Here is a 97,519-nt window from a genome sequence, read left to right on the forward strand (position 1 = left end):
ACCGGCAGACGTGTTTTTCGGCGCGGATCCAGGGGGGTTCAGAAGGGGGGCGCCGGGATCACCTTGTCGGGCCGTTCCTCGCGGCGTGGCCTTTCAAGAACGTGGGGTTCCAGGCCGGCGCGGTACTTCCGGAGGTCAGCGCCGGGCGCAGCGGCGATGGTGAGCATCCAGCTTTCCTGGCCCGGCGGGGCGTAGCCGGCCGGCGGAGGGGCGACCCTGGCCAGGGCGTCGCCACTGCACAGCCAACGGGTCGACGAAGACTCGTTGACCGCGGGGGCGAAGGGAAGGGCCGAGAACCCGTCCAGAGCTCCGGATTCGAGCACCTCGGTCGGCACCACGGCGGAGAACTTCACCTCCGTTCCCGTCAGCGCCTCGTGCACGGTGCGGTGCAGCAGGAACCGCTCCAGGTTCTCGCCGGTGGGCCTCCATGTGTCGGAGGTGTTCGTACGGTCGAGGACCTGCCGGTCCGTGGATTCCGGATCCACGGCCCAGTAGTAGCCGTGCTGGTTCTCGATCCAGAAAACCAGCATGCTGTCGGCTTCCCTTTTCAGGTCGGCCGGTTTCACCGCATGATCCTGGAATACGACCCGCGTTCCGGTCGAAGAAGCCGCTTCGTGCCATTCGACCAATTCGTGGGGGATGTCCTCGAATTGCGGGAAGGCGGGTTCCGCCGATTCGCCGGATATGCCGTACCAGCGGCGGAGAAATCGCCGGACGCTGTCACTTCGGGGGTGCAGGAGCTCATCCACACCGGCATCGTACGACCAGGCCCTGATCAAGCTCGGTGCGTGGCACGTTCCGGCAAGGCCGAACACCACCGGATTCGGCCTCGCCACCTACCTCGCCCAAGCCCCTCCGGAGAAAGCTTGGTAAGCCTTACCTAATATACTGGCGCAGCCTCGCCGCCGTACCCCGTACGCGCAGGCGCGACCGTCCCCAGTTCTCCCGCACGACAGGATCAACCATGCGCACGCCCCCGTCCCGTGGCCTCCTCACGGTGCTGGCCCTCGCTCCGTTGCTGGCCGGTTGTTTCGTGTCCGGGGAAGGGGGCTCGGGCACGGCCGACAATGCCGCGCCGGGCGGACGGCTGAGGGTCGCGCTGGCGATACCGCCGGTACAGGCGTTGTCCCCGTACAGCAACGACGCCACCGTGCTGAGCAAGCTCTCCGTAGCCGAGGGGCTCACCGCACTGGACATGAACGGCGCCGCCCAGCCGGCGCTGGCAAAGTCGTGGAAGCAGACGGACGACACCACCTGGACCTTCGAACTGCGCGCGGCCACCTTCCAGGACGGCACGGAGGTCACCGCCGAGTCCGTCGTGAACGCGCTCGACCACGCGGGTGCCGCCGAGCCCAAGCCCCGCGTCCTCAGCGACGTGGCCCTCACCGCGAAGGCCGACGACGCCGACACCGTCACGCTCACCACGAAGACCGCTGACCCGGTGCTGCCGCTGCGCCTTGCCAGCCCTGCCCTGGGCATCCTCGCCCCCGAGGCGTACGGCAAGGGCGGCACCGTCAGTCCCGTCGGCACCGGTACCGGCCCCTTCGAGATCAGTAAGCTCATCGGGAAGTCCAAGGTCACACTGGATCGCTACGACGGCTACTGGGGCGGCAAGGCCAAGTCGTCCGGCATCGACGTCACGTGGATCGCCGACGGGACCGCCCGCGCCAACGCCCTGCGCAGCGGCGACGTCGACATCGCCGAGTGGATCCCCACCTCCCAGGCGAAGCTGCTGGACAAGGACACCCGCCACGAGGTGTCCTCCCTGCGCACCGACAGCCTGATCCTGAACACCCGTACCGGCGGCATCTTCGGGGACAGGACACTGCGGGCGGCTGCCCGCGAGGCCGCGGACGGTTCCGCCCTCGTCGACTCGGTCTTCGGCGGGTACGCCGACCCCGCACAGGGCCTGCTCGGGCCCGCCGTCCCCTGGGCGGCCGACAACCGTGTCGCGGTGACCGCGCGCGTCGAACCCGCGACCCCCGCGCAGGTGGAGGCCAAGACCAAGGGCAGGACCGTGCGCCTTGCCGCCATCACCAACCGCGCTGAACTGCCGGAAGCCGCGACCGTGCTGCAGCAGCAGCTGGAGAAGGCCGGATTCACCGTGAAGCAGGACATACGCGAGTACACGCGGATGGAGGCCGACCTCCTCGCGGGCAAGTACGACGCGCTCGTCTTCTCCCGGGTGACACTCCTCGACACCGGGGACGCGGTCGCCTACCTCGCGAGCGACTTCACCAGCGACGGCGTCTACAACATGGCGGGCCTGAAGGACCCCGAAGTCGACCGGGCCATCGAGGCCGCGGCCGAGGAAAGCGACACCGCTCAGCGGCAGCAGAAGATCATGCGGGCGGAGGCGGAGGTCCTGCGCACGGACGCCGTCGTGCCGATGGTCCACGAGAAGGTCGTGCAGGGCATCGCCACCGATGTCGAGGGCGTGCTGCTCGACCCGCGTGAGCGGTCGCTGGTCGACGTCGACACCCGACTGAAGTAGATGAGCGTGACATCGGCCGGCGCCATGGGCCGGCCGGCCGTGTGGCGCATGAGTGTCGGCCGTCTCGTCGCGGGAAGTGCCCTGCTGACGGCCGTATCCCTGCTGCCCTGGCTGTCCGGCACCGACCCGGCGCGAACAGTCCTGCGGGCCCGCAACGCCGACCAGGACCCGACCCCTGCACAACTGGCCGCCGTACGGGAACAACTGGGCCTCGACGGTGGGCCGCTCAGCAACCTGGTGCGCTGGCTCGGTGGGCTGCCGCGCGGCGACGCGGGCACGTCCTGGGTGTCCGGCGAGCCGGTGCTGCCCCAGGTGACGTCCGCGTTGGCGGTCTCCGTCACGCTGATGCTCGGGGCACTCGTGGTCACGGCCACGGTGGCCGCGCTGGTCAGCGCCCGCACCCTCTACCTCGGCTCCCGGCGTCGGCTGCGACAGGCGCGGGCGGGCACCGCGGCGGCCCTCCTCGCCGCGCTGCCCAAGTTCCTGCTCGCCTCGCTGCTCGCGACCGTCTGCGGGGTGTGGCTGGGCTGGTTCCCCTCCAGTGGCTGGGAGGGGCCGCAGTCGATGGTGCTGCCTTCCCTCGCCCTGGGGGTGCCCTCCGGGGCGATGATCGGCGGCCTGCTCGACCAGTCCCTGCCCGCCGCCTTCCAGGAACCCTGGGCGCGGACCTGGCACGCCTACGGTTTCCCCTCCGGCCTCATCGCCCGTAACGCGCTGCGCCGCTCCCTGGCCGGCGTGCTTCCGCAGCTCCTGCCGACAGTCGTCGCCCTGGTCGGCGGCGCGGTCGCGGTGGAGAAGATCTTCAATATCCCCGGACTCGGCCGACTCGCCCTGGACGCCGCCATGGCCCAGGACCTCCCCCCACTGCAGACCGCGACGCTGGCCCTCGTCCTGCTCGGCGTCACCGCCGGCCTCCTCCTCCAGGTTCTGCGCCGCGCCCTGCTCGGCCCCGCCCTGCGCGACGGCGCTCTGCACACCCTGCGTCGGCCCGTCCTCGCGCGGCGGCGCTCCACGCGCTGGATCGCCGGACTGTGCGCCTCCGCTCTGCTCGCCCTCGTCGCGGCTGGTCTGCTGCGCGACCCCCTGTACGTGGACACGGCCGCCCGGCTGCTGCCGCCTTCGGCCGCCCACCCACTCGGCACGGACGCACTCGGCCGCGACATGCTCGCCCGGCTGGGCCACGGGGCACTGCGTACGGCCGGCGCGGCCCTCGCGGTGACTGGCGTCAGCGCCGTCCTCGGGCTGCTGCTCGGCATGGCGGCTCGCGTGGGCGCGGGCCTGACGGAAGTCGTGTCCACGCTGCCGGCCGTCCTCGCCGGACTGCTGACGACCGCGGTGACCGGGCCGTCGGCCTGGGGCGCCGCGCTCGCGGTGTGCATGGTGGCCTGGACCCCTTACGCCGCCCAGGCCGCCGCACTGTTCGAAGAGGAACGGGCCAGCGGCCACCTGCTCGCCTCGATCTCCTTCGGCGCCGGCCCGCGGTTTCTGACGCGCCACCACTACCTCCCCGCGGTCCTGCCTGCCGTCCTGCGCAACGCCCTGCTGCGGTTGCCCACCACGGTCCTCGTCCTGGCCTCTCTCGGCTTCCTGGGTCTGGGCGAGCAGCCGCCCACTCCGGAATGGGGCCGCCTGCTCTCGGAGAACCAGCCGTACGCCGAACTCGCCCCGTGGACCCTCCTCGGTCCCGCCTGCGCGCTCGCGCTCCTGTCCGTCCTCGCCGTGTCCGCCACGCCGTCGGGACAGAGCAGAGTCCGGCGAAGAGACAAGCGGTGATGCTGCCGACTGATGTCGAAGGCCCACCAGCCCCGTGACGTCCGGCCGACTCAACAGCGAAATACCCGGGCCGTGCACCCGGACCGGTCGGAGAGGCAGTCGACCGGGCGGCGGTTTCGATGTCCATCAGGATGGTGGCGTGACGTGGCCCTTGCGTACAAGAACCCATCGACGCCCGGAACCCGCGACGTGCGTGCCGACGGGTCGGGCAGGGCTCGGATCAGCCGCAGCACGATCGACCGGCTCGTCTTCACCGCGAGCGCGCCCGTAAGACGGGCTGCCCGGCCAGCCAGTTCTCAACCAGGTCACCATCCACTAGCGGGAACCAGAGGTCTCCGGACACGGCATCGCTCACAGCCGCTCATGATCGCGGTTTCGGAGACCCTCGTGGCCCCGGCACCTGTACGTGATCCAGAACCCAGGTTCAGAGACCGCCTACAGGTCAACACCGAGGCCGCGCAATCCGGCCGCGGCGGACGAGTCGGGCTGTACGCCGGGGAGTCATCGTAGCGCTATGACCTGCGCAGACGGGCATAGCGCCCACCAGCGGGGCTACTTTGACGGCTACGTCCAGCGGTGCTTGGTCGCTTTCTGGGGCAGTCGGTCCGCGGCGTCCAAGACTCGCTGCAGGAGCCATGGGCGGCTCAGGCGGTGTTCGAGGTGCCTGAAGCAGCGAGCATTGCCTCGGGAGGTAAGCGGCAGTTGGCAGCGGCGGCTCGGCCGGACGCGATTATCGGCCGACTCGTGCGAGGCTCGCTAAAAGCCTGCTTGGCCCCAGGCCTGACAGGCTGACGCAATTCTTGGCGGGGCCCAGGTACTCATCGTGGACGCACAACGAACCGCGCGATGCAGGAATAGCCATGCCTCTTGCCCAGAACCGTTTTTCCTCGAACAGCATGAACCCCATCGCGCTTGCCGCGTGCCGGGACTACGGGCAGGTAGGCATTGCCCGGCTCCTTGGAGGAACCGGCGAACCAGGTAGGTGTCGAATGTCCCCCGCTCACGGGCCCTGCTTTATCCCAGCCGGGACCAGGCTAGCCAGCATGGCCCGAGTCTCGGGATCGGTTGAGTAGAGCACGGTACCGACCATCCCCCGAGTAAGCAGCACTTTGTAGGTATTTCGAATAAGGCGACCGAAGGCTTCTGGCTCCGCCTTTTTCACGGCGTGGTCCCGGCTCTCTCCAGGGACAGCACGCCACTCATTTTCCCGCCACACCAAGTCGGGACCGAAAATCATTCCGTTCCAAGCGTACTCGAATCCTTGGGCCGTGTAAATGCATCCGATCTGCCCGAATCCTGACGGATCAGTGGCCCACAGCGAGGAAACGGGTGCCCCTCCTGCAGGTCGCTCACCTCTAAGGTTCCAGGGCTTGCGCCATTCCCCAATAACCACGTCGTCGACGAGACTGCCGTCAAGCAGCGGATCGCTCCACTGCCAGCAGAATCCTGCCGTCATGCGAGAGGTGTAGCCGAATTCATGCCGGTCGCGTAGATAGCTCTCCATCCGTTGAGGCGATTCGGCGACGAGCAATTCGAAATCTTCTTCGGGCCGCCACCGAATCGGGCCACCGGGCTCGAGACCGAGTAGACGGAGGACCCAATGTTCGTAGGCACGGCTCCCGCCGCACCGAAACTGGCTGTTGAGATCGACATGGCGAACAACGCACCCGCGCATGTGAGCAGCCTCGTCGATGGTCTCGACGCTTCCCATCTCCCCGGGCCTCACAACCTGATGCTCGTCGATCAAAAAGACGGGGACCCTGGCTGCGTCGATGAGTTCCTCCACTTGGCTTCGACCGCTCCGATGCCCGGCGTACGCGCCCTGCCTCGACGACCGCTGGCGAATGCGATGGGCTTCATCACAGATCAAAACGTCCAGCCCGTTTCGTTCAGCACTTGCGAAGTCGAAGAAATAACGGAAGAGCTTGGGAATTCGGCCGTTCTTAGTGCCGACGACGTGCCGGAGAGTGGTAGTGAAGGACTTTGATCCGGTGGCGTGGACAACGCTTCGCCCGTTCCTCCCGAGGTACCCCATCAGATGCAGCGCAATGACACTCTTACCCGAACCGGGACCCCCCGATATCACTATGACTTCCTTCTGGTCTGACTGTCGCGACAGGTCCGCCGCCCGCTTCACCAAACGAGCCGCCACCTCTTGTTCATCCATCAGAAGGAACTCACCACCGTCGATTATCTCGGCAGCAGCTACACGCATTAGTTGACGACTGGGGGCATGGGGGCTACCCAGGAGATAATCAGCCTCTGACGAACCGTCCAGGCCAGAAAGGCGGGTCTGCAGATACTTTATAAGTTCTCCGCGGGATGTATCCGTGAAAAGTTGCGCCCTCGCGTCGGGTAGTCCTAATAGTTCACTGACATCCCGATCGACTGCATAGTGCAGATAGGCCACACCCGCGACGGAGTCCTCCTGATCACTCAGCACATTGGTGAAGTCGTGCAGGTAGTCGCAGTAGCGGCGCATCTGAGCCACGGGATGTAGAGCCGGTCGATTGCCCATTCTCGCCACTAAACATAAATTGTCAGTACCAGGAACGAGGCGCGCTTCGCTCCACTGCTTGAGCTCGACGATGACGTAGGACGGTCTGCCCGTCCTGGGATGGGAGCCGGCAAGGACAATATCTGCGCGCAGGCTGGTAAGGGGTAATCGGTGCTCGACCAGCACCTCGATGTCATCCAGCCCCGCGTCGCACAGAACCTCTGCCAGGGCCGGGAGACTGTTCTCCCACGAGCGGCGTTCACTGGACGAAGGGGGCTGGAAGAGCACCGAGCGGTACTTCTGGGCGAGCCGCTCGACGACGGTTCCGTCACTGCACTGATCGAACAGAGCACGTGCGGACATGCGAAGAAGAGGCACGGACCATCTCCATAAGGGCTGTGGACTCGGAGGCAAGGGGCCTGCGGGGCTTGCTCCCGGAGACCCTGAAGGTGCGTCTGGGCAGTCAGGCGAGCGGTAGGCGGTACTCGAAGCTCCGCGGCCTCAGGTCCGCCTCAGCCGGCGCCCAGTCATGGAGGTGCAACACCCTGCCGCCACTCGCTGTGCAGTTGTCGGTCCGCAAGTCCACCTTGATGTCACTGACCACAAATAGGTCCACGGTGTTCTGCGGGTCCCGGGCGTGCTCGACCTCGTTGATCGTCAGGTCGACGCTCGTGGCCGCTCCCGTTGTTCCCTTCACCTCTACGCGGCGCTCATCCCCGTCACGGGTGCAGTGGAGGTCGTACGGCTTGCCAAGGCGTTCGACCGTCCAGCCCTCCCCCTCGTAGTGAGCGACTGCCATGTCCTCCGCGTGCAGTTCGATGGCCTTGCGCTTCTTGGGGTCGGAGACGAAGCCCGCTCCGCTGGAGGGCCGCTTCGGTGGCTTGGGCGGCTTCACCTGCTCCGCGGTGAAGCCCGGCGTGCGGTTCAGGGCCACCGTCTGCTGTTCGGACCAGTTCGCTGGGATCCCGGCCGCATCGAGCAACGGCTGCGGATCCATGTCGACGACCATGCCTATGCCTCGTTGAGTCCCCGAAACACGTATGGCGTCGCTGGCGGCCATTCCAAGCGGCCCGCCCTCATCAAGACGGACGTCGTGGAGTACAGCCAACGGCTCGATGCCGAATCGCACCGGGTACTTGATGGCGCTCTCGGCTTCCTCGTCCGGCCAGTGAGGAGCCTTCGCCTCGTAAAAATTCTCACCTACTTCGAACAGGTACAAAGTGATCTTCTTGGTACTCCATACGTCGAGTTGTACGCGCGGACCCACTCCCGTGGCCAGCACGGCGAAGCGCGGGCGCGCGGACCGGTACTCGGGCCTCCACACAGGGAACCCCCACGACCGGGTTTCGATCCCGTACTGCAGATTGCGCTGGGTTCCGGACGATTGGCCTACGTGGACCATCACGAACGAGGACGTCCGCGAGGGACCGTGGAGGGGAGCAGGGTCGTCGTCCTTGCGGCTGTCCTCGTGCCTCGCCAAGTGCCTTCCTCCGTGACCGCCTACCTCAGCGCCGATCCCGAACGATCGGCTGAGCGCACGACCATGCCACACGTCAGTCGGATTTTCACACAATAAAGGCCAGAGGTTGGCGAGTTGGCAACACGAATCAGACACAGGATGGGAGGACACCCCAGTGCGCTACCTGTACCTGCTCAAGGCGCGCTGCTCAACTGCGTGGAACTCCAGAGAACTCACGGGTAGAAGCGTCCTCATCCAACTGACCCACGTTGTACGGCGACTTGAACGTCCTCCACCCGTCCCGCGAGGGCAACGGCCGGGCCCAGCGGGCGTTCCTTGCCCAGCTCGGCGCCGCCGCGGGATACGCCCTGAACTTGTCGGGCATGGATCCGCAACGATGACGCCTCGGTGAGAGCAATCCGGTGGAGCCCGCTGCTCAACCAGCTGGTCACCCCAAGCTGACGCCCGTCACTCCGGCCGACAAGGATCCCCGGAACAGGGTGTCTCCCGGGCACGAGGGCGGTCGGCCCGCACCGCGCACCGCTCTGCACTTCGGGCAAACGCGAGGTCTCAATTTCCAGTGATCAGGGCGAGTGCCCAGAGTGGCCCGCGTGTGTGGCTACCTTGGTGGCTACGTTCGTAACCGTGAGATCCGGTTGGAACCGGCACGGACCGGGGTTCGAGCAAGCTCCTGAACTGGCGAAAAAGGGCCCCTCACCAGCATGTTCCCTGGTCATGGGCCCTAGGCGGCAGACGAGCCGGCCGTACCGCCGGGGAGAGTCACCGCAGCGCAATGACCTGTGCAATCGTGTAGGGAGTGCGCTTGTGTGGCTACCTTGATGGCTACGTAAGGAAACACCCCGCCCTGGAGCGGCCCGGGATGGGGGGCGTCGTCACTATTGAGGAAGACCTGGCGTCCGGCTGAAGCGGCTCTGGCGGCTCGTCCGGTTCAGCCGTCCCACTGAAAGCGCGCCGACTCACCGAGCACCAACCGGGCGCTCTCGAAGTCGGCCAAGCGGGCCGCCACCGTGGCCACGGCGAGGCGTTCCGGGAGAGCGACGGAGAACTTCAGCCCGCGTACGGCCCGGCGGTCCACGTCGGGTAGGACGAGGTTCTCGCCGACGTTCTCACGGGCCACACGCCAGGCGGCCGGGGTGAGGTTCTCGCGCAGGCGCACCCAGCTGTCGGTGGGCCGTTGCAGGGGGTCCGTGACCGACTGGAGGGTGGCCGCCAGGGTGGCGTTGGCGCGGTAACCGGCCCAGGTCCACCAACGGACGTCGGAGCCGACGCGCGTGATCAGCGTGCCGCCCCGGTGGACGGTGTCAGGTGCGTCGGTTTCGCGCTGTTCGGCCAGGCATGCCTCCGCACGCCGGGTGAGGGAGACCGGCGGGGCCGTGCCCAGCAGTACCTCGCGCATGGCACGCGTCAGGGCGTACGACAGTCCGGTGACGCCGCCGTTCATCCACTTGGCGATTCCGCCGCCGTCGGCCGGCTCGACGAAGACGCGTTTGCGCAGCCAGTCGATGTACGTGACCTGCCAACTGCGTCCGCCGAGCAGCAACCGCCTGGGGCCGGGGCGTTCCTCCGTGAGCACGCTCGGGTCGGTGCGGCCGATCTCCGTGCGTCCGGACAGAACGGTGAACTGCGGAGGTGCGGTGAAGGAGGCGGTGAGCTCGATGAAGTGCCTTTTACCGAAGCGTCGTTCCGCCTCGGGACCGACGAACAGCATTCCGCCGTCGCTGTCGAGGAAGCCTTCCTCGGTGAGGAAGCGCAGGATGGGGGCAGCGGACTTGTCGAAGGGGGCGAGGCCGTTCCACTGCCGGTCCCACAACCGGTCGCCGAGCTTGTGCTGTTGGAGGGTGACGGCAAGCAGTTGCTGGGCCACCAGGTGGCGCGGCTCTGGCGGCGGGACGACCGGTTCCACCCAGCCCCGCGACCAAATCAGCAACAGGCCCGCCGCCTGGAGCAGCGTCTCTTTGCGGGTGGTCAGGAACAGACAGTTCCGCATCGTGCCGGACCGCCGCCCGGTGCGTCCGATGCGTTGCAGGAACGAGGCGACGGTGGTCGGTGCGTCGATCTGGATGACGCGGTCGAGGTCACCGACGTCGATGCCGAGTTCGAGGGTTGACGTGGAGACGATGACGCAGTCGCGTGCCTCGGCGAACGCCTGCTCGGAGCGGGTGCGTTCGTCGACGGAGAGGGAGGCGTGGGACAGGAAGACAGTCACCTCGCGCGCGCGAAGCGCCGCGCCCAACTCCTCGACCTGGCGGCGCGAGTCGCAGAAGACGAGCCGCTTCTCCCCTCTGTGCAGCGCCGCGATGAGTTTGGCCGCATTGTCGAGGGACCCGACGTAGTCGAGTTCCACTTCGCCGGAAGGTCTGTTGGACGGCTCGGGACTCGCTTTGCCGCCGTGTCCGCTGCCGTCGGTGGCCGGCAGGTGCACTCCGGGGGCGACCACCTGACCGGTGCGGGTGCCGACGCCCGCGCCTTGCAGCCAGTGCAGCAACTCGGCCGGATTGCCGACGGTCGCCGAGAGCCCGACTCGCTGGATGGGCCGTCCGGTGACCCGCTCCAACCGTTCGAGCACGGCGAGCAGGTGCCATCCCCGGTCATCCCCTGCGAACGCGTGCACTTCGTCGATGACGACGGCCCGGACGCTTCCCAACAGGCGGGCGTGGTCGGTCTTGACGCCGATCAGCATCGCTTCGAGCGACTCGGGCGTGGTCAGCAGGATGTCCGGAGCCTCGGCCCGAATGCGCTGCCGTTGCGATTCCTTGGTGTCACCGTGCCAGAGGGCAGCGCGTCGCCCCAGCCACTGGGCATAGGAGTTGACACGGACGACCAGGTTGTTGAGAAGTGCCTTGAGCGGACACAGGTACAGCACGGACGTGCCGGTCCACTTCTGCTCGGTCATCGCCGACAGCAGAGGGAAGCAGGCCGCCTCGGTCTTGCCCCCCGCCGTCGGAGCCAGCAGTACGGCGTCCTGCCCCTGCATGAGCGGCGTGATCGCCGCTCGCTGCAGCGGTCGCAGATCGGGCCATCCAAGGGTGTTGACGATGTGATGCAGGACGACGGGGTCGAGTAGGTCCAGGACGTCGACGTCCTCGTCACCCGGGTCTTTCCCGGCCGGGACTCCCGCGTCCGCCATCACAGCTCCAGGTCGATGTCATCGGCCGACGCGGAGTCTCCGGACACCGTGGCGGCCAGGTTCCGCTCGACATCGGTGAGTTCGCTGCCGCCGACGGTGAGCCGGTAGTGCTGTCGGGGGTCGAAGTCGTCGAACTGGTCCACGCGGTCGAGTACGTCCCCGACGAGTTTCTTCAGGAACAGCCGGGGAGCCACTCCGACCTTCCCGCCCAACGCGCCGCCGACGGCCACCGCGAGGTCGGCGACATACGCGTCGTCGACAACCTTCCGCACGCGCTCGGGCATCTCTGCGGCGTCGGCGTACAGGTCACGGATGGTGAGGCCGAGTCCGACCAGGGACTCCTGGTTGAAGCCAGGAAGCCTGATCTGCACGGCGCGAGGGTTGTCGAAGCGCGGGTCGGTCGTGAAGTCGGTGGCCAGCCGCTGAGCCAGCGGGGCCAGACGCTGTACGCCCTGCTGACCGTCGTAGAAGGCCGGGGTGCCCGTGATGACCAGATAGAGGCCGGGGAAACGGCCCGAGTGGACCTCGTCGATGAGCTGCCGCAGCGCGTTGAGTGCCTTGTCACGGGCGTCCGACCGGACCCGCTGCAGGGTCTCCACCTCGTCGAGGACCACGAACAGCCCGGTGTGCCCGGAGTCGCGCAGTACGGTGAGGAGCCCCTGCAGGAACCCGAGCGCACCGAAGTGGTCGAGGTCGCCGCGTACCCCGGCTGACCGGCGGGCGGAGGCCGCGACGTGCGGCTGGCCGCCCAGCCACGCCAGGACGGCCGCGGCAGTCGCCTCGTCGCCGTCCGCGAGGGCGGACCGGTAGCCGCGCAGAGCGGTGGCGAACGACGGGGCGTGCCGGGAGACCTCGGCGAGCCGTGCGACGAGCAGCCTCTCCACCTCGTTCGGCAGTTCCTCCTCGGTCGCTCCGGCCGCGAGAGCGTCCTCCTCCAGGGCGTAGAACCAGGCGTCGACCACGGGCCGCAGCGCGCTGGGCGGGAAACTGGAGGTGGTGAGCCGTTCGGTGAGCCGCCGGTAAACGGTCTCCAGCCGGTGCAGCGGGGTCTCGTTCTCCGAGACCTGGATCTCGGCCACGGCGAAGTTGCGGCGCTTGGCCCGCTCCCCCAGCCAGCGGGTGAAGAACGTCTTGCCGGACCCGTACTCACCTCGCACGGCCTTGAACACGGAGCCGCCGGACGCCACGGCGTCCAGTTCCGCGTCCAGGGCTGCTTCGAACCGGTCGAGTCCGGTGGCCAGCAGGTCGAGTCCGCTGTCGGGTACGGCACCGCGCCGCAGCGCGTCGATGACGGTACGGCGGCGGGCGGCGCTCACCTGTGCGAGGCGCTGGGATCCGGTGGTGCTCACAGCGACCAGTCTTCCATTTCCACGGGCAGGCCAGTACGGGGACAGGAGGGTGGCCGTGGGTCGGGCCACGCTTCCCGCGGCAGCGCGGCGAGGCGCTCCCTTCGTTGAATCGGTTGACGGTCACCGGGAGACGCTGCTGGAATCACTCTCTGTACATACACGAGGGTGGGAGTGGGACGAACGTGGCGGCACTCGACAATGTGAAGCTGAAGGACGTACTGGCGGACGTGGCGTCAGGCTCCTTACAGTTGCCCGACTTCCAGCGGAACTGGAAATGGGACGACGACCGGATCCGCGCCATCATCGCGACGGTGACGCTCGACTATCCGCTAGGCGTGGTGATGACGCTGCAGACCGGCGGCGCCACCCGCTTCCGCTCCCGGACGCTCACCGGAGCACGCCCGGACGGCGATCCGTCCGCGGACCTCCTCCTTCTGGACGGGCAGCAGCGCCTCACCTCTCTCTTCCAGGCCCTGTGGCTGGACGCCCCGGTGGAGACCGCGGACGCCCGTGGCAAGCCCATCGAGCGGTGGTACTACGTCGACATCGCGAAGGCCGTCGGCCCCTCCGCGGACCGCGACGAGGCCATCCTGTCCGTCCCGGCGGACAAGGTGCTCCGCACCGACTTCAACCGCACGGTGGTGCTGGACCTGAGGACCACGGAGGGCGAGTGCGCGGCCGGCCTCTTCCCTCTGCACCTCGTCTTCGACGCCCAGCGCGTGAACCAGTGGATGATGTCGTACATCAAGGCGGACGAGAACCAGAACTGGGCTCTGTGGGGCCAGTTCGACGAGTCGGTCCTCCAGCAGATCCGTGCCTTCCAGGTCCCGATGATCCGGCTGGGCGCCTCCACCTCCATGGACGCCGTCTGCGCGGTGTTCGAGCGGGTCAACACGGGCGGTGTGCCCCTGAACGTCTTCGAACTTCTCACCGCGACCTACGCCGGGGACCGCGAGTACGAGAACCGGACCGGGGACTACTACCAACTCCCCCAGGTGTGGCGGGAGATCAAGCAGGGGCTGGCGGCCAAGTACCCGGTCTTCGGCCGTCTGGACAGCGGCCTCGAGAACGGGCTGAGCAGCATCGACTTCCTGCAGGCCATCGCCCTGGTCCGCACCTGGGAGCGGAAGCAGGCTCGCACCGGGGCGACGGTGTCGTGCAAGCGCCGGGACCTGCTGGACCTCCCGCTGGCCGACTTCATCCGCCTGGCGCCGAAACTCGCTGATGCTTTCGCCTGGGTGGGCGACTTCCTGGAACGGCAGTGCATCGTCCGCCCGAGGGATCTGCCGTACCAGACTCAGCTCGTCCCGCTCGCCGCCGTCCGTGCCATCCTCGATACGGCGCTGGACGGCCTGGGGTCGGAGGAGAAGACCGAGCAGTGGTACTGGTGCGGGGTCCTCGGCGAGATGTACGGCGGCTCCACCGAGACCCGCTTCACCCGTGACGTCGAGCAGTTCGTCCCCTGGATCGCGCAAGATGACCGGGCGCCCGACACCGTCACGGACGCCTTCTTCTTCGCCGACCGCCTCGACAGCCTCACCACCCGCAACAGCGCCGCCTACAAGGGCATCTACGCCCTGCTGATCAGGCAGGGGGCGGTCGACCTGCACTACACGGACAGCCCGCTCAAACCAGGCAGGCTGGACGAGTACGGCGTGGACGTTCGGCAGATCTTCCCCAAGACCTGGTTCCGGCGTGGCAACAGTGAGGGCCTGCCCACGAACTCCATCGTGAACAAGACCCCCCTGTCCTACCGTGCGGCGATGGACATGACGGGGGCGCCGGCGTCCTATCTGTCCACCATGGTCGCGGCCTCCGACATGCGACCCGAATGGTTCGACGACGTACTCACCACCCACCTCGTCGATCCGGAAGCGCTCCGCGACAACGACTACGAACGGTTCTACCGCGACCGTTCCAAGCAGTTGCAGGATCTCGTGCACGCCGCCATGGGCAAGAGGACCATGCTCCGTGACCTCGCGGAGGCCGACGCCCGATGACGACCTCACCGAGCGGGCCGGACCTCGCCGCGCTGAAGGGCAGAACCGTCCCCGTGCAGGACATTCTCGACCTGTTCCAGGTCAGAGTCCGCGACCATCGGACGGTGCACCGCATCTCGCAGGCACTCACGGACGCCGGGCTGACGACGCTGCCGGACTTCGCCGTGTGCGGCCAGCGCAGCAACGTCGACGTGGTGCCGCTCATGTCCGTCCCGGCGCGGGCCGCCCCCGCCGACGTGGAGGAGGACGAGACGGAGGAGGCCTTGCCCTCGGCCGCCCTTCCGCAGCGCCTGTTGCTCGGGGACATCCCGTCGGCGCGGCGTGGCCTGGTGTCCGTCGGTCCCGGCACGCCCCTGCCACAGGCTACGTTCCTGATGCGCACGAAGGGCGTCGCGCAGGTCCCGGTGACCACCGGTATGGCGCATGTCCATGGGGTTGTCACCTGGGGGTCCGTCGCCAAGATGTACGAAGCGGGCAAGGAACCGACGCTGGACAACGCGATGGAGAAGGACTCCTTTCCCCTCGCCGACACTCGCCAGGAGTTCTTCTCCGCCCTGCCGGTCATCCGCGAACACGGGTATCTCCTGGTCCGGGGCGACGACGGCTGTCTCTCCGGCGTCATCACCGCCGCGGACGTCACGGACCGCTTCGAGGGCGCGGCGCGGCCCTTCTTCATCGTCGGGGAGATCGAGTCCCTGCTGCGCCGCTGCCTGGGCGCGGCGCTGGACGAGGAGACCGTCAAGGCCGTCCAGACGAACAAGAAGCCCGACCACCGCACAGGGCAGGTCTCCGACCTCATGTTCGGCGACTACCTGAGGCTCCTCGACGGCGACCAGCTGAAGACGTCGCTGGCCGAGAGCGCCGACGCCAACTGGGAAGCCCTGAAGTGGCCCAACATGCCCAGGGAACAGTTCATCGGCCGCCTGAAACGGGTGAAGGACATCCGTAACCGGATCGCCCACTTCGACGAGAAGCCGCTTCCGCAGGAGATGATCGACGAGCTGACGACGTTCGCGAAACTGCTGCGGGCGTTCGTGTCCTGACGCGGCGGGTGGCGGTCCCGCTAGGTGAGCGTCAGGTTGGACCGGCAAAGCCAACGACATTCGTACGTCGGCGCGGTGTGGGGCCGGTGTCCTCCGGGACACCAGCCCCTTGTGACGGGATCGGCAAACTGCCCGGCCCGGTCAGCTGACGAACTCGACCGTGACGTTCGCCGTGCCAGGCACATGCGTGGCGTCGCCCGCATAGGTGACCGTGTACTGGGAATACGTGGTCCAGTCAGGCGGGGTGTCGCAGAAGTGGAAGGTGCCGTCCCGTGCGACCTTCACATCCGGCAGCTCCACGCCGTTGCGCGTCACCGTGACCGTTCCGTGCTTGAGGAAGGGGATCAGGGAGGTCAGTCTCCCCGTCACGGTGACCGGCGTGCCGACGGGGTTCGTCGGCGGGGCGGACAGAGTGATCGTGCTGGATGCCTTGGCGACGTCGGTGACGATGTCGAGGATGACCTCGCCCGAGTAGGGGAAGCGGGTGGCGAACAGCCGGTTGCCGTCGGGCGCCCAGGCCACGCCCCGGCGAAGCAGATCCATGTACGGCCACGACAACGCGACCGTGCGGTATGCGGTGGTCTCTCCCGCGCGGTAGAGGTAGATGTCCCAGTCCCCTCCCGCCACGATCCCGGCGGCGACCGTGCCGTGGGAGTCGACAGCGACGGAGTTGGGGTAGGGGCCCGTGTCGTACTGGGCCTCCTCCGTCAGGTCCGACAGGCGCCACCGCTGGTGGTAGTAGTTGGAGCCGTTCGCGGTGATCACACTGTTGCCGTCCGGCGTCACCGCCACGTCATCGACACCGCCGACGGCGTCGCTGTAGGCGGTCTCCTGAAGCGTGCCGGAGCCCACGTCGTACACACGCAGGCCCGCCGCGCCCTGGCTCTCCGCGGCGACGAGCCGGTCGGGCGCGCCCGACGACGAGGCGAGCCGCGGCTTGCCGTACCAGACGGGGTTGTCGTCCAGGCGGACGGTCGGGCTCGCCTCGGCGATGGCGACCGACCCGATACCGGCGTCGAAGACGGTGGCCTGGTAGCCGAAGAACAGCCGGTCGCCGGCGAGGGCTACGCTCTCCGGTTCGGTGTCGGTCCCGGTGGGGATGCGCCGTGTCTCGGTCAAGGTCGCGGTGTCGATGACGGAGATCGCGTCAGCGTCGGGGAGCGCAACGTACAGGGTGGACTCGTCGGCCGACTCGGCCATGCCCCGCGCCCCGTCGAGACCCTCCACCTTCTTCACGACCTGCCCGTCGTGGTCGGTGGCCAGCACCGCGTCATCGCCGGGCGAGCTGACATATACATGGCGGCTGTCGGCGAGGGTCTGCCAGTGCGACCGCACGGGCAGGACGATGCCTCCCTGGGGCTGTGCCGCTGCCGTGCCAGGGGCACCGAGCAGATTGAACGACGCGGCCGCTAAGACCAGCGCGGCACTCGCCGCACGTCTTCGTATAGGCACCTTAGGAGCTCCTTCGAGAACGGATCCGGCCGCACGGGCGCGGCCGGTGGAACAACTGTAAAGATCCGCAATGACGTTGGGCCCGGGTGAAGGCAGCGCTGGCATTCCCTCGGGAGCAGTGGGCTACGTTCACCGCCTACGCGAGTGAGACTTCTGCGTGGGAACAGCGATCCACGAGCAGCGAACACACGGCTCGGGATGCCTTCGGGCGAACGCCAGAGGCACCCCGAGTCTGTCAGCCCGTCCTGAGGGCGAACTGCTCACGCAGCAGCGCATCGTGGAGCCGTAGCGTGCGCCCGTCCGGCAGGGTTTCCAGCACCTGTACGCCGTCGTAGTTGAGGAGTTGCCGGAGCACCGCGGCGAAGCCGTCGCCCCGGTTGGTGGGCAGGCCCGCGCGCTGGGCGAGCGCGGTCACGGGCAGGGTGCCACCGGCGTCGAGCAGGGCGGCGAGGGCCTTGTGGACCTGCTCCTGCTGCGGCTTGCGCGCCAGACCTTCGAGCTGCCCCTGATACGTCTCCGAGTCGAGCAGCGCCGCCACGAGCACCTCGGTCCGGGAGACGACGGTCGGTGTGAGCAGGGCGTCGTCTCCCCCGGCGGTCAGCATCACGTCGAACAGCGCGTCGGGCAGCGACTCCGGATCGGGCTGCTTCTTGCGGGGCTTCGCCGTCGCCTTCTTCGGAGCCACACCGGCAAGCCGAGTCGAACGCTCGTCCGATGCCGATCTCCCCGCCTCCTCCGGAGCCCACCAAGGCGGCCGTTGGTCCCCCAACTCTCGCCATCCCTTGGGCGGTTCCGCCCCGAACGGCAGGAAGGCAAGCACCGGGATGGTGAACTCGGCGAGAGACGCCCCGCCGTGGTAGCCGGCCTTGAGGGCGGTGTAGCGGGAGTCCGCGTCCCAGAGGGCGACGATGGACGCGCCCGGGTCGGGCCAGACCACACGCGGCCCGGAGAGAGCGATCTCCCGTTCGCCGAGCGGGCCGCCGCCGGGCAGGCGGTGGCGCGCGGACTGCGGTTCGGTGGCCGCGTCGGCCTTCGTACCGTGCCGGTCGACGACGTGGCCGTGGTCGCTGGTGACGATGACCGCCATGCCCTGGGCCGCCGCCACCCGGAGCAGCTCGCGCAGGCCGGGTACGTCGTCGACCCGCCAGGTACCGTCGCCGAGTTTCTGTTCCTTGGCGAGGCGGTCGTCGATGGCGTTGAGGACGACGGCGACATGGGTCCTGCCGTCGGTGAGCACTCCGGTGAGGGCCTGGCCGAAGGTGTCACCCGCTGTCTCGGTGCGCAGGTCGTCCTTGTGGAAGACGGCGGCCGGTGCCCCGCTCCACAGCTTCAGCGCGGGAAAGAGCCTCTTCTCGTCGGCCTGAGTGCCCTTCATCAGGATGCCCGCGAAGAGCGAGGTCCGGGACACGGCCGTCACCGTGGGCAGCGCGGCGGCCATCGCCCGCCGACGCGGAGTGTCCTCGGCCAGGGGGTCGAACTCCGCCCAGGAGCGGCGCAGTTCCTCGCCGAGTTCGTTCGCTATGGCCGCGCTCATGCCGTCGAGCACGAGCAGCAGCACCCGCCGTTCCTCCCCGCGCCGGACGACGGGCCCGACCACCCGGTCGAGGAAGGTCTCGACGGTGAGCATGCCGCCGGGCGGGGTGCCGTCCTGCGTCCAGCCGGCCAGCGAGCGCGCGAAGGACGCGTCGATCTGCCGCCGCCGGTCCCTGACGCGCGTGCCCAGCGTGTCGTAGGCGGCCTTGAGAACGGAGTCCGGGTCGCCGCCGGCCTCGATGTGTTCCAGGGCGAGGTCGGCCCATCCGGTCTCGGCGGTGTGCCGCTGTATGGCGTCGCCGACGCTGGGTGCGTCGGCGGACGGGTCGGTGGCCAGCCAGCGGGCGAGGCGCTGCCCCATGCGGGCGCGTTCGATGCGGGCGGACTCCTCCGGATCGGTGGCGAGTCTGTGGTCCGCGAGCCGTCCGACGGCCTCCGCGACCGCGGCCGTGTCGCCCGCCGCGAGCGCCCGGCCGATGGCGGTGAACCGGGCTTCCATGCCGCCGCGCAGGACGGGGCTCGACGCGACGGCCGCCTCCGCGCCGAACTGGCGGGCCAGTACGGCAGCCCGGTCGAGCACGATGCCGCTGGTGCGGCGCGCCTCGCGGGCCTGGTCGGCGTCGATGCCGCCGCCCCTGTGTCCGGCCGTCAGCAGCGTGCTCACGTACTCCTCGGCGGACCGGCCGAAGACGCCCACCAGGGCGTCGAGTTGTTCCCCGACAGCCGGGGGCTGATCGCCGAAGTAGCGTTCGGCACGGCCCCGGGACTGATACGTCTCGGGGGCAGTTTCGGCGTGCTGCCACAGGGCCGCGCACACGAGGCCGAAGGCTGCGGCGTCCGAACCGCGCTCGGCGTCGACGAGAGCGAGCAGAGCGCGTCCGGCGAGACCGGCCTGGTCCTCCTCGCCGAGGAAGGCGGCCAGGCCGGCGCGCTCAGGCCCTCGTAGGCCCAGCAGCCGCTCGGGGGCGCCGGGCCCGGTCGACCAGTGCAGCAGGGTCTGCGCGTCGAGCCGGTCTTCGCCGAGGCGTCGCGGGCCGTCCTCGGTGTCGTAGCGGCCGAGGCGCAGGCGGCGCTGGGCGAGCGCGGTGAGGGCGTACTGCCGGGACAGCCAGCCACCGGGCACCGGCTGCCAACCGCCCGGCGGGGTGGCGTCGAGCAGGGCTTCGGCGGCCCAGTTGACGTCCTTCAGGCGCGGGTCGATCTGCCGGGCACCGAACGCCTCCCGCACGACGTCCCAGCTGTCGACCATGTCGATGCGCTGCTTGTGGACGCGGGCGGTGATCGCCGGGTCGAGTTCGTTCTGTTCGCGGTCGGTGAGGACGACCAGGACGGCGGGGCCGGGGCGTCGGCCCGTCAGATGGTCGAGGACGAGTTCGTGGACGGCGAGCGGGGAGGGAGCCACCGCGACGCAGGCCGTCCGGCCCTCGCCCCAGGCGGGTTCGGCGGGCCCGTCCCACTGGAGCGCGGACCGCAGCAGCACGACCCGGCGCCTGCCCCCGCCGTCTCCCGTCAGAGAGGCGGCGAGGGATGACTGCGAGGACAGGTACTGGGTGACGGTCGCGGTGTTCAGCCGGACGGCGCCCGGGGCGGCGGCGACAGTGTCCGTCATTCGACGACCTTCCAGGTGATCTCGATCGTCGCGTCGGGGTGGCGGGCGGCCAGTTCGGACAGTTCCGCCTGGAGGTCGGCGGCGGCGCGTGCCACGGTCGTACGGCGGCCACCGGCCGTTCGCGCGGAGCCGCTGCTGGAGGAGGCCGGTGTGGGTGTCGCCGGCGGGGTGAAGGGGATGCGCGGATCGCTCGTCGGCCTGCCCAGGTCCAGGTCGTCGGCCGTGGGCTGCGGCGCGACGGGCGCGGGCGGCTGGGCGACGGCCTGGCTGCGCTTCACGAGGGCGACGACCTCGCGCTGGGTGCGGGCCAGGGCGTCACGCAGGTCCGCGGTGCGCTGGTCGTCGCGGGCCACGTTGCGCAGCGAGTCGAGTAGCGCCGCGCCCTCGGGGCCGAGTCCGGCGGCGAGTTCGAGGGTGCTCCAGGGCGCGGAGGCGATCGCCTCCGCGACGCTTCGGGCCTGCTTGATGGACGTCCCGTACCGGTCCGCACTGGTGTCGCCGAGGTCGAAGGAGGCGAGAGCCTCCACGGTCTTCTTCGCCCCGGCCGCGCCCTTGCCCGCCTCCGCCATGACGGCGTCCAGCAGTTGCAGCGAACGGCGGGCGAGGGCGAGCCGTCCGGAGTCGGCGGTCTGGTCGAGGCCGAGGAAGGAGGCGTGGGCCTCCAGTTGGTGCACCAGGTCGGCCGCGTGGTCGCGGTACGTGCGGGCGGCCTCGACGATCTGGCGGGCGAATTGATTGATCATTCGCCCGCGCCGTAGAGCGGGCGGCTTGGCTCCGAAGATCGTCTCGAAACGCTGCCGCGCGGTGTCCCAGTCCGTCTCGGCAGGCCGCGGCTGGCTGCGCAGCGCGTCATGGTCCTTGATCGCGGACAGTTCGGGCGCGGGGTCGAGTACGGTGCCGCCGCGCACCCACACCCGGTCGTCCATCTCGGCGAACGCGGCGACGACCAGCCGGGCGAGGAATTCGGGCAGGCCGCGCGGGTCGGGCTTGTCCGTCCAGTCGGTCAGGGTGATCAGGGACAGGTCCCCGGTGCTGCCCTGGGCGCTGGCGAGCTGACGGAAGTGGTCGGCCCAGTAGCGGGACAGCTCGAAGTACGCCTCCTTCTGCTGCCCGAGGCGCAGGGGCCCGGCGATCCGCTGCATGAGCTTCCGATCGACGGCCGGGACCTCCACTCGCCCGTCACGCGCCTCGGCGGCGGCCCGCACATGGGTGAACACCTTGCGGGTGTCCGCGGATTTGACGGCGATGCCGGTGCCGTCGACGTCGAGGTCGGGGTGCGCCGGGTACTGGTGGGTGAGCAGCTTGCCCGCGACGTGCCGGATGCCGTCGTGCAGGCTCTGCCCGAAGGACAGGGTGAGGCCGTCGACATCGGGCAGCGGGACCAGGTGGTCGTCGAAGTCGGGCACGACGTCGGCGGCCTGCTTCTGGGCGAGCCCGTAGGCCTGCTTGAAGGCGCCTCTGACCTGCTTGAGCAGAGCCTCGCGCTGCGTTTCGAGGAGGCCCTTGGCGCGGCTGCGGTTGTCGGCGTTGAGGTGTCCGGCGTACTGGGTGTCGAAGCGGTGCTCGTCGGCGAGGGCCTTGTCGATGACGACGAGACGCCGGAAGTCGGCAAAGCGCTGCGCGGACAGATGTGCGGGCAGCCAGGCGACGACACGGGACCGCTCGCCCTGTTGGCGCTCGCGCAGCCGCTGCATTCGGATGGCGTCCTCGCGAGGCCCGTACTCCCCCTCGTCGAAGGGGAGGTCTATGGCGATACGCCAGCGGCCGTCCTCCTGCGGCATCAGGTCGTGGTCGGGCAGCTCGTCCTCGTCGGCGAGGTTGCCGAAGACGATCTCGGCGGTGCGGGAGGTACCGCGCCAGGTGAAGCCGAGCAGGTCGCTCAACTGCCCGTGCTCGACGCCCAGTTCCTTGGACAGCAGGCGCCGGGCGAGGGCGACCCGGTTGCCGGGGTTGTCGTTGACCTGGGCGTTGGCGATGACGGAGTCCACGTCGACGCCGGACAGCTCCAGCCGTACGCCGGGGTTGGCGTCGGTGCCGGTCTCCTTGATCTCGGGGAACCTGGCCGCCCACTCGGCGACCTTGTTCTTGATGATCCCGACCTCGGCGCCCGGGATGGGCGCGAGAACCGACCCGTGGTTGAGCGCGCCGAGCCGTCGGATGGTCAGCTCCGCCAGGGAGGGCACGCTGGGCGCGAGCGCGGACAGCAGCAGGGTGCACACGAGGCGGTTGTCGCCGACGAACATCCGGCAACGGTTGGTGCGCTGCGGGTCGGTGATGGACTCGGGCCGGTTGACGTACTGCTCGACGTCGTCCTCGGTGATGTCGTACGAACTGAGGAGATAGGGCCGCAGCTTGGTCTTGTACAGCTTGTCGGCGGCCTCGAAGACGACCTTCAGGCTGTCGGTGAACGGCTTGTCGCCGCCCTTCGAGATCACCGGGTAGAGGTCACCGACGGGGATGAGCTGCCCGAGGCGGATCTCGTTGCGGTGGTCTGCGAGGAGTTCGCCCATCAGCTTCAGACCGGTACGGGAGCGCTGCAGGGCGGACGAGATGTGGACGAGGGTGTCCATGAACGCCGGTGAGAACGGGTACGTCAGCCGGAAGGACTCGGCGTCCGCGCCGGTGGTGCCCTTCTCCGAGCCGAGGAGGGTGTCCCAGACCTGGGTGCCGACCCGTTTGGTCTGCTCGAAGGCAGCGTCGACGAGTTGTTCCGCGTCGGCGTCCTTCGGCTTGAGGATGCGCGCGTGAGCGATCTGCGGAAGGTTGCGGTCCTCCAGGGTGATCTTGTCGAACCGGCCGGAAGCCAGGTTCAGGGTGTCCTGGATGGACGCCTCCGCCGCTCCCGACACCTCTTCGCCGACGAGTTCACGCAGGTCACGCTGGCGGGCGATGAACGACACGACGGGGATGGCACGCCGGGCGTCACCGCCCTCCACGAAGTTCGTGATCTTGCTGGCCTCACGGGCCACGAACTTCTGCTCGTGGATGAGCGTCGCGAGCCAGAGGATCAACTCGTCCAGGAAAAGGATCAACCCGTCGTAGCCGAGTGACTTGGCATGCTCGGCGATGACGGACAGACCGGCGTCGAGGGAGATGAAGCCGTGCTCGTTCTCGATGGCGTTCCTGGCGAAGCCGGGGAAAAGGTTGGTGCCGGCGTCGTTGACCAGTTTGGCGCGCAGTTCGGCCGGGGTGGAGGGGTTGCGGAGGTTGAGCGGGGTGCCCCCCTCGTGGTTCTCCTCGGCGGCGAGGGCGGTGTCGAGGAGCTGCGGGGTCCAGGCGAAGCCCTCACCCCACTCGTCCGTCTCACCGTCGCCCGCGTCGCCGCCGCCCAGACCTCGGACGACCGCCTCGTCCCCGTAGGTGGCACGGTTGGCGCGGATGTCGGCGAAGAGGGAGTCGGTCCGGTACACCTGCGGGGTCGGAGCGTCGGGGTGCAGCTTCTTGACGTGCGTGACGTACCCGCCGAGCACCCGCTGTTCGAGGGCCTTCGCGCCGAGCATGTGGTACGGCACGAGCAGGAACCTCTTGCCGTCCGTGGTCAGCCACTCGTGCTTGGTCAGCACCGGGTCGAACTCGGTACGGGCACGGGCGGCCGGGTCGCCGCTGAGCAGCGCGTACAGCACGGCCATGAAGTGCGACTTACCGGAACCGAACGAGCCGTGCAGGTAGGCCGCCTTGGAGCGGTGCCCGTCGAGCGAGGACTTGATGAGTGCCAGCGCCTCGTCGAAGTTCTCCAGCAGCCGCTCGGTGACGACGTAGTCCTTGAGCGCGTTCTGTGCGCCCTCGGGTGTCGTCGCCTCGGCGAGCGACAGCACGAAGTCCGAGGTGGAGATGTTCTCTTTGATGTCGATGACATCGCGGAGGAGGGGCTGCTGCTGGGCCATTACCGGTCACGCTCTCCATCTGGCGGGCTCTCCCGCCGCTTGTACTCGATCGTGTGCAATGCCTGCTGTCAGCTGGCTACCCGGCCCACCCCTCGGTATGGTCGATGGTATGGCAACCAAGAAATACACTGTGACTCTTCCCGAGGAGCTTGCCGAGGCCATCCGGGCCGAGGTCGGCCCCGGCGGCTTCAGCCGCTATGTCACGCACGCCATAGAGCGCCAGCGGGAGCGGGAGCGCCTCAGCGAGGCGGTCGACTGGTGGGAGAAGGAATACGGCGAGGTCACCGAGGCCGAGATGGCCGAGGCGGAGGCGGAGCGCCGGGAGATCGAGCGCAGGCATGCGGAACTCGCCCGCGCCGAGCGTGCCGCAGCCGAGGAGGCACCTGAGCGGTCTCGGAACGCCGCGTGACGGGCGAGGTGGTCTACCTGCTCGACAGCGAGGGTCTGTCCCAGTGGGTCCGAGGGGAGCGCCGAATGGGCATGCGCATCAAGGACGCCCTCAAGGCCGGCATCCGAGTCATGACCACATCGATGACCTTGATCGAGGCCTACGACCCGACGCGCTATCTCCCGTCCTGGCAGTGGGCGCTCTCCCAGATCCACGTCCAAGCGGTGACCGAGGAGGTCGCCGGCGAGGCGATCCGCCTCCTCAAGGAGACGGGCCTGCATGGCCACAAGTACGCCATCGACGCGGCCCTCGCCGCCGTCGCACTGCGGCAGCCCGGCCCGGTCACCGTGTTCACGTCGGACGAGGACGACATGCGCAAGCTGTGCGCCGACCGCGTCGTGGTCGTGAAGCTCTGAGCCGAGCACGGCCCGTCCCCCTTCGCGCTTCGCTTCCTGCCGTGTGCCGGCGCGCCCTCTCCCCCACGCCCGGAGGAGGCAACCGGCTCGACCCACTGGGTACGGTCCGCCGCCACGGGCACGAGGCCGACCACCGGTCCAGATCGTAGGGCGAAATCCGGAGATTCGGATAGGCGGCGATACGCGCGACCTGCCAATCCTACGGGTGCCCGAACACTGAGCATCACCGGGCAGTCACGCAGCCCGCTGTCATCCGCCGGGCGGTCGTGGCGGGCGCCATCGGCCCGATCGGTACTCGTCCAGCAACCGACGGCTCGCGACCGTGAAGGGGTGTTCGGGGCCCAGGCCGCGCTCCCGCCGTGCGAGGACATCGGTCATCAGCTCGATCCCCACGTCCACGTGGCCGAGCGCGGATCGCGTTCGGGAGTAGAGCTGCCGGGCCGCGAGCACGACCGGGTACTCGGGCCCGAAGCGACCCACATACGCTTCGGCGACCAGCCGTATTTCCTCGTCGGCCTCGTCGAAGCGGCCCAGTAGGTACAGCGCCCAGGCGTGGTTGTGTCCTGCGCCCAGCGTCACCGTGTGATCGGGGCCGAGGAGCCGGGCGCACTCCGACGGCAGCGAAAGCAGCGCGCCGCCTTCCTCGGTCACCACCTCGGAGGCGGGCAGCATCTCCAGCAGACTGGCGCGGGCGCGCAGGGTCATGGGGTGCGCGGGGCCCAGTGTTGTGCGCCGACCGGCGACGGTGGCCCGGAGAAGTGCCAGTGACTCCTCGCGTCTGCCGAGGTTTGCCAGCACGAGCTGAAGGCCGTAGCCGCTGTCCAGGGTGTCGGGGTCGTCGGCCCCGAAGAGTCTCTCCTGGGCGGCACGGACACCGCGCAGCGACGACTCGGCTTCGGCGTACCTGCCCAGTCGGAACAACGCCCGGCCGGCCCTGGAACGGGCGGCCAGTACGAGACGGTGATCCGCGCCGAGCAGCGGCTGCGCGAGGTCCGCCGCGATACGGGAGGTCTCCCAGGCCGAGAGGTAGTCGCCCGTGCGGTGCAGGGCGACCGACAGTCGCGTCGCGACGGACAGGGCATCGGACAGAGCCGACGGTTCGCCGATGCGTCCCAGCAGGGCGAGCGCATGAGGTACCAGCAGTCGCAGCCGCGGATCGTAGGGGCCCGCGTCAGGTACGGCGGGAACGGCCCCGTCGAGCAGCCGGACGGCCGTCGAGTCGAGTGCCTGCAACCGCTCCGCGGGTGTCGCCGCCGAGACGCTGTCGAGAAGTACTCCATGACTCTGTACGCAGCGCACGCCAACGTCGACCAGTTCGGTCAGCGACTGGTCGAGCAGGGCTCTCAGCGCTGTTTCGGTACGGGCACGGGGGAGGACGCCACTGATGTCGGCGCGGTTGAGCACGTACAACGGCAGCGGCTCCGGAGCGAGCCGGGCCAGCAGCCTGAGCAGTGCCGCCGCTTCGGGCAGCCCTCGCGCCTCGAACGCGTCGAGTGTCAGCTGCCAGGTCATGCCGACCAGGTGCCGCGGGTCCGCCTCGGACAGCGCGTCAGCCCCCTGGTCGATGAGCTGGACTCGTTCGTCTAAGTCAAGGTGATGCCCGTAGGCATCCATCGTCCAGGGGTCGAGCACCTGATGGGAGAGAAAGCCGCCGGCCAGGGTAAGGGCGAGTGGCAGCCGCCCGAGCCGGTCCGCGATCTGCGCCGCCTGCTCCGCCGTACCGCTGTGCGGGGCGAGGTCACACAGCACGAGTGCGGCGTCCTCGCGCGGCAGCACGCCGATGTGCTGCAGTTCGGCCCCCGGCCACCAGCGAGCGGCTGCCCGGCGGGTGGTCACCACGACAGTGCCGCGTGGGCTGGTGCGCAGCCAGCTGCCGTCCCGCAGGATCTCCGGCTCGTCGGCGTTGTCGAGGACCAGCAGCCACGGCTCGGCGGAGTGGTCGAGATACTGCCAGACGAGATCTGCCGCTGGACGGAGGCCGTTGCGGGCAGCCAGCAGTTCGCCGTCACTCGCCCCCCGGTCCGCCGCGACGGCCAGCATGCCGGCGCGCAGGCTCGCATGGTCGGAGGCGTTGACCCACAGGCCCACCCGGCCGCCGTCGCCGGTAGCCACCGCGAAGAGGGCACAGGCGACCGCCGTCTTGCCGCAGCCGCCCATGCCGTACAGCACGTAGACGTCGCCGCCGCGACCGGCCTCGACGCTTGCCCGAGGCGTTCCATGACCTCGGTGCGGTCGCGCAGCACGCCCGGGGTGCGCCCGACCGCAGCGGCGCACCGAGTCCGGGCCACTCGGCCCTGTCGTGCCGCCGCCGTGATGGTGGTGTTCGTTGATGTGCTGGTCGCCCGACGCCTGGTAGACACGCCCTCGGTCCTCGGCGTGAGCGTCCATCCCACCAGTCATCGCTCGGTGATGTGCTGGTCTCGTCCCGCTTGGTAGACCCGGGCCTGACCGGAGGCGGTGGCGTGCTGCGTGACGTGCCGGGCAGCCGCGCCATCGGGATCGACTTCGTCCAGCAGCCTGCGCAGTTCCTCGGCGGCGGTGGGCCGGGCGACGATCAGGCGCCGTAACAGCCCCTGCCACTGCAGACGCAGTTCGTCCAACGTCTCCTGGTCATTCGCCACCATGGCGGCCAGAGCGTCCTCGCGGCCGGCCTCCAACTCGGCAGCCACGGTCCCGGCACGCTCGGGTTGCGTCCGACGCCAGAGCTGTGTGAGCCCGTCGCGAGTACGGTGCCAGCCATCCGTTGCCATCAGCGTGACCAAGGTGGTTCCTGCGCTTTGTGCGAGCGCGGTCACCTCGAGGTCCACGACACCCTCCACATCACTCGTTTTTTCGACAACGTGGCGGAAAAGCAGCACTTGTCAGGTGCCGGTGTGATTCCTTCTCCCGATCAATATCGTTCCACTCTTGAGAGAGATGAGACAAGGAGGCATGGCGCGGCACCATTTCGAGCGCGGACCAGACTTGACGCATGGTCAGGCAAGCTTGTCGGCCGCTACAGTACGACACCCGACCGATCGAGGGGGCGACGGCTGCGACCAGGCCATGGGAAGCGGATCCGGACACGACTTTCAAACGGCGTCTAGGAAAATCACCTCAAGAGCTGGGGAACACGACCGGCACCCCTGACTGCCCCGACATCTGGGAACTCGCCAACGGAGACATCGCCGTCATCGGCCGGGACCTCACCCAGTCGCTCGGCGCGAACCTGCCCGCCGGGGTCTCGATCGGGGCGGATGAACGACTCGTGGTCATCCCGAGGAACATGCTCGTCGCGGCGAAACCGGATATCCCCAGTGTTTGATTCCTTCCCCAGCGGTATTTATGAGCGCATGGATCGCCCCACGTATCACGCGGACTTCGGCCGGATCTACAACAGCGGCATCGACTTCCTGAACAAGCTCGAACGCGGACAGCATTTCAAGGAGCGAGGCTTCGCCAGCTGGGAGGCTTTCGTCGCCGGTGACTGGACGAGGGCGCTTTCCCTCGCCCAGGAGAGGCGCGACGACTACGCCCAGGAACTCCAGAAAGCGGCGCAACTCGGCATTCCACACCGCCGCCTTCGCGTCGTGTAGTTCCCGATCACGCCGTACGTGCAGTGGGAGTTCTTCGTGCTGCGGGTGCGCGTGGACCTGGGCGACGACATCAGAGTGCTCGATGCCCGCAAGATCTCGGACATCGAGAAGGAACGCCCGGTCCCGGAGGTGGTGATTGTCGGCGACGTGGCCATGTACGAGGTGGTCTACGACGATGACGGGAACGCGGCAGGCGCCAACCGCTTCACCGAGCCGGCCCTGATCCGGGAAACGTGCCTCGGATTCGACACGCTCTACGAGCGTGGTGAGGGTTTCTACGACTTCTTCGACCGGGAGATCGTCCCGCTCGACCCGCCACAGGGGTCCGGCGTTCAGGGTCCTGATGTCCGCTGATGACTACGGCTCCTGACAGGAGACCGTCTACCTGCTGCGCTCCCCCGCCAACGCGCGCAGCTTCATGGAAGCCGTCGCACGGGACCAGGGCCAGCGAGACCGAGTTCTTCCGGGTGTGGCTGGCTCGGCGAGTCTGTCCTCGGCCTCAGTGAGGGCAGCGGTCAGCTCCAGGAGCTGGTGTCGCAGGTCGTTGGCGTGCGCTGTGGCCTGTTCGTGCTGCCCACGGAGGACTTCCTTGGTGCGTGCGTACATCATTTACGTCTATATCACTGTAACCAAAGGCTTTTTTCTGACGTTTACGTAGATGACAGCTATCTCACGGCTACAGCGAGAGGGAAGGCATGGCCTCTGCGAGTACGACGGATCCGGAGTCAGAGCCGGAGCCGGAGCCGGATAGCCCACCTCGTCCGCGCCGTTGGCTCACCCCACTCACCGTCACGCTCTGTGCGGCGGCCATCGGGGCGGTAGCCACCCTGGGCGTCCCCATTGTCACCGAAATCTTCGACGATGACGTGACACCTCCACCGACACCGACCAACACCGAGACACCTCCGCCAATACGGTGCAATGACCGTGCCGTACAGATCAACGCACCTGATCAGGTCGGCAGCACTTTCGAGACGACCACCACGGTGCTCTGCCCGCCGTCGAAGGGGACGAAGTACTACTTCATCAGCCAGGAAGACAACGTCGGCGAGAAGGGCACGGAACACTCTGTCTACTGCCCCAAGGAATCCATCCTCCCCGGCGAAGAAACGAGCAGCTACACAACCAAACGCGAGGTCCAAAGGTCGCCCGTCGGCTCCAAGAAATCGCTCTACTACCTGCAAGTCAACGCCGCTCAGGAGCAGGAGCTGTTCACAAACCTGGTGGACACCTGCGCCTGGAAACTGCCGCTGGATGCGCGCCCAATCTCCAACACCGTCACGATTCAGCGCCTTTGGTAGCGAGAGGGCGTTAAATCCGTTTCTCGTATTGGCCGCGTCCGGGCCGGGTGAGGATGCCTTGGCGGACGAGTCGTCCGAGGCGGGAGCGGGTGACGTTCACCGTGGCCTCGTCGGTGGGCAGGCCGAGCAATTCGTGGAGATGGCGGGCGCGAAACGACTGTTAGGGGTGCTCGTTGAACACCGTCTCAGAGGGCCGCGAACTCAACGAAAGCGGTCCACGCGGCAGGTTGTACGGCCAGTGCGGTACCCGTTGTGTCCTTCGAGTCGCGGACGTGAACCCTGCCGAGGCGGGCGGCGACCTCGACGTATTCGTCGGCCGTTGCCAGCGCTGTAACTGCTCTTGAACCAGGCCGGTCCGTCCAAGCAGTGCCTGGCCTTGCCCCCGCTTTCCTGAGGCGTCGGGCGTCGGGTCAAGATTTCGTGCGGCGCCAGTCGGACGGCCAACCGCTGGTCATAGGTGGTCAAGCTGCTCAGCGCGTTCTGTGGCGACAGACTCGTGAACCACCTCAGCTTCCACAACCACGACTCGGCGTGTCGGCTTCGCCAGTTCCGATTCGGAGAGGTGCTTCTTCAGCCGCTTGGCCATGGGAAGGTAGGTGGCGAAGGTGAGTCCGCCGGAAATAGCGGCCCCGATGACAGGGATGGCCTTCGAGACGCTCTTCGCGAAGGTCTGCTTCGTCATCTGAACACCGATGTAGGCCGCGACCTTCTTCACTATGGGGTAGATGACACCTTTGGTGAGTGCCTTCTGGGGCAGCTTCTTGGCGACCTCCTTCGCCATCATTTCGGCGACCTTCCCCACAGCGACGTTCGCCGACTGTGCACCGAACATCACGCCGAAGAACAGCGTGAGCACCCCCATGGTCGCGTCGTCGACGTCATCGCCGTCGTCGGAGAACAGATCGGGCCAGCTGTAGAGGTAGGCGAGTTTCTGCACGATACGCAGCATGTGGCCGAAGTACTGGGCCATGTCGGCCGGCACGGTGGCGGGAAGCGCGAAGAAACCGGGTAGCCCGGCAGCGGCGGAGAGCGCGCTGACCTTGGTGGTCTCATAGCGGATGGAGTCGTTGGCCGCTTTGCCCAGAACGTCGATAGAGATACCCGCCGCTGCGGGGGTCTCTTCGATGGCCAGGCGGATCTCGTCCTCGGAGCAATAGCGTGCCAGCGCCTTCCGGAGGTACACCTCCCTGTGGATACGCACGCCCGGAAGCCTGGCTGAGCCCACCAGCACTGCGGAGAAGCGCGACTCTGGGTTCTCGCTCACTTTGCCCTGATTCATAGCAGGAACTTACAGTAACTCCGCCCTCCAGTGACCCAGCTTTGTCCGCTCAGTTTGGGCCGCCTCATGTTAGTGACGGTTGGCAGGCGAGCCAGCTGCAACGCACGCCCTGTGCGGCCGAGTCGGGCGCTCGCCATTACCCTGCCGTCCTTGCCCTCGGACGTACGGCGGCCGGGTCCGGCAGGATGCTGATCGTCAGCTCCGGGAAGGCAACGCGCCGCGAACTGAGCGCCTTTGTACGGATGTTGAGCGTTCTGGCCGACCCGCGCCGACACGACGCCTTGTGAAATCGGCATCGAGGCCACTGAGAGTGCTGCGCGAGACGGACACGTGCAGGGTCCTTGGCTGGCACACACCCGCCCAGGACCCTGCCCTGTCAGAGTGCCGCGAACTCGACGAACGCGGTCCACGCCATGGGTTGTACGGCCAGTGCGGTACGGGTCGTGTCTTTCGAGTCGCGGACGCGTATGGCACCTATCCCAGCCGCAATCTCGACGCACTGGCCCCCGTCACCAGCGCTGTAACTGCTCTTGAACCATGCCAGGGCGTCGGTGTCCGACCCCGTCATTTCCCCGCTCATCTCTCTCCCAGCAACTTCTCGATCAACGTCAGCGATTCTGTAGGAGTGTGGGCCTGCGCGCGAAGGATCCCGTAAGTACGCTCAAGCTCCCGCACCTTGTGGCGCTCTGTGTGTACACGGCTGTCGCCTTGTACCTCCGTGTACGCGATCCTGCGCCCATCCTTGGTCTCCATCAAGGTGAACGGGCCAGCGAGTCCCGCATGTTCCTGGCGGGACAACGGCATCACCTGGATCACCACGTTGCGCTTCTCCGCCATCAGCATGAGGTGCTCCAACTGACCTCGCCAAGCAGCCTCTCCACCGAGTGGCCGGAGCAGAACAGCCTCCTCGATCACGAAGCTCAGATGCGGTGCCGGGCGCCGGGCGAAGACCTCTTGTCGTGCCAGTCGTGCGGCCACTCGTTGCTCCATGACCCCTTCGTCCAACGACGGCTGCCACATCGCAAACACCGCTCGCACGTACTCCTCCGTCTGCAACAGACCGTTGACCAACTGAGTGTCGTACACATGGAGCTCAACCGCCTCGGCCTCCAACTTGGCCGCATCCCGAAAGAACGCCGGATACTGAGCCCGAGCCACCTCCTCCTTGCCCGCGCTCAACACCCCACCCGCGTGCACCACTTCATCAGCCCGGTCGATGAACTTCGGCGGCGGAATACGCCTCCCCTGTTCGAACGACGCGATCGTCGCTGCCGAGTACCCGGTCAGCGACCCGAGCTTCGCGCGGTCCAGCCCCGCCCGCTCCCGGAACAGCTTCAACTGCCGCCCGAACACGGCCAGAATGCCCGTCCCGAACTCGTACTCCGGCTGCTGAACCTCGTCGTCCACGCCGCAGCTCCTCCCGTTCGACCACCACAGTCACCAGACCCCGCCCACCCAACCCACGGCCCTAGAACCGGTCACGCCCGACACCACGTACAAACGCACCGCCCACGCGTACAGCCCGCATCCGTCAGCACGTCACTCCTGGTCAACGCTACGCAGAGTCCGCGACCGTTGACCACATGAAGTCACCAACTCCCCCGAACGGGCATATGCCACAGCGCCCCGCACCCGAACGCGAGTTCACCATGCGCTTCACCTCAACGCCACGCGGCGCCCGCCTCGCCCGCCGACTCGTCTCGCACCGCCTGAACGACTGGGGCCACCCCTACACGACCCCGGTCAACGAAACGCTCACCCTCATCACAGCAGAACTCACCGCCAACGCCGTACGCCACGGCCACGTCCCCGGCCGGGACTTCCACCTCCAACTCACCCTGGCCGAGGGCACTTTCCGCATCGAGGTGACCGACACACGAGCCGAGAAGCGACCCCCACCCACTCCCCCGACCCCCGACCCCGCATCCGAGTCCGGCCGGGGCCTGCTCCTCGTCGCCGCCCTCTCGGACGACTGGGGCGTCACGCCTCGCCCGGCCGCTCCCGGCAAGACGATCTGGGCGGAGCTGCGCGTACCGACCGGAGGCCGCCCGCACACGCACCCGGCGGCCCCTCGTCCGGCAGACTCGGCATCGGCGTACGGGCTCAACACCGAGTCGTTTCCGACTACTTCTTCACTGCTGCGCGACGGCCTCGGGTTGCGGCCAGGGGCTGCCAGTTACGGAGATCGTCGTCCGTGAGTCCATGCTCGCCTTGCTTCTGCTGGCGGTAACCGGCGAAGAAGTCCGCCGGGGAGCCGCTGTAGTTCATGTCGAACTCGTTGTGCCACTGGGACAACCACGGCTGGAGTTCCAGCAGGCCGGCGAGGAACGGCGTGATCTCCTCGGTGGACAGCGCGGTGTTGGTGAAGTACGTGGCGAGCGCCTGCGCCTGCTCCCGCTGGTCCCAGCCGGCCCACCCGTACAGCTCGGGGGTGGCGGCGTTGGTCTGCCCGTAAGAGACGAACCGCTCCTTGGGCACGTCGAGCTTGCCGCGCGCCTTCCAGTAGGAGGGGCGGAGGAAGTCGGCCGAGGTGTACTTCGGCGGCACAGGGATGGAGTCCCGGATCTTCCGCTTGGCAGGCTCATCAGACGCGGCGTCCTCCTTGCGCTGGAGGTCCCACACCTCTTCCCAGTCGGCGCGCTTCTTGAGACCGGAGGGCTTGTAGCGCAGGGCGGGGAGATAGGGAACGTGTTCGTCGGTGATCAGCTCGGCGACGGCCTTCGCGAGATCCTTGCGGGGCGCGTAGAGCTTAGCGACGGAGACGAAGTCCTCGTCACGGGAGAGGGCGTCAGTGAGGCGGGCCAGGGTGAGAATGGTGGGCTGACCGTTCTCGTCGAACCAGTGGTCACGCTTCTCCATCCGGTCGAGCAGCCAGGAGCGCAGGGCCTTCTCCTGGAGCGCGTCCCAGCCCTCGGTGGCCCAACGGCGTTTGTACTCGGGGCGCTCGACCATGCCGACGGCCCGGTTGGACTCGATGGCGTCGATGCGCATCTGGACGACCTCGCGGTAGGGGACTGGCCAGTGAGCGGGGATCTCCGTGATGGGTGTGGAGTCGTGCCGCTTGAACCAAGCGTCGCTGGCCTCGCCTGCGGCTACGCGACGGGCCAGGACAATCTCGAAGGCGCGCTCACCAAGGTCGAGTTCGGGGATGTTGGGGTCGTCGGGGTCCTCAGAGACGCGGAGGTCTTCGGAGTGGAGGTTGTAGAGGGAGTAGACCTGCCAGTCCAGTTCTTCCTGGAGGGCGATCATGCGTGCACGCGTGGACCCCCAGCGGGACGTAGCCTCACGGAGGACGGGGGCAGTGGGGATCTCCTGCCCGGCGAGGGCCGCGAGCGAAGTAATGGAAAGCTGCTGGGCTAGGGCGTCGAGGGCAGTGGCCAGTTGGGTGGGGTAACGGGCCGGAAGAGGGAAATCCTGAAGCTTGGTGCCAGTGAACTCGTAGAAATCCTCGAACGGAATTGTCGACTGGCGCGCCCCCTTTGAGTCCACCGTGCTGCCCTTGTTGTGACTTACCTGCTTAAGCCAGAACCCAGCCGTGGAGCTATTAAGTAGCCCGAGCAACCGCAGGTACTCCTCCTCGCTAGCCCCCTCCCGCAATTTAATCACTCTAGCGGTTTGTTTGAAGACCTTCCCACCTCGATCGAGCACGAAATGGTTGTGCGTAGCAACGAATGCAAAGGTGATAGTTAGCGGCGTCAAAAGCTTGGCGGGATAAAGTTCCTGCCACTCGTACCAGGTCAGCCCACGCTGAAGCATAGGCGTACCGAAGCGACGGCGATGTGAAATCGCCGCCCTATAAGGCTTCAAATACCGCTCCGTGCCAGGAACCTGACCAAGTGGCAGGACCTTGAAATCGGAATCGTAAACCCATACGGCCTCGAAGGTCGACACAAGTCGGTAATCACGAATCACATCCCCTGTCACCATTGGACGTGAATATTCGATTCGATTTCTGCCTACACTTCCATTTAGGGGTAGAAGATATAGGTCATCCTCTCCAGTGACCGATGAAATTCCGGACTCCACCGCGACCTCCCGAAGATTTCCGGTTGATTGCGCGGCGATCTGATCCAACATTTCGAGGCCGCCATCAGACAGAATCCACGGTTGCTTACCAAAATAGCGAATTCGATTCAAATCGTCCACAGATACCCACCGGCTAACCGAGCCAGGCTGGTCGATCTGTTTGACGATTGCACTCCAGACCATCCCTTCCTCGGCCTTATCAGGCACAGATGGCTCCCCTTGAACACTTCGTACCGTGCGGATCACCTCGGACCGCGCACTCCCCCCCCGGCGCTTGCCAATCAAAATGACTGTCGGAGTTCCATGTCCTGGAATGTAAGCACCCGAGGTGTCAATAACCTCTACTAGCTCAACTTGATGAACAAAGTACCCCTCGATCAGCTGCGTACCGAACTCCCTCTTCGTGAAAGAGTTCGCGGTGATTTGACCCACCATCCCGTATCCACTACCCGCAGCATCCCCTCGTTTGGCTAGCTCGAAGAATCGCTGCGCAAATGGCACCGACAGTGCATATTTTCCCGAACATGCGTCATATAGTTCCCGGTACAGCGCATTCAGATTCTTATCTTTCACGGTGATGTACGGCGGATTACCGACCACCACGTGATATCGACCCTGCTGGAGAATCCCCGGATGCTCGTGCACGTCCTCCGTGACATACGCGAAAGATGCCAGCGGATCATCCAGGCCGTTTTCGTCCCCACCCAACATCAGCTCAAGCTGCCGAGCCTTGATCAGCGAATCCCCCACCGCCAGATGAACCGGCCACTCATACTTTGCAGCCTCAGCCAGCGTCCGCACCTCACCCGCCGCCATGGCCGCAACCAGCAACCGGAACCGAGCAACAGCCACCGCGAACGGGTTGATGTCCACCCCGTGCACCGAGTCCAGCGCAGCCCGCACCCGCTCATGCACATCCCGCCCCGGCTGCCCCTCCCCCCACAGCCGCACCAACCGCCGAAACGCCCCCAACACAAAGTGCCCCGACCCACACGTAGGGTCGATCATCTTTAGTTCCTCGTACCCGAACTCCCGCACGGCAGGATTCATCGTCCGGTCAAGGATGAACTCCTCGACGAACTCCGGCGTCTGAAGCAGCGCGTACGTCTTCCGCGCAGCCTCGCTCAGGTCCTGGTACAGGTCCCCCAGGAACCGCGTATCCCATCCCTCCGTACCGTCCTCGTTCAGCGGGTCGGTGAAGTCATGAACGAGAACGCCCGCCTCGTCCCTCCCCCGCCAGAACTCGACCAAGTCCCGCGCACCGTCATGCGAAAGCGGAACCTGGTACAGCGGGTTGTGCCGCTGGTCGAAAAGCAGCCGACCCGCCTGCCCCTGCCCCAGTTCCTCGAACGCCTTCTCCAGCCACCCTCGGTACGTCGGGTCCTCGTCCGACTCCACATACGCGTCGTACCGCGACTCCGCCAGCTCCCGCCGATCCCCGTCCGGCCCCGTCAGATACGGCTCCGGAATCAGCAGGTTGTCCTCGCAGAACCGCACGAACACAGACCCCAGCACCCACGCCACCGCAACCTGCGTGACCCGCTCGTCCAGCCACGAGGTCCACGTCGCCGCCGTACGCCCGAGCTTGCGCGCCTGGTCGTACTCGGCCCTCAACCGCGCGCCGACATCCCCCAGCGCCTTCACCTGGCGTCCGAGGTCGGTTTCGACCGCCTTGACCTGCTGCTTCAGGTCGTTCAACAGAGCTTTGCGGTCGATCACTTGACGTCTCCCTCGACACCACTGGCACTCGCACTAGAACTTGCCGCACCCTCGCCGGATCCCCGATGGGCATTGCCCACCCACGTGTCCGGAAGCTGAATCCACTCCCCCAGGCCGGCCTGGTACGGCACGGCCACCTGCCCGAGCCGGGGCTCGCGCGAGGGGTCACTCTGCGGGACCAGGAGCCACAGCCCCCGCCCGCCCTGCCGGGCCACCGATGCCAGCCGGTCCAGGACGCCCATTGCGTCGTACCGCGCGAAAACCCCTGCCTCCGTCAACAGAACAGGACCGGCCCCGCCACCACCGTTACCCAGCAACTCCGCGATCCTGGGCTCCACCGCGCCCCACGCCGTCCGCGTGAACTCCGCGAACCGCACCGCGCCCCTCGAACCCGGCTCGGCGGCGTCCGCCTTGAGCAGGGTTTCCCAGGTGGGCTTGGTGCCCGGCGTGACCTGTGCGTGCAGGGCTTCCAGGAACAGCTCCGTCACCGACACCGCAGCCGTACCCAACCGCCCGGCACCCAGCTCCCGTACCGCGTCCCGTACAAGCTGCTGCCGTACGGTCAGCACCCGGTACCCGTCCCGGCGGGCCGACGCGAGCAGCCGTTCCTCCGCGCGTACCGCGCCCGCGAGTTGCGGGTCGTCGGCGTACCGCGTCACCGCGCCCGTACGCGTCGACTGCCGCCACGCACCCGTTGTCAGATAGCTCGACGCGTCGTCCACCCGCGTCGGCAAGTAGCGCAGCACGCCCTCGCGTTCGTGCATGTTGAGCGAGAGTTCGAAGCCGGCGTCGCGCAACGCCTTGGTGAGCGGGCCGCCCGTCGGCAGTTCGTGATGCGTGCCGCCACGCCCGTCGGGAACGACCATCTCCGGGAAGCGAGCACGGACCCGTTCGTGCACGGCCTCGCCGGTCAGGCCCGGCTGCTGCCCCTCCGGCATACCCGGAATCCAGCGGACGAGCCCGGCCTGGGTGAGGCGCAGTGCCCGTACCAGCGACAAGTCACGCGGATAGATCTCCAGTCGCGGAGTAGCGGCGGCGTTCAGCGATGCCGCCGCCGCCAGCTCCACCATGCGCCGCTCGTCCCAGTCCACCGCGCCAGGCGGCACCGTCAGCCCGCCCAGCTCGGCCAGTACAGTCGCTGCCGTCGGTAGGGTGTCCAGCTTCGCCAGCCGATCCGCCGTACGACCAAGACGAGTCGCGTACTCCAGCAGGCCGGGCGCCGTCGGGGTGTCCGGGCCGTCGTCCTCCCGTACGTCGAGGGCGAGCAGGCCGGCGCCCAGGGACTCGTCCGTCGCCTTGCGGTTCGGCTGGTGCAGGAACTCGGCTTCCTGCGGGAGCAGTTGCTCGACCTCGACCACGGCCCGTACGGCCGCCAGTGCCATCGCCCGCCGCTGCTCGCGCCCGGCGAGGTGCGTGCCGCGCCGGACCGCCAGGGCGTCCGCGATCTCCACCGCCGACGCGACGCGCCCCATGCTCACGAGCAGGTCGATGATCTCCTCGCGCAGTGCCTGGACGGCGGGCTCCGCCTTCCAGCGCCTGCGCTCGTCCTTGAGCAACTGCGGGATACGGCCCTGGCTCAGCCCAAGAGCCTCCGCGACGTCCTTCTGCTTCGGCCAGACCCCGATGTCCGGCAGGACCCCGTGCTCGTCGGGCACGCGCAGCAACAGCCGTACCATCTCCGCCTTGTTGCGGTTGGAGCCGTTGTTGTTGACGGCGGGCACGAAGACGGTGGCGAGGGTGTCGAGGCTGACTGAGCGCAGGGTGCGGGCAGGCAGCGCACCCGCCGACTCACCCGTCGCGAGGTGGCCCACCAAGGCCGACTCGGCGGCCGTGAGCTGCTCCAGCTCCTCCTTGGCCTCCGCGCGGCCCTTCGGCGTGAGCGGCGAGACGGGGATCTCGCGCAGCCGCTCGCCCCACTCGCGCTGCCGCTGCTGGACCTCGTTGCGGGTCTTGGCGCCCAGTCCGGGGGCGTTGACGAGCTTGCGGCGGCTGTAGTCGAGCAGTTCACCGACCGTCGTGATGCCCAGGCCGTAGAGGAAGGACTGGGCGGCGGGGGTGAGGCCGGAGACGGTGAGTGGGGTGTCGCGGGTGACCTCGGCGGCGAGGCGGTCGCGCTGCTGCTCGGCGGTCTCCGGCTCGGCGTCCGCGATCGCCGCCGCGACGGCGCCCTCGGCGGGTGTCCCCTCCCCCGCCGTCGCAGGGGCCGGGTGCCGGGAACGGTGACTGGACGGGACCGTCTGGGAGGCGTCGAGGAAGACCTTGCGCCAGGCGTCCCGCATCGGCTTCAGCTCGGGGAACCGCTGGCCGGCGTCGCGGTGCAGGGCCTTCTGGAAGAAGGCGACGAGACCGTCCCGTACGGCCGGGTCGAAGGCTTCGGCCGCGATGGTCGGGTACGGCCACTCCTTGGCGTCGGTCATGCGTGGCAGGAGACTGCCGTCGCCCCACTTGGGCAGCTCGCCGGAGGCCATCTGGTGCAGGGTGACGGCGACGGCGTACCGCTCGGCGTGCGAGTCGTACGAGCCTCGGGTGATGACGTCGACGAAGGGGTCGAGGTAGCCGTCGGTGCCCGCGTTGGTGCTCTTCGCCGGGTAGCCGGCGAGGGAGAAGTCGATGAGGACGAGTTCGCGGGTGCGGTTGGGGCGGATGCGGATGGCGATGTTGTCGGGCTTGATGTCTCGGTGCCAGACGCCCTCGCCTTCGAGGAAGTCGACGGCTCCGAAGAGGTAGTCGCCGTACGCCTCCAGCTGGTCCACCTGGAGGCGGCCGTTGTCGCGGAGCTGGCGGGCGACCGTCTCCTCACGACGGCGCGGGCGGCTCCCGCCCTCGGTGCCCTGCCCGGCGTCGTCGCGCTCGTCGCCGACGTACTCCAGAGCCAGGACGGTACGGCCGCCGAGGTGCAGCGGCTCGGGTTCGACGAGGCGGATGATGCCGGAGTGGGGGCGCAGGCGTCCCATGGCCTCGGCCTCGCGGGCGAGGATCTCGCTGCGGCTGTCGGAGAGGGCGACCTTCAGCACGGCCAGCGGGCGGGTCCTACGGGCTTCGGCCTGGAGGTCGCGGACGAGGAAGGCGCGGCTGGTGGAGCCGGTGCCGAGGCGGCGGCGGATCTCCCAACGGCCGGCGAACGTGTCACCGGCGACGGCCTCCAGCGGGTCCTTGTCGGCGGCGGTGACGTCGTCCTCGTCGCCCGGTTCCTCCGTACCGGCGGTGGCCGCCTGGGCCGGGGCTGTGAGGGAGTCCTCGACGATCTCCAGCAGCTCCAGGAACTCGTCGACGCTGGAGAGGCGCTGGCCGGGCCGGTAGGCGGTGGCGGCCTGCACCAGGTCGTCCACGTCCTCCGACAGGCCGTCCACCAGGGAGCTGGGGCGCAGTCCCTCCCCCGCCTCCAGCCGGGCCAGCAGCTCGGCCTGGCTGGCGGCCGGGGCCTTGCCGGTGACGAGCAGGTAGGTGAGGACGCCGAGCCCGTACACGTCGAGGTGGACCGGGTCGGGGTTGAGGGCGGTGAGTTCGGGGGCGAGGTAGGCGTCGGCGTCGTCGGCCAGGTGCATCGCGGACAGGGCGGTCGGCGCGAAGCGGGTCATGCCCTGGCCCTGGGAGGAGTCGCCACTGCGCTGGGTCGCGATCTGCCAGTCGGAGATCTGGAGGTGCGGGGTGAGCCAGGCGGCCTCCTCCCCGACCGCCCGGCCCTTCCCGCCGCGCGGGCGGGGGACGACCAGCACGGAGCGTGCCGCGAGGGCCCTGTGGTGGATGCGGCTGGAGTGCGCGGAGCGCATGGTCTCGGCGAGCTGGCGGACCAGTGCCATCCGGCCGAGGATGTCCAGCTTCTCGCCGTACTGGACCAGGTACTCGTCCAGCTTCAGGGTGTCCGGGTGGTAGTCGAAGATCAGGGCCGGTCCGGCGTTGTGCCCGGAGGGGAAGTACTGCTTGAGCTCGACCGCACCCGGGTGCTTGAAACGGCCCAGTACCGCGGCTTCCCGTCGGGCGGCGTTCTCGACGGACTGGCGCAGAGATGTGTCGGAACCACGCTCGCTGAGGTAGATGCGGACGCGGGCGGCCTCGGGGAGTTCGCTGTGGCGGGCGAGGTAGTCCGCCCAGGTGGGCCCGGAGTCGAAGGACTTCCGCTCCAGCTCGTACGGACCGACCTTGTACTGCGCGTCGCTCTTGCGGATGCCGATGTTCTTGAGAGCCGCCTCGATCTCGCGCGAGCCGATCGCCGTGACGCGGCGCCGCTCGTCACGCGGGGGCTGCTTGAGCATCTCGACCAGCTGGTGGACGGTGTAGACACCGTTCTGGTCGTGGACGGGCAGGCGGACGCGGAGGCTGTTGTCCGTGAAGCAGACGGCCTCGGCGACCCAGACGCGCTTGTTGCCGGGCAGCGCGAGCAGGCCGGCCAGTTCCTTGGCCTTGCGGTTGACCAGATGCAGCGGATTGCCGTGCGTGCGGCGGCGGCCGCCGGGAGTCGTCTGCACCCAGGTGCCGTTCTCGGAGGTGACCGAACCGTGCCAGTCCTTCAGCTCGATCATGCAGGCGCCACCTGGGGCCACGACGAGCAGGTCTACCTCGCGGACGTGACCGGTGTTCGCGGTGAAGGTGAAGTTCGACCAGGCACGCCAGGGATCGGAGTCCGGCAGCTTCTCCCGGATCGCCTCCAGGCCGCGGCGTTCGTGATCGAACTCGGACTCGGTGACCGTGACCCACCGGCCTTCCCGCATGCCTGTTCCTCGCTCCTTGTGTCCCACAAGGGTCGCCGTTCCCCATGGTCAGACCCAGGGTGCAGATCCTAGTCCCTGCCTGTGACATGAAAAGGGGTGACGAAGAAGGGGACTGTGGGACATACCGCTCGCATCACGGGATTCGGGTGCTCTGCACCCTGTCGTCGGCCCCTGGGAGTTCGGGCATTGGGCGATCTCCGGACCCCGTTCTGCCGTCGGTAGGGTCGGCTCGTGACCTACATAGTGACCCTCACGCCGAGCCAGATCGCGAAGAACGAACCCGACTGGCTCATCACGCAACGTTTCACGAAGGCATTGCCCACAGAACTCGACACGTCCCCCAAGGGGACGCGGTTAGCGTTTCTTGTCTGCGACAACAGGACAGGCTCAGCAAGCAACAGTCGTAAGGAGTTCGCCGAACACGGCCGCTTCATCACATGGGTGGGTTCGGTTCTGCACATCAACATCGTCGGACCGGTGGACAGAAGTATCACCATCGAGCCCATGCGGAGTTGCCCGAGGGCAGTTCCGCTCGACGGCCCCGAAGGCATCCTCGCCACCCTTCCCCCTGCCCACCGAGCGGCTCTGGAACAGGCCTTGTCTGGAAGCGCGGGATATTGCGGAACAGAAACTTGGCAGGCTCTCCGGGAAGCGCTCCAGCAGGGTCACTCGGAGCTGACGCCGTACATCGACTGGCTGCTGGCCCAGACCAACCCGGTCGTCTTCAGGCCCGACGATGACGCGGACCTCGCATGGCAGGAACAGAAGGACGCAACCGACTCCCTCACTCGCGTGAGCGGTTTCCCCCGCTCCGCTTTGTCCGCCTGGGGCCGCCCTGCCCATCGGGATGACACATATCTCGCCGGTCTCATCCCGGAACCGTTCGAGCAAAGCCTGATCGACCATGACGTGCGAGCCGGCCTCGGAGACATGTCACCGTTCTTCGACGACTGGCGGCGGCGCAGCGATGTACGGTGCGACATCCACGTCCTGGAGGACTCGACCGGGCGCCGAATCGAGATCGTCAACGTCAACGCCACCCCGGTCGAGAACCGACTGGGTACCGACATGATCTACTACCACCATCCCACCCACAGTTTCGTCCTCGTCCAGTACAAGCGGCTGGATCCACGAAACAAGGAGTACCGGGTGGACAAGCGGCTTCACCAGCAGATGGACCGTCTGGAGAAGGTGTCGCAGCTCAGCCGCGAGCCCGCGCGCCCTCACGAATGGCGCCTTGCCCAGGACTCGTGCTTCCTGAAGTTCGCCTACTGGCGGGACAGTGCCACCTCTTCCTCCGACCTGGCACGCGGCATGTACCTTCCTCTCTCCTACGCCCGTCTGCTGCTGGACGACGACTGCACGCTCGGGAAGCGAGGCGGGCGGATCATCAGCTACGAACGTGTGGGCCGCTACCTCGTCAGCTCGGAGTTCACGGACTTGGTGAAGCTCGGGCTGGTCGGAACCGTCGGAACCAGTGTCGAACAGCTCCGGGACCTGGGGCTGCAACGAGCCCGTGAGGGTTACAGCGTCGTCATGGGGCTCGAGACAAGCGAGGAGACGCCCCGCGCTCGTACCACGCGGGTCCGTAACCGCAGCTCGAAGGAGAGGCCCAAGGTGACTTCGTACTCCCCACCCATCGCGCAGGAGTCCCTGTTCGACGTCCCGGACTCTTGATCTACGAGGGCACCTGCTGCCAAGGGACTCGTCGTTCTGTTCCTCGCCCCACGAAGGGGCGTGGTGAGACCCTTCATCCCGACACAGGCGCCAGGTCAGGGGAGCGTGACGGATGCCAAGCGAAGCAGAGAACAGGTTCCACGGCGACATGCTTAGGGGCACCGAACGTCTCAAGCGTGAAATCGGCTACAACCCCACGCGGTTCGTACAGATGCTGGGGGAGCTGGGCGGGGTCGGGGCCGCGAAGCAGCTCCTGCGCGGGGGCAACGCCTCGGACGGTTTCACCACGCTGTGGGAAGCAGGCCGCCTCGAACTGAGCGTCGAGGCGTTCGTTCTCCTGCCGTGGTACCGGCATCTCTTCGAGGATCACCACTTGGACACGGCTCGGTACCGGCTGAGCGAGCACGGATTCGACGTCGACCGCTTTCTGCGCGAAACCCAGCGGAATCAACCCGCTTGGGTTTCTGACGACGTCTGAAACACACGCGAACCGTCCGTCAGACCTGCACGGCTTTCCGTGCCGGCCCAGCCGCCAGCTCCCGCAACTTCTCCCTCGTCTCCGGATCCGTCGAGTACACGATCGTGCCCACCATGCCCCGGGTCAGCAGCACTTTGTACGTGTTACGGATCAGACGGTCCACGTCGGTGTCCGGAGTGGACTTGTTGAAGACCGGGTCCTTCGACGCCGTGCGGTCCGTGATCCAGCGGTCACCGCGCCAGACCAGATCGGGCCCGATGATGACGCCGGACCAGTCGTACTCGAAGCCCTGGGCGGTGTAGACGCAGCCGACCTGTCCGAAGCCCGCCGGGTCGGTGGCCCACAGGGCGGCCGGGGGTGCGCCAGAGACAGAGCGGTCGCCACGCAGGTTCCAGGGGCGAGCCCAGTCGCCGATCACGACATCGGGCGGGAGTGGGGCACCCGGCTTGGGTTCCGGGGACCAGCGCCAGCAGTAGCCCGCGGACATTCGTGCGCCGTAGTCATGAGCCCGACGAGTTTCGAGGAATGTTTCCATCTCCTGCGGGCTGTCGGCGACCAGCAACTGCATGCGTCCGTCAGGCTTCCATACGACCGGTCCGCCCGTCTCCAGACCGAGGAGGCGGACCACCCAGCGCAGGTAGGCGTCGCTGCCGCCGCAGCGGAACTGGCTGTCCAGCGGTACGACCGTGCAGGGGATGCCCCGCTTCGCCGCTGCCGCCTCGATCTCGGCCACGGTACCCATCTCGCCGGGGCGGACGACCTGGTGCTCGTCGAGGAAGAAGACGGGAACGTAGGCGACATCGATGAGTTCGTCGATCTGTGCCCTGCCGTTACGGTTCTCGGCGCGCGTGTAGCGGTTGGCCGAGGTCTCCCGGATGCGGTGTGCCTCGTCGCAGATCAAAGCACCCAGGCTGTTCTTCTCGGCCGTCATGAAGCTGTTGAAGTACTTGAACAGCTCCTGGACTTCGCGCTTGCGGGCGCCGGCGATCTTCCTCATCGTCTTCGTGAACGACTGTGAGCCGGTGGCGTGCAGTGCCGGCACCCCACGTCGGTAGAGCTCTCCGAGCAGTTGAAGAGCGATCACGCTCTTGCCGGTGCCGGGGCCGCCCGTGACGATGACGACCTCCTTGCGATCGGAGTGCTTCGCCTTCTCCACCGCGTTGACCACCAGGCGGTACGCGACCTGCTGCTCGTCGAGGAGGACGAACTGTGTGCGCTCGCGCACCTCCTCGGCAGCCACGGACATGAGCTGCTTCGACGGGACCTTGGCGCCCGCACGGAGTTCGTCCGCGGCCTGGGCCCCCGGATGTTTGGCACTCAGCCTCGTACGAAGGTGGTCGAGAAAGGCGCCCCGGCGTTCCTCGGTGAAGAGCAGTGCGTGGCCGTCACGTTCGATCTCGCGCAGCCCGGTCACGCCGAACTCGGTGGCGTTGTGCAGATAAGCCACTCCGGCCACACGTTGGCCGTGTTCAGCCACCGCGCCATTGAAATTGACGAGGTACTCGCAGTAGCGGCGCACCTGTTCGATGGGATTGAGGACCGGCTGCGCATACGCGTCGACATGGCACAGGGTGGGGTCGTCCTCGTGCGGGAGTGCCTGACTCCACTGCTTCAACTCAACCACGACGTACGACGGTTCACCCGTGGCCGGATGAACTCCCGCGAGCACGACGTCTGCACGCTTACTGTTCAGCGGGAGCGAGTATTCCAGCATCACCTCCACGTCGCCCAAGCCTGCGTCGTTCAGTGCGGCGGCCAGGAAGGGGATGCTGCGCTCCCAGGAACGCACCTCCGAGGCGCTGGGCCGGTACCCGTGCATGCGGACGAACTTGTCGGTGAGGTGCAGAAACAGCGAACCGTCGAGTGCCATGACGGCGACCGTTTTCGCGGACGCGCGGACCAGCAAGGACTTCCCCCAGGCAGCACGAAGAGACTCGTGCGGGTGGGGGCATGTCCTTCGAGACTCCACCGGGGTGGAGCGGAAGCCCGTCGGGCCGCGTTGACAATGAGTTCGAGGGTACCTGGCGGTACTGACAGTCGTACCGGTGGTCGCCGGTGGGGGCAGCGGACGTCGTGACGGTCACCCTACCGGCGCCGGATACGGGTGGGCATGACTTCTCCCTCTGGAGCTGTCGTAGTCGAGCGCGGTGGCGTCCACGTCATTCCGGCGGACGCGGCCGGTGCGGGGCCCCACAGGCCGCAAGGGAGCTGACCGACACGACGGTGACCAGGCCCCCGTCGTTCCTTGCACCGCGATCTGGAGGGCAGAACAGATCAGGAACCCTCGGCGGGCATCAGGCCGCCCTCCGACTCGGTCAAGTCCCCTGCGGCGATCAACGCGTCGATGTCACCAGTCAGCACGTCCCGGATATCGGCGCCGAGCCGCGCCCACCCGAAGAAGCGAGCGGCCTCTCGCAGCAGTTCCTCGCGATGAACGCCCGGTCCCTCCTCGACCACGTTTCTGAGCACGAGCTGCCGCTCCGCCGCGGGAACCTCCGCTACTCGGCGGGCGCACCGATCCGTCGGCGTGCGGGCGAACTCCGTCTCGTGGCCGGGCCTGTCGTAGGCCGTACCGACCTGGACAATCTTGCCCTGCTTGAGCAGGCGGCGAAGAGCTCGGTCGATGCGGTCGCGAACCACCTGGCCGGCTCGTCCGATGCCCCACGCGAGACGGACCCGGGTGTAGATCATCTCCTTCTCGACGGGCCCTTCCACCTCGACCACGCACAGAGCCACGTCTGCCACCACGTCAAGGGCCTCTGGGTCCTGCAACTCCACGCCCCACATGCCTCGCTGGCTGCTCGACCTGTCACGTACCTCTGCCAACAGAGCAGGATCGACCTCCTGGTAGGGACAGCTCCAGGGTGCAGGGCCGACGTCGACCGTCACGAACTCCACTCTCGGAACTGCCGGACCACCTGCCGCTTCTGCAGGCTCCCCGCCGCTCGCGCTCAGGCGGCCGTCCACGACCTCTGCCGAACTGTCGCCGTCGCCAAGGTCACCGCCAGTGCCGACCATCCCCGCTGGTGGTGCCACTCGCACCGCATGCGGATCCTCCGCACACGCCGCCTCCACCGCGGCCCGCATCCGAGCCATCGCATCCCGCCGGTTCCGATACCAGTCCGTGCCCCAGATTCGGTGCAGCTTCCAACCCAGGTCACGCAGAACCGCTTCCCTGAGCCGGTCTCGGTCCCGAGCCGCCCGCGAGGAGTGATACATGGCGCCGTCGCACTCGATGCCCAGCGCGTACGTCCCGGGCGCGCCTGGGTGTCGTACCGCCATGTCGATGCGGAAACCGGCGACCCCCACCTGCGGCTGAACCTCGTATCCCCAGCCGCGCAGGACATCGATGACCTCCTCTTCGAAGGGGCTCTCCGGAGCAGCGTCCGGATCGGCGGCCTTCGTCTGGAGGATCGCGGGACCGTGCTGGGCGTACTGCAGGTATCGCTTGAGGTGCTGCACGCTCTTGTTGGGGCTGTCCGACAGATCGCCTCCGTGGAAGGAGGCGATGACCTCCATGCGGCGCCGGGCGCGGGTCACGGCCACGTTGAGGCGTCGCCAGCCGCCCTCCCTGTTGATGGGGCCGAATGTCGACAGCAGCTTGCCCCGGTGGTCGGGTCCGTAGCCGATGGAGAGGATGATGACGTCGCGCTCGTCGCCTTGGACGGTTTCAAGGTTTTTGACGAAGAATCCGTCGAGCCGGCTCTCCGTGAAGTGGTGTTCGAGGTCCGGGCGGGCCGCCCTCGCCTTCTGCACCGCCTCCTCGATTGCCTCCGCTTGCGCCTTCGACAGCGCGACCACGCCGAGGGTGTGCTCGGGACGGGTGTCGAAGTGGTGGATGACGCGCTGGGCCACCTTCGTGGCCTCGATCGGGTTGTCGCTGTTCCCGCCGCGGTCGTACACGCCGTCCGCCTTGATGAACTCCACGCCGATGTCCGGTCCCTGTTCCAGAGCACCCGGGAACGTGATCATGGAGTTGTCGTAGAAGTCGTGGTTGCTGAAAGCGATCAGGTTCTCGTGACGGCTGCGGTAGTGCCAGCGCAGAGGCAGCCCGCGCAGGACTCCGCTGGCCTTGCACATGTCGAGAATGGACTCGAAGCCGTCGGTGGCGTCCTCGTCCCACTCGTCGCCGTCGTCGCTGGTTCCGGCCGCGGCGAAGAACGAGGTCGGCGGCAGCTGCTTCTGGTCGCCCGCCACGATGAGGGCCTTGCCCCGGTAGACGGAGTTCACCGCGTCCTGAGGCAGCACCTGGGACGCCTCGTCGAAGACGACGACATCGAACTCGAAGTCGGGTGGGAGGAACTGGCTGACCGTCAGCGGGCTCATCATGAAGCAGGGCTTGACCAGCCGTACGACGTCGCGTGTCTGCTGCAGCAGGTGCCGTACGGGCATGTGGCGGCGCTGTTTTTCGGACTCGCGGCGGAGCACTGCGGCCTGGCCCACCGATGTCCGGCGAGGACGGCGGGAGTTGCATGCGGCGATGACCTCGGCGTGTGCCGCCGCCACCAGGTCCTGGTCCACCATTTGGAAGCGCTCCACCAACTGGTCGCGTTCCACTGCCCGCATCGGCTTCAGCCTCTGGTCGGCGGTGAGCTGGTGCTCGACCCACGCGGTGAGCACCGCACGTTCCATGGCTGCGGGGAAGTCGTCGGCGGAAACCTCGCGGCGTGCGAGCTGGTCGGGCAGCCCGTCGAGGTGGTAACGGCGCAGCAGGGTCAGTGCGTCGGCGCAGCTGGTCCAGGCTTCCGGGCCGAAGGGGTCGCGGTCGAGGCGGGACAGGACGGACTGGGCCGTGGTGAGAGATTCGGCGAGTTCGTGTCGCAGCTCCGCGGCCCGCTCAGGCTCGAAGTGCCCGGCGAGTGCCTCACGCTGACGGCTCCAGTCGCCGGCGCGGGCTGCGACGGACGGATCGACTGACGCGGCCAGCATCAGCCGGGCCGCCTTGGGCTGCAGGGGCGCGGAGTGGCCGCCATGTGCGGTTCGACGAACCTTCTGGGCCCAGTCCAGGGCGTCCAGAATCGCATCGCGGTCCGTCTCGGTGCCCTGGTGGAGGGAACCGAGAAGGCTTCGGTACGTGGCGTCGTTCTCCGCGAAAGAGGACTCGGCGGCGCGGGCGGAGACGACGGAGGCCACCGCTTCCCTGGCCCGCGACAAGGTGAGGCCCGTCTCCTCGTCCATGACGCGGGCGGTTGAGCGGATGAGGTCGGCCGCGTCCTCGAAGGGCTCCACGTGCGCGCGAAGCCAGCTCGCCGCCCGTTCGAGGGGGCGGGCGGCGAGTGCTGTGCCGACCGCCGCGACGTGGGGCTGCCCGGTGTACTCCTGCCATAGGTCCAGGTCATGGCGGATCTGGTCGCTCTGCGCGAGGAGTTCACGCGGTTCGGGCCGTCCGTCGGCCAGCACCTCGGCGAGGCTGGTCCGGCGCGCTGGTTCTGTGAGCGTGTCGGGTGCCAGACGGGCGATCAGCCGGGCGGAGTCCAGGGCGGCCCGCAAGGCCTCGGTATGGGGGTGCCCTTCCGGTGCGTATCGGCCCAGCAACTCGCGCTGTTGCTCCGTGGCGTACGGCCCTGGTTGCTGTCGCGTCAGGTCAGAGCCGCGGCGCAGGAGCTGCCCCATGGGCTCGTAGCCCGTCACACCGTTGGGCGCGGCGTCGTGCAGGTCGTCCGTCCGCGTGTCGAGGCCCTGGTACCAGGGGCCGAGAAGGTTGCTGTCGGTTACGGCCTGAGCGGCGAACGCGGCGGTCTCCTTCTGTGCCGCGTGCGCGGCCGTGGCCGCCGTGCGCGCAGAGGCGAGCGTGTGCTCGGAACCGGGGCCACTGTCCCGGCGACCGACCGAGGCCACGGTGTCCAGCAACGCGACGGCCTGTCGCAATGGGGCGAGGTGGGCGCGCAGCCAGCGGGCGGCGTCGTCGAGCGGCTGCTTGGTGAGCTCGGCCGCATGCGGTGCCAGCGACGAGCTGTCCAAACTCCGTCGCCATGTGGCGAGATGGCTGCGCAGCGCCGTTCCCTGCTCGACGAGTGCGGGTCGCGGCTCTCGGCCATCAGCCAGGTGAGTGGCAAGCAGGACCCGACGGTAGGGGTCGGCGACGGTTTCCGGCGCGAGCGCGTGGACCGCTCCTGCGTGCACGAGTGCCTGGCGCAGTGCCGTGACGTCGGGCAACACTGTGCCCCGATAGCGGCCGATCAACTCGGCATGGGTCGCGGCAAGCGACCGCAGCTTCCAGTAGGCGGCGCACCAGGCGTCGGCGAGTGGCAGCTTGTCGTACAGCTCGCCACGCCACGAGCCGCCGCGCGTCAGCCGGGCCACGAGTTTCCGGTCGGCCCGGATGCCGCTGGACAGCATGCCGGCGAGTCCCTGACGTCCCTCCATGAGGCGGTGGATTGCTTCGGGCAGTTCGGGCGTGGAGACGACTTCCGGCAGGAAGGCGTCGCGCGCCGCCTCCTCCGCGGCGGCCAGGTCTTCGGCGGCCTCGGAGATCTCCGCGACGGCTGCCTGGACACCGGGAAGTGCCCGGGGATCGAGCCATGCTTCGAGCGTGCGGTCCGATGCTGTGGCCAGCTCCACGAGCGTGGCCAGGTCCTCCGCCTCGGACGTCGCCTTCGGTCGGTCACACCCGAGACACTCGGCCACCGAGTCGGCGTGTCCGGCGGCCATCTCAAGGGCGTCGGCGAGCCTGTCGAACCGCTCGGCCAGGTCCGCGGCCTCGCGGCGGGTCAACGACGCGATGTCGGCGCCAGGCGGTTCCAGTGCAGCGAGGGCCTGCTCGTTGGACGGTCGCTCTGCGCTCAATTCCCGACGCATCTCGGCCCACCCCGGGCCGGTGTGGTCCGTCGCGAGGGCCTGGGCGGAGAGCACCCGGTCCCGCCGTGTGAAAAAGTCTCTCAGTGCGTCGGCGGCGACCCCGACCGCCGCCTCCTCCGCCAACGCCGGGCCTCCAGGGACCAACCACTGCTCGCGAGGGCGGTGTTCGGTGCCGGCCACGGCAATCACGTCACACAGATGACGTGCTTCCTCGGGGCTACCGGGATTTGTGAGCCCGGTGAGGTGGCTGACCCCGGTGAGGCTCTGCAGGGTCCGCTCCAGCACACCAGCGGTCGCGTCGAACTCCCCGGCAAGCTGTCGCGCACGCTCCTCCGTGAGTCCGGCGAGGTCGAGGCCGCGCGGCGCCATCGCCGAGAGCGCCTTCTCGGCTTCCCCCGCTTCAGCCGTCAGCCTGGTGGACAGCTCCTGCCAACGCTCACCCACCGTCGCGCGGACAGCAGTGGTCGTACGCTGCACCTTGCGCAGTTCCAACAGGAAGGCGTCGGCCCGGTCATCCACCTCGTCGGCGAAGGCATCCGTGGTCAGCCACGCTTCCGGCACAGGCCTCCGCACGTCGAGCAGCCGCAGGAGAGCGATCAGACGGTCGATACCGCTGTGGTCCGTGACAGGCACTCCCCCGGGCGCGAGATCCCGGTACCGGTCGACCGCCGTCGTGAGCGCATCCCGCGCCGCCTGCGCCTGCTCCAGCACAGGACGTGGATGCGGCAGGCTGGCTCGCAGGTCACGCCAAGGGAACGACGGGTCGGCGACCGCCTCCCAAGCCTCGGAGATGGCTTTCGTCGCCTCAACGATCAGGCGCAGGTCCTCGTCACTGAGCGTCTCAGCGCGAAACGTCGCCCCTGCCCCCGTGTGCGTGTCGTCCCCACGGCTCAGATAGGCCACCGGCGCCTCGGACAGTTGGCCGACCCGACCGAGCACGTCGTGCAGGGTCCGTCCCAGCGGGTCGCGGACCTCGTTCATCGCTTCGGCGTAGGCGCTGAGCGCGAGGCGCAGTTCCCTGGCCTGGGCCAGGGTCTGCTGTGACAGTTGCGGTGCGCGCGGCTCCTCCGCGAGAGCCCGACCCAGCTCCTGGGCCACCGCTTTGCGGCTGGTGTTGTGGCTGTGGAGGGCCAGGGCGTACGAATCGAGTCCGACCGACTTCAGCCGGTCGAGAACGACATCGAGGGCCGCTGCCTTCTCACTGACGAACAGCACACTGCGGCCGGCCTGCATCAGACCGGCGATCATGTTCGTGATCGTCTGACTCTTACCCGTGCCGGGTGGGCCGTCCAGGACGAACGACTGTCCGGCCACGGCCGCGGCGACGGCCTGCCGCTGCGAAGCGTCGGCATCAAGCACCAGCGGACTGTCCTCGGGCGGGCTCAGTTCGTCGATCCGGTCGAGCTCGATCTCATCGAAGTCGAAACGGTCGGAGGCGAGTCCGGAGTTCGGACCGAGAGCCATCGCCCGTACGAGGTCACTGCCGAGGACGCGGTCTTCGTTGTCCAGCAGGTCCTGGTACATCGACTCCTTGTGGGAGGCGAAGAGTGCGAGCACCACACGGTCGGAGATCTGCCAGCCTGCCTTGCCCGCCACCGCGCGAGCCGCGGCGGAAAGCACCGCCTGCAGGTCCGAAGGGTCCTGTTCGACGACCGGCGCCCAGTCGATGTGGAATTGCTGCAACTTCACTCTCAGGGCTGGGTTGAGGCGCGGTTCCTCGTCGTCGCTCGACCTGAGGCGGATCCGTCCGTTGCGCGCGCGCTCGATGACCACCGGCATCAGGATCAGGGGGGGCGTCGCTGGCCGTCTCAGCTCCGTCCTCGCGCCAGTTGAGCATGCCGACACCGAGGCTGAGGGTCCACAGGCCGTAGTCGTTGAAGACCTGTGTCGCTTTGGCGCGCAGACTGTTCAACGCCCGCAGGAGGGAAGGCGCGGTGGTCTTCTGGGTGATGATTCCGTCGGTGCGGTCGCCCTTCTTGGCGAGGACCACGTCGCCCGGCCGCACGCCCTCGTCGGCCTCCGATTCCTCGTCCGGGAGCGGCGCGAAGTCCCAGCCGCGGGCCAGGCCTTCGACAAGCTCCTGCGCGGATGGGGTCGAGATCTCCAATGTCGCCGACTTGGTGTGGCGGAAATTGAGCAGCCGGTTGCGGCCGCTCAGGTCCACCAGAGAGGCGCGCCAACTCTCGAGCATCACCTTGAGGCGGTCGAGTTCCTGACTGCCCCCGAAGTCACCCGAATTCGTCACGCAGGCCCCTGTTGTTGTCGCTTCTGGGCCAACGGAGCACCGGCGTCGACGGCAGTCCCCTCTGCCGCCAACGCAAATCGCGGCCACAGATGTCCGTACTGTCCTGGTGGCCGCACAAGTCCCGCTGATCCCCCCTGGCCACGAATTCTACGGTCAGCACACCAATGCGTGAAGCGTTAACTACAGAACGATTCTCCCGGTGTTCACGAAGGCGCGGTGTGCGTAGCCAACCCACTCCGTCGCCCGGTCCGCGTGAACGGCGAGACGCATGGGGCTCTTGCCGCCGGCCTGACAGCACGGCCGAAGCCGGCGGCCGCCCTCATCGCCGCGTGACGTCTCCCAGGCTTCCTGCATCGAACCTCTGACGCCCTCCACCAGCCTTCCGCTGATGGAGGGCGTCTTGCGTTCGGGCAAGCCGGGCTGTAATGCACGGAGAATCACCGCAGCCCAGCGATCAGTACGAGTGCCCACAGTGGCCGCGTGTGTGGCTACCCTAGTGACTACGTTCACAGCCGCGTGTACCGGTTTGAACCGGTACGGACCGGGGTCTGGCGAAGCCTTTCGAAGTACGAAAAAGGGCCCCTCACCAGCATGTTCCCTGGTCATGGGCCCTAGGCGGCAGACGAGTCGGGCTGTACGCCGGGTTCTGTCGCCCGGCTGCCTCGCGGCGGCCGGGGAGACGGCCATCCATCTAGGGCCGGCGTTGCCGCCGGCCTCGTGCGGTCTACCCGGGGACTCGGGCGGGCAGCCCTCGAACGTCCTCGCAGGAGCGTCGTCCAAATCCTTGGGGACGTTCCCTTTTGACCTTGCTCCGGGTGGGGTTTACCTAGCTGCCCAGGTCGCCCTGGGCACTGGTGGTCTCTTACACCACCGTTTCACCCTTACCGGGGACCGAAGTCTCCGGCGGTCTGTTTTCTGTGGCACTTTCCCGCGGGTCACCCCGGGTGGCCGTTAGCCATCACCCTGCCCTGTGGAGCCCGGACGTTCCTCGGGGAGCGCCCCCGAAGGGGAGTCCACGCGGCCGTCCGCCCGGCTCGTCTGCCGTGCCGACCATGCTACCGGGCGTCCGCCCCGCCTCGGTCCAGTGGCCGTCGCCAGGACGGAGCCCGCCAGGATCAGGGCGAAGGCGGCGAGGATGCCGGCCGTCAGCGGTTCGTCCAGGAACACCGCGCCCGCCGCCACCGCGACCGCCGGATTGACGTACGTGAACACCGTCGCCCGGGTCGGACCGACCTCCTTGATCAGCTCCAGGAACGCCACGAAGGCAAGGGCCGTGCAGATCACGCCCAGGACAGCGAGGGCGGCCAGCACGTGCGGGGACGGAAGCGCGGCCGGGCGAGTGGCCACCGCCGCCGGTGCGTAGACCAGGGCCGCCAGCGCCAGGCAGGGTGCCGTGAGGTGCAGCGACGGGACGTCCTTCAGATGGCGCGCCGCTATCAGCGGGGCCGTGGCATAGCCGATCACCGTCAGCAGGACCTCCGCGAGTGAGCGGGCGTCGCCGCCGGTCAGGTGCGGGACGGTCAGCACCGCGACGCCCGCCAGGCCCAGGGCCAGGCCTGTGAGCCGGCGTGCCCCCAGCCTCTCCGTGCCGCCGAAGAAGCGGGCCAGGGCGAGCCCGACTATCGGCACCCCCGCGATCAGGAGGCCCGCCGTGGAGCTGGACAGGTGGCGTTCCGCGTCGGTCAGGGTCCACCACGGGCCGATGATCTCGATGACCGCGAAGGCCAGCATCGGGCGCCAGTGCGTTCGTATCGTGCGCGGTAGGCCGCCCTGGCGGATCGCGAAGGGGAGGAGGATCGCCGCGCCCAGCAGGCATCGGGTGAACACCACCGTCGACGGCGGCAGGTCCGCCTCCACCGCCACCTTGATCAGCAGATACGGAATGCCCCAGACCACTCCCATGAGGGAGAACAACAACCAGCCGCGTGCAGTCATGCGGGCCAGTGTCGGGCCCTTCCCCGTCCGCCGTCTTGAACGCTGTTGCGGTACGCCGCCGGTGTCACCCCCAGTACCCGCCGGAACCAGCGGGTCAGGTGGGCCTGGTCGGCGAAGCCGACGAGGGGCGCGACCTCGGCTGGGCGTAGTCCGGCGTCCAGCAGGCCGCGGGCCCGGGTCACGCGGTACTGGGCCAGCCAGGCGTACGGGGGTATCCCGACCGTCGTACGGAAGGCGCGCAGGAGTTGGTAGCGGGACAGGCCCAGGTCGGTGGCGAGGTCGGCGAGGGAGGGCGGGGTGGTGAGTTCGTCGGCCAGGCGGGTTCGTACGGCGTGGGCTATGTGGTCCGCGCCGGGGAGGTGGTCCGGTGTCGGGCGGGCCGTGGAGTGACGGCGGGCCAGGGCGGTGAGCAGCCACGGGAGGCGGGACTCGGCCTCCAGGGGGTCCGGGCAGGTGCTCAGGTCGGTGTGTGCGGCGCGGAAGGCGGCGGCCAGTTCGGGGTCGTCGAGGAGGGGCTCGCGGAAGTGGGGGAGGCCGCCGGTGGTGCCGTCCGTGAGGAGGGAGACGTCGGCGTACAGGGCTCGGTAGGCGTAGCCGTCGGCCGTGTCCGGGCCGCCTGTGTGCATCTCTCCGGGGTCCAGTACGACGATCGAGCCGGGCCTGGGGCGGAGGTGGCCGCCCCGGTAGTCGATGACCTCGGAGCCGTCGACGCACAGTCCGACCGTGAACTCGTCGTGGGCGTGCGGGGCGTAGACGTGCCGGTCGAAGCGGGCGGTGAGCAGGTCAAGGGCGGGGCCGCGGTGGCCGAGTCTCGCTCTGGTCCACAGTGCCTGTTCCCGTGTGCCGCCGCCTGCTTTCACGGTTCCACCGTACTTCCGGCCCTGCGGGGGCTTCGGGGCTCAGAGGAAGCCAGTCGTGTCCAGGTCGAAGGCGAAGGGGTCCGGGAGTGCCGGCGGCCTGCCGAAGGGGACGGTGCCGGACCGGTTGTAGTCGAACCCGGCATACCACCTCCTCACCCGAAGGAGACCAGTGTGCGGCATCGCGCGGACGCACCGCCCCGGAGTCCAGGTGCATCCCCTCGTTCGCGGTACGCATCATCACGCCGGAGCGAACCGCACCCCCGCCGCCCCCAGCTCGGCCCGGGTGAGCCGGACCCGTAGCCGTTCCCCCAGGGGCAGCGGAACCCCGTCGCCCTCGATCCGTGCCACCACCGCCGGAGTCTCCAACTGGACCGTCCCGATGGTGGGTCTGTGTTCCTCGACGTCCACCACGCAGCCCTCGAAAACCTCCCCCACACGGTCCTTGAGCAGTGCCGCCTCGACGATGTCCACGCAGCCGCGTTCGACCGCGCCTGCTCGTCGGCCGCCCTCTGTCATCTCCTTGGGGAGGGCTTCCAGAGCTGCCAACACCCAGTCCGGCGTGGGTTGTTCGGCGACGGCGGCGAGGCAGATCTCCGAGGCGTACCGGTCGGCGAGGCGGCGCAGGGGGGCCGTGCAGTGGGCGTAGGGGGCGGCTACGGCCGAGTGGGTCGTGATCTCCGGGAGGTGGCCGTCGCGGAAGACCGTGTAGCCGGCGCCTCTGAGCAGGGTCGTGCACTCCTGGAGGAAGGCCGCGTGGTCGGGGCGGTGCGGGTCGAGGGAGCGGATCAGGGCCGCGTACGAGAGATGGTGCGGCCAGTCGATGTGCAGGGCGTGCGCGGTGCGGCGCAGGCGGCCGACGGCGCCGTCCGGGGCTGCGGGGAGGGTGCGGAGCACTCCCGTGCCGTGGGTCAGCATCAGCTCGGCCGCCGCCATGCCCGTCAGGAGGGAGATCTGGGCGTTCCAGCCCTCGGCGGGCAGCGGTGCGCGGTAGGTGAGTGAGTACGTGTGGTCCTGCTCGACGATCTCCTGCTCGGGGACGTTGAGGGAGATGCCGCCGCGTTCGACCTCCAGGCGTTCCCTGGCCTCGCCGATCTCCTTGAGGAGGGCCAGCGGCTCCTCCGCCGTACCGGCGTCCAGCTCGCGCTGCACACTCGCGTAGTCGAGTTTGGCGCGGCTGCGGACGAGGGCCCGATGGACGTCCACGGCGACGGTACGGCCGTCCGCGTCGAGGTCGAGCGTCCAGAGGGCGGCCGGACGGGTCCGGCCGGGAAGGAGGCTCGCCGCGTCCTCGCTGAGCACCGGCGGGTGCAGCGGGGTCTTCTCGTCCGGGAAGTAGAGGGTCATGACCCTGCGGTGTGTCTCCGTGTCCAGGGGCCCGCCGGGTACGACGAAGGCGGCGACGTCCGCGATGGCGTACCGGACGCGGAAACCGCCGTCGGGACGACGGGACAGGTGCATCGCCTGGTCCAGGTCCGTGGACGTGGGTGGGTCGATGGTGAGGAACGGGATGTCCGTGGCGTCCGTGACGTCCGGCGTCGGGAGCACGGGGGCCTTCGCCGCCCGGTCCGCTTCCGCCAGTACCGGGGGCGGGAAGCTGTCGGGGACGCCTGGTTCGGTGCGCAGCGCGGTGAGGGCGGCCCGGAGGGGGGCTTCGGGGGCGCCGGTCACGCGTATGTGGCGGCGGGGCATGAAACGAGCGTAGGCACAATCCTGCGGGCCCGCCTCACCACGTGATTCCACGTAATCTGACGCGCGTCGTCCTCTGCGTACGCGTACCTGTTTGGAGAACCACCGTGCTTGTCCTGCTGCCTCCCTCCGAAGGCAAGGCCGCTTCGGGGCGCGGCGCCCCGCTGAAGCTGGAGTCGCTGTCCCTGCCGGGGCTCAACGGTGCCCGCGAGGCCGTTCTCGGGGAGCTCGTCGAGCTGTGCGTCGGTGACGAGGACAAGGCGCGTGAGGTGCTCGGGCTCAGCGAGGGGCTGCGGGGCGAGGTCGCCAAGAACGTCGACCTGCGGACGGCCGGGGCGCGGCCCGCCGGGCAGGTCTACACGGGGGTGCTGTACGACGCCCTCGACCTCGCCTCTCTCGACGCCGCCGCGAAGAGGCGGGCGGCGCGTTCACTGCTGGTGTTCTCGGGGCTGTGGGGCGCTGTCCGGGTCACGGACCGTATCCCCTCGTACCGCTGCTCGATGGGTGTGAAGCTGCCCGGGCTCGGCGCGCTGACGGGGCACTGGCGTGCGCCGATGGCCGCCGTGCTTCCCGAGGTGGCCGGTGACGGGCTGGTCCTCGATCTGCGCTCCTCCGCCTACGCGGCGGCCTGGAAGCCGAAGGGTGAGGTGGCCGGGCGGACGGCCACTGTGCGCGTGCTGCATGCGCCGACCCGGAAGGTCGTCAGCCACTTCAACAAGGCGACCAAGGGGCGGATCGTACGGAGTCTGGTGAGCGCCGGTGCGGTGCCCTCCGGGCCGGGGGAGCTGGTGGAGGCGTTGCGGGAGCTCGGGTATGTGGTGGAGGTCGCGCCCAGGAGGTCTGGGGTGGCGGCTTGGGAGCTTGATGTGTTGGTGGACGAGATTCACTGAGGGGCGCTCTGCGGGGAGGAGTACGGGGGTTGGCTGGCGGGTGCTGCGCCGTCGTGGCTTGTCGCGCAGTTCCCCGCGCCCCTACGGATCCCTCCCCCGTTGCAACATGTGCAACTCTCTTTGCGCATGCTGCAGGCCGAGGGCAGGATGAGGCGCATGGCCCCTCTCCTCCCCCTCCCCGTTTCCTCCGTCCTCGGGCTCGCGCCCGTCGTTCCCGTGGTCGTGGTCGAGGAGCTGGTCGATGCCGTGCCGCTGGCTCGGGCGCTCGTCGCCGGGGGGCTGCCGGTCATCGAGGTCACCCTGCGTACGCCCGTCGCGCTGGACGCCATCCGGGCGGTCGCCGATGCCGTTCCTGACGCGGTGGTCGGTGCGGGGACCCTCATCTCGCCGGCGCAGGTGTCCGACGCGCTCGCCGCCGGGGCCCGCTTTCTCGTCAGCCCGGGCTGGACCGACGTACTGCTGGAGTCCATGCGGGCGTCCGGTGTGCCGTTTCTGCCGGGGGTGTCGACGGCGTCGGAGGTCGTGGCGCTGTTGGAGCGTGGGGTGCGGGAGATGAAGTTCTTCCCGGCGGAGGCGGCGGGCGGCACCGCCTATCTGAGGTCGCTGTCCGGGCCGCTCCCCCAGGCCCAGTTCTGCCCGACCGGGGGGATCGGCCCCGCGAACGCGCCCGAGTATCTCGCGTTGCCCAACGTCGGCTGTGTGGGCGGGAGTTGGATGCTTCCGGCGGATGCGATCGCCGCGCGCGACTGGGGCCGGATCGAGACGCTGGCCCGTCAGGCGTCCACTCTCGGATGATCAGCGGCGCTCGGCGACGGTCAGCAGCGCTCAGCTCAGGTGGGACGTGTCGTTGAAGAGCCGTACGCTCGCGTTGCCGTCCGTGTAGTAGGCGATCGCCGACAGCGAGGCCGCCGAGAGTTCCATGCGGAACAGGGACTCGGGCGGGGCGCCCAGGGCCAGGCGGACGAGGGTCTTGATGGGGGTCACGTGGGTGACCAGCAGGACCGTACGGCCGGCGTGGGCCGCGATCAGCTTGTCGCGGGTGACGGCCATCCGGCGTGCGGTCGCCGCGAAACTCTCGCCGCCGCCCGTCGGTTCGGCCTTCGGGGAGGCCAGCCAGGCGTTCATGTCGTCCGGGTAGCGCTCGCGGACCTCGCCGAACGTCAGGCCCTCCCACGCGCCGAAGTCCGTCTCGCGCAGACCGTCGTCGACGGTCACGTCGAGGCCGAGGCGAGTCGCCACCGCGGCTGCGGTCTGCCGGGTGCGGGCCAGCGGGGAGGCGACGATCGCCTCGATCGTGCCGCGCCGGGCCAGGGACTCGGCCACCCTCTCGGCCTGGTCCCGGCCCACGTCCGAGAGGGACGGGTCGGTACCGCCGCTGCCCGAGAAGCGCTTCTGGGGGGTGAGGAGGGTTTCGCCGTGGCGCAGGAGTACGAAGGTCGCGGGCGGGCCGAGATCCGCGGGCGCCGACCAGCCGGCGGCCACCTTCGTGGCGGCGCCGGTGTCGGCGTCGGCGGCCGTGGAGCCGACGCCCGCGTCCAGTTCAGCCGTCGACGTGGACGCCGACCACTGTTCGCCGCGCTTGCCCGCGTCCATCGCCTCGTTCGCCAAGCGGTCCGCGTGCTTGTTCCTCCCGCGCGGGATCCACTCGTACGTCACCTGCCCGACGACCGAGAACACCTTGGCCGCCTCCGCCGCCAGGGGCTTCATGTCCGGATGCTTGATCTTCCAGCGGCCGGACATCTGCTCGACGACCAGCTTGGAGTCCATCCGGACGTGGACGGTGGCGTCCGGGTCCAGCTGGTGGGCCGCGCGCAGGCCGGCAATCAGGCCCCGGTACTCGGCGACGTTGTTCGTGGCGATGCCGATGTACTCGGCCACCTCCACCAGCGTCTCGCCCGTGGCCGCGTCGATGACGACGGAGCCGTAGCCCGCGGGCCCCGGGTTGCCCCGGGAACCGCCGTCGGCCTCGACGATGAACTCCCGCACGCCGTACGCCCCTTACCTACCTGTACCGACCTGTACCGACCTAGTTGGTGGGTCAGTCGGTTTGCTTACAGTCCCGATTCCGACGTGCGCACCAGGATGCGGCGGCAGTTCTCGCAGCGCAGTACGGCGTCGCGGGGAGCGGCCTTCACCTCGTTGACCTCGGTGATGTTCAGCTCCAGGCGGCAGCCCTCGCAGCGGCGCTGGAAGAGACGGGCGGCGCCGACTCCGCCCTGCTGCTGGCGCAGCTTGTCGTACAGCTTGAGGAGGTCGTCGGGTACCGAACCCGCGATGACCTCGCGCTCCTTCGTCGCCGTGCCCACCTCACCGGCGAGGGACTCGTACGACGCCTCACGCCGTGCGGTCGCGTCGTCGATCTTGCCCTGGACCGCGCCGACCCGCTCGGTCAGTTCGGCGACCCGCTCCTGCGCGGACTCACGGCGCTCCATGACCTCCAGGACGATGTCCTCAAGGTCGCCCTGCCGCTTGGCGAGGGAGACGATCTCGCGCTGGAGGTTCTCCAGGTCCTTGGAGGAGCTGACGGCACCGGAGTCCAGGCGCTGCTGGTCGCGGGTGGCGCGCTGGCGCACCTGGTCCACGTCCTGCTCGGCCTTGGTCTGCTCGCGGGCGCAGTCGCTCTCCTCGGTCGTCGCGGCCACCAGCAGGTCGCGCAGCTGGGTGAGGTCCTTGGTCAGCGACTCGATCTCGGCGTGCTCGGGCAGCGACTTGCGCTTGTGCGCGAGCTGCTGGAGGCGTACGTCGAGGGCCTGGACGTCGAGAAGGCGGATCTGGTCGGCGGGCGCGGCGTTCAGTTGGGGGCTCCCAGTGCTTCAGAGGTGGTGGTGGACGCCGCGTGGGCGGTCCAGGGGTCGGTGACCGTGGCGGAGACGTGGACCCGAAGGCCCCATCCGTTCCGGTCGGAGATCTCGTCGAGCTGGGCGGCGGCCAGCTCGCACCAGGGCCACTCGGTGGCCCAGTGCGCCGCGTCGAGCAGCGCGAGGGGACTGTGGGTGCCGGTGCCCGTGCCGTGGGCACTGTGGGCGCGGGCCTCCGACGCCGGGTGGTGGCGCAGGTCCGCGGTGAGGAAGGCGTCCACACCGGACGCGCGTACGTCGTCGAAGAGGCTGTCGCCGGAGCCGCCGCTGACGGCGACCGTACGGACGAGGGCCTCGGGGTCGCCGGCGATCCGGATGCCCTGCGCCGTCGCGGGCAGCCGTTCGGCGGCGCGAGCGGCGAACTCGCGGACGGTCAGCGGGTGGTCCAGCTCGCAGACCCGGCCGAGGCCGCGCCGGCCGGCGGGGTCGGAGGGGTCCGGTACGAGCGGTCGTACGACCCGCAGGTCGAGGGCGCCGGCGAGGGCGTCGCTGACCCCGGGGTCGGCGCGGTCGGCGTTGGTGTGGGCGACATGGAGGGCGATGTCGTGCTTGATGAGGGTGTGCACGACCCGGCCCTTGAAGGTGTCCGCGGCGACCGTGGTCGTGCCGCGCAGATAGAGCGGGTGGTGGGTGACCAGCAGGTCGGCGCCCAGCTTCACGGCCTCGTCGACGACGTCCCGGACGGGGTCCACGGCGAACAGGACCCGGGTGACCTCCTGGTCGGGGTCGCCCGCGACCGTGCCGACCGCGTCCCAGGACTCGGCCCGCTCGGGGGGCCAGAGGGCGTCCAGCGCGGCGATGACTTCAGACAGACGGGGCACGACGCTAGGCTACCTGGCCGTTCCGTACGGCCGAACCGGTACGTCCGCCTCAGCTCGGTCCCTCCGCCACCCCGATGCAACCCCCCTGCCACCCCTCTGCCGTTCCTGCTGCCGTCCCCGCCGTCCCCGCCGTCGCGGCCGGCCTCGGTCAGCACACGCGCCACCGTTTCCTCAGGCGAATCGTTACTTGGCCATCCTTATGTGTGAAACGGCCGCTACCCGGTCCCACGTCTGTACGTGCGAAAACTACTTTCGTCGCCGGAGGTGACCGATCGATGACGGCCTGTGCGATCGAAGCGATCGAGCCCATGATCGAACCAATGGCGAAGGACGGATCCCGTCCCGGGGCGGAGTTGGCGATCACGGCGGACGGGGCCTACGCGGCCCGGCTCACGCGCAGTGGTGACTCCTGGTTCCCGGAGCGCTGGACGCTCGACGGGCCCGAGCCGTACGCCGTGCCCCTGCCCGGCAACCAGCCGGAGGAGCCGGGCACGCAGGTGCTCCCGATGGGCGACGGGCGGGTCCTCATCCACCGTCCGGTCGACGGCCGCCACGCCTTCGCGCTGCTCTATCCGACCGGCCCCGGCACCGGCGAACTCCCGCTCGGCGCGGTCGAGTGCCCGGACGCCGGGACCCCGCTGCGACTGCTGCCCCCGGCTCCGGGCGGCGACCGCGCGTACGCCCTCGCGCTGGGCGAGCGTTCGACGACGGTGTGGCTGGTCGCGGGTGGCGCCTTCGGGCCCGAGTACGTCACGGAGGTCCCCGGCCGCTGCTCGGGCGGGGTCTGGCTGGACCGCACGGGGCGGCTGCTCGCGCTGGACCGGGAGGTCGGGGGGCGCACGAAGGCGGTCGTGGTCGATCTGGAGCGCGACGGCGAGGTGTCGCCGCTGCTCCAGATCTCGGCGGAGAGCGACGACCGGCTGCTGCTCGCGGACGCGGACAGCGGACTGCTGCTGATCGGCTCGGACGCGCCCTCGCCCGGCGGGCGGCAACGGCTCGGCTGGGGAGTGCTCGGCAGCACGCTGCCGGTGCGTTTCCCGGAGTGCCTGCGGATCGAGGGGTGCACGCTCACGCCGTTCGCGATCCAGCCGGGGCAGGTGCTGACGCCGGAGAGCTGCGGGGTGGCGCTGCGCGTGGACGGTTCGGCGGGTAGCTGGGTGGGGGTGTGGCGGCCGTCGGAGCGGCAGCTGCGGCATCTTCCGGCGCCGGAGGGGTGGTTGCCGGGGGCCGGCCTGTGGAGCAGGAGCGGGGAGCTTCAACTGCCTTACGTGACAGGGGAAATGCCCTGCGGGGTCGCTCGGGTACGGGCCGAGACGCCCGTCGGGCCCGAGGCGTGCGGGACGCCGGGGGCGGAGGCGGGCGTCGTGAAGGGGGCGGGGTCGGGGTCGGGGTCGGGCGGGGATTCCGCCGCTTCCGATTCCGCTCTCGCGCCCCCCGCGACTGTCGCGGTGGCCCGGCCGGTGCCGTTGCAGCAGGCTCCGCTGGCGCGGCTCGTGACGAAGGTCGGGAAGCCCGGTAACGAAGTGACGAAGCTTGTAACGAACTAGTCCCGGTCGGCGTGTGCGGCTCGTGTCACCTTGAGGTGCGTTGGTTAAGATCATCCGGCTGTCAGAAGGATCATGTTGACGGGGTGAAGACTTTCCGATGAACGACGCAAGCACCATGCAGCCGCTGTCCACCGATGCCCACGAGGCCTCGGGCCACAGCTACGGCCAGGGCAAGCACCGGGGGCCTGTCTCGGCCCACAACGACGAGGCGACCCCCCACGGCCGTCACCGCAAGCCGTCCGAGCAGGCCGAGAACAGGGCCTGACGGAACGTCAAATGAAGTACGGCCCCGCCCGGTTGGCTACGGGCGGGGCCGCATTGCTTTGCCCGTCGGCTGTCGACCGGCAACTGTCGGCCGTGCTTGAGCTGTCAGCTGCGCTTGAGACCGTCAACTGCGCTGGAGGCACTCAGCCGCGCTTGAGGCCGAGCACCTCCGCCGCCGCGAACGTCTCCCCGGTGGGGCGTTCCGCGTAGTGCGGGGTGAGGAGCGCGTCCAGTTCGTCGTAGGTGAAGGTGTCCTGTTTGCTGTCGAACCTGGCGGCCACCCTGGGTCGTTCGACGACGGCGACCATCCCGCCGTGGACGACGAGCAGCTGTCCGTTGACGTGTGCGGCGGCCGGGGAGGCCAGGTAGCCGACGAGCGGGGCGACATGTTCGGGGGCGAGGGGGTCGAGGCCGCCGTCGCCGTTCTCCGGCTGCGCGAAGTCCCGGAAGACGTCCTCGGTCATACGGGTCCTGGCGCGGGGGCAGATGGCGTTCGCCGTCACTCCGTACTTGGCGAGGGCCAGGGCGGTGGACGTGGTCAGCCCGACGATTCCGCCCTTCGCCGCCGCGTAGTTGGGCTGTCCCGCCGACCCGGCGAGAAACGCCTCCGAGGACGTGTTCACGATCCGCCCGTACACCGGTGCGCCGGTCGCCTTGGCACGGCCCCGCCAGTGCGCGGCGGCGAAGTGGGTCGTGTTGAAGTGGCCCTTGAGATGGACCCGTATGACGGCGTCCCACTCCCCCTCCGTCATGGAGAAGATCATGCGGTCGCGCAGGATGCCCGCGTTGTTGACGAGGATGTCCAGCCGGCCGAACTCGGCGATGGCCAACTCGACCAGTTCGCGGGCCTGTTGATGATCGGCGACGTCCCCGGTGTGGGCGGTGGCCGTGCCGCCCGCCGCGCGGATCTCGGTGGCGACCTCCTCGGCGGGGGTGGCGGACGCCTCGCCGGAGCCGTCCCGGCCGCTCTGTCCGTAGTCGTTGACGACGACGGCCGCGCCGAGCCGGGCCAGCTCCAGCGCCTCGACCCGGCCCAGACCGCGCCCCGCGCCCGTGACGATCGCGGCGAGCCCCTCAAGTGGCAGTGACATCAGCGCTCCCAACCCTCCTCTGCTCTCGGCTCGCGGATCTCAGATCTCGATGCACGTACGCAGCGCGGTTCCCGTGCGCATCTGGTCGAGGGCCTCGTTGATGCCGGCGAGCGGCACTCGGTGGGTGATGAGGCCCGCGAGGTCGACGCGTCCGGCGCGCCAGAGGGCGATCGTGCGCTCGTAGGACCGCAGGACGTCGCCGCCGCCGTACATGGACGGCAGGATGCGCTTCTCGTCGAAGAACAGCTCGAACATGTTGAGTTGGAGGTTGTCGTCCATGGCGCCCGCGCCGACGACGACCATGGTGCCGCCGCGCCGGGTGGTGTCGTAGGCGGTGCGGGCGGTGGCGGAGCGGCCGACGACCTCGAAGACGTAGTCGAACCCCTCGCCGGCGGTGACCTGTTGCTTGGCGTCGGCCAGCTCCTCCGGCGAAACCGCCCTGGTGGCACCGAACTTGAGCGCGGACTCCCGGCGCGAGAGCACCGGGTCGACGGCGACGATCTCGGCGGCGCCCTGGAGCCGTGCTCCCTGTATCGCGGAGATGCCGACGCCTCCGCAGCCGATGACGGCGACCGACGAACCGGCAGTCACGTCAGCGGTGTTGATGGCGGCGCCGAGTCCGGTGGTGACCCCGCAGCCGATGAGGGCGGCGATGTCGAAGGGGACGTCGTCGGGGATGGGTACGGCGCAGCCGGCGCCGACGACGACTTCCTCGGCGAAGGTGCCGGTGCCCGCCATACCGAAGACGTCGCCGCCGGGACGCCTGAAGTTGGGGGTGCCCGCGTTCATGAATCCGGCGAGGCACAGTTCGGTCTGGCCGCGTTTGCAGGCGGGACACTCGCCGCACGCAGGCAGCCAGCAGACGACGACCCGGTCACCGACCTTCACATGGCTTACGCCCTCCCCGACTTCGAGGATCTCCCCGGCGCCCTCGTGGCCGGGGACGAAGGGCGCGGGCTGCGGCAGTACGCCGTTCATCGCGGAGAGGTCCGAGTGGCACAGCCCGGTGGCCCGTACCCGGATCCTCACCTTGCCGGGGCCGAAGCCCACGGCCTCGACGTCGTCGAGGACGTCGAGCTTGTCCTGCCCGATCTCGTGCAGTACGGCTGCGCGCATGATGCGGCTCCCCTCAGGAACATGCTTGGTACGAGGCTCAACCCACGTGTGTGCGGTTCAGTTCACGAGTGTTCGACGACGGTGTCCGCCAGTACGGGAGCGTCGTCCCGTTCGACAGCGGTGACCGACACCTGGACGCGGTCCGGCTCGGGCGTCCACATCCGGATGCGCAGGGTCTCCCCGGGGAACACGACCCCGGCGAAGCGGGTGCGGTAGGCGCGGACCCGGCCGACGTCCCCGCCGAGCACCGTGTCGACGACCGCCTTGAGTGTCATGCCGTAGGTGCACAGCCCGTGCAGGATGGGCCGCTCGAACCCGGCACGTGCGGCGAACTCGGGGTCGGCGTGCAGCGGGTTCCAGTCGCCGGAGAGCCGGTAGAGCAGCGCCTGGTCCTCCCGGACGGCCCGCTCGACGACCTTCGCGGGCTCGACGTCGGGCGCCGGGAGCCGGTTCGAGGGCCCCCGGTCGCCGCCCCAGCCACCTTCTCCGCGTACGAAGATCTGCGCGTCGCTCGTCCACAACGGGCCTTCGGCGTCCGCGACTTCGGTGCGCATGACGAGGATCGCCGCGCTGCCCTTGTCGTACACGGCGGCGATGCTCCCGGTGGCGCGTGCTGTGCCCTCGACCGGGATCGGGCGGTGCAGCTCGATGCTCTGGCCGCCGTGCAGGACGTGGGCGAGGTCGACGTCGACGCCGGGCATGGAGAGGCCGCTGATCACGTCCGGGGAGTCGTTGCCGGCGACGGTGGCGAAGCTGGGCAGGACGTGCAGCCGGGATTCGAGGGTGTAGCGCAGCTCGCCGGGATCGATGGCGGGGACACCGGCGCCGATGCCGAGGTGGTAGAGCTGGACGTCCTTACGACCCCAGGCGATCTCTGCGGACCGGGGTTCGGCGGCGACGGCCTTGGCGGCGTCAATGGGCATGGGGCTCCTGATCGGCAAACGGAACGGGCAACTCACGGGACGGGCAACTCGTCTGGCGGGCAACACGCTTGGCGGCCGAATCGCTCAGCGGGCGACTCGCGGGACTGAGACCTCGGTACGACCGTCCGCACCGTCGGCCGTACCGAGGTCGATACGGGCCGATCTAGAACGCGTTCCAGTCCGGCGCCCCCTGTTGTATAGCCGAGCGGTCCCGAGTTGTGAATACTCCTGACGATGCGTCAGCTGTGCGGTCCGGGCCGCGTGGCGCGCCGGGCCGGGACATTTGTCCTTCCGGAGTCGGTACATCGGCATCTGCCCCGGCATGACGATCGCTTCGTACGCTGTCGTCCATGTTCTGGATGCGAAAGGCCGCCTGCCAGGTGGGCGAGTGGCGGGCCGAGCGGGTCCGCTGGCGGGCGGACATGGCGCGGTACAAGGCCGACCGGCGTGCCGCGCGGAAGTCGGGCGTGCCGGAACCGGAGAACCCGGGGCCGCCGCCCACCGGCTTCGCCCTGCTGCCCTGGCTGCTGATGGGCATGGGCTCCTTCTCCAACCTCCTCCAGGGCCGGACCCCGCTGCCCTGGATCGGCGTGCTGGGCCTGCTCACCTTCAACTCCCTCTACATCTACGTCACGTTCCGCGCATTCGTGAAGGAGACGCGGGACGCCCGGTCGACGCGGGTGGCGCTCGTCGTGATGGGCGTGGTGACGTGTGCGCTGGCGGTCGGGTACGGCGGCAGCTGGCTGTACTTCTTCCCGCTGCTCGGGCTGGCCACGGGCGCGGTGATGCGGGGCCCGTGGCTGGGCCGCACCGGGCTCACGCTCACCGCCCTCGCGGCGGGCGTCTCCGCGGTGCGGGGCGGCTGGGACGCGCTGAACGTGGCGTACGGGACGTTCCTGTCGACGATGGTGACGGCGGCGATCCTGTCCCTGAGCGAGGCGGTACGTGAACTGCGGGCGGCGCGCGAGGAGTTGGCAGAGCGTGCGGTCGAGGAGGAACGGCTGCGTTTCTCGCGCGACCTGCACGATCTGCTGGGCCACACCCTGTCGGTGATCGTGGTGAAGTCGGAGGCCGCCCGTCGTCTGGCGCCCCGGGACATGGAGGCGGCCCTGCTCCAGATCACGGACATCGAGTCAGTGGGCCGCCAGGCCCTGACGGAGATCCGCGAGGCGGTGACCGGCTACCGGCAGGGCAGCCTGGCCATGGAACTGGCCCGGGCGGACTCGGCCCTGACTGCGGCGACCGTCACTCCGGCGATCCACCGCTCGGGCCCGCCCCTGTCGTCGGCGGCGGAGGCGCTGCTGGGGTGGGTGGTACGGGAGGCGGTCACCAACGTCCTACGGCACAGCGGCGCCACCCGATGCGAGATCACGGTGGAGGGAGTGGGGGCGGAGGGCGTGGACTGGGAGGGCACGGGCACGAAGGGCACGGGCGGAGGCGCTACGTCCGCGAGCGCTGCGGCCGCGGAGGGCACGGGCGGAGGCGCGGCAGGCGCGAGCGGCGCGGGCATGGGCGGCTTGAGCGCGGGCGGCGCAGGCACAGGTCGCCGAGCGGCGAGCGTCAACGGGAGCGGCACCGGGAAGCGCGTGATTCTGACGGTCACCGACAACGGGAGCGGCCCGGCAGCACCCACAGCATCCACGGCGTCCACTCGGCCGGGTGTCGGCGGCACAGGGCTCAGGGGGCTGACGGAACGCCTGGCGGCGGTGGGGGGCTCGCTGACGGCGGGCCCGATGCCGCAGGGCGGGTTCCGGGTGACGGCCGAACTGCCCGACCTGACGGTCGAGTCCCCGCCTCTGTCCCAGCTCAGCCCCTCTGTCCGCCCTACCCTTACCCCGTGAACGAGATGCCCCGGGATCACCGTCCCGCGAAGTCCATCAGAGTCCTCCTCGCCGAGGACCAGCAGATGATGCGGGGCGCGCTCGCCCTGCTGCTCGGGATGGAGCCGGACATCAAGGTCGTCGCCCAGGTCGGGGCCGGTGACGCGATCGTCGACGCGGCGCTGCTCCACCGCCCTGACGTGGCCCTCCTCGACATCGAGCTGCCCGGCATCAGCGGCCTGGACGCCGCCGCGCTTCTCCGCGACGAGGCCCCGGACTGCCGGGTGCTGATCCTGACCACCTTCGGCCGCCCCGGCTATCTGCGCCGGGCCATGGAGGCGGGGGCCGCCGGGTTCCTCGTCAAGGACGGTCCCGTGGAGGAGCTGGCCGCCGCCATCCGGCGGGTGCTGACCGGGGAGACGGTCATCGACCCCGCCCTCGCGCCGCCGCCGCGCTCAGCGCCGGGCCCAATCCGCTCACGGGGCGCGAGTGCGACGTACTGAACGCCTCGGTGGACGGGGCGACGGTCGCCGATGTCGCCGCCAAGCTGCACCTCTCCGAGTCGACGGTCCGCAACTACCTATCCGCCGCCATCGGGAAGACCAGGACCCGCAACCGGACGGAGGCGGTGAGGGAAGCGCGCCAGCAGGGATGGCTGTAGGTGTCGGTGTCGGTCTGACGAATCTCGCCCCCACCGCCCCTACCCGTCCGATCCTCGGGGACTTCGCCCCCGAACACCCCCGTATCATGCCGACCGCGCTCGCCCCCAAGCTCCACCCAACGCCCAGGGAATCCCCGGACGGGCTGGAGGCCTCACCCAGAGACCTTCACCGACTTGTACTCCCTCCCCTCCCCCGCCAGGCACACGAACCAGGCAGTCTTCGAACCCGGGACCGACCTGATCGCCGGCTTCTCGATGTTGTCCGTCGTGGAGTACGGGACCTTGCGGGCGACCGTCGTCGTGCCGTCGTCCCAGGTGCAGGTGACTGCCCTGGCCGTGGGGGCCACCTGGCCGATCACCAGGCGGTTGCGCGTGTCGGTGTCGCCGGAGACATCCGGTTCCAGAGGTACCGCCACGGACTGTATGTCCTTACCCGACATGTCGGATTCCTTGCCGATCTCGCCCAGCATGAGCGGCGACTTGACTCCGTCGAAGTCTCTTTTGAGGAAGAACGAGGCCTTCCCCACAAGCTCCTTGGGTGTCCTCGCGTCCGACGGCGTCAATCCACGCTCAGCCATGGCGCTGATCTGCCGCTTCGCCTCCGCCTCGTTCCGCGGTGCCGCCCAGATGCCGATGTCGACCCACCACTCCCTGCCCCGGTCCGTGCCCGACGCGAGCGTGCTCCACAGCGGCGTGTACATGCGCCGCTCCGCCGGCGACTGCGGCTGAGCCGTCGGCTGAGTCGCCGGGGTCACTCGGTCGCCGTCGCCACCACCGATGCCCGCCAGGGCCAGGGTTCCCGTCGACGCTGCGAGCGCCAGGGCCGCCGCTGTCGCCACCGCCCAGCGGCGGGCCCTGCGGCGTCGCCCGCCGCGGACCACCGCCTGGTAGGGGGCTGTGCCGATCTCGACCCCGTCCGCCGCGCCGGCCAGCAGAAAGGTGATGTCCGAGTGTGCGGTGTCCCCTTGTGCCGCCTGCGCCATGTCCTGGTTCTTCTCCCGGTCCGCGCCCATCACTTCCGCCCTCCGTGTGTCACCGTCTCCACCAGGCCCGGTATGGCGCGGAGTTTCGCGATCCCCTTGGCCGTGTTGCTCTTCACCGCGCCCACCGAGCAGCCCATCGCCTGTGCGGTCTGCGTCTCGGTCAGGTCCTCCCAGTACCGCAGCACCACCGCCTCCCGCTGCCGGGGCGGCAACTGGGCCAGCGCCTTGAGCAGCGCCCCGCGGTCGTCGGCCCTGGCGATGTGGTCGCCGGAGTCGGGCAGCTCGTGCGCCAGGCCCTCGTCGTCCTTGGGTGCCAGGAACTCCTTGAGCCGCCTGCGATGCTTGCGGGCGTGCGCGTTGATCATCACGCGCCGCACATACGCCTCGGGGTCATCGGCCGAACCGACTCTCCGCCAGGCCACATAGACCTGCTCCAGCGTCGACTGGACCAGGTCCTCCGCCGCGTGCTGCTCCCCCGTGAGCAGAAAAGCCGTACGCAGCAGCCGTGGCCAGCGGCCGATGACGAAGGCCTGAAACTCCTCGTCCCGAGTCACTTCTCGATCCCGTTCCCCCATGAGCACCTCCTAGATGTCCAAAGGAGTCCATGAGCCGTCCGAACCGTTGCCCCGATCCCAGAACATTTTCCGCGTCCCGGCAGGAGGGCAGTCGTGACGGAAGATCAGATTCCCATGAGCAGGTCAAGAATTAGTTAGTACGCCAAAACATCGGAATAGTTGCCCAGGCACACGGGTTCATCACTCACGTAACCCGCACACCACCCCGTCCGGAACCGCCTGGAGGCTCCACCCCATGACGCACACGACGACCGACCGGCCCGCCGGTGGAACCGGCAGAACGGGCGGGGCCATCGTCCCGGTGCTCGCCTTCGCGGGCATTGTTGTCGCGGTCATGCAGACCCTGCTCGTCCCCGTCATCAAGGACCTGCCCCAGCTGCTGAGCACCTCGCCCAGCAACGCCACCTGGGTGCTGACCTCGACGCTCCTCTCCGGTGCCGTGGCCACGCCGATCATGGGCCGGCTCGGTGACCTCTACGGCAAGCGGCGCCTGCTGATCGCCAGCCTCTCCGTGATGGTGGTCGGCGCCCTGATCAGCGCGCTCACCAGCGACCTGCTGATCATGATCGTGGGACGTGCGCTCCAGGGCTTCGCCATGGGTGCCATCCCCCTCGGCATCGGTCTGATGCGCGACATGCTGCCCCGCGAGAAGCTCCCCTCGGCGATGGCCCTGATGAGCTCCTCCGTCGGCGTCGGCGGCGGTCTCGCCCTCCCCCTCGCCGCACTGATCGCCCAGCACTCCGACTGGCACGCCCTCTTCTACGGCGCCGCCGGCATCGGCGCCCTCGCGATCGTCCTGACCCTGGTCGTCGTACCCGAGTCGCAGATGCGCGCCGAGGGAACCTTCGACGTGCTCGGAGCCATCGGCCTGTCCGCCGGTCTCGTCCTCTTCCTCCTGCCGATCACCAAGGGCAGCGACTGGGGCTGGACCTCCGGCACCACGCTCGGCCTGTTCGGCGCCTCCGCCGTCGTACTCGTCCTGTGGGGCGTGCTGGAGCTGCGCCTGAAGGCCCCGCTGGTGGACCTGCGGACCACCGCCCGGCCCGCCGTCCTCTTCACCAACCTCGCCTCGATCATGGTCGGCGTCTCCTTCTACGTCGTCTCGCTCGTCCTGCCCCAGCTCCTCCAGCTGCCGACCTCCACCGGCTACGGCCTCGGCCAGTCGATGGTCATGGCGGGCCTGATCGTGGCGCCGCTCGGCCTGACGATGATGTTCACGGCCCCCGTCTACGCCCGTCTCTCCGCCAAGTACGGGCCCAAGGTCACCCTCATCCTCGGCCTGCTGATCATCGCGATCGGCTACGGCGCCGGCCTCGGCCTGATGAGCGCCGCCTGGCAGTCCCTGGTCATCGCGGTGGTCCTGGGCGCGGGCATCGGCCTCGCCTACTCCTCGCTGCCCGCCCTGATCGTCGGCGCGGTCCCGGCCTCCGAGACCGGCGCGGCCAACGGCCTCAACACCCTCATGCGTTCCATCGGTACGTCGGTGTCCAGCGCCGTCATCGGCATGGTGCTCGCCAACACCGCGAACCACGTCGGCGGCGTCGCCATCCCGACCATGCACGGCTTCCGCGTCTCCTTCCTCATCGCCACGGGCGCGGTGGCGGTCGGGCTGGTGCTGGCCCTGTTCCTGCCGGGCCGACGTCCGGCGAACAAGCCGCAACTGCGGGCCAGCAGCGAGGAGGACGCCGTCCTCGCGCGGGCCGACGAGGTGCTCGACGCCGGGTTCCGTGGGCGGGTCCTGGACGCGGACGGCAGCCCTGTCGCGCGTGCCAAGGTCACGCTGATCGACCAGCGCGGCCGTCAGGCGGGGGCGACGCTCTCCGCGGACGACGGCAGCTATGCGCTCGCCGTGCCGACGCAGGGCGCGTACGTGCTCGCCGCGCGGGCCTCCGGCCATGGGCCGCTCGCCTCGTCGGCGACGCACGCGGGGGCGGACGGGACGGTCGACCTGGACCTGTCTCTCCCCGGGGAGACCGTCAGCGCGTAGGCGCTGCGCTCGCCGAGGGGTGCGGGGTGCGTTTTTGACTGCGGGCCCGCTGTGGCTGGTCGCGCGGTTCCCCGCGCCCCTTTGGGCGTGCCCGCGTCCCCTGTCGTCCCCGCACCCCGGGCTGCAAAGCGGCATGAGAACTCCCTCACGCCGGCGGGGTGCCGGGGGTGCGTTTTTGACCGACCCCCCGCTGTGGCTGGTCGCGCGGTTCCCCGCGCCCCTTTGGGCGTGCCCGCGTCCCCTGTCGTCCCCGCACCCCGGGCTGCAAAGCGGCATGAGAGCTCCCTCACGCCGGCGGGGTGCCGGGGGTGCGTTTTTGACTGACCGCCCACTGTGGCTGGTCGCGCAGTTCCCCGCGCCCCTTTGGGCGTGCCCGCACCCCCTGTCGCTCCTGCAACCGGGGCTGTAGGGCAACATGAGGGCCTCCGCACACCCGTACGGCCGAGAGGAACCCCATGTCCGTGGCAGCGCCCAAGCCCGAGGTTCTGGCTGCTTTCGAGGCCGCCAAGGGGTTCATGCCTGTCGGGGAGGGGCTCGCGCTGTACGGGGCCGCCGTCGAGGCGGGGGCGCTCGGGTTGCCGTTGCTGGAGGTCGGGACGTACTGCGGGCGTTCCACGATCCTGCTCGCCGACGCGGCCCGCGCGGCCGGGATCACCGCGGTCACCGTCGATCATCACCGGGGCAGCGAGGAGCAGCAGCCGGGGTGGGACTACCACGACCCGGAGACCGTGGATCCGGAACTCGGTGTCATGGACACCCTGCCGCTCTTCCGGCGCACGCTCCACACCGCCGGCCTGGAGGACCACGTCATCGCGGTCGTCGGACGTTCGCCGCAGGTGGCGCGGATCTGGAACTCGCCGGTCGGCCTCGTCTTCATCGACGGCGGCCACACCGACGAGCACGCCACCGCCGACTACGAGGGCTGGGCCCCGCACGTCGCCGAGGGCGGCCTGCTGCTCATCCACGACGTCTTCCCCGACCCCGAGGACGAGTTCACCGGCCAGGCCCCCTACCGCGTCTACCTCCGCGCCCTCGCCTCCGGCGCCTTCACGGAGATCTCCGCGACCGACTCGCTGCGCGTCCTGCGGCGAACGGGCGCCGGGATCTGAGGCCCCGGTTAGAGTCGCTGTCGTGTCGTACGCAGGCCCCGGCTTCGAGCCGCCCCAGCCCCCTCGTTCCTCTCTGCGCCGTTCGCTGGCCGTCGCCCTCACCGTGGTGGTGCTGGGTGGGGCGGGCGGGTGGTTCGTCTGGGAGGCCTTCGCCGACGACTCCGGTGGTGGTGACGGCAAGGGCAACTCGCTGTCCAGCGGCGACTACGAACCCCTGACGCCGATCGGACCGCCCGGCTTCAGCACCCCCAGCGAGGAACCTGCGGCCTCCCTCGCGGGCAAGGTGGTCGTCATCGACCCCGGGCACAACCCCGGCAACTTCAAGCACACCGCCGAAATCGCCCGCAAGGTGAACATCGGAACGAACTCGAAGGAATGCGACACCACCGGTACCGCCACCAACAGCGGTTACACGGAGGCCGAGTTCACTCTCGATGTCGCCCGGCGGCTGCGGACGGTTCTCGAACAGCAGGGCGCGACCGTGAAGTTCACCCAGGACGGTGACCGGTCCGACTACGCCTTCGGCCCCTGCGTGGACGAGCGCGCCCGGATCGGGAACGCCGCGCACGCCGACGCCGTCGTCTCCATCCACGCAGACGGGAGCACGCAGGGCAACCGCGGGTTCCATGTGATCCTGCCGGGGGCGGTGCACGAAGGGGCCGCGGACACCAGGCCGATCGTCGCCTCCTCCCGGCTGCTCGGCGAGCGCATCAAGGCCGACTTCGCCGACGAGACGGGCTCCGCGCCCTCCAACTACATCGGTGACGGCACCGGTCTCGACACCCGCACGGACCTGGGCGGTCTCAATCTGTCAACGGTTCCCAAGGTGTTTATCGAGTGCGGCAACATGCGCGACAGCAAGGACGCGGCCCTGCTGACCAGCGGCGCATGGCGGCAGAAGGCCGCGCAGGGGATCTCTGAGGGAATCGTGAGTTTCCTGCGCGGGTCGTGATCAACGCGTGCATCCCGGCGGACAGTCCACATGAGCGGACGATAATGTCGTGCCCCTACGCACGATCTGTTGACGGCCGCCCGAGTACGAATGGTACGGATGGCCGACCGACCGAATGACGACGACGACACGACCTACGAAGGACCTGAGGACCTGAAGTGAATATCCGCTCCCTCACTCGAGGCGACGGCGTGGTGATCGGAGCAGCGGTATTGCTGTTCATCGCGTCGTTCCTCGACATCTACTCCGTCGACGGCGCCACGGGCCTCGACATGCCGAGCGCCTGGGCCAGTGGGCCGGTCCTGATGGGCGTCGTCCTCGCGGGCCTCATCGGTGCCGCGCTCGTCGTGGTGTCGCACGGTCTGCCGCAGGTGCCGAAGGTCGCGGGCATCGAGCTCGGCCAGTTCGGTGTCGCCTTCACCGTGTTCGCCGCCTGGAGCGCGCTCGGCAACGTCTTCGACCCGGCGGGCGGCGCCAACAACGTCGGCGACGGTGCCAGTTCGGGGCCGGACGCCGGCACCGGGCTGATCCTCGCCCTCGTCGCCACGGTCGTCATGGCGGGTGCCGCCGTGGCCACCCCCCTGGTTCCGGCCCTCAAGGGCGCCCTGATCGGCGCCCCCAAGCCGGCCGCCCCGCAGCCCTACGGTGGCCAGCCCTACCCCGGCGGCCAGCCCCAGGGCGGCTACGGCTACCCGGGCGCCGGCGCGCAGCAGCAGCCGTTCGGCGGCCAGCCGCAGACCGGTCAACCCTTCGGCGCCGGTGCCGGTGCGGGCGCCGGTCAGCCGCAGCAGGCACAGCCGCCGGCTGCGGACTTCTCCCCGTTCTGGTTCGCCGTGCCGGTGCCGCGTGCGCTGTTCGCGGAGGACGGTTCGCCCACGCCGATCGCCGAACTGGCCCCCGGTACCTGGTACCTGGCCGTCGAGCAGCGCGGCCAGAGCCTCATCGCCCAGACGCAGGACGGCCGTCGGGGCGTTCTGCAGGACACCTCCGGCATCCAGCGCGGATAACACCCTTCGCGTGTTGCCTGAGCTCCGGCCCCTCGCCCTTCCGGGCGAGGGGCCGTTGTCGTACAGTCGCCGCCAGCGTCATCACATCTGACGAACCGTCAGGAGGCAGACATGCGGCTCGGTCTCGCGCTCGGCTACTGGGGTCGTGGTCCCTCCCCGGACCATGTGCCGCTCGCCCAGGAGGCCGAACGGCTCGGCTACGACTCGGTGTGGACCGCCGAGTCCTGGGGCTCGGACGCGTTCACCCCACTGACCTGGATCGCGGCACAGACGTCAAGAATCAAGCTGGGTACGGCGGTTGCCCAGATGGCGGCCCGCTCCCCGACGACCACCGCGATGCACGCCCTCACCCTCGACCATCTCTCCGGCGGACGCGTCATGCTCGGGCTCGGACTGTCCGGTCCGCAGGTCGTCGAGGGCTGGTACGGGCGCCCCTTCCCGAAGTCGCCGCTCACCGCGACCCGGGAGTACGTGGATGTCGTACGCCAGGTCCTGCGCCGTGAGGCCCAGGTCCGGCTGGCCGGACGCTACCACCCCCTGCCGTACGACGGCCCGGACGGCACCGGCATCGGCAAGCCGCTGAAGTCGATCACCCATCCCCTGCGCGCCGAACTCCCCGTCCTGCTCGGCGCGGAGGGGCCGAAGAACATCGCCCAGACGGCCCGGATCGCCGACGGCTGGCTGCCCCTGTACTGGTCCCCGCTGCGGGCCGGGGTGTACGAGGAGCCGCTGAGCGGTGCCGGGGAGGGGTTCCTCGTCGCGCCGATGGCGCAGGCCCGCGTCTGTGCCGACGTCTCCGAGGGGCTGCTGCCGGTGAAGACGATGCTCGGCTTCTACATCGGCGGGATGGGGCACGCGGCCCGCAACTTCCACGCCGATCTGATGGCACGCATGGGGTACGAGGACGAGGCGCGGCGGATCCAGGACCTGTTCCTCGCCGGGCGGCGGGAGGAGGCCGTGCTCGCCGTGCCGGACGCCTTCGCCGACGAGATCTCCCTCGTCGGACCGCGTGAACGCATCGCGGAGCGGCTGGAGTTGTGGCGCAAGGGGCCGGTGACCGACCTGCTCGTCCTCTCCCCCGATCCGCACACCCTCCGCGTCCTCGCGGAGCTCAACTCCTGACGGCGGGCCGGCGGCAGGCTGACGGCGGTTGGTTTCGTACCGGATTCCGGGGCAATCCGAAGGGCATGTCCCCTGCATATCGCCGTGGTAGCAATCAGGCCGGGACGATCATCGCGATCGTCGCCGACATCATGGCCGTCATTCTCGGCCTCTGGATCCTGATGTACCTGTTGGACGCCAACCGCGCGAACGACTTCGTGCAGGTCGTCCATGACGCGGCCGCCTGGCTGGCAGGCTGGTCGCACGACCTCTTCACCTTCGACGAGCAGTGGGCCCGGGTCGTCGCCGGCTACGGACTTGCCGCCGTCGTCTACCTGTTCGTGGGCCACGCCATCGCCAACCGCATCAACCGGCACTGAGGGAACCGTTTTCGACGGGTTCCGACGGGTTCCGACAGATCACGTACAGCAGTCGGGGTCCAGTCCCGTCGGCAGCAGTCCGCCGCCGAACACCGCGCAGGTCGCCTCGTGGCCGCCGAGCGCGGCGACCGCGAGGAGCAGTGAACCCGCCGTCCAGGTGGTGAGTTCGCGCGGCCAGATCGCCTCGGCGTCGAACACGTAGCCCGTCCAGTACAGGCCGCTCTCCTCGTCGCGCAGGTGCTGGATGGACTGGAGGATCTCCAGGGCGCGGTCGGACTCGCCCACCGCCCAGAGGGCCAGGGCGAGTTCGGCCGACTCGCCGCCCGTCACCCACGGGTTGGGCACGACGCAGCGCACCCCGAGGCCGGGGACGACGAAGCGTTCCCAGCCTTCCTCGATACGGGACTTGGACTCCGGGGCCGTCAACGCGCCGCCCAGGACCGGGTAGTACCAGTCCATCGAGTAGCGGTCCTTGTCGAGGAACCGCTCGGGATGCCGGCGGATCGCGTGCCGTAGCGCGCCCACCGCCAACTCCCAGTCGGGCTGCGGCTCTTCGCGTTCCTCGGCGATGGCGAGCGCGCAGCGCAGGGCGTGGTGGACGGACGAACTGCCCGTCAGCAGCCCGTCCTTGACCTCGGTACCGTCGTCCTCGCGCTTCCACCCGATCTCGCCGCCGGGCTGCTGCAGCCGGAGGACGAACTCGACGGCCGCGAAGACCGTCGGCCACATCCGGTCCAGGAAGTTGTCGTCGCCGGTGGAGAGGTAGTGGTGCCAGACGCCGACCGCTATGTAAGCGACGAAGTTGGTCTCCCGCCCCCGGTCGGTGACCGCCTCCGCGTCCCCGTCGGCGTACGCGGCGTACCAGGAGCCGTCCTGGAGCTGGTGGGCGGCGAGCCACAGGTAAGCCCGCTCGGCGGCCTCGTGCTCGCCGGCCGCGTCCAGGGCCATCGCGGCCTCGGTGTGGTCCCACGGGTCGAGATGGTGCCCCCGGAACCACGGGATGGCTCCGTCCTCCCGCTGCTCCGCGAGGATCCCGCGGACGGTGAGGGCGGCCTGCTCGGCGGTGAGGACCCCGGGCAGGACGAGGTGTTCTGTCCGGGGGGTCGTCACTTGGCGGCCACCTCGGCCTCGGACTCGGACTTGGCGAGGCGCGGGAGGTGCGGCTTGGTCGCGTACGCCACGAAGCTCTTGCCGATCAGCGGGTTCAGCGCCTGCTCGGCGACCCGGGTGGCCAGCGGTTTCTTCATGATGTCCCAGACCAGCAGCTTGTGGTAGGCGCGCACCGGCAGCACCTTGTCGTTGTCCACGCCGAACGCGCACTTCAGCCACCAGTACGGGGAGTGCAGCGCGTGGGCGTGGTGGGTGCCGTAGGGCTTGAGTCCCGCTTCCCGGATCTTCGCGAGCAGTTCGTCGGCCTTGTAGATGCGGATGTGGCCGCCCTCGACCTCGTGATAGGCGTCGGAGAGGGACCAGCAGATCTTCTCGGGGCCGTAGCGCGGCACGGTGATCGCGATCCGGCCGCCGGGCTTCAGCACCCGGACCATCTCCGCGAGTACGCCCTTGTCGTCCGGGATGTGTTCCATGACCTCGGAGATGATCACGACGTCGAAGGACTCGTCGGGGAACGGCAGGGCCAGGGCGTTGCCCTCCATGGCCGTCGCGGTGGCCCCGGCGGGCGCCTCGCCGGCCTCCTTCATCGCCGCGAACCACTTGGCGACCTCGCGGATCTCGTCGCCGTTCTGGTCGAGCGCCACGACCTGGGCACCGCGCCGGTAGCACTCGAACGCGTGCCGCCCGGCCCCACAGCCGAGGTCCAGGACGCGGTCGCCCGGTGCCAGCGGGAACCGGGTGAAGTCGACGGTCAGCACGAAGTCCTGCTTTCGCGGTCGGGGAACTCGAGTGGGGGAACGGCGGAAACCGTGGTCACGGAGACGGGCCCGGCTGCGGGGCCGTCGCCGGGGCCGGGCGCGGCCTCGGAGCGGGCCGGAGCCGAGGACTCAGCGGGGACCGGGGGTATGGACGCCGGATGTCCGGGGCCGCTCGACTGGGAGCGGGCCGGAACTGCCGTGCCGGAACCCCCCGGAGCCGTCTCCCCGGATCTCACCGGAACTGCCGACCCGGAGCGGCTGGAGACGGGGGACCCGGAACTGGCCGAAGCAGCCTGCCGGGAACGGCGGGGGTTGTTCGGGGCGGCCTTCGAGCGGGCCAGGGCCTCGCGGTAGTGGGCTGCCGTGCCCTCCGCCGCTCGGGCCCAGGTGAAGCGGGCCAGTACGCGTGCGCGGCCGGCCCGGCCCAGGCGGGCCCTCAGTTCCGGGTCGGCGAGGAGGGTGGCCAGGGCGGTGGCCAGGGCTCCGGGGTCGCCGGGCGGGACCGCGAGGCAGGTTTCGCCGTCGGGGCCGGCCACCTCCGGGATCGCTCCGCCGGTCGTGGCGACCAGAGGTGTCCCGGTGGCCATCGCCTCGGCCGCCGGGAGCGAGAAGCCCTCGTACAGGGACGGCACGCAGGCGATCTCCGCCGAGCGCACCAGGTCGACGAGTTCCGCGTCGGAGATGCCCTTCACGAACTCGACGGCGCCTTCGAGGCCGTACCGCTCGATGGCCTGGGCGACGGGCCCGTCCTCGGCGCGCTTGCCGACGACCACGAGGTGGGCCGCGGGATGTTCCGTACGTACCTTCGCGAGCGCCTCGACGAGGAACACCAGCCCCTTGAGGGGAACGTCCGCGCTGGACGTCGTCACGATGCGGCCCGGGACCTGGCGTACCGCCGGGTCGGGTGAGAAGAGGTCGGTGTCCGCGCCGATGTGCACGACGTGGATGCGCTCGTCCCGTACACCGAGATGGTCGACGATCTCCTGGCGCGAGGTGCCCGAGACGGTGAGCACGGACGGCAGGCGGCGCGCCACGCGCTTCTGCATGCGCGTGAAGCCGTACCAGCGCCGTACGGACATCCGTCGGCGCCTGCTGTCGGCCGCGTCCAGGTCCAACTGCCGGTCCACGGTGATGGGGTGGTGGATGGTGGTGACGAGCGGCGCGCCGATGTCGCCCAACAGGCCGTACCCGAGCGTCTGGTTGTCGTGCACGACGTCGAACTCACCCCTGCGGGCGCGCAGTTGACGACGGGCGCGCAGCGAGAAGGTGAGCGGTTCGGGGAAGCCTCCGGTCCACATCGTGGCGACTTCGAGCGCGTCGATCCAGTCGCGGTACTCGTCACGCCCCGGAGTGCGGAAGGGGTCGGGCTGACGGTAGAGGTCGAGGCTGGGCAGCTCGGTGAGGACGGGGTCGGGCCCGGCTGCGGACCCCGCACGCCCGTCGCGTCCGTCGAGCACGTCCAGCACCGGGTACGGCTGGGAGCCGATGACCTCGACGCGGTGACCGAGCCGGGCCAGTTCGCGGGACAGATGGCGTACGTAGACGCCCTGTCCGCCGCAGAACGGGTTCCCTTTGTAGGTCAGAAGTGCGATGTTGAGCGGTCGCTCGCCGTCCGCTGCAGGATTCCCCGGAGGGCCTGCCTCGCTGGCCTCGGCCGTCACTCCCGGCCCCCTTCTCCCCACGGTTTCCCGCGAGACTACGACGGGACGCTAATCTAGAACAAGTTTCAGACTTGATCGTTCAGGAGGCTCCGAATCTACCGGCAGGTACGTCGGCTGTGAGCGGTGGATCAGGTGATTCGCGCCACGGCGGACGCACAACACCAAGTGCCATGCTGCCGACTGTTTGCTGACACACGACTGACCGATCGCCGCCCGACGACCGGGCGATCACCGACTGTCACGGAACGGGACCCATGCCTGCCGACGCGAAGGTGGAAGCACATACGGCGCGACCGAGTTCGCCGCCGCCCTCCGCTCCGCTCACGGAGCGGCAGGAGGCCCGTCGGCGCCGGATCCTGCACGCGAGCGCGCAGTTGGCGAGCCGGGGCGGTTTCGACGCGGTGCAGATGCGGGAGGTCGCGGAGTCCTCGCAGGTCGCGCTCGGCACGCTCTACCGGTACTTCCCGTCCAAGGTCCATCTGCTGGTCGCCACGATGCAGGACCAGTTGGAGCACATGCACGGCACGCTGCGCAAGAAGCCCCCGACGGGCGAGACGGCGGCGGAGCGGGTGGCGGAGACCCTGATGCGCGCCTTCCGCGCCCTTCAGCGCGAGCCGCACCTGGCGGACGCGATGGTGCGGGCGCTGACCTTCGCGGACCGCAGTGTCTCCCCGGAGGTCGACCAGGTCTCCCGCCAGACGACGGCGATCATCCTGGACTCGATGGGCCTGGGAGAGGGCGAACCCGGCCGGGGGCAGGGCCAGGGTCAGGGCCGCCCGACCCCCGAACAGCTCTCGGCGGTCCGCGTCATCGAGCACACCTGGCACTCGGCCCTGATCACCTGGCTGTCCGGCCGCGCCTCGATCGCCCAGGTGAAGATCGACATCGAGACGGTGTGCCGGCTGATCGACCTGACGGATCCCGAGCGGGACTGAGCGGGGACGACGAGGACCGGGCAGGACCGGGTGGTCCCACCGGTACGGGTGCGGGTACGGGTACCGGACGGCGGCGCCGGCACGCGAAAGGGACCTACGAGACGGGTTTCCCCGCGCCGGTGTTACCCGGCTCGGGTCCCGAGGTCACCTTCCGGCCCGCCAACTGCCGTCCGGCCTCTCAGCCCTACCGTCAATGTCGGCCACAGCGGATGCCGAAGCGTCTCGCCGAAGTCGGCTACGACGGTTGAACTCCCTCACTCGTCTCGTAGGCCTGTTTCCACAATAGGACTTATGTCACGATATGGAACCCCTTGGGGAAGCTTTTTAGTCCTCCGGCGGAAACACCGCTTCTCCGCCTTCCAGCATCGTGATCACGATCGCCTCCACCGGGCAGTTCTCCGCCGCCGCCAGCACCTTCTCGTTGGCGTCCCTGTCCGGTTCGACGGGGTGGGACTGCATCCCGGTGTCGAGGCGGAAACCGTCCGGGGCCCGGTGGACGCACTGGGCCGAGCCGATGCACAGCGAGCGGTCCACCTCCACGTGCCAGCGGTCACCCATGCCCGTTATCCCTCCCAGCCGGCCGGGAGGTGGATCATCTTGTGCTCCAGGTACTCGCTGAACCCCTCGGGCCCGAACTCCCGCCCCAGCCCCGAGTTCTTGTAGCCGCCGAACGGGCCGAGCATGTCGAGGCTGAAGGTGTTCACCGAGTACGTGCCGGTACGGACCTGCCGTGCCACGTCGATGCCGTGCGCGACGTCGGCCGTCCACACGCTGCCGGAGAGCCCGTAGTCGGAGTCGTTCGCGATCTTCACGGCCTCGGACTCGTCGCCGTACGGGAGCAGGCAGATGACCGGGCCGAAGATCTCCTCGCGGGCGATGCGCATCGAGTTGTCGACGTCGCCGAAGAGGGTCGGTTCGACGTACCAGCCGCGGTCGAGGCCGGCCGGGCGTCCGCCGCCGGTGAGGATCTTCGCGCCCTCCTCCTGGCCGACGCGGATGTAGTCGAGGTTGCGCTGCTGCTGGCGCTGCGCGACCAGCGGGCCGACCTGGGTCGCCGGGTCGAGCGGGTCGCCGACCACCAGCGCGCTCGCCGCCTGGGTGAAGGCGTCCGCGAACTCGTCGTAGCGGGAGCGCGGGAGGAGGATGCGGGTCTGGGCCACGCACGCCTGGCCGTTGTTCATCCAGGCCGCGCCGACGATGCCGGGGACGGTCGTGTCCAGGTCGGCGTCGGGCAGCACGACGGCCGCCGACTTGCCACCCAACTCCAGTGTCACGCGGGTGAGTTGGCGGGAGGCGACCTCCATCACGCGTTTGCCCGCGGCGACCGAGCCGGTGAAGGAGACCTTGTCGATGCCGGGGCGACCGACGAGGTACTCGCTGACCTCGCGGTCGGCCGGGAGGATGGAGAGGACGCCGGGCGGCAGTCCGGCCTCCTTCGTGATCTCCGCGAGGATGTACGCGTCGAGGGGCGACTCGGGCGACGGCTTCAGGACCGCCGTGCAGCCGGCGAGCAGCGCGGGTGCGAGCTTGGCCGCCGCGGTGAACTGCGGGACGTTCCAGGGGACCACGGCGGCGACGACGCCCACCGGTTCGCGCCGGACGAGGATGCGGCCGAGGACGCCGTCGCGCGTCTCCTCGTACGTGAAGTCGCGGGCGACCGTGATCGCCGCGTCCCACACCATCATCGCGCCGAGGGCCTGGGCGAGGACGCTCCAGGAGTACGGGGAGCCGTTCTCGGAGGAGATGACGCGGCCGATCTCCTCGTACCGTGCCGCGATGCCGTCCTTGATGCGGGTGACGACGGCGATGCGCTCGTCGAGGGTCATGCGCGGCCAGGGTCCCTCGTCGAAGGCGGTACGCGCGACGGCGACGGCCCGGTCGACGTCGGCCCGCGACGCGTGCGGCACTCGGCCGAAGACCTCTTCGGTGTGCGGGGAGATGACCTCGATGACGTCCTTGCCGAGGGGGTCGGTCAACTCCCCGCCGATGAACAGCTGTCCGTGTTCCACGAGCTCGGTCATGGCCGACTGCCTCTCGCCGACTGCCTCTGCGGGTACCGTCTCTGACGGATCGTCAGATAGATACGGAGACAGTTACCAGTTCCCCTCCGAGGAGTCCACAGGTCGCGCACCACTACGGGGTAAGTGACTCGGGCTCCCATTGAAACCGGTTCTAGTTATAGTTGCTGGCAGCCCAGCCACAGGGGAGCCCATGACACAGGTGTCGACGCAGGTGACCGATCACGGCGGGGGCGTACGGTCCCTCCGGGTGCCCATCCCGAACAACCCCCTCGGCTACACGCTGGTGTACGTCGTCGACACGGACAGCGGACCGGTGCTCATCGACACGGGCTGGGACGACCCGCTGTCCTGGGACACCCTCGCCGAGGGCCTGTTGGCCTGCGGCACGTCGGTCGGCGAGATCCACGGCATGGTGATCACCCACCACCACCCGGACCACCACGGTCTGTCCGGCCAGGTCCGTGAGGCGTCCGGGGCGTGGATCGCGATGCACGAGGCCGACATCGCGCTCGTCCGGCGGACGCGTGACAACCGCGCCGAGCGCTGGTTCGCCTACATGACCGCGAAGCTGGCGGCGGCCGGAGCGCCCGACGACCATGTGGCGACCCTGACCAGGACACCCATCGGCATCCTGCCCGGCTTCTCGCCGGCGCTGCCCGACCGGGAGATCGTCCCCGGCGAACTCCTCGACCTCCCCGGCCGCCGGCTGCGCGCGATCTGGACGCCGGGCCACACCCCGGGCCACGTCTGCCTTCACCTGGAGGAGGCCCACCCCGCCCAACTCCCGGGCAACGGCCGCCTGTTCTCGGGCGACCACCTGCTCCCCGGAATCACCCCGCACATCGGCCTGTACGAGGACCCGGACGACCCGGCGGTCGCCGACCCCCTCGGCGACTACCTCGCCTCCCTGGAGCGCATCGGCCGCCTGGCCCCGGCAGAAGTGCTCCCGGCCCACCGCCACGCCTTCCCGGACGCGTCCGTCCGCGTACAGGAACTCCTCGACCACCACGACGACCGCCTGGCCGGCCTCCGCGCCCTTCTCACCACCCCCCTCACCCCCTGGCAACTGGCGGAACGCATGGAGTGGAACCGCCCCTGGTCCGAAATCCCCCCAGGATCAAGGAACATCGCGGTCTCGGAGGCCGAGGCCCACGTCCGCCGCCTGGTCAAACTGGGCCAGGCGGAGGCGGTGACGGGGAGCGAGCCGGTGACGTACGTGGCGGTGTGACGTGCGGTCCCGACAAGACGCCGGGCGGGCTTCACGGCAGCAGCGTACGGATCAACTGCTCTGCTGCTCCCAGCAGTTCGACCTCGCTCCGACTCATCGTCGGGTTCGCCGCGCGCCGCCCGCACGCCTCCGGCAGGCCCTCCGCCGTCCGGCCCGCCTCCGGCACGGCCGACGGGGCTGCCAGCAGGGCGGTCAGCATCGCGCGGGCCGGTGCGGCCAAGGGGTCCGCAGATACCGCGACCTGGGCCAGGATCACGGCGGACATGGCCCGATCCAGGCCCGGCGCTCCCTCCTCCGAGTTGGCCCAGTCGATGACCCGGGGGCCGTCGGGAGTGAGCATCACGTTCTCCGGGTGAAGGTCGAGGTGGAGGACACGGGTCCCGGACGCAGCCTGGTCCCGGGGCGGGACGGCGTGCAGGCCGTGCAGGAGCGTCGCCAGCATCTCGCCGCTCTCGCGCGCGTCGAGCAGCCCCGCGCCGAACGCCTCCAGCATCGTCGGGCCCGACAGCCGCTCCAGGACCAGATCGGTCGAGGTCGCCGCGCGCACCTCGGGCACGGGGTATCCGTGGCTTCGTACGTGTTCCATGACGGCCGCCTCCGCCACGGCGTCCCCGAATCCGTCCCGGTAGCGGCGCAGTACCCACGTCGACTCGTCAAGTTCGTAGACGTCAGCCGTGCGCCCCGAGCCGAGCAGTCTCCCTGTTCGCATGCGGTGAACCTATCTCCGCGCGCAGACGCCCCTGAGGTGTTCGTTGCCCGGCCGGTACAGTAGGCGGGTCGTATCACACCCGTACGGGGGGAAGCCGGTGTAAATCCGGCGCTGACCCGCAACCGTGTGCAGCCTGGGTATTGGTCGGGGCTGTGAGCCGGATTGCCCCGTGCGGATCGTGACCGGCTCGTGGCACCGGTGGTTCGCCGGTGTACGGCACCGTCGAGGCATACGGAGCCGAGCCGCCCGGGGTGTCCCGTGCTGTCCGGCTCCCCGCAGGGAGAGGCACCCGCCGATCATGAATGTCCGCCGCAGCGCCACGGCTCTGGCCGTCATCGCCGTCACTCTGGCCGGCGGCGGTCAGGCGTCCGCCGCCTCGCCGTCCCCCTCGGCCGCCCTCCCCGCCGGGCTGTACGGCACCGGCGACCCCACCTACGACGGCGTCTGGCGCCAGTCCCTCGCGCTGCTCGCCCAGGACACCGTCGGGGTGAAGCCGGCCGACGCGGCCGTGGAGTGGCTGACCGGGCAGCAGTGCGCGAGCGGCGCCTTCGCGCCCTTCCGGGCGGACAGCGGTACGGCCTGCGGCGCGAAGACCCTCGTCGACACCAACAGCACCGGCGCCGCCGTCCAGGCGCTCGCCGCCCTCGGCGGGCAGGACGCGGGGGTCGGCAAGGCCGTCGCCTGGCTGAAGTCCGTTCAGAACGCGGACGGCGGCTGGGGGTACACGGCCGGCGGGGCCAGCGACGCGAACTCCACCTCCGTGGTCGTCGGAGCCCTCGCCGCGGCCGGTGAGAAGCCCGGCGAGGTCACCAAGGGCGGCAAGTCCCCGTACGACCTGCTGCTGAAGCTGGCCCTTCCCTGCGACGCGGCCGGCGGGGGCGCCTTCGCCTACCAGCCGGACAAGAAGGGCAAGCTCGCCGCCAACGACGACGCGACGGCCGCTGCCGTGGTCGGCGTACTGGGGAAGGGTTTCGCCGGGGAGGCTGCCAAGCCGGGCGGTAGCGCTCCGGCCTGCTCGGACTCCGGCGATCCCGCGCAGGCCGCGAGCAACGGCGCCGCCCACCTCGTACAGGCCCTCGCCAAGGACAGGCATCTGACGTCCGCGCTGGCCGGGGCCGAGGACCAGCCCGACTACGGCAACACGGCGGACGCCGTCGTCGCCCTCGCGACCGCCGGTCAGGGGCAGCGGGCCGCCGACGCGCTGCGCTGGCTGGAGGCGAGCGCCGGGCCGTGGGCGAAGGAGGCGGGGCCTGCCGCGTACGCGCAGCTGATCCTCGCGGCGCACGCCGGGTCCGCCGACCCGCGCGACTTCGGCGGCCAGGACCTGGTGACCCTCCTCGACGCGACCGGCCCGGCGCCCGCGTCCGTCCCGGCCTCCGCCTCGCCGACCCGTACCGCCGACGACATCGACAAGGACGGCACGATCGACGACACCGGCTTCGGGACGCTCTGGATCGTCGGCGTCTTCCTCGTCGCCGGTATCGGCATCGGCTTCCTGATCAGCGGGCGCAACAAGAGGAAGCAGCAGCCGTGATCGGGCGCCGCGCGCTCCCGGTCCTCGTGGCCGCCCTCCTCGTCTGCCTCTGGGCGGGCGCCGGGCAGGCCCAGGCCGTCGGTTACCGCTACTGGTCCTTCTGGGAGCGCGACGGCGGCGCGTGGACGTACGCCACCCAGGGGCCGTCGACCGCCCGGCCCTCCGACGGTGACGTCCAGGGTTTCCGTTTCGCCGTGAGCCAGGACTCGAAGGGCGCCGCCCAGCCGCGCGCCGACGCCGTGTTCGCGGTCGTCTGCGCCAGGACGCCCGCGCAGGACGGCCACAAGCGCGTGGCGCTCGTCGTCGACTTCGGTACGTCAGCCGACGCGCCGTCCGGCGAGCGTCCGCCCACGACGCGTACGGCGTGCGCACGGGTGTCCCCCGACGCGACCACTGCGGACGCCCTCGCCTCGGTCGCGGGGCCCCTGCGGTACAACGCGAGCGCGTTGCTCTGCGCGATCGCCGGGTATCCGCGCACGGGTTGCGGCGAGACGGTGGGGGCGGGCAAGCCCGCCGGGGCCACGGATCCGGAGGCGGAGTCGGATCCGGATCCGGACGGTGGTCCGTCCGTCGGCCTGCTCGCGGGGATCGCGGCCGTGGTGGCGATCGGCGGGGCGGCGATCTGGCAGACGCGGCGCCGCCGACATGCGTGAGCGCTCCGCTGGGTACGAGGTTCGTTCGCTGCGGGGCGGTGGGGGCTGGTCGCGCCCCGCGGCGAAGCCGCACATCGATACAGCCCCGCGCCCCTTTCGGGGCGCGCGTGCGCACCCGCCCTCACCAGCGCCGCTCAGCCGGAACGCCTCGACGTCCCTGCACCCCGGTGCCTGGTGGGTCTGGTCTCTGGGGCTCGGGACCGCTGCCACCCGGACCACCAACCCCCTCCTCCTCGGTCTCCTCGTCGTCGTGGCCGGTTACGTCGTGGCCGCGCGCCGCACCGACGCTCCATGGGCCCGTTCCTACACCGCCTTCGTCAAGCTCGGTCTGGCCGTCCTTCTCATCCGGCTCGTCTTCGCCGTCGTCCTCGGCTCCCCGATCCCCGGCTCGCACGTCCTGCTCACGCTCCCCGAACTCCCCCTCCCCCACTGGGCGCAGGGGGTACGCGTCGGGGGCCGGGTGACCGCCGAGGGGCTGGTCTTCGCCCTGTACGACGGTCTGCGGCTGGCCACGCTCCTGATCTGCGTCGGCGCCGCCAACGCCCTCGCGAACCCCGCCCGCCTCCTCAAGTCCCTCCCCGGCGCCCTGTACGAGATCGGCGTCGCGGTCGTCGTGGCCCTCACCTTCGCGCCGAACCTCGTCGCGGACGTCCAGCGGCTGCGCGCCGCCCGCCGGTTGCGCGGCCGTCCCGACCGGGGCGTACGGGGGCTGCTGCAGGTCGGACTCCCGGTCCTGGAGGGCGCGTTGGAGCGGTCGGTCGCGCTGGCCGCGGCGATGGAGTCGCGCGGATACGGCCGCGCCGCCGAGGTCCCGGCCGGCGTCCGCCGTACGACCGGCGCGCTCACCCTGGGCGGCCTGCTCGGCGTCTGCGCGGGCACGTACGGGTTGCTGACGGCGGCGGGCGGCACCTACGGACTGCCGGTGCTGCTGGCCGGGCTGGCGGCGGCGCTGGGCGGGCTGTGGCTCGGGGGCCGGCGTTCCCTTCGCACCCGGTACCGGCCGGACGTGTGGGGCGTACGGGCGTGGCTGGTCGCGGGGTCGGGGGTGCTGGTGGCGGCGCTGATGGTCCTCGCCTCCGGCTCCGCCGGCGCGGCGGCGTTGCACCCCGGCGTCGTACCGCTGGAGTCGCCGACCCTGCCGCTGTGGCCGGCGGCGGCCGTGCTGCTGGGTCTGCTCCCGGCTTTCGTGGCCCCGAGTCCCGCGCCCGCGACCCGTAGGTCCCCCACCGCTGTCAAGGAGCTGTCGTGATCCGCTTCGAGGACGTCTCCGTGACCTACGAGGACGCCGCCGAACCCGCTTGCCGGCACGTCGACTTCGAGGTGCCGGAGGGTGAACTCGTCCTGCTGGTCGGCCCGTCGGGGGTCGGCAAGTCGACGGTACTGGGCGCCGTGAGCGGGCTCGTCCCGCACTTCACCGGGGGCACCCTGCGCGGCAGGGTGACCGTGGCCGGCCGCGACACCCGCACCCACAAGCCGCGCGAACTCGCCGACGTGGTCGGCACGGTGGGCCAGGACCCGCTCGCCCACTTCGTGACGGACGTCGTCGAGGACGAACTCGCCTACGGAATGGAGTCGTTGGGCCTCGCACCGGACGTGATGCGCCGCCGGGTGGAGGAGACGCTGGACCTGCTGGGCCTGGCCGACCTGCGCGACCGCCCGATCGCCACGCTCTCCGGGGGACAGCGGCAGCGCGTCGCGATCGGCTCCGTCCTCACCCCGCATCCGAGGGTCCTGGTCCTCGACGAGCCGACGTCGGCGCTCGACCCGGCGGCCGCTGAGGAGGTGCTGGCGGTTCTGCAGCGCCTCGTCCACGATCTCGGTACGACGGTCCTGATGGCCGAGCACCGCCTGGAACGGGTGGTGCAGTACGCCGACCGCGTCGTCCTCCTCCCCTCCCCCGGCGCGCCCCCGGTCGTCGGCACCCCGGCGGAGGTGATGGCCCTCTCCCCGGTGTACCCGCCCGTGGTCGCCCTGGGCCGCCTGGCAGGCTGGTCGCCGCTGCCCCTGACGGTCCGCGACGCCCGCCGCAGCGCAGGGGACCTGCGGTCACGCCTCGCGGACCACCCGTACCCGGCGCACACGCCAACGCCTGTGACAGTGCCCGCACTTGACCCACCCCCGGCCCCCCGTCGGCGCTTCCGCAGAAACCCACCGCCACCACCACCCGCAGCCCTCACCCCCGTCCACGTGGCCCAGGTCGACGCCCTCACCGTCCGGCGCGCCCGCGTCGAAGCCCTGCGGCGGGTCGGTCTCACCGTCTCCCCCGGCGAGACGGTCGCCCTCATGGGCCGTAACGGCGCCGGGAAGTCCACGCTGCTCGGGGCGCTGGTCGGGCTCGTCGAACCGGCCGCGGGTTCGGTGCGCGTCGGGGGTGCGGTGCCGCATCGGACGGCGCCCCGGGACCTCGTACGCCGCGTGGGTCTCGTACCGCAGGAGCCGCGTGACCTGCTGTACGCCGACACGGTCGCCGCCGAGTGCGGGGCGGCCGACGCCGATGCGGGCGCCGAGCCGGGGAGCTGCCGGGCGCTGGTCTCCGAGCTGCTGCCGGGCATCGCGGACGACACGCACCCGCGTGATCTGTCCGAGGGGCAGCGTCTGGCGCTCGCGCTGGCCGTCGTACTGACCGCCCGGCCGCCTCTCCTCCTCCTCGACGAGCCGACCCGCGGTCTCGACTACGCGGCGAAGGCCCGGCTGGTCGGCATCCTGCGCGCCCTGGCCGCCGAGGGCCACGCGATCGTGCTGGCCACCCACGACGTGGAACTGGCCGCCGAGCTGGCTCACCGGGTGGTCATCCTGGCCGAGGGCGAGGTGGTCGCCGACGGCCCGACGGCGGAGGTGGTCGTGGCGTCACCGTCCTTCGCCCCACAGGTCACCAAGATCCTGGCCCCACAACGCTGGCTCACGGTCACCCAGGTGAGGGAGGCCCTCCAGTGAGCGGACCCGGCAAGCCCCGGCCCGCCCGCCCCGTCACCGCCCCACAACGAAACACCACAGTCACCCCCGCACGGGAGGCCCTCCGGTGAGCGGACCCGGCAAGCCCCGGCCCGCCCGCCTCGGGCCGCGATCCACCGCCGCCCTTGTTCTGGTCGGCGCAGTGGGGGTGGCGGGGTTCGGGTGGCCGTTTCTCGCGCCGCCTGCCTCCGCCGTCAACGCGCACGCGCAGGACGCGCCCTGGCTCTTCGCCGGGCTGCTCGTCCTTCTCGTGGCGGTCGTGGCGGCGACGATCTCCGAGTCGGGGCTCGGACCGAAGGCGGTGGCGATGCTCGGCGTACTGGCGGCGGCCGGGGCGGCCCTGCGACCGCTCGGCGCCGGTACGGCCGGTCTGGAGCCCATGTTCTTCCTGATGGTGCTGAGCGGACGGGTCCTCGGCCCCGGCTTCGGGTTCGTCCTCGGCTCGGTGACCATGTTCGCGTCCGCGCTGCTCACGGGCGGGGTGGGGCCCTGGATGCCGTTCCAGATGCTGGCGATGGGCTGGTTCACGATGGGCGCGGGCCTGCTGCCGGGCGCCGAGCGTCTGCGCGGCCGGGCGGAGCTGCTCCTCCTCTCCGGCTACGGCTTCCTGGCCGCCGTCGCCTACGGCACGGTCATGAACCTGGCGGGCTGGCCCTTCATGGGTGAGCTGGCCTCGAACATCGCCTTCGTGCCGGACGCGCCCACGACCACGAACCTGGCCCGCTTCGTCACGTACTGCCTGGCGACCTCGCTCGGCTGGGACCTGGGGCGCGCGGCCCTCACCGTCGTCCTGACCCTCACCCTCGGTTCGACCGTCCTCAAGGCGCTCCGCCGGGCCACGCGACGGGCCGCGTTCGAGAGCCAGGTCACTTTCGACGCGCCCGGCGCGTGAAGCGGCCCACAGGACGCAGATCACCTACGAGGCGGATTAGTAGATCGAAGTCCATGTCATGCCCACACGGAAACCGCCCCTGACCTGCACATTGAGAGCCAGATCACAAAGGCCGCTCATAGCCCACATACGACCACAACTAGCAAAAGGGGTGATTGCGGACGGCCTTCGAGCCTGTTTCTCTGGAGCAGTCGCACGGCGCCGACGAACCCTCACGGGTCGCGGCGCCGCCGCATGTCACCGCCACACACGCAGAACCGCAGCATGTGGCACCGGCTCGCCGCGACGGCCCTGTTCCCGAAGAAAAGGTTCTCCGTGTTCGTCTCCCGCATCGCCCGCCACCTCGCCTCCCCGAAGAAGGCCCTCACGACCGCCGCCGTGGCCGCCGCCACCGCCGGTATGGTCCTGGCCGCGGCTCCCGCCGAGGCGGCGAGCACTTCCTCGGCCTCCAGCGCCAAGGCGATCGCGCAGAAGCTGATCCCGAACGACGCGCAGTACAACGCGTTCAGCAAGATCGTCGAGCACGAGAGCGGCTGGAACGTCGGCGCCACGAACGCCTCCTCCGGCGCGTACGGCCTGGTCCAGGCCCTGCCCGGCTCGAAGATGGCCTCGGCCGGCTCCGACTGGAAGACCAGCGCCGCGACCCAGATCGAGTGGGGCCTCAAGTACATGAACGAGCGCTACGGCAGCCCGGTCGGCGCCTGGAACTTCTGGCAGACCCACCACTGGTACTGAGCCGTCCCGCGAGGACGCCAGTAAGCCAGTAGGTGAGTAAGCCAGCAGGTCAGCATCAAGGCGCCGGTTCCCGATCACTTCGGGGGCCGGCGCCTTCGTCGTGGTCTCCGCACCCCTCCACACCGCTCCGTATCTCCCCGTGGTGGACTGGACCGGTGAGTTCTGAGGCAACCGGGCCGGCCCAGCCGTCGTCGTCATCGCCGTCATCACCGTCTTCGCCGTCGTACGATCCCGAATCGCGCGGGTTGCGTCTCGTGGCCGTGCTGCTGGTGCTGACGGTGGTCAGCGGGCTGATCGACGCCGTCAGCTATCTCGGGTTCGGCCATGTGTTCACCGCCAACATGACCGGCAACGTCGTCGTGCTGGGCTTCGCCGCCGCCGGGGCGCCCGGATTCTCCGTACCGCACACGCTGGTGTCGCTGGTCTCGTTCGTGGTGGGCGCGGTGGCCGGCGGGCGGGTCGCGGGGCGTCTGGGCGGTGGCTCGCGCCGGAGGTGGGCCCGGGTCACCCTGGCCGTCGAGGCGGTGTTCCTGGGCGCGTCCTCGGCGGTCGCCTTCGCCGCGCCGGACGCGACGGCCACCGTCTACGCGCTGATCGCCGTGACGGCCTTCGCGATGGGCCTTCGCAACGCCACGGTACGCAGGCTGGGTGTCCCCGACCTGACGACCACCGTCCTGACGATGACCCTCACGGGCCTCGCCGCAGACTCCCGCGCGGCCGGCGGCTCGGGCAGGCACTCCCCGCGCCGCTCCGCGTCGGTCGCGGCGATGGCGCTCGGCGCGCTGCTCGGCGCCTGGCTGGTGATCCACCACGGCCTGGGAATTCCGCTCCTCGTCGCGGCCTTGATGGTGGCCGTGCTGGCGGTGAGCGCCTCGGGAAAGGAGTGAGCGAGGCCCACGCGGGGCCGCGCGGGGCGACGCGAGTGGCTACTGATTCATAACACTTCGCGATCTCTCTCCGTAGGACGGCACAGCCCGACGGGCATCTGCGCAAGGCCATCCAGCCCCCTCACAACCCACATGACCTGCACTGTCCGTGCCGGCGAGCGGGACTCTTACCCTCTCCGTACGCCCGTCCGCGGATCATGCCCCGGCATGGCCGGAGAGAGTCGGGGGTACCCGCCGGGCCCACGGAGGGCCGGAGCGGAGCATACTGGCGTCAATGACAAAGACAGCGGTAACGCGGGCCCATCTGGCCACCAGCCCCTTCAAAGCCCCTGTGGCACCCCCTACCAAGCTGTTCGCGGTAGGAGACCGGGTCACTCACGACGTCTTCGGCCTCGGCCGGGTGACCACCGTTGAGGACGGCATCGCAGTACTCGTCGACTTCGGCGGGCGTCAGGAACGGATCATCAGTCCCTACGCCAAGCTGACCGTCCTGTGAGATCTGCCGTGCCGTTTCGAGGATCAGGAGACCTTCCATCGAGCTGACTTCACTGTTCTCCGCGCCGGAACCCAACACGTTCCACGCGAGGACTGATCTGCCGACCCCGGAGATCGACCCCTTCCAGGCGCCGGCCTTCCGGGAGGGCACGCCCGGCGCCTCCGCCACCCTGGCCGAGGACCCCGGCAGCTGGGAGCAGCTCTGAGCCGCGCCACCACGTCCGCGTGACCGCAGACCGAATCGCCCAGTGACGGATCACGGGCTCCCGGTTGCCTTCAGGACCTTCCTGATCTTCAGGACCGAGGCATCGGCAGCGCGTAGACCCTGTCGAAGTGCTGGGCGATCAGCGGATGACCGGTCCCGGCGTCGGTGCCGCACGACAGCTGCCAGTCGTTGATGCCGGTGTCCCGGCCGTCGGTGAAGTTCCAGAGCAGTTCACCCCGCCGGGCATCGATCGCGTAGAAGCCGTCCTTGTTGGCCTCGGCCGTGACGAACACCGCGTCACCGCCCGCGACAAGGGGGTTCTCCAGGTCCAGCCGCGGGGTTTCGCAGAACCAGCGCCGGGATCCGTCGGCGACGTCGAACGCCTCGACACCATGCGGGTTCCGCGTGGTGCAGTACACCGTGTCGCCCGCAGCGGCGACGGAGGCGAATCCGCCCTTCTCCTGCCGCACCCGCCAGCGCAGCGTACCGGTGTCCAGATTCACGGCGATGAGCTCGCTGTCGGCCGCGAACACGGTCCCGTCGAGCACCACCGGAGCCGCGCGGCCTTCCGACCCGGACGCCATGCGCTGGCTCCACAGCACCTTCCCGCTGCCGTCGGTGCTACGGGCCGTCAGCCGGTGCAGTCCGTCCATGTAGACGAAGTGGCGGGAATCGATGATCGGCTTCAGGTCGAGGCCGATGTCCTGCGCGCTGATGGGGATGATCTGGGCCAGGCGCTCCTTCAGATTTGTCCCGATGACGACGTTCGTGGAGGTGGCCGATCCCCGCGACCCGTCCGCGTTGTCCTGACGGTCGAACCGCAGGCCGACGATGGTGACCGTACCGGCGACCCCGCCGAGCAGCGTGTCGAAGCGGAAGTCCGCCCCGAAGTCCAGCGAGTACCGCTCGGCGCCCGTGACCGGGTCGAGGCCGATCACGGTCGCGCCGGTGCCGAGGGCGACGACGACGTCCCCGAGGACCAGGGGCGGGGTGGGCGACTGGCTGATGCCCCGGTAGGTCCAGCGGGGACTGGCGCCGTCGGTGAGGCCGACGCAGAACATGGTGCCGGACTGCGTCTTCAGCAGGGCCGTCTCGTTGTAGAAGACCGCCGGTGCCTGGACGAGCGGATCGCTGCGATACGTCCACAGCGGTTCCGGCGCCGGACCGGCCGGCGTCGCCGCACTGCCCGACCCGTCCCTCGATCCGTGGAGCAGCGCGGTGACACCGGTACCCAGGGCGAGCGCGGCGACCGCGAGGACACCCCGGCGGGAGAGGTTCGGCCGGGGTGAGCGCCGGGCGCGGTGGGTGCCGCGCTCGGGCGACTGCGCGGGGGGCTGCGCGGGCGACTGTTCGTGGATCGGCGCGGGCTTCGGTTCCTCGGGGAAGACGACGCGCTGCGGGCCGCTGTTGCGGTGTTCCGTGACGAGGCGCTGAACGGCCGCCAGGCGCGGGTCGACGCGGAGGCCGCCGGGGGCGGGTGCCGAGGCGGCGGAGGCGGCTGCCGCGGTGGCCCGGGCCGGTTGCCGCCCGCCAACGTCCACTCTCGCGTCGAGACCCAGGTCGAGGTCCATGAGGGCGGCGGCCTGGCGTCTTATGGAGGAGGCGACGGTTTCCGGCAGCCAGTCGTTCCAGTCCAGCGCGTCGGCGCCCCCGGGCGCGCACGCCGCCGACACCCGGTCCGGGCTGGGCCGGGCCGCCGGGGACTTCTCCAGGCACAGCCGGATGATCGTGTCCAGCGGGTCCTTGACCCCTGTCAGGTCGGGCGTGCCGTGCACCACCTGGTACAGCAGGGTGGCCGCCGACGCGCCGTCGAAGGGCGCCTTCCCGGTGGCCGCGTAGGCCAGGACGGAGCCGAGGCAGAACACGTCGCCCGCCGGGCCCATCGGGTCCCCGGTGGCGTGCTCGGGGCACATGTAGCGCGGGGAGCCCAACAGCACGCCGGACAGGGTGAGTTCGTAGCCGTCGGTGGCGCGGACGATGCCGAAGTCGATGACGCGCGGGCCCTCGGCGGAGAGCAGCACGTTGGACGGTTTGAGGTCGCGGTGCACCAGACCCGCGGAGTGCACGGCGATCAGCGCCTCGGCGAGTCCGGCGCCGAGGGCCAGTGCCGTGCTCGGCGGCAGCGGTCCGTACGCCTCGACCGCTTCGGCCAGTGTCGGGCCGACGATGTGTGTGGTGGCCAGCCAGGGGACGGGGCCGTCCGGGTCGGCGTCCACGACGGACGCGGTGTAGGTGCCGCTCACCGCCCGCGCGGCGTCGACCTCGCGGCGGAACCGGTCGCGGAAGGCCCTGCCCGAGGCCAGCTCGGGACGGATGACCTTGACGGCCACGGTCCGTTGCCGGTCGTCCTTGGCGAGGAAGACCTCGCCCATCCCTCCGGCCCCGAGTCGTGCGACAGGACGGTACGGCCCCAGCCGCTCCGGATCCGTGGGACGAAGTGGCTCCATTGTCCTCAGCTCGCCTGTTCCCCGTCTGATCCCCGTCGAATGAGTTTGAGGGGAGAGTAGGTGCTGGAGGGACGGGTGGCGTACCCAATCGAGCAACTCATGGCAATTACTTGAGACTTCAGGCAGGGACTGTCCGGACGTTACTCGTGACGTCAGGACGAATCAGGCACCTGTACGGCCCTCAGCTCAGCGTCGCGTACACGATGAGGTTGTCGACAGGGTGCCCCTGCGCGTCGAAGTCGCCGTCGCACGTGATGAGCCGCAGGGCACGGTCCTGGGTCGGGCCGTAGACCTTCTCCGTGGGGAAGGCCGTCTTGCTGACGCTCTCCGTGGCCGTGACGGAGAAGTGGGCGGCTTTTCCCGAGGCGTCGGTGACGGTGATGTCCGCGCCCTTGGTGATCTTCTTGAGGTCGTGGAAGACGGCTCTGCCCAAGTGGGTGTCGTTGTGGCCGATGATGACGGCCGCGCCGACCTGCCCGGGCACGGCACCGCCCGTGTACCAGCCCGCCGTCATCCCCTTCTCGGCCGGCGGGACCTCGACTGTGCCGTCCGGGTTGAGGCCGAGCTCCATCAGCGAACTGGTGATCCCCACCGAGGGGATGGCGACTTTCGCGGGGGCCGCCGGAGCCGCCGGGGCGGCGGGATCCGGGGAGGTCACGGACCGCTCCGTCTCCGGGGCACCGGACGCGGTCGGCTGGACGACCGCGACCGTCGGGTCGGGGGTGGACGAGCAGCCGGTGAGCACGGTGACGAGCGTGAGCAGGACGACGGTCGCGAACACGGCGACGGCGAGGCGGGCCCGGGACAGGGCCGGACTGTGTGCAGGGGGCAACGCGGGCTCCAGGACAGGTGCGAGGGTTCACCGGAACGCACAGGGCG

The 97,519-nt window shown here is 69.5% G+C and carries 66 protein-coding genes, 1 other RNA gene and 7 pseudogenes; 35 read left to right on the forward strand and 39 right to left on the reverse strand.

All coding sequences use genetic code 11. The annotated features are described in order from the left end of the window. Positions 1-38: 38 nt before the first annotated feature. Complete coding sequence (locus STRTUCAR8_RS30820) at positions 39-530, reverse strand: hypothetical protein (protein ID WP_158697480.1); 492 nt, start codon at positions 528-530, stop codon at positions 39-41. Between the two features lie 434 nt (positions 531-964). On the opposite strand from STRTUCAR8_RS30820, the gene STRTUCAR8_RS30825 reads away from it, so the two are divergent. Together STRTUCAR8_RS30825 and STRTUCAR8_RS30830 are read left to right on the forward strand one after the other, a co-directional pair. Further along, complete coding sequence (locus STRTUCAR8_RS30825; protein ID WP_006380134.1) at positions 965-2,494, forward strand: ABC transporter substrate-binding protein; 1,530 nt, start codon at positions 965-967, stop codon at positions 2,492-2,494. Then, on the forward strand, positions 2,495-4,267 hold the full coding sequence (locus STRTUCAR8_RS30830) for an ABC transporter permease subunit (RefSeq protein ID WP_044473194.1): 1,773 nt from the start codon (positions 2,495-2,497) through the stop codon (positions 4,265-4,267). 1,000 nt (positions 4,268-5,267) lie between these two features. Here the strand turns inward: STRTUCAR8_RS30830 and STRTUCAR8_RS50460 are convergent. The 4 genes from STRTUCAR8_RS50460 to brxD all read right to left on the reverse strand — a co-directional run bounded on the left by STRTUCAR8_RS50460 (position 5,268) and on the right by brxD (position 12,720). Beyond that, entirely contained in the window at positions 5,268-7,127 is a 1,860-nt protein-coding gene (locus STRTUCAR8_RS50460; RefSeq protein ID WP_100247710.1) for a DUF2075 domain-containing protein, read from the reverse strand. A gap of 100 nt (positions 7,128-7,227) precedes the next feature. Next, complete coding sequence (locus STRTUCAR8_RS30835) at positions 7,228-7,983, reverse strand: protein NO VEIN domain-containing protein (protein WP_234372675.1); 756 nt, start codon at positions 7,981-7,983, stop codon at positions 7,228-7,230. A gap of 1,189 nt (positions 7,984-9,172) precedes the next feature. Further along, positions 9,173-11,371: a DEAD/DEAH box helicase gene (locus STRTUCAR8_RS30840; protein ID WP_006380099.1), complete on the reverse strand. Its 2,199-nt coding sequence runs from the start codon at positions 11,369-11,371 to the stop codon at positions 9,173-9,175. Beyond that, a complete protein-coding gene (gene brxD, locus STRTUCAR8_RS30845) occupies positions 11,371-12,720 on the reverse strand; it encodes a BREX system ATP-binding protein BrxD (protein ID WP_006380093.1) in 1,350 nt (449 codons plus the stop codon). Before brxD ends, STRTUCAR8_RS30840 begins: the two co-directional genes overlap by 1 nt. A 182-nt stretch (positions 12,721-12,902) precedes the next feature. On the opposite strand from brxD, the gene STRTUCAR8_RS30850 reads away from it, so the two are divergent. After that, positions 12,903-14,720, forward strand: coding sequence for a DUF262 domain-containing protein (locus STRTUCAR8_RS30850; protein WP_006380059.1), 1,818 nt, complete (start codon positions 12,903-12,905; stop codon positions 14,718-14,720). Beyond that, positions 14,717-15,763, forward strand: coding sequence for a CBS domain-containing protein (locus STRTUCAR8_RS30855; RefSeq protein WP_006380072.1), 1,047 nt, complete (start codon positions 14,717-14,719; stop codon positions 15,761-15,763). Before STRTUCAR8_RS30850 ends, STRTUCAR8_RS30855 begins: the two co-directional genes overlap by 4 nt. A 141-nt stretch (positions 15,764-15,904) precedes the next feature. On the opposite strand, the gene STRTUCAR8_RS30860 is transcribed toward STRTUCAR8_RS30855, so the two are convergent. From STRTUCAR8_RS30860 to pglY, 3 genes are all read right to left on the reverse strand, one after another. Continuing rightward, a complete protein-coding gene (locus STRTUCAR8_RS30860) occupies positions 15,905-17,215 on the reverse strand; it encodes a hypothetical protein (RefSeq protein ID WP_006380136.1) in 1,311 nt (436 codons plus the stop codon). Positions 17,216-17,450: 235 nt separating this feature from the next. Beyond that, entirely contained in the window at positions 17,451-20,357 is a 2,907-nt protein-coding gene (gene pglZ, locus STRTUCAR8_RS30865) for a BREX-2 system phosphatase PglZ (RefSeq protein WP_006380127.1), read from the reverse strand. Further along, the gene (pglY, locus tag STRTUCAR8_RS30870; protein WP_006380121.1) at positions 20,354-24,241 is read right to left on the reverse strand and encodes a BREX-2 system ATPase PglY; all 3,888 of its coding nucleotides are present in this window, start codon (positions 24,239-24,241) and stop codon (positions 20,354-20,356) included. Before pglY ends, pglZ begins: the two co-directional genes overlap by 4 nt. Before the next feature lie 109 nt (positions 24,242-24,350). Here pglY and STRTUCAR8_RS30875 point away from each other — a divergent pair, with 109 nt between their 5' ends. Both STRTUCAR8_RS30875 and STRTUCAR8_RS30880 read left to right on the forward strand, forming a co-directional pair. Continuing rightward, positions 24,351-24,650, forward strand: a complete 300-nt coding sequence (locus STRTUCAR8_RS30875; RefSeq protein WP_044473195.1) for a hypothetical protein — start codon at positions 24,351-24,353, stop codon at positions 24,648-24,650. Then, complete coding sequence (locus STRTUCAR8_RS30880) at positions 24,647-25,045, forward strand: hypothetical protein (protein ID WP_006380119.1); 399 nt, start codon at positions 24,647-24,649, stop codon at positions 25,043-25,045. The genes STRTUCAR8_RS30875 and STRTUCAR8_RS30880 overlap by 4 nt, the downstream gene beginning before the upstream one ends. A gap of 249 nt (positions 25,046-25,294) precedes the next feature. On the opposite strand, the pseudogene STRTUCAR8_RS30885 reads toward STRTUCAR8_RS30880, so the two are convergent. Further along, positions 25,295-27,445 (reverse strand): annotated as a pseudogene (locus tag STRTUCAR8_RS30885) (tetratricopeptide repeat protein). Beyond that, positions 27,442-27,852: a hypothetical protein gene (locus tag STRTUCAR8_RS30890; protein WP_044473206.1), complete on the reverse strand. Its 411-nt coding sequence runs from the start codon at positions 27,850-27,852 to the stop codon at positions 27,442-27,444. The pseudogene STRTUCAR8_RS30885 and the gene STRTUCAR8_RS30890 overlap by 4 nt, the downstream one beginning before the upstream one ends. Before the next feature lie 164 nt (positions 27,853-28,016). Between STRTUCAR8_RS30890 and STRTUCAR8_RS50465 the strand changes: the two genes are divergently transcribed. The 4 genes and pseudogenes from STRTUCAR8_RS50465 (at position 28,017) to STRTUCAR8_RS52915 (ending at position 29,921) form a co-directional block, all read left to right on the forward strand. Further along, complete coding sequence (locus STRTUCAR8_RS50465; protein WP_006380068.1) at positions 28,017-28,349, forward strand: hypothetical protein; 333 nt, start codon at positions 28,017-28,019, stop codon at positions 28,347-28,349. After that, positions 28,342-28,974: pseudogene (locus STRTUCAR8_RS30895) on the forward strand (DUF6879 family protein). The gene STRTUCAR8_RS50465 and the pseudogene STRTUCAR8_RS30895 overlap by 8 nt, the downstream one beginning before the upstream one ends. Next, positions 28,958-29,062, forward strand: a pseudogene (locus tag STRTUCAR8_RS55440) (type II toxin-antitoxin system Phd/YefM family antitoxin); the annotation flags it as partial. The pseudogenes STRTUCAR8_RS30895 and STRTUCAR8_RS55440, both read left to right, overlap by 17 nt. Before the next feature lie 253 nt (positions 29,063-29,315). After that, positions 29,316-29,921 carry a hypothetical protein gene (locus tag STRTUCAR8_RS52915; RefSeq protein WP_006380094.1) on the forward strand — a complete coding sequence of 202 codons (606 nt, stop codon included), beginning with the start codon at positions 29,316-29,318 and terminating at the stop codon, positions 29,919-29,921. A 185-nt stretch (positions 29,922-30,106) separates the two neighbouring features. Here STRTUCAR8_RS52915 and STRTUCAR8_RS50475 read toward each other — a convergent pair. The 4 genes and pseudogenes from STRTUCAR8_RS50475 to STRTUCAR8_RS30920 all read right to left on the reverse strand — a co-directional run bounded on the left by STRTUCAR8_RS50475 (position 30,107) and on the right by STRTUCAR8_RS30920 (position 32,607). Beyond that, positions 30,107-30,284: pseudogene (locus STRTUCAR8_RS50475) on the reverse strand (DUF397 domain-containing protein). Positions 30,285-30,372: 88 nt separating this feature from the next. Then, positions 30,373-31,200 carry a hypothetical protein gene (locus STRTUCAR8_RS30910; RefSeq protein WP_006380107.1) on the reverse strand — a complete coding sequence of 276 codons (828 nt, stop codon included), beginning with the start codon at positions 31,198-31,200 and terminating at the stop codon, positions 30,373-30,375. Between the two features lie 376 nt (positions 31,201-31,576). Next, positions 31,577-31,768 carry a DUF397 domain-containing protein gene (locus STRTUCAR8_RS30915; protein WP_006380126.1) on the reverse strand — a complete coding sequence of 64 codons (192 nt, stop codon included), beginning with the start codon at positions 31,766-31,768 and terminating at the stop codon, positions 31,577-31,579. 8 nt (positions 31,769-31,776) lie between these two features. After that, a complete protein-coding gene (locus tag STRTUCAR8_RS30920; protein ID WP_006380123.1) occupies positions 31,777-32,607 on the reverse strand; it encodes a helix-turn-helix domain-containing protein in 831 nt (276 codons plus the stop codon). Between the two features lie 206 nt (positions 32,608-32,813). Here STRTUCAR8_RS30920 and STRTUCAR8_RS30925 point away from each other — a divergent pair, with 206 nt between their 5' ends. Then, complete coding sequence (locus STRTUCAR8_RS30925) at positions 32,814-33,398, forward strand: ATP-binding protein (RefSeq protein WP_044473198.1); 585 nt, start codon at positions 32,814-32,816, stop codon at positions 33,396-33,398. Here STRTUCAR8_RS30925 and pglX read toward each other — a convergent pair. Together pglX and pglW are read right to left on the reverse strand one after the other, a co-directional pair. Next, positions 33,325-36,945: a BREX-2 system adenine-specific DNA-methyltransferase PglX gene (gene pglX / locus STRTUCAR8_RS30930; protein ID WP_006380095.1), complete on the reverse strand. Its 3,621-nt coding sequence runs from the start codon at positions 36,943-36,945 to the stop codon at positions 33,325-33,327. The genes STRTUCAR8_RS30925 and pglX overlap by 74 nt on opposite strands. Continuing rightward, on the reverse strand, positions 36,942-41,654 hold the full coding sequence (gene pglW, locus STRTUCAR8_RS30935; RefSeq protein WP_006380118.1) for a BREX system serine/threonine kinase PglW: 4,713 nt from the start codon (positions 41,652-41,654) through the stop codon (positions 36,942-36,944). Before pglW ends, pglX begins: the two co-directional genes overlap by 4 nt. A gap of 231 nt (positions 41,655-41,885) precedes the next feature. On the opposite strand from pglW, the gene STRTUCAR8_RS30940 reads away from it, so the two are divergent. Further along, entirely contained in the window at positions 41,886-43,331 is a 1,446-nt protein-coding gene (locus STRTUCAR8_RS30940) for a hypothetical protein (protein ID WP_006380131.1), read from the forward strand. Between the two features lie 112 nt (positions 43,332-43,443). Next, positions 43,444-43,809 carry a hypothetical protein gene (locus tag STRTUCAR8_RS30945; protein WP_006380081.1) on the forward strand — a complete coding sequence of 122 codons (366 nt, stop codon included), beginning with the start codon at positions 43,444-43,446 and terminating at the stop codon, positions 43,807-43,809. A gap of 19 nt (positions 43,810-43,828) precedes the next feature. Here the strand turns inward: STRTUCAR8_RS30945 and STRTUCAR8_RS30950 are convergent, their stop codons facing one another. The 7 genes and pseudogenes from STRTUCAR8_RS30950 to STRTUCAR8_RS30975 all read right to left on the reverse strand — a co-directional run bounded on the left by STRTUCAR8_RS30950 (position 43,829) and on the right by STRTUCAR8_RS30975 (position 57,336). After that, positions 43,829-45,715: a DUF2075 domain-containing protein gene (locus tag STRTUCAR8_RS30950; RefSeq protein ID WP_006380130.1), complete on the reverse strand. Its 1,887-nt coding sequence runs from the start codon at positions 45,713-45,715 to the stop codon at positions 43,829-43,831. A 368-nt stretch (positions 45,716-46,083) separates the two neighbouring features. After that, entirely contained in the window at positions 46,084-52,386 is a 6,303-nt protein-coding gene (locus STRTUCAR8_RS30955; protein ID WP_100247712.1) for a DUF3320 domain-containing protein, read from the reverse strand. A 70-nt stretch (positions 52,387-52,456) separates the two neighbouring features. Further along, a pseudogene (locus STRTUCAR8_RS54605) lies at positions 52,457-52,798 on the reverse strand (DUF4011 domain-containing protein); the annotation flags it as partial. A 673-nt stretch (positions 52,799-53,471) separates the two neighbouring features. Continuing rightward, an RNA gene (rnpB, locus tag STRTUCAR8_RS48810) (RNase P RNA component class A) lies at positions 53,472-53,889 on the reverse strand. 115 nt (positions 53,890-54,004) lie between these two features. Next, positions 54,005-54,787: pseudogene (locus STRTUCAR8_RS55860) on the reverse strand (DMT family transporter); the annotation flags it as partial. After that, on the reverse strand, positions 54,784-55,647 hold the full coding sequence (locus STRTUCAR8_RS30970) for an AraC family transcriptional regulator (protein WP_006380076.1): 864 nt from the start codon (positions 55,645-55,647) through the stop codon (positions 54,784-54,786). The gene STRTUCAR8_RS30970 and the pseudogene STRTUCAR8_RS55860, both read right to left, overlap by 4 nt. A 237-nt stretch (positions 55,648-55,884) precedes the next feature. Continuing rightward, positions 55,885-57,336, reverse strand: a complete 1,452-nt coding sequence (locus tag STRTUCAR8_RS30975) for an RNB domain-containing ribonuclease (protein ID WP_044473200.1) — start codon at positions 57,334-57,336, stop codon at positions 55,885-55,887. Positions 57,337-57,440: 104 nt separating this feature from the next. Between STRTUCAR8_RS30975 and yaaA the strand changes: the two genes are divergently transcribed. Both yaaA and eda read left to right on the forward strand, forming a co-directional pair. Continuing rightward, positions 57,441-58,223, forward strand: a complete 783-nt coding sequence (yaaA, locus tag STRTUCAR8_RS30980; RefSeq protein WP_006380125.1) for a peroxide stress protein YaaA — start codon at positions 57,441-57,443, stop codon at positions 58,221-58,223. 156 nt (positions 58,224-58,379) lie between these two features. Continuing rightward, a complete protein-coding gene (eda, locus tag STRTUCAR8_RS30985) occupies positions 58,380-59,018 on the forward strand; it encodes a bifunctional 4-hydroxy-2-oxoglutarate aldolase/2-dehydro-3-deoxy-phosphogluconate aldolase (protein ID WP_006380073.1) in 639 nt (212 codons plus the stop codon). Between the two features lie 30 nt (positions 59,019-59,048). Here eda and STRTUCAR8_RS30990 read toward each other — a convergent pair whose 3' ends face one another. The 3 genes from STRTUCAR8_RS30990 to STRTUCAR8_RS31000 all read right to left on the reverse strand — a co-directional run bounded on the left by STRTUCAR8_RS30990 (position 59,049) and on the right by STRTUCAR8_RS31000 (position 61,902). Beyond that, positions 59,049-60,209 (reverse strand): bifunctional RNase H/acid phosphatase, encoded by a 1,161-nt coding sequence (locus tag STRTUCAR8_RS30990; RefSeq protein ID WP_006380124.1) that lies wholly within the window; start codon positions 60,207-60,209, stop codon positions 59,049-59,051. Between the two features lie 65 nt (positions 60,210-60,274). Then, entirely contained in the window at positions 60,275-61,018 is a 744-nt protein-coding gene (locus STRTUCAR8_RS30995; RefSeq protein ID WP_078507377.1) for a CT398-like coiled coil hairpin domain-containing protein, read from the reverse strand. Next, a complete protein-coding gene (locus tag STRTUCAR8_RS31000; RefSeq protein ID WP_006380098.1) occupies positions 61,015-61,902 on the reverse strand; it encodes a Nif3-like dinuclear metal center hexameric protein in 888 nt (295 codons plus the stop codon). The genes STRTUCAR8_RS30995 and STRTUCAR8_RS31000 overlap by 4 nt, the downstream gene beginning before the upstream one ends. 275 nt (positions 61,903-62,177) lie before the next feature. On the opposite strand from STRTUCAR8_RS31000, the gene STRTUCAR8_RS31005 reads away from it, so the two are divergent. Beyond that, positions 62,178-63,449, forward strand: a complete 1,272-nt coding sequence (locus STRTUCAR8_RS31005; RefSeq protein WP_006380063.1) for a hypothetical protein — start codon at positions 62,178-62,180, stop codon at positions 63,447-63,449. Between the two features lie 97 nt (positions 63,450-63,546). Further along, the gene (locus tag STRTUCAR8_RS53535) at positions 63,547-63,714 is read left to right on the forward strand and encodes a hypothetical protein (RefSeq protein WP_006380092.1); all 168 of its coding nucleotides are present in this window, start codon (positions 63,547-63,549) and stop codon (positions 63,712-63,714) included. 142 nt (positions 63,715-63,856) lie between these two features. Here the strand turns inward: STRTUCAR8_RS53535 and STRTUCAR8_RS31010 are convergent, their stop codons facing one another. The 3 genes from STRTUCAR8_RS31010 to STRTUCAR8_RS31020 all read right to left on the reverse strand — a co-directional run bounded on the left by STRTUCAR8_RS31010 (position 63,857) and on the right by STRTUCAR8_RS31020 (position 66,843). Next, positions 63,857-64,804 (reverse strand): 3-oxoacyl-ACP reductase, encoded by a 948-nt coding sequence (locus STRTUCAR8_RS31010; RefSeq protein ID WP_006380086.1) that lies wholly within the window; start codon positions 64,802-64,804, stop codon positions 63,857-63,859. Positions 64,805-64,843: 39 nt separating this feature from the next. Further along, positions 64,844-65,920, reverse strand: a complete 1,077-nt coding sequence (locus tag STRTUCAR8_RS31015) for a Zn-dependent alcohol dehydrogenase (protein ID WP_006380089.1) — start codon at positions 65,918-65,920, stop codon at positions 64,844-64,846. A 62-nt stretch (positions 65,921-65,982) separates the two neighbouring features. Beyond that, positions 65,983-66,843, reverse strand: a complete 861-nt coding sequence (locus STRTUCAR8_RS31020) for a MaoC/PaaZ C-terminal domain-containing protein (protein WP_006380101.1) — start codon at positions 66,841-66,843, stop codon at positions 65,983-65,985. A gap of 350 nt (positions 66,844-67,193) precedes the next feature. Between STRTUCAR8_RS31020 and STRTUCAR8_RS31025 the strand changes: the two genes are divergently transcribed. Together STRTUCAR8_RS31025 and STRTUCAR8_RS31030 are read left to right on the forward strand one after the other, a co-directional pair. Then, positions 67,194-68,684, forward strand: a complete 1,491-nt coding sequence (locus STRTUCAR8_RS31025) for a sensor histidine kinase (RefSeq protein ID WP_044473201.1) — start codon at positions 67,194-67,196, stop codon at positions 68,682-68,684. A gap of 5 nt (positions 68,685-68,689) precedes the next feature. Further along, a pseudogene (locus STRTUCAR8_RS31030) lies at positions 68,690-69,324 on the forward strand (response regulator). A gap of 152 nt (positions 69,325-69,476) precedes the next feature. Here STRTUCAR8_RS31030 and STRTUCAR8_RS31035 read toward each other — a convergent pair. Continuing rightward, positions 69,477-70,337 (reverse strand): hypothetical protein, encoded by an 861-nt coding sequence (locus tag STRTUCAR8_RS31035; RefSeq protein WP_048818859.1) that lies wholly within the window; start codon positions 70,335-70,337, stop codon positions 69,477-69,479. Continuing rightward, complete coding sequence (locus tag STRTUCAR8_RS31040; RefSeq protein WP_006380071.1) at positions 70,337-70,882, reverse strand: SigE family RNA polymerase sigma factor; 546 nt, start codon at positions 70,880-70,882, stop codon at positions 70,337-70,339. The genes STRTUCAR8_RS31035 and STRTUCAR8_RS31040 overlap by 1 nt, the downstream gene beginning before the upstream one ends. 235 nt (positions 70,883-71,117) lie before the next feature. Between STRTUCAR8_RS31040 and STRTUCAR8_RS31045 the strand changes: the two genes are divergently transcribed. From STRTUCAR8_RS31045 to STRTUCAR8_RS31070, 6 genes are all read left to right on the forward strand, one after another. Next, positions 71,118-72,869 (forward strand): MFS transporter, encoded by a 1,752-nt coding sequence (locus tag STRTUCAR8_RS31045; RefSeq protein WP_006380105.1) that lies wholly within the window; start codon positions 71,118-71,120, stop codon positions 72,867-72,869. Between the two features lie 455 nt (positions 72,870-73,324). Then, positions 73,325-73,978, forward strand: a complete 654-nt coding sequence (locus STRTUCAR8_RS31050) for a class I SAM-dependent methyltransferase (RefSeq protein WP_006380082.1) — start codon at positions 73,325-73,327, stop codon at positions 73,976-73,978. A 22-nt stretch (positions 73,979-74,000) separates the two neighbouring features. Then, positions 74,001-74,930: an N-acetylmuramoyl-L-alanine amidase gene (locus STRTUCAR8_RS31055; protein WP_006380102.1), complete on the forward strand. Its 930-nt coding sequence runs from the start codon at positions 74,001-74,003 to the stop codon at positions 74,928-74,930. 158 nt (positions 74,931-75,088) lie between these two features. Next, complete coding sequence (locus tag STRTUCAR8_RS31060; protein ID WP_044473202.1) at positions 75,089-75,937, forward strand: DUF5336 domain-containing protein; 849 nt, start codon at positions 75,089-75,091, stop codon at positions 75,935-75,937. Between the two features lie 111 nt (positions 75,938-76,048). After that, positions 76,049-77,059 (forward strand): LLM class F420-dependent oxidoreductase, encoded by a 1,011-nt coding sequence (locus tag STRTUCAR8_RS31065; protein ID WP_006380066.1) that lies wholly within the window; start codon positions 76,049-76,051, stop codon positions 77,057-77,059. Between the two features lie 65 nt (positions 77,060-77,124). Beyond that, entirely contained in the window at positions 77,125-77,418 is a 294-nt protein-coding gene (locus STRTUCAR8_RS31070) for a hypothetical protein (protein WP_006380074.1), read from the forward strand. 39 nt (positions 77,419-77,457) lie between these two features. Here the strand turns inward: STRTUCAR8_RS31070 and STRTUCAR8_RS31075 are convergent, their stop codons facing one another. Genes STRTUCAR8_RS31075 through STRTUCAR8_RS31085 form a run of 3 tightly spaced genes read right to left on the reverse strand, consistent with a single transcriptional unit; the run spans position 77,458 to position 80,947 of the window. Continuing rightward, the gene (locus STRTUCAR8_RS31075) at positions 77,458-78,528 is read right to left on the reverse strand and encodes a prenyltransferase/squalene oxidase repeat-containing protein (protein WP_006380116.1); all 1,071 of its coding nucleotides are present in this window, start codon (positions 78,526-78,528) and stop codon (positions 77,458-77,460) included. Continuing rightward, entirely contained in the window at positions 78,525-79,286 is a 762-nt protein-coding gene (locus STRTUCAR8_RS31080) for a class I SAM-dependent methyltransferase (protein ID WP_006380122.1), read from the reverse strand. Before STRTUCAR8_RS31080 ends, STRTUCAR8_RS31075 begins: the two co-directional genes overlap by 4 nt. Further along, on the reverse strand, positions 79,280-80,947 hold the full coding sequence (locus STRTUCAR8_RS31085) for a glycosyltransferase family 4 protein (RefSeq protein WP_006380108.1): 1,668 nt from the start codon (positions 80,945-80,947) through the stop codon (positions 79,280-79,282). The genes STRTUCAR8_RS31080 and STRTUCAR8_RS31085 overlap by 7 nt, the downstream gene beginning before the upstream one ends. A 254-nt stretch (positions 80,948-81,201) precedes the next feature. Here STRTUCAR8_RS31085 and STRTUCAR8_RS31090 point away from each other — a divergent pair, with 254 nt between their 5' ends. Further along, positions 81,202-81,882 carry a TetR family transcriptional regulator gene (locus STRTUCAR8_RS31090; RefSeq protein WP_006380080.1) on the forward strand — a complete coding sequence of 227 codons (681 nt, stop codon included), beginning with the start codon at positions 81,202-81,204 and terminating at the stop codon, positions 81,880-81,882. Between the two features lie 324 nt (positions 81,883-82,206). Here the strand turns inward: STRTUCAR8_RS31090 and STRTUCAR8_RS31095 are convergent, their stop codons facing one another. Together STRTUCAR8_RS31095 and STRTUCAR8_RS31100 are read right to left on the reverse strand one after the other, a co-directional pair. Continuing rightward, complete coding sequence (locus STRTUCAR8_RS31095; RefSeq protein WP_006380085.1) at positions 82,207-82,440, reverse strand: ferredoxin; 234 nt, start codon at positions 82,438-82,440, stop codon at positions 82,207-82,209. Positions 82,441-82,445: 5 nt separating this feature from the next. Next, positions 82,446-83,903 carry an aldehyde dehydrogenase gene (locus STRTUCAR8_RS31100; RefSeq protein WP_006380100.1) on the reverse strand — a complete coding sequence of 486 codons (1,458 nt, stop codon included), beginning with the start codon at positions 83,901-83,903 and terminating at the stop codon, positions 82,446-82,448. Between the two features lie 190 nt (positions 83,904-84,093). Between STRTUCAR8_RS31100 and STRTUCAR8_RS31105 the strand changes: the two genes are divergently transcribed. Next, positions 84,094-85,131, forward strand: a complete 1,038-nt coding sequence (locus tag STRTUCAR8_RS31105; RefSeq protein WP_006380090.1) for an MBL fold metallo-hydrolase — start codon at positions 84,094-84,096, stop codon at positions 85,129-85,131. Positions 85,132-85,162: 31 nt separating this feature from the next. On the opposite strand, the gene STRTUCAR8_RS31110 is transcribed toward STRTUCAR8_RS31105, so the two are convergent. After that, the gene (locus STRTUCAR8_RS31110; protein WP_006380083.1) at positions 85,163-85,840 is read right to left on the reverse strand and encodes a phosphotransferase; all 678 of its coding nucleotides are present in this window, start codon (positions 85,838-85,840) and stop codon (positions 85,163-85,165) included. A gap of 298 nt (positions 85,841-86,138) precedes the next feature. Here STRTUCAR8_RS31110 and STRTUCAR8_RS31115 point away from each other — a divergent pair, with 298 nt between their 5' ends. The 8 genes from STRTUCAR8_RS31115 to STRTUCAR8_RS31150 all read left to right on the forward strand — a co-directional run bounded on the left by STRTUCAR8_RS31115 (position 86,139) and on the right by STRTUCAR8_RS31150 (position 93,989). Continuing rightward, the gene (locus STRTUCAR8_RS31115) at positions 86,139-87,374 is read left to right on the forward strand and encodes a prenyltransferase/squalene oxidase repeat-containing protein (RefSeq protein WP_006380129.1); all 1,236 of its coding nucleotides are present in this window, start codon (positions 86,139-86,141) and stop codon (positions 87,372-87,374) included. Further along, positions 87,371-88,027 carry an SCO2322 family protein gene (locus STRTUCAR8_RS31120; RefSeq protein ID WP_006380065.1) on the forward strand — a complete coding sequence of 219 codons (657 nt, stop codon included), beginning with the start codon at positions 87,371-87,373 and terminating at the stop codon, positions 88,025-88,027. Before STRTUCAR8_RS31115 ends, STRTUCAR8_RS31120 begins: the two co-directional genes overlap by 4 nt. After that, positions 87,933-89,276, forward strand: a complete 1,344-nt coding sequence (locus STRTUCAR8_RS31125; protein WP_006380120.1) for an energy-coupling factor transporter transmembrane component T — start codon at positions 87,933-87,935, stop codon at positions 89,274-89,276. The genes STRTUCAR8_RS31120 and STRTUCAR8_RS31125 overlap by 95 nt, the downstream gene beginning before the upstream one ends. Beyond that, positions 89,273-90,961, forward strand: coding sequence for an ABC transporter ATP-binding protein (locus STRTUCAR8_RS31130; RefSeq protein ID WP_006380135.1), 1,689 nt, complete (start codon positions 89,273-89,275; stop codon positions 90,959-90,961). Before STRTUCAR8_RS31125 ends, STRTUCAR8_RS31130 begins: the two co-directional genes overlap by 4 nt. 85 nt (positions 90,962-91,046) lie before the next feature. Then, the gene (locus STRTUCAR8_RS31135; protein ID WP_006380061.1) at positions 91,047-91,871 is read left to right on the forward strand and encodes an ECF transporter S component; all 825 of its coding nucleotides are present in this window, start codon (positions 91,047-91,049) and stop codon (positions 91,869-91,871) included. A 315-nt stretch (positions 91,872-92,186) separates the two neighbouring features. After that, complete coding sequence (locus STRTUCAR8_RS31140) at positions 92,187-92,606, forward strand: aggregation-promoting factor C-terminal-like domain-containing protein (RefSeq protein ID WP_044473209.1); 420 nt, start codon at positions 92,187-92,189, stop codon at positions 92,604-92,606. Positions 92,607-92,851: 245 nt separating this feature from the next. Continuing rightward, the gene (locus STRTUCAR8_RS31145) at positions 92,852-93,493 is read left to right on the forward strand and encodes a YoaK family protein (RefSeq protein WP_179200620.1); all 642 of its coding nucleotides are present in this window, start codon (positions 92,852-92,854) and stop codon (positions 93,491-93,493) included. Positions 93,494-93,767: 274 nt separating this feature from the next. After that, positions 93,768-93,989 carry a hypothetical protein gene (locus STRTUCAR8_RS31150; RefSeq protein ID WP_044473203.1) on the forward strand — a complete coding sequence of 74 codons (222 nt, stop codon included), beginning with the start codon at positions 93,768-93,770 and terminating at the stop codon, positions 93,987-93,989. Between the two features lie 293 nt (positions 93,990-94,282). Here the strand turns inward: STRTUCAR8_RS31150 and STRTUCAR8_RS31155 are convergent, their stop codons facing one another. After that, the gene (locus tag STRTUCAR8_RS31155) at positions 94,283-96,640 is read right to left on the reverse strand and encodes a protein kinase domain-containing protein (RefSeq protein ID WP_044473204.1); all 2,358 of its coding nucleotides are present in this window, start codon (positions 96,638-96,640) and stop codon (positions 94,283-94,285) included. 181 nt (positions 96,641-96,821) lie between these two features. Next, positions 96,822-97,472 (reverse strand): class F sortase, encoded by a 651-nt coding sequence (locus STRTUCAR8_RS31160; protein ID WP_006380064.1) that lies wholly within the window; start codon positions 97,470-97,472, stop codon positions 96,822-96,824. Between the last annotated feature and the right edge of the window lie 47 nt (positions 97,473-97,519).

It is taken from the genome of Streptomyces turgidiscabies Car8, from assembly GCF_000331005.1.
In the GTDB taxonomy this organism is placed as follows: Bacteria; Actinomycetota; Actinomycetes; order Streptomycetales; family Streptomycetaceae; genus Streptomyces; species Streptomyces turgidiscabies.

Bases quoted from the DNA above. Each gene is read 5' to 3' on its own strand.
- STRTUCAR8_RS31070 (WP_006380074.1), top strand. From the start codon at position 77,125: ATGTCCCCTGCATATCGCCGTGGTAGCAATCAGGCCGGGACGATCATC.
- STRTUCAR8_RS30855 (WP_006380072.1), top strand. From the start codon at position 14,717: ATGACGACCTCACCGAGCGGGCCGGACCTCGCCGCGCTGAAGGGCAGA.
- STRTUCAR8_RS30840 (WP_006380099.1), bottom strand. From the start codon at position 11,371: ATGGCGGACGCGGGAGTCCCGGCCGGGAAAGACCCGGGTGACGAGGAC.
- STRTUCAR8_RS53535 (WP_006380092.1), top strand. From the start codon at position 63,547: ATGAACGACGCAAGCACCATGCAGCCGCTGTCCACCGATGCCCACGAG.
- STRTUCAR8_RS31020 (WP_006380101.1), bottom strand. From the start codon at position 66,843: ATGCCCATTGACGCCGCCAAGGCCGTCGCCGCCGAACCCCGGTCCGCA.
- STRTUCAR8_RS31100 (WP_006380100.1), bottom strand. From the start codon at position 83,903: ATGACCGAGCTCGTGGAACACGGACAGCTGTTCATCGGCGGGGAGTTG.
- STRTUCAR8_RS31045 (WP_006380105.1), top strand. From the start codon at position 71,118: ATGACGCACACGACGACCGACCGGCCCGCCGGTGGAACCGGCAGAACG.
- STRTUCAR8_RS31015 (WP_006380089.1), bottom strand. From the start codon at position 65,920: ATGCGCGCAGCCGTACTGCACGAGATCGGGCAGGACAAGCTCGACGTC.
- STRTUCAR8_RS31005 (WP_006380063.1), top strand. From the start codon at position 62,178: ATGACGGCCTGTGCGATCGAAGCGATCGAGCCCATGATCGAACCAATG.
- pglZ (WP_006380127.1), bottom strand. From the start codon at position 20,357: ATGACGGACACTGTCGCCGCCGCCCCGGGCGCCGTCCGGCTGAACACC.
- STRTUCAR8_RS31040 (WP_006380071.1), bottom strand. From the start codon at position 70,882: ATGGGGGAACGGGATCGAGAAGTGACTCGGGACGAGGAGTTTCAGGCC.
- STRTUCAR8_RS30925 (WP_044473198.1), top strand. From the start codon at position 32,814: ATGCCACAGCGCCCCGCACCCGAACGCGAGTTCACCATGCGCTTCACC.
- STRTUCAR8_RS30955 (WP_100247712.1), bottom strand. From the start codon at position 52,386: ATGCCGGTGGTCATCGAGCGCGCGCGCAACGGACGGATCCGCCTCAGG.
- STRTUCAR8_RS31115 (WP_006380129.1), top strand. From the start codon at position 86,139: ATGAATGTCCGCCGCAGCGCCACGGCTCTGGCCGTCATCGCCGTCACT.
- STRTUCAR8_RS31065 (WP_006380066.1), top strand. From the start codon at position 76,049: ATGCGGCTCGGTCTCGCGCTCGGCTACTGGGGTCGTGGTCCCTCCCCG.
- STRTUCAR8_RS50465 (WP_006380068.1), top strand. From the start codon at position 28,017: ATGGTCAGGCAAGCTTGTCGGCCGCTACAGTACGACACCCGACCGATC.
- STRTUCAR8_RS31150 (WP_044473203.1), top strand. From the start codon at position 93,768: ATGACAAAGACAGCGGTAACGCGGGCCCATCTGGCCACCAGCCCCTTC.
- STRTUCAR8_RS30975 (WP_044473200.1), bottom strand. From the start codon at position 57,336: ATGCCCCGCCGCCACATACGCGTGACCGGCGCCCCCGAAGCCCCCCTC.
- STRTUCAR8_RS52915 (WP_006380094.1), top strand. From the start codon at position 29,316: ATGGCCTCTGCGAGTACGACGGATCCGGAGTCAGAGCCGGAGCCGGAG.
- STRTUCAR8_RS30915 (WP_006380126.1), bottom strand. From the start codon at position 31,768: ATGACGGGGTCGGACACCGACGCCCTGGCATGGTTCAAGAGCAGTTAC.
- STRTUCAR8_RS31050 (WP_006380082.1), top strand. From the start codon at position 73,325: ATGTCCGTGGCAGCGCCCAAGCCCGAGGTTCTGGCTGCTTTCGAGGCC.
- STRTUCAR8_RS31090 (WP_006380080.1), top strand. From the start codon at position 81,202: ATGCCTGCCGACGCGAAGGTGGAAGCACATACGGCGCGACCGAGTTCG.
- STRTUCAR8_RS30825 (WP_006380134.1), top strand. From the start codon at position 965: ATGCGCACGCCCCCGTCCCGTGGCCTCCTCACGGTGCTGGCCCTCGCT.
- STRTUCAR8_RS30830 (WP_044473194.1), top strand. From the start codon at position 2,495: ATGAGCGTGACATCGGCCGGCGCCATGGGCCGGCCGGCCGTGTGGCGC.
- STRTUCAR8_RS30820 (WP_158697480.1), bottom strand. From the start codon at position 530: ATGCTGGTTTTCTGGATCGAGAACCAGCACGGCTACTACTGGGCCGTG.
- STRTUCAR8_RS50460 (WP_100247710.1), bottom strand. From the start codon at position 7,127: ATGTCCGCACGTGCTCTGTTCGATCAGTGCAGTGACGGAACCGTCGTC.
- STRTUCAR8_RS30875 (WP_044473195.1), top strand. From the start codon at position 24,351: ATGGCAACCAAGAAATACACTGTGACTCTTCCCGAGGAGCTTGCCGAG.
- STRTUCAR8_RS31035 (WP_048818859.1), bottom strand. From the start codon at position 70,337: ATGGGCGCGGACCGGGAGAAGAACCAGGACATGGCGCAGGCGGCACAA.
- STRTUCAR8_RS31155 (WP_044473204.1), bottom strand. From the start codon at position 96,640: ATGGAGCCACTTCGTCCCACGGATCCGGAGCGGCTGGGGCCGTACCGT.
- pglY (WP_006380121.1), bottom strand. From the start codon at position 24,241: ATGGCCCAGCAGCAGCCCCTCCTCCGCGATGTCATCGACATCAAAGAG.
- STRTUCAR8_RS31095 (WP_006380085.1), bottom strand. From the start codon at position 82,440: ATGGGTGACCGCTGGCACGTGGAGGTGGACCGCTCGCTGTGCATCGGC.
- eda (WP_006380073.1), top strand. From the start codon at position 58,380: ATGGCCCCTCTCCTCCCCCTCCCCGTTTCCTCCGTCCTCGGGCTCGCG.
- STRTUCAR8_RS31010 (WP_006380086.1), bottom strand. From the start codon at position 64,804: ATGTCACTGCCACTTGAGGGGCTCGCCGCGATCGTCACGGGCGCGGGG.
- STRTUCAR8_RS31105 (WP_006380090.1), top strand. From the start codon at position 84,094: ATGACACAGGTGTCGACGCAGGTGACCGATCACGGCGGGGGCGTACGG.
- STRTUCAR8_RS31110 (WP_006380083.1), bottom strand. From the start codon at position 85,840: ATGCGAACAGGGAGACTGCTCGGCTCGGGGCGCACGGCTGACGTCTAC.
- STRTUCAR8_RS30910 (WP_006380107.1), bottom strand. From the start codon at position 31,200: ATGAATCAGGGCAAAGTGAGCGAGAACCCAGAGTCGCGCTTCTCCGCA.
- STRTUCAR8_RS30945 (WP_006380081.1), top strand. From the start codon at position 43,444: ATGCCAAGCGAAGCAGAGAACAGGTTCCACGGCGACATGCTTAGGGGC.
- STRTUCAR8_RS31025 (WP_044473201.1), top strand. From the start codon at position 67,194: ATGTTCTGGATGCGAAAGGCCGCCTGCCAGGTGGGCGAGTGGCGGGCC.
- pglW (WP_006380118.1), bottom strand. From the start codon at position 41,654: ATGCGGGAAGGCCGGTGGGTCACGGTCACCGAGTCCGAGTTCGATCAC.